Here is a 108,623-nt window from a genome sequence, read left to right as displayed (position 1 = left end):
ATATTCGATGTGGTCGGTATCTATGGCGGCTCCCTCATCGGAGTGGATTTGTTGGGAGTGAGCGAAGGGGCCTATTGGAACTCGATCGAATCGGCGGTGGAATGGAAAGATATCTACGGCGGCATTCTCAAGTCGATCAGCTTCGGACTGATCATCAGTTGGATCTGTTGCTATAAAGGGTTCTACACGAGACAGAGTGCCGAGGGATTGGGGAGTGCCACGACGGAGGCCGTCGTCTTATCGTCGGTGCTCATCCTCGTCTGGGATTATTTTCTGACCTCGGTCTTGCTCTAATCAGGATGCTGAAAAAATCCACCAGCGGCGTTCTCGCTTCCCTCAGAGGCTCAACGTACCAAAGCGTACGTCTCGCCTCTTCGCTCGCTGCGGCCTTGCTGGATGGCCTTTTTGAGCATCCTGCGGTGGCCACTTCGAGTAGTTTTGGCAGCCAATTTGGAGAAAAGATTGTTTATCGAATGATCGCAGGGGCGGGGTCGAGGCGATCCGGGGCTGGCTTTGGCTGAACCTGGCTCTTGGGCATGATGGCGGTCGCGCTGCAGGTTTTACCCTCTTCGTCGGTCTGGCGGTCCACGATCTTGACGCCTTGGAGATATTCCTGGACGATTTCTTCCCTGGTGAGTTCGATGTCCTGTTCGGTTTCCCGGCCGGTCCGGTCGCGCACCCGGTCGACCATGTGCTCCTTGACCATCACACGAATTTGTTTCGCAAGATCGGTCCGCGCCGACAGTTCCGACACCCGTTGGCAGACCATCTTGCCTTTACTGAGGTCTCCCTGGCCTTTTCCGATGAGGTACTGTTCTTCGGAGTAATGGCCATCGCGTTCTGAGACGCTGCCCCTGCTGCCCGCTTGTTGGTTTGTCTGACTGCCTCGCTCGGCCTGGTGCAGTTGTTGGAATGACTGCTCGGCATGGTGGTTGACCTGTGGCGACCCGTTGCCTGACTCAGCCGATGTCATACCCGATTGCCCGAAGCATGTGATGGCCACCAAGCTGCAATAGAGGGGGACGAAGGTTATTCTGCTCTGCACGAGTTACTTTCCTTTCCCTCTGCCGCCCCCGCCTCCTCGTCCGCCCCCTCCGCCGTGACCTCCGCCTCCCTGTGGGCGCGGCGCAATCTGATAGGGGGTCCGTGGGACCTGGTGCGGAGTCGGCGGATGGATCTGGTTGATGGTTGGAGGCAGGCGATTCATCATGGGTGGCTGGCCTGCTTGGGGTTGGTGCTGCAAAAACTGTTGGAGGGCGCGTGCCGATCTGGAGTTCTGTGGTGCGCTGTTCGATGGCGGCAGGAAGGGATTGATCTGGTGGATGTCCGTCAGCGTTCGTGAGCCTGGCTGATGCGATGGCTGACCAGACTGGGGTTGATTGCCGATTTGCGGCGGCCCCGTCGGTGTGCTGTGAGAAATTTCATTGAGTGTTCGCGGGGTCGTCTGAGACCCAGGCCCCGGCACGATCTGATAACTCGGCATGGTTGGCGGTCTCATGCCCGGTGCAGGGGGGGCCGGTGGCTGTGGCGGTACCGGCGGCTGTTTCGTGGCAAATACTTGTTGTGCCGCGAGAACATGGGGGCTGGTGGGATAGAGGCCCCGTGCGACGTTCAGGAGTGCTTGGGTTTGGGCCAGCCCCACCCAGGGAGAGGGATAGACAGCCGGCGAGACGAGCACCCAATCCGTCCAGGCTTGCGAGACCATGGCGTTGGATTGCACCCGATTCAAGATCTCTTGGCGTTGCTGAGAGGCCTGCTGTGTCTGCTCTGCGGTCGAGGCATTCGACAATGCCTGGTTCGCCGCATCGAGCTCCTGCTGTAGTTGCTCATTTTCCTGCTGCAGCGCGACGAGCTGATGCCGGGCATCCTCGTTCTCCCGCAAGGCTGCAATGGCATTGCTGACTTCTTCCGTATCGATCTGGGCGACCAGATCCGTTTTGACCACAATGGTGTCACCGTCGAGCACCGTGTTGGTATTTTGCTCCAGAATAAGCACGAGACCGGCGGTATAGGTTCGGATCTCGTCTTTCGTGACATCCAAACCGTCCACAACCGTGACGCTTTCGAGGTAGACGGCGACTTGCTCCAGGGCCACCCGTTTGGCCGCTTCAGTGGCCAGGCGGATGGCGTCTTCTCTGGTGTCCCGGTCCCCCATCCGATGTTCACCCTGGGCGGTCACGATTCGGACCTCTGCCAGAGTGACTGATGGCCAGAGAGACAGGATGGTCAATAGGACGATGAGGCTGAAACTCGATGGTGTAAGGTGAGAGAGCGTCACGCGGGTGGGGGGCTGTGACGTAAGAAAGATGTCCGGCATCGCCCTCACCTTCTGGATAGAACTGACGCGCCAGGCGCCGATTCGTTGACAGCCACGAGGTGGAAAGTCAGCATAACACCGACATCGACTTTTCTGCCAGAAGTCGTTCCTTCGCTGCATGAACCCTTATGAACCCTGCCTGTGGGACCCTAGCCTCCCTTGCCTTGGCAGAAAACGCCATGATAGCTTAGAAGTTCCCTTGGAATAGAAAGGACTGATCTGTGAAACTAGCACTCAGCCTCCATCGCGGATGGTCGACTCGAATACTGATCACATCGTGGTTCTCTCTCTGTTTGCTCTTCCAAAGCGGGGCCGCGGTCGAGGCTGCCCCGGCGACGGCTCCTACGGTACCGGTTCAGACCGAGCATGTGATTCTGTTCGTCCTCGAAGGGTTCGGTCAGGACTCGCTGAAGGGCGGCACGATGCCGACTCTCAGCCGGTTGATCAAGGATGGCTCTGTCACCTGGTCTGCCACGGCGGTGAAGCCTGCATTGCGGTTGCCCACGATGGCCTCGTTGATTACGGGGATGCCGGTCGAAAAACATGGGATTACCTGGAATACGTTCGAATTTAGCCGTGGGTACCCGCGCGCTCCGAGTATGTTCGACTATCTCGATTTGAGTGGGGGGCGCGACAGCGCGATTTTCCTCATGGACGAATCGCTCTATCAGCTGGCGCGCCCCGAGCCCTACACGGACTATCAGATGTGCGGGCCGCTGAAGTCTGAGTGCAGCACGGATCGCATCGTGTCCTACATCCGTCAATATTTCAAGAAAGCGACCAGCGGTCATGGGTATGGACATGCCATCCCTGCGCTCCCGCATTTCCTGGTTGTCCACCTTCCTGAGGCCGGTCGAGTGGGCGCGTCAAAAGGCTGGGCTTCGAAGGAGTACCGCGACGCCCTTCGTCTGGTGGATAAGGGTATCCACTCCGTGTTGGATATCTATCAAGAGCATGGACTGACCAAGCGGACCACGCTGTTCGTGACCTCGCTCAGTGCCGAAGGCCGAGATGCGGGCCAAGAACAAGCTGACGCCGCTGTTCCGATGGTGCCGTGGATTGCCTCGGGGGTGGGGATTAAACAGGGTCATGCGATTCACCAGCCGGTCTCGATTTTAGATACCGGTGCGACCGTGATGCGGACGTTAGGATTAGAGACTCACACCGAATGGGAGAGTCATGCCGTGGAAGAAATCTTTCAGGCGGCTTTTGTTGCGGCCCCACGGGTATCCTTGGAATAGGTCATCATGATGAAGCATGTGAAACACAATAGGATTTGTTCTCTCGTTGGAGGGTTGCTGGTCGTGGCAGCGATGTCCTCACCAGCCATAGCCGGTCCGCCGGCCGCCTATACCCAGGAACATACCATCACCATCGATGCGACGACCATCAATCCTCAGACCTGGTGGTACGTGCCTGGCGTGACGCCCCCTATCCAGGCCTCGGACCCCGAATCCATGGATGCCTACAGGACGACCGAGCCTCGTACGCTCAAATTGAAGCCGGGCAAATATAAGTTCATTAGCTTCACGTTTGATTTTCCGTTCACCGTGAACTTAGAGGGAAAGTTAGAGGTTGCCCAGTCGCTCGACCAATGTGTGGAGGGACGAGGGACCCAAACCTTAATCATCCGTTGCAGCCGAACCTATCCGCATGGCGGCCAGCGCGATAACTACTATCAGTAGAGGAGCCGCACCCATGGCCCAGGCGCTTGATGATTTGTTAGAAGCACTCGAGGATGTCGATGACGCGACCCGTGAGGAGGCGTCCAAGGCACTCGCCGAGCTTGCCGATCCGACCACATTGGATGCGCTGGTCGGCGCCTGCGGAGACGAGTATTGGGCGGTGCGGGCCCATGCGGGCCGAGCCGTGGCAAAGATCGGCGGCGCCAAAGCCGTAGAAGCGCTCATCGGTTTGTTTAACGATTCCATTATGGATGTGCGGAACGATGTCGTGGCCGCCGTCGCCTCGATGGGTGCGGCTGTCGTCGATCGCCTGATTGCCGCGTTGAAGGACGAGCGGTGGCGTGTCCGTGAGCATGCCGCAAAAGCGAGTGGCGACATCAAGGACCGGAAAGCGGTCGAGGCCCTCATGCTTGTCTGCCGAGATCGCGATGGCGCCGTGAAGAGTGCGGCTGCAGAGGCGCTGGGCAAAATCGGCGATCCGAAAGCGATTCCGACCCTGACCAAGCTCTTCCGCGATCCTTCGAAAACGGTGCGAGAAACAGCCGGGACCGCTCTCATTTTTATCGGCCAGCCCTCCGTCGATCCTCTCTTGGAATGTCTTAAGGATAAAGATTTCGTGGTCCGATGCCATGCGGCCCGCGCGCTGGGCGGGATGACGACCGACTATCAAATCGGTCGAACCTGGGTACGGGACGCCAAAGTCGTCGATGCCCTGATTGCCACGCTGAAAGATCCGGATCGGGCTGTGCGAGAAGATGCGACGATTGCCCTGGGCCAGATCGGCGATCCGCGAGCGATCGATGCCTTGATCGAGGCGATGAAGGATGGCGTGGTGAAACGGCATGCCATTGCGTCGCTCGGCATGATCGGTGATCCACGCGCCTTGCCTCCGGTGTTGGATGCGTTGAAGGGGAAGGGTATTCGGCAGGATGGGACCCCGACGCCAGGCTGTATCGTCAGCGAAGACGCCTTTATCAAGGAAGCCGCGGCGACGGCGCTCGGCCAGTTCCGCGATCCGCGCGTGATTCCCGACTTGATCATGCTGTTGAAGGACGGCGTCTTGCGCGAAAAGGCCAGTGCGGCCTTGGCCACGATCGGCGATACGGCGATCGAGCCGTTGATCGCCTTTCTCTACGATCCGAAAGCCTCCGAAGTCATCGCTGAAGGGGAGCGGGTGCTTTCTTATGCGTCGGTTCGACTCACGGCAAAAGACGCATTACGTCTTCTGGCGCTTGAAACATTGGAAAAGTTGGGCTGGATGCCGGCGCCGGAAGACATCACCGTCAATTCGAGCGTGGTCGATAATGCCCGGGTGGACATGCCCCTTGGCGACACCGGTCGATTTGGTCCTTCGGGAGATTTTGCGCAGAGGGGTTAGCGCGCCGTCTGATGTTGAGCGGTCGGTACTGTGAGCTCGTCACCGGACAGTGTGACCCATCCGGCGACGTGGCTCACGGGCCAGGAACAATCGTTCAGATTATTTTCGTTTCTTCTTCGGCAGTGCCCCACCCTGGATGATAGGGCCCAGAGGGATTTGCATAATCGTTCGTGACTCACCCGTTGTCCGGATCCCGATGCCGTGCGTATCGGCGGTTTCTTTTCCATCCTTCATATTCGTGATGGCGGCCTGTCCTTTATAGTGTCCGACCTTCCCGTCCGCGTCGACGTGGATCACTCCGACACCGGGAATCGTTCCTTTTGCATTGTTCACCGTCTTGTCATTGCCCGTAAGGGGAGCCGGTCCACGGAGGCCGACGAACACGTATTGGCCGTCCGGGGAGACGTCCATGAGATCCGGAGCCGGATCCTTGTTGGCATCGGTCGTCAGATCCACCGAGCCGACGCTGAGATGGCTCAAGGTATCGATAATCTCCACGTTGTTACCCGCCCGGTCTGCGCTCCAGAGATAACGGCCTACCGCGGCCATCCCATGTGAGTCTGCAAATTGGTCGTCCCGCTGCGAGATCCGTTTAGCCGACACCGACTTCGGGAGATTCGACAGGTCGAGGGCATAGACATCATAGGAGAGCGGAGCGATGGGCCAGCCGCCGCCTGAATTGATGTACATCGTGTCATCGATTTGCACGCCCCCGCAGCCGGCTGGATGGATCTGATTGTTGTCCAGCGTGGCCAAGACTTTCATCGGTGTCACCGTGACGTCGATCACCAGCAGACCTCCGCCACGGAGCGTGACGAATGCATACTTGCTCGACGCTTCCGTGATGGGGCAAATCGGGGAGGCGTCCGGCCGCTCACCGCCTTCGAACGCGGCGAGATTCAGCACGTCTTTCTCAGGGTCGAACGAGAAGGTGTGCGCGGCGTAATCGGTCCAAATCCGGATAAACTTCTTTTCGGCGATGTTGGCCGCGATCGCCATCTTCTGATCCGGCGTCGGCCAGGCGGCATGCACGTTCTTTCCCATCGACAGGCAGGCTTCAGGTTTTTTGGTGGCCGCGTCCATGATCAAGACCTGCCCGCTGAGAAACGAAATAATGACATGGGCCTGATCCTCGGTGAAAAACAGCATGTGCGGCCGGCGGACGGCTTTCTTCGTGGCTTCCTCGCAGAACGTATTGATGTCGCCTCCGACATCGATGGTGGTTGTCGGTTTGGTTGTCGTGGGGTTTGCCGCCAGAGCGGCTCCGTCATAGATGTAAATGAACCCCCCGCTTTCTTTCGCGGTATCCGACTGGTCGGTCAGCCAGACTTCGTAGGCCTCTGCTGAGGTGCCGAGACCCGTCACGAAGATGATGAGCAGAATTGTCAGGATGGCACATGTCCTGAGCTGTGGTCTCCAAGTCGTCATAAGGGCCTCCATTTCAAAACAAGGATACGCATGTAGGAAGAGATATTGTGCATGGGCACGATATCGTAGGCGTCGGTCGATGCGCTGTCAATTCTCGTCGCCGCCTGTCCTGAACGGGCGTTAGCGCCGGTCTCTGTGCGTTGACCCTGTGAAAATGGCTATGTTACGCTCATCGATCCCGGACCAGGAGATTCTGCATGGCGGATGCGGTAGCCGAACAGATCGCGGCGCTGAAGGACGAGGATTGGGCGATTCGCGAAGAAGCCGCCACGATGCTTGGCACGTTTCGGGATCCGAGGGCGGTCGCGCCGCTGGTCTCCGTCCTTCGTGATGGCGATCGCGCGGTGCGCGATGCGGCGATCGGCGCTCTCTTAGCTATTGGAGAACCGGCGGTCACGACGCTCGGCGCCTGCCTCTCCGATCCGGTGCTCACGGTTCAGGAGTTGGCCTCGTCGGTGCTGGCCACCATTGCCGATGTGCGGGTGCTGGCACCGCTCGTTAAGGCGCTCAAGAGCCCCGACTGGATTGTGCGGATGCATGCGGCCAAGGCATTGGGTCGGATTAAAGATTCGGGAGCGGTCTCGCCGTTGGTGCCGCTGTTACAAGATAAGGTGAAAGCCGTTCGCGAGGAGACGTCGACTGCCCTTGCGGCGATCGGCGAGGCGGCGCTCGCATCGTTACTGGCCGCGCTGACCCATACAGACTGGCTGGTGCGGTTGCATGCGGTAGAAGCTTTGGGGAAGACCAGGTCTCCGGAGGCGGTGGCCCCTCTGTTGTCGGTGTTGTTCAACGATCATGACAGGGCGGTTCGCGAGGACGCAGTTCGTGCGTTGGGTCAGATCGGTGATGCGCGCGCCGTGGAGTTTCTCGTGACGGCGATGCACACACCCGGCATGCGCCCGTTAGCGGTTGAGGCATTGGGTCGGATCGGCGATCGCAGTGCCGTGCCGGTGCTGATCGCAGTGCTTGAACGAGTCGACCAACCGGAGATCTCGCGGCCCGTCGAGGGCTGCGGCGATCAGTGGGATGAAGAGCGACTCACGTTAGGAGAGGTCGTTCGGGCTTTGGGTGCGATCCGGGACGAGGCGGCAATCCCGTCTCTGATGAAGGCGCTTCGGTATACGGTGACCCGAGCGGAAGCCGCGGATGCGCTGACTCGATTCGGCTCCGCCGTGATCGCGCCGTTGCTGGCGGTACTGGCCCGTGAGTCGGATGATAATGTTCGATACCATGTCAAAGATACGTTAGCCAAAGTCGGCTGGCGCGCAGGACGTGTGTAGCAGGCCGTTGAACCACTATGTCTAAAGAAACGATTGAAACGCTGGTCTCCGAGCTCATCCATGAAGAGGACTGGCGTCGGATGCGCGCAACCGCGGCCTGTTTGTCGGGCGGACCCCGTGCGGTGCAGGCCTTGGTTCAGGTACTGGAGACCGGTTCGCCTGCGCTGAAAGCTGAAGCGGCGGCCATGCTGGCGCGTGTGAACGATCCTTTGTGCGGCGTGCCCTTGGTCGGTTTGCTCCGGGATGAGGATGAGGCCGTCCGCAAGGCCGGCGCCTCAGCGTTGGAACATATGGCGGGGGTGTTGGACGTGACGACTGCGTCGGCGTTGACCTCGCTGCTCTATGAGTCGAAGGATGATGGGATTCGCGTGGCGGCCTCGCACTTACTGGGGATGATCCCGAATGCGATCGCCCCGCTCAGCGAGATGCTGACCCATCCGGATCCGGAAGCGCAGATCATGGCTGCGAAGATGCTGGAGCATTTGCTCGATCCCCGTTCATCGGATGCCTTTATTACAGCCATGGGCCAGCCGGCTATTCGCGACATCGCGGTGCGGACGCTCAAGAAGTTGACGGCCATTCGTGAGCGCATCAACGAGGTCTTCGACGCGCTTCGCGAGATTGAGGAATTGAGCGAGCGGGAAGAGGCTCGCATGAGCACCGTGATCAATCTCCTGGCGATCGGGCGCCCTAGTGTGGAGATCTTGATCGAGTACCTGGAGGATGACGATTGGGTCATCCGTGAAGCCGCCGCCGACTTGCTGGGCAAGATCGGCGATGTGCGGGCCGTCGAGCCGCTGATGGAGCGGTTGCGGATCGATAAAGATACGGGCGTCAAAGAGCTGGCCATGAAATCCTTGGGCTTGATCGGCGATGCCAGGCCGGCCCAACTCTATATCGAGGCCATTCCCATTCGACCTCTCCGGGTCTTTGCCATGGAAGCCTTGGCCAAAGTAAAGGATGTGGAGGTGTTGCGGCCGTACAAGGAACTGTTCGATCGGTTGAGGACAGACCGGGACGGTCTCGTCGCATACAATTCCGGCTTGATCGCCGATAAACTGGAAGCGCTCGACGGGACGCCTGTCGAGAGTCAGGGAGGGCAGGACGACGATGAGTGACGAGATGCAGGCAGAACGGATCGAGCAGCTGATCGGGGCCCTTCGGGACGACAATGAAGCGCTCCGTAATCATGCGATTGCCAGTTTGAGTCAGGTGGGTGAGGATGCTGTGGGGCCGTTGATCGGGCTCATGGCAGACGAAGATGTCCTGATTCGGGAAGCGGCGACCAGCGCCATTGTGCGAATCGGCCCATCGGTCGTTGATCCATTAATCGAAGCATTGACGGACGATGAATGGGCGATTCGTGAACAGGCTGCCGCGGGATTAGGGAAGCTGAAGGATCCCAGGGGTATCGATCCCCTGGTGAACGCGCTGAAGGATAAAGATGGCGCGGTGCGAACCGCTGCCGTGTGGGCTCTTGAGCGTATCGGCGATGCGCGGGCTGTGCCCGGATTGATCGAGGCGCTCACGGACAACACGGTGCGTGAGGATGTGGCGCGTGTGCTGAAGAAGATCGGCGATGCGCGGGCCGTCGATGCCTTGATCGAGGGGCTGCTGGGCAACAATTGGATGGTGCGGCGTCATGCGGCCGAAGCGCTGGGTAAGATCGGCGATGCCCGCGGAGCCGGTCCGTTGATCGAATCGCTCAAGGATGAAGACTGGCTTGTGAGACGGAATGCGGCGGAGTCGCTTGCGCGGCTCGGGGCGAAGCAGGCGATCGACCCCTTGCTTCCGCTGCTCGAAGATGAGAATACGATGGTGCAGGAGACGGTAGAAGGGGTATTGGCAAGTCTCGGATGGAAAGCGAAGCCGTAATCTTTATTTCGACGTAAAGGATACACATCATGGCGGATGAAGCTCCTCCAAAGCTTATTCAGATCGGTCCCAAGGGCGGTGCGAAGAAAGACGGATTCAATCTCGTCACGGAACGGGTCGTCGCGGTGAACCTCGAGGCGAAGCAGCTCGAAGTCGAACTGTTGGCCTACGATGGCAAGACGGTCGTGCTGGACGTGGATGACGAGGCGATTGAAGAGCTCAAGAAGCTCAAGGTGGGAGACGGCGCCACGATTCGCGTCGTCGAAGAAGGCGGGAAGCGGGTCGCCAAGAGCTTCCGGATTCGTGCGAAGGATCCCAATGCGGCGCGCGCCGATGCGATGTTGTTGGATCTGAAAGATAGTCATTGGCTCAATCGAAAGTATGCAGCGGAAGTGCTGGGCGAGCTCAAGGAAGTTCGCGCGGTACGGCCGTTGGTTGAGGCGTTGGCGGATGAAGTGGGCGATGTCCGGCAGCGTGCCTACGATTCCTTGATCAAGATCGGCGGACCGGCTGTGTCATCCCTCGTGCCTTTGCTGGTTTCTGAGGAGGATGAGGTCCGGCAATCCGTGACGGAAATCATTCGCAAGATCGGAAAGCCTGCCGTCGAGCCGTTGGCCACGGCGCTTGCCGAGGCCGACGACCGTTTGAAAACACGGGTGATGAAGGTCTTGGACCGGATGGGTTACAAGCCCAAGGTCAAAGAGGAAGCCAAGGAAGCTGAAGCTCCGCGGCTCACGTAACGCTTCGGTTACGTGGACTGAGAGGGCGTCTTCGTTGGTCTTCCGACAGAGATGTGGCGGAAGCCAAATCCCGCGACCCGGTCCGGCTCATAGACATTCCGCAGGTCGAAGAAGATGGGCTGGCGTAAGAGGGTTTTCAGTCTGTCGAAGTCGAGCGTTCGGAACTGGTTCCATTCGGTCATGAGGATCAGGGCATCCGCCCCCTGTGCCGTGTCGTAGGCATCTTTACAGGGAACGAGGCCGGAAACAATCTGACAGGCTTCTTCCAGCCCGGCAGGATCGTAGGCGCGAACGGTCGCGCCCTGTTTCATCAGTTCCTGCGCAATGGCCAGGGCCGGCGCATCCCGTAAGTCGTTGGTGTTGGGCTTGAAGGACAGGCCCAACATCGCGAACGTCTTTCCCTTGATTCCGCCAACTTCCTTCGTGATCTTGTCGATCATCCTGCCACGCTGCTGTTCATTGACAAGAGCGGCGGCTCCTGCGATTTGCATGGGATAGCCGGCTCGCTCTCCCGTCTGGACCAGTGCCGCCAAATCTTTAGGGAAACAAGATCCCCCGAACCCCGGACCCGCATGGAGAAACTTCGATCCAATCCGGTTGTCGAGCCCCATGCCTTTCGCCACCATCTGTACGTCGGCGCCCATTTTCTCGCAGATTGTCGCGATTTCGTTGATGAACGAAATCTTGGTGGCCAGGAAGGCGTTGGAGGCATATTTGATCATTTCGGCCGTCGGGATATCTGTTACGACGAATGGAGTTTCGATGAGGTAGAGCGGACGATAGAGGTCTTTCATGATCGCAATCGCCTGCTCGCTGTCTGCGCCGATGACGACCCGGTTCGGCCGCATGAAATCTTCAATGGCAGACCCTTCGCGCAGAAATTCCGGGTTGGAGACGATGTCGAAACGGAATTTACCCGATTGATTGGCGGTGATCACCTCGCGCAACTTTTCCCCTGTTCCCACCGGGACGGTCGACTTGGTGACGATTACCTTGTAGCCGGTCATGGTTCGGGCGATGCCCCGGCCGACTTCTTCGACGTACGAGAGATCGGCGGATCCGTCTGCTCGTGGCGGGGTTCCGACCGCAATAAAAATCACGAGAGCCTTGTCGACGGCTTTGGCCACGTCGGTCGTAAAGTTGATTCGGCCCTCCCGAATGCCTTTGGCAACGAGCTCGGTGATCCCCGGTTCGTAGAAGGGCACATCGCCTTTCTCAAGCCTGGCGATCCTCGTGGCGTCGGTATCCATGCAGGTCACGCTCACGCCGAATTCAGAAAAACAGGCTCCTGTGACCAGCCCGACATAACCGGTTCCAATGACACTGATATGCATACGTCCCTCTTCTCCATTGCCAAGAACGAACTGGGCGGAGTATAGCAATGGTATCGAGGGTGAGCAACGAAGTTATGGATAGTCTTGTTCGCAGGGTAAGCAGCTTGTACGCTCGTTGACAGCTGCAGGAGGGCTGAGTACTATTTGCTCCCTTCATTGAACGGATCTCACGTATGGCGATTCAAAGCAGACCGATTCAGCGGCCACTCGCCGTGATGATGTGCCGGACCCTCTGCACGATCGGTCCGGACGCGACCTTGTTGGAGGCGGCCAAGCTGATGCGCGATGCAAAGGTTGGCGCATTACTGGTACGCGAGGGCGGTCACTACAGTGGTCTCGTGAGCGAATCGGACTTGGTTCGCAAGGGGTTGGCCGAATCCCGTTCGGCAGAAGAGACGTTGGTTCGTGCCGTTATGAGCAGCCCGCTGTTATCGATCGAGAGTGCAAGTTCGGCGCACGAGGCGAGCGAGAAAATGGCGGAACATGGGATTCGGCACCTAGCCGTGTCTGACGATGGACAGATTGTCGGGATCCTCTCCGTTCGCGACCTCTTACGGTACTTCAAGAATTGGGGCGGCCTATGATCGAGTTAAGCAATCTCTATATCGCGCTGGATCGTTCCCTTTTCCCCTGCGATGTTTCTGCATGAGCCCTGTTAATCGGTCGGTTCATACGCCTCGGTGGTTTCTTCTGGTGACGGCGCTGGTGACCGGAGCCGTGGTCATGGCGCTCGAGATCTTGGGAAGCCGACTCTTAGCTCCCGTGTTCGGAAACTCCCTCTTCGTCTGGGGTGCATTGATTGGAGTTATTCTTGCCGCCATGAGTGGCGGGTATGCCTTTGGCGGCTGGGTTTCCGACCGGTACCCCGGCGCGCAGGTCTTGGCAGGGCTGCTGTTGTTTTCTGGAGCCTGGACCTTTCTGATCGCCTGGCTTGGCCAGCCGGTGCTCTTTGCGGTGGCGAAGGCGATTGAGGATCCCCGGTGGGGCCCCTGTGTCGCCGCGGCCCTGCTCCTCGGCCCGCCAGCCTTTGGTCTGAGCGGCGTCTTGCCGGCTATGTTGCGATTGGCCGTATTAGACCTCGAGTATTTCGGACGGCATACCGGTCGGATGATCGCACTTTCGACCATGGGGAGTTTGGCCGGAACCTGGGGAACGGCCTTTTTCTTTCTCTCCTGGATCGGCAGTCAGGCACTTGTGGCGTGGCTCGGGGCCATTCAGGTGGGGCTAGGTCTCTGGTGGTTGGTCCGTGGGACGGCAGCACGGCCGGTCGTGATCGGCCTCATCATCCTATGTATCGGAGGCCTGGGAGCCGGTGCCTTGTCTCCAATCCAGAAGCTGAAGGCGCCGGTCTATCAGGAAGACAGCCCCTACCAGCAAGTACGAATCCGCGATGACGATCTCTTTCGCTATCTCGTCCTGGACCGGACCTTCCATGCGGTCATGTGGAAGGCGGACCCGATTGCGCTATTTCTTCCCTATAGCCAATTGATGGTTGCGTCGTTGGCCTTGGTGCCAGAGCCGAAGCGAGGGCTGATCCTTGGCCATGGAGGCGGATCGCTGGCGAAGTGGGTCGCCAATCGCTGGCCTGAACTCGAGTTGGATGTGGTCGAGTTCGATCCGGTGGTCGTTCGCATGGCCGAAGAGTATTTTTCCTATCAGCCGCCCCCCCAGCATCACATACATGCCCGTGACGCCAGGGTCTTTCTCAATTCCACGGAGCGGACCTACGACTTCATCTGGGTTGATGCGTTCGCCAGACATATGATTCCGTTTCACCTGACCACGGTGGAGTTCTTTGCGGAGTTGCGGGCCCATCTGTCGCCGAATGGTGTTCTCGCAGTGAATTTGGCCTCATCAGGCGAGGGGGGCGATCTCTTGCGGGCCAATGCAGTCGTGCAGACGATGCGAGGGTCGTTCCCTCACGTCGAGTCTTTTGCGGTCAAGGGGCCCTGGAAGTCCGCTCAGACGAAATCGGAGAATTTGATTTTCTTTGCTGGCACTCCGCTCGCGCGGCACCAGCTTGCTGTCACTGCAGACAAGGTCAATGCATTGGTCGAACACCAGCGCCTCCCGTTCGAAGCGATTGCTCTGCTGAGTACCCATCGCACGGAACCCTGGGAGGTAGGTGTTGTGTTAACCGACAACTATGCGCCCTATGATCTTTTGATCGGATCCACGGTCCAAGAGGTACAGCCCGAGGCAGTGACAACGCACTAAGCCATTGAAGTCATTGCGACTTATCTGGATTATACGCGGCTACTATGGATGGCAGCCATTTGAAAAATGGCAGATTATCCTTCTTGCTTCCGTTTTCGCCGCTGTGCTATAAGGTTGCCTCTTGATGAGCGGGCAAGCTGGTAGAACATAATTAAGTGTCACACGCAGAGAAGTAGTAGTCAGCATGGTGTAGGCTACCAGGTCGTGGCGGTAGTTATTTACCAACCTAATCACATCTCTTCTTCTTTCTTAAGGAGGTAGGTCATGGGCAAGACGATGTTAGGGGTCTTCTTCGGCCTCGTGATGGTCATGGCTGGGGCATCTTCAGCATTTGCGCTCCAGGCAGGCGGAGTCGAAATCGGGGATTTGGAGACTGGCTCGGTCGTAGGGCAGTCCTTCAAGGAGCTGGATGTCGATGCTCAGCTATATGCTGTTGAGATCGGCAACTTAAAGACCTGGTATCCACCCGTCACGATTATCGATTTCAAGGTTCGTCCTGGTCGTCCAGTGCTGCTTAAGGTGACGAACAATGGCACGGCCGATCATGGATTTCAGATGACCGATGCCGTAAATGCCGGTTCGCCGTTTGTGATGAAGGCGGAAGTGGTATTGAAGCCGGGCGAAACCAAGTACATTGGAATTCCGACCAGCGATATGTTCTATGCCACGCAGGGGAACACGCTGATCTATCGTTGTCACTTGCACCCGGCTCATGTCGGCGGCAAGATTTTGATGATCAAGTAGTCGTTCTTGGTAGAAGTGTTTGACCACTGCCCTCTTTGCGATACCGCGAAGAGGGCGGTGGTTTTTTTATGCAAGGACGATGGATCGAATAGCGGCGATTACACATCTTCTTCGGCTCGGCAGTCAGTTCCTGGCTGGAGCGGGATATTCTGAGCCCCTCTGAGCTCTCCTGCCACGATTAGCAGCAGGAAATGGCGTAAGGTCGGTTCCGCTTCATGCCTCTCGCTGACGATGGTGTGCATGTCCACAACCATTTCATCCCCATCCCATTGTGTTCCATTGATCACCCAATAGTGGCTGGCGGCATCGGGGAACTGTCGAACCACAAACGTTTCGATGATAGTTCCCAGGTCAGCGGTACTGGACTGCGCCAATGTTGGCAAGGTGAGGATTCCGCAGAGCGTACTCATGACGATCCACTGATATCGCATGGGGCACCTCCAAGGGAAGGGCGAACAATTGCTGGTGGCTCTATCGAGAAAGACCAGCCGGATGGTCATCCAATACGTTACGAATAATCCTACGCCTGACAGGGAGTAGGAATCTACATGAGGGTCGTTGTGGCGGTGACTGTAGAAACAAGAAGGCCCTGCTTCTCATGGAAAAGCAGGGCCTTCTTGTTGACTCAGGAATGAGAACTAGTTGCGCACGCCACTCCAGATCTTGGCAGGATCAATGGCCTTATCAGGATTAAGCGCCTTGGCTTTATCAAGAAGGACTTCCGTCGTTTCCGGATAGAGCGGATCGGCGATACAGCAATTATCGACCGGGCAGACAGCGGCGCACTGGGGCTCGTCGAAGTGTCCGACGCACTCGGTGCAGCGGTCGTGCGTAATGATATAAATACTATCGCCGACTCCCTGGCCGTCGCCGACATGATTGCCCTTCGCTTCCGCGTCGCTGCGAGTTTCAAAAATCGCCTCGTTCGGACATTCGGGCAAGCAGGCCCCACAGGAGATACATTCATCAGTAATCAGCAGCGCCATGACCCTCGCCTCCTTCTCACTACAATAGAGACACACACGGTTGACAAGTCCGCCCCGCCACGACATAGTGCGTGCCGCGACGTGAATGCCATTCTAGTCTGTCGCTCTTTTCCAAGTCAACAGAACGGCACTTGCTCAGAAGGCCTAGCCTCCCTATGTGAATGGGCCTTTGGGCCCACTGACTCACGATGAGTCGCGAAATGAAATACCAATGGCCACCATACCAATAAGCGATCGCGAGCAGAAAAAGAAGCGCATCATCACGCTCGTTCTCATGGCAATTTTCTTGATGAGCGCGTCGTTCTTTCTCATCGATCGGAAAGACGAGACGATCATTATCGTATCGTTTCCGAACGGTCATGTGCTTGAGACGGAAGTTGCGGACACACCGGAGAAGCTGCTCTTCGGTCTTGCTTTCCGAGAGACGTTGCCGGCGAATAGCGGAATGCTTTATATCTTCGAGTCGACCGGACAGAACCATATTTGGACAAAGGCCTATCGGTTTTCAGTGGATATCATGTGGGTCGATGAGAGTCATCACGTCGTGGGGCTCAAGGAAGATGTCGCTCCTTGTCTGGAAGATGACTGCCCCAAATTTAGTTCCTCTCCTGAAGTGGTCCGCTACGCGATTCAAGCAGAGGCAGGCTTCATCAAGCGCGAAGGAATTACCGTGGGGCAGGAGTTGAAATATACACTTCGGATGTAATGCGCGTGCGGATGGGTGCAAAGCATGAAGAGAGGAGTCGGTGTGGCATGCTAGAAGGGTTTCAGTCCGTTGCCCAGGTTGAAGAGCTCCCGCCAGGACAGGCAAAAGTCGTGACGGTGAACAAGCGCGAGATTGCGCTCTTTAATATTGATGGGGCCTATTTTGCGATCCACAATTTGTGCCCCCATGAGGGCGGCCCCTTGTGTGAAGGGCGGGTCAAAGGCTTTGTCGTGGCCTGTCCCTGGCACGATCTGGCATTCGACGTTCGAAACGGACAAGGGACGGATGGCGGCGGATATTGTGTGGGAAGTTATGACGTGCGGATAGAAGGCACGGAGATTTGTGTCGGGCCCCGGCGGAAAACATAATACGTTATGATTAGGCGAATGATAAGGCGCGGGTTGCCGCGTACGTGACGATGAGTATGACTTCCGGTTCCGATCATGATGGCCTCAAAGTCTCAGATGGGGTAAAGGTAATTGAGACGACTCTTGAGCGTCCCCTCCAGATTCGTCTCTGGGAGGATAGGACGCGCGGGGAGCTCTGGGTTCCGACCTATGATTCGACGGGGCTGACCCTGTTGGCTGACGACTACCAGCGCATCGCCGGAAACAATGCGGTCGATAATGGGCAGCGGACCTTCGAGTTTAAGGTGATGAGGCCGGGAACCCATCGGGTGTTGTTTGAAAAACGCATGGGGTGGAAGTTTACGGCTGAAGACCGGCGGGTTTTCGAGGTGACGGCTCCCGACTCTTCGACTCGGAGGAGTGCGTAGCCGTGCCGGATGTCGCGTTCGTCAATGGATCGTTTGTGCCGTTGGCCGAGGCAAAGATCTCGATCGACGATCGAGGCTTTCAGTTCGGCGACGGCGTCTACGAAGTGATCCGCACCTACAAGGGGCGTCCATTCGCACTCGAGGCTCATTGGGCCCGACTCGAGCGTAGTGCTGCGGCGCTTGATCTGACGCAGCCCTATTCCCGCATCGAATGGACCCACTATGTCTTGGAAGGGGTGAGGCGGGCTGCCTATCCTGAAGCCAAAATCTACATTCAGCTGAGCAGGGGCGCCGCTCCCCGCGATCATGTCTATCCGGCGCAAGTGGCGCCCACGGTTGTGATGACAGTTCGCGAATTCCACCCTCTCGACAAGTCGGTGCCGGCCGCCGGTGTGGAGGCCATGACGATCGAGGACATTCGATGGGGGCGTTGCGATATCAAGAGTCTGAATTTATTAGCGAATGTACTCGCACGTCAGCAGGCCAAGCAGGCTCACGTGTTTGAAGCCATTTTGGTCAAAGAGGGCTTGGTGACTGAGGGGGCGGTCAGCAACGTGATGGTGGTTCGTGGAGGAACGGTGATGACGGCTCCGGAAGGACCGCGCATTTTGTCCGGGGTCACGCGGGCCGTCGTGTTGGAGCTGGCCAGAAATGAGGGTCTACCGATTCACGAGCGCGGTATCTCGCAAGCAGAGCTCTATAGTGCCGACGAAGTGTTTCTCACTGGAACCACAGTCGAGGTCCTGGCCGTTGTCCGCGTGGATGGAAAAGCCATTGGGGATGGACGGCCTGGTTCAATCACGCAACGACTTGCCGCAGGCTTTACGAGGCTGGTCGGCTAGGCTCTTGCTTTGGTATAGGGGGCATGTTATGGTCTCGGCACTGGAAGTGGGCTCAGGCCCACTTTTTTGTTTAATCTCTAGAAATGATTGACTCCAAAGAAGCAGGGCGAGGGGTGTCGGTGAAGGAATCCCGACCAGTCGTCGATCGCATCAGCGAAGTGGTGTCGCCCATCCTGTGGGCCTTGGGGCTAGAATTAGTCGACGTCGTCTGTGTCGGGCAAGGTACGCGGTCAGTCGTTCGCGTGTACATCGATAAGGTGGGCGGCGTCACGGTAGAAGATTGCGGGCGTGCACATCTCGAGATCAGTCCGGCCTTGGATGTGGCTGATCCGTTTCCCCATACTTATACGCTGGAAGTCTCCTCGCCGGGTCTGGATCGGGCCTTCAGGCGGGTTCAGGATTATCGCCGGGCAGTGGGCAAAGAGGTGAGCGTCAAGCTCAAGCAGCCGATCGACGGACAGTGGCGTGTGGTCGGACTGTTGACGGAAGTGAGTGAGCAGGGCATTACGGTCGTGGTGAGCGATGCGCGCCCTGAGCGGACAGTCATTCTTGAGTTCGACTCGATTGCTGAAGCGCGACGCGTCGTCACGTTTTAGGGGTGCGGGAGTCGATTACCGCGGTATATGCATATCGCTGCCTTTAGGAGGGTGGCTGCAGGGGCAGCTGCCGGAGAGTGAGCTATGAATCGAGAATTGATTTCGGTCATCGACGAACTTGGTCGGTCAAAGGGCATCGAGAAGAGCCGAGTGATCGGGGCGATTGAGTCGGCCCTTCAAATGGCTGCTAAAAAACGTTTCGGGCAGGCTGAGAACATTCAGGTTGAGATCGACTCCAAGACCGGTGAAATCTCCGTCGTGTCGAAGAAGACCATTGTTGATGTGGTCGCCAATCCCAAAACAGAGGTCTCCCTACAGGAAGCTCGCCAGTTCGATAGCGAGGCAGAGGTCGGTGACGAGATCGGGTCGGTCATCGAGATGAGCGACTTGGGACGGATTGCGGCGCAAACTGCCAAGCAAGTGATTTTCCAGAAGGTCCGTGAGGCCGAATGGGAAGCGGTTCAAAAGGAATATTCGACGCGGCAGGGAGATCTGGTCAACGGCATCATTCTCGGGATGGAGCGCCGGAACTACCTGGTGGATTTGGGCAAGACGGAGGCGGTGTTGCCGATTCAGGAGCAGATTCCGCGGGAAACCTATCGCCGTGGCGATCGGGTGAAGGCGATGCTCCTGGAAGTGCGCCGGACGCCAAAAGATGTCCAGGTCATCTTGACGCGCAGTCACCCCCAGTTCGTGTCGAAGCTGTTCGAATTGGAAGTGCCTGAAGTCCTTGAGAAGATCGTCGAGATCAAGTCGATTGTGCGGGAACCTGGCGATCGGACGAAGATTGCCGTGACGTCTCGCGAGAAAGCCGTCGATCCGGTTGGAGCCTGTGTGGGAATCAAGGGGTCGCGGGTTCAAGCCGTCGTCCGCGAGCTGCGCGGAGAAAAAATCGACATCATTACCTGGACCTCCGATCCGCGTGTGTTCATCGCCGAGGCGTTGAATCCGGCAAGTATTGAGAAGGTCGGCCTCGATGAGGAGAAGAAGTCGGCGTTGGTCGTCGTGGCGGATTCTCAGCTGTCGTTAGCGATCGGAAAGAATGGCCAGAACGTGCGATTGGCAGCCCGCCTGACCGGCTGGAAGATCGATATTATCAGCGCGACGGAGTACGAAAAAGAAAAAGCCGAGCGGGATAACGATATCAAGGCGGCATTGGCAGAGGAAACCGAGGCGCTGCATCAGCAACAAGAAGCCCGGGAACAGGAATTACAAGCTCGGGCAGAGTCGGAGTCGGATGCCGGGTAAAGAAGAACAGGTGTCAAATCCTCATGCGCGTTTACGAATTGGCTAAGCAGCTCGGGATGGAAAACCGTGAACTCATTCCTGAATTGAAGCGGATGGGTGTCGCCGTCGCTTCGCACAGTAGTGCGTTGGAGGACGACGTGGTGCAGAAAGCGTTGGAAAAGCTCGGTTCAAAAGCCAAAACTGCCACAAAAGCAACAGGCAAAGAAGCCGATGCTGGTCGGGGTAAGGTTGTCGCGGGGGTAAAGGCCGGGTCGGCCCAGGCCGCTCCGGTGGCGGAGGATGCCTCTAAGTCCGATAAGCGCCGGATTCTGATTAAGCGCAAGCGGGATGACGAGCCGCCCGCTGAAATCGTGGCTTCCCAGCCCGCAGTTGAAGCGATTGGCAGTGGCGGAACGACCGTCGATGCTCCTGTCGTCACTCCTACGTTGGCCCATCCCATCATTGAGACACCAATCGCTCCGCATCCTGAGTTGACGCCGATGCCGGATCTGACGCCTGCTGCGGGAGTTCAGATTGCTCTGCCTCCAGTTATTGCGGTCAAGCCTGCTGCAGCACCTAGCCCTGACCTGACTGCTGGAAAAAAGAAGCCCCTCTCCCTCGAAGAGTTACAAGCCGAGGGCTTGAAAGAGAAGGCGAAGAAGGCTCGTAAGCCCGGCCGTACTCGGGAAGAAGAAGAGCTTCGACTGCGTGAGGATGCGGCTCGCTGGCAGGATCTTCGTGCCATTCCGTTGCACCAGCGCCGTGACGACCGTAGTAAGCATGTGCATCATAGCGCGCCAGGGGAAGTGACCAAGCCGCGGCGGAAGGGTTTCAAGTTTACGGCTGGTATGACGGTGAAGGAATTCGCCGAACTGATCGGGCAGCGCCCCGCCGACATTATGCGTAAGCTGATGGATATGGGGCAGATGCTCACGTTCAATCAGACGATGAACGTGGATGCGGCTGTGATCATTGCTGAAGAGAACGGGATCAAGCTCGATCTCTCGACGGAGAAGGTCGGAGAGGAATTGTTGGAGTCCGTCGTACAGACGGAGGAAGACGCTCAGCTCGAGTCGCGGCCACCGGTCGTGACGATCATGGGCCATGTCGACCACGGCAAAACGTCGCTGCTCGATGCGATCCGGCAAACAAAAGTGGCGGAAGGTGAGGCCGGTGGGATTACGCAGCATATCGGCGCGTACACCGTGGCGGTTCGCGGGAAACAGGTGACCTTCCTGGATACGCCGGGCCACGAAGCCTTCACGGCGATGCGCGGTCGCGGTGCCAAGATTACCGATATTGTCATCCTGGTCGTGGCGGCGGACGATGGCGTGATGCCGCAAACGATCGAAGCGATCAATCATGCCAGGGCCGCGTCCGTTCCAATCATTGTGGCCATTAATAAAATCGATAAGCCTGGCGCCAATGCAGACCGTGTGAAGAACGCCCTGTCAGAACATGGGTTGATCTCCGAGTCCTGGGGCGGGGATACGATCATGGTCGAGGTTTCAGCCAAAGAAAAGACCGGCTTGGATACGTTGCTGGAGATGATTCTTCTGCAATCTGAAGTGCTGGAGCTCAAGGCTGATCCGCATCGGATGGCCAAGGGTGTTGTGGTGGAAGCCAAGCTGGAACGAGGGCGTGGACCCGTGGCGACCGTGCTGGTCCAGAGCGGGACGCTTCGCGTCGGTGATGTGTTCGTCGTTGGGGTATTTAGCGGAAAAGTTCGGGCACTGATTGCGCACACGGGAGCCAAGGTACAAGCAGCCGGTCCTTCCATCCCTGTCGAAGTGGCCGGGCTCCCTGGTGTGCCTTCGGCGGGCGATGTTTTTCAGGTTGTGAAGGATGAACGGGTCGCGCGCGAGATTGCGGAAGATCGAGCGCATAAGCAGCGAACGACAGATTTGTCCGGGTCAGCGAAGGTCACCCTCGACGACTTGTTTGCCAAGATTAAAGAAGGCTCCGTGAAGGAGCTGGCATTGGTGATTAAGTCCGACGTTCAGGGGTCGGCGGAAGCGCTGACGGCCAGCGTCGAAAAACTGGCAACCGCCGCGGTCAAGTTGCGCGTCATTCACAGCGGCGTGGGCGGGATTACGGAATCCGACGTGTTGCTGGCTGCCGCGTCGAATGCCATCGTGATCGGATTCAATGTCAGGCCGGAGCCGAAGGCGTTGGCCCTAGCCGAGCAGCAAGGCGTCGATATCCGCCAGTACACGATTATTTACGATGCGATGACCGAGATTAAGGCCGCGATGGAAGGGCTGCTCGAACCGACGCTCAAGGAGCGGATCTTGGGACGGGCCGAGGTACGGCAGGTCTTCACGGTGTCCAAGTCCGGAGTCATTGCCGGGGCCTATGTGGTGGATGGCACGATTACCCGTGCGGCGGTCGGAGTTCGGGTGCTTCGCGACAATGTCGTGGCCTACGAAGGGAAGCTCGGGTCGTTGCGCCGCTTTAAGGACGATGTCCGTGAAGTGCAGCAGGGCTACGAATGCGGAATCAGCGTCGAGAATTTCAACGACATCAAGGCTGGGGACATCATCGAAGCCTACGCGATCGATAAGATCGCCGCAAAGCTCTAAGGTGTGAGTTTGCCCCGTGGGTATCATTGTCGGACTCTGTACGGTCGAGCTGTTTATCCCTGGGAGTCAGTCGTTGAAGGATAAGCGGCAGGTGCTGTTGAGTCTCAAGGACCGATTGCGTGAGAAGTTCAATCTCTCCGTCGCTGAGGTTGATGGGCAGGATTTGTGGCAGAAGGCCGTATTGGGGCTGGCCTGCGTGGCCAAGAAGGGCGATACGTCAACCAAGTGTGTGACCAAGCGCTGAACCTGATTCGGAGCGTCCCGGCCGTGGAAATTGTCCAGTCTCGAGTGGAATTGTTGTGACGGCGGCATGCCTGGTGGAGTGCACGGTGGCCAAGACAGGATATCATCGGGCTGATCGTGTGGCCGATCAAATTCGCATGGAAGTGGCCGATATCCTCATGCGGAAGATCAAGGACCCCCGTGTACAAGCCGTGACGGTGACCGACGTCAAGCTGACGAGCGATCTGCGGATCGCTCGCGTGTTTGTTACCACCATGGGCACGAAAGACGAAGAGCGGAACGTCTTTGTCGGGTTGGAGCAAGCCAGCGGATTTGTCCGAGGTGAGCTAGGGCGCCGACTCTCGCTTCGGTATCTGCCGGAAATCGTCTTTGCCAAGGATGTCAGCGGGCCGAGAGGCGATCGCGTGCTGCAGTTGCTGGATGAGCTCCACGTCGATACGGAGGCCGGAGGCGGGTCGTCCGAAGAGAAGACGAGTTCGTAGTATCGGGGACGTGATGATGGATCTCGCGCAGAGCTGTGCCGTGGTCGACGGCGTACTGATCATCAAAAAGGAATTAGGGTGGACCTCCCACGATGTCGTGGCGAAGGTGCGGCATCTTCTCGGCGGAGTGAAGGTCGGTCATGCCGGCACTCTTGATCCTGCCGCAACGGGAGTCTTGCCCGTGCTGATCGGGCGGGGAACCCGCATTGCCGAGTATCTCGTCGAGTGGGATAAAGAATATTGTGCCGTGCTTCGGCTCGGCGAAACCACCGACACGCAGGATGCGACGGGAACGGTCCTCGCCAGGCAGGCGACGGAACATCTGACATCAGCGGCGATTCATGAAGCGGTCGGTCGATTTCTCGGACCGATTGAACAAGTTCCTCCGATGTATTCGGCGGTAAAAGTCGCAGGCGTTCCTCTCTATAAGTCCGCTCGTGCGGGCAAAACGATTGCACGGGACGCCCGAACCATTGTCATCCACACCCTTGAGGTGTTGGGGATCGAGGGTCGGGATGTGTCGTTGCGGGTCGTCTGCTCCAAAGGGACCTATGTGCGGACGTTGTGTGCCGACATTGGAGCAGCCTTAGGCGTCGGTGGTCACATGTTGGCGTTGGAGCGAACGCGAGTGGGGCCCTTGACGATCGACCAGGCGCTGACGATCGACGAGGTGGCTACCCGTCATGCCCTCGGCCGGTTGGGAGACGATCTGTTATCGCTGGATCTGTCGTTAAATCGGTTTGCGCTGGCGGTGGTGGATGAACAGACCGCTGATCGCGTACGACATGGCGCTCCAGTGCCTGTGGGAAAAATCCTGCGTTGGGAGGGGGCGGCTGCTGGCGAGCGCCAGCCACATATGCCGGTTCGCATCCATGATATCGACGGGCGATTGATTGCGATCGGGAAGTGTCCGGCGAATGCGGGAGATGCGCTCAAGGTTGAGAAGGTATTAATCGATCAGGACGTATAAGCGTTCGTTGTGGATGACGGAAAGGAACAGAAAGGAAGGAAACCATGGCATTACTCAAAGAAGCAAAAACTGAATTGATCAAACAGTATCAGCAGCATGAGACGGATTCCGGTTCACCGGAAGTCCAGATCGCGGTGTTGACCACCCGGATCACGTATTTGACGGAGCATTTCAAGACCCACAAGAAGGATCATCACTCGCGGCGTGGCCTGCTGCTCTTGGTCGGCCGCCGTCGGCGGTTGCTCGACTATCTTCGTGGCGTCAGCGATGCGCGGTATCGTGCAGTGATCGAGCGATTGGGCATCAGGAAATAGTATCCCGTCCCGCTGTCACGCCAGGAGGCGCAACAGCGGGACCGTAGTCGTCAGTCGCACAGGTGAACACGGACAGAGACTGGAGTGTTCCTCATCGCTCGAGTCCCTCTCTGTGGGCATCTGTGGGGCCTAACCAGAGGAGACTCAGATGGTACACACAGTTGAAATAGAGGTTGCGGGGCGCATCTTGCGACTCGAAACCGGTCGTGTGGCACGACAAGCAGACGGTTCGATTTGGGCTACGTACGGCGACACGGTCGTCTTGGCGACGGCTGTTGCGTCACAGACTGCCAAGCCAGGCATCGATTTTCTCCCCCTCACCGTCGATTATCAGGAAAAATCCTTCGCCGCCGGAAAGATTCCCGGCGGGTATTTCAAGCGGGAAGCGCGTCCATCGGAAAAGGCCGTGCTGACCAGCCGGCAGATCGATCGGGGACTCCGTCCGCTCTTTCCCGAGGGCTATTACTTCGAGACCCAAGTCATCGCGTCAGTTCTTTCGGCCGATCAAACCGGCTCCTCCGATATTCTCGGCATTATCGCTTCCTCTGCTGCCCTGACTGTTTCAAATATTCCCTTCGATAATCCGATCGCGGGCGTGAGGATTGGGCGGCTGGACGGCAAGTTCGTGGTCAACCCTGATCTTGAGACGGTGGCGAAGAGCGAGTTGCACCTCGTAGTGGCGGGGACGGCTGATGCGGTCATGATGGTCGAAGCAGGGGCGAACGAACTGTCCGAAGCCATCATGCTCGAAGCGATCGAACTCGCCCATAGCGAGATTAAGAAGATTGTGGCCAAGATTCGCGAACTGCAAGTGCTTGCCGGCAAGCCGAAGCGGAAGGTGGCGAAGGAACAGATCGACTCCGCGCTTGCGGCGCAAGTGAAGACGCTGGTGGCGCAAGGTATTCGTGATGCCATCATGATTCCCAACAAAGCGGCCAGGCAGGAGCGGTTGGATGAGGTCAAGAACGACGCGGTCCAAAAGCTCAAGAGCGCAGACGATCCGAATCGGGAGCGGCACGTCAAGCTGGTGTTCCATGAGTTGGAATATACCGAGGTCCGGAACATGATCCTGGAGAAGGGATCTCGGGCGGATGGACGTGGCCCTGCTGATATCCGTGCGATCACCTGCGAAGTCAGCGCGTTGCCCAGGACACATGGGTCGGCGATTTTCACCAGAGGCGAGACCCAAAGTTTAGCGGTGGTCACCTTGGGGACCTCGGACGACGAACAGCGGATCGATGCATTAGAAGGGGAGTACATGAGGACCTTCATGCTCCATTACAATTTTCCGCCGTTCAGTGTCGGTGAAGCACGGCCGCTTCGCTCGCCGGGACGTCGGGAAGTGGGTCATGGTGCATTAGCGGAACGGGCGTTGGCCCCGGTGATTCCGAGCAAGGAAGCCTTTCCCTACACGCTTCGTATCGTGTCGGACATCCTTGAATCCAATGGGTCGTCGTCGATGGCGACCGTCTGTGGCGGGAGCCTTGCGTTGATGGATGCCGGCGTGCCGGTCAGCAAAGCTGTGGCCGGGATCGCGATGGGATTGATCAAAGAGGGCGACCGGGTCATGATTCTCTCCGATATTCTCGGGCTTGAGGATCACCTGGGCGATATGGACTTTAAGGTCTGCGGAACCAGGCAGGGCGTCACGGCCCTACAGATGGATATCAAAATCGGCGGGATTACGTCGGCCTTGATGCAGAAGGCGTTAGAGCAGGCGAAAGCTGGTCGTTTACACATTCTGGGCTGCATGGAGAAGGCTCTCCAAGCGCCGAGAACCACCCTGTCGGCTTACGCGCCCAGGATCTTCACGATGAAGGTGAAGCAGGACAAGATCCGTGAAATCATCGGGCCGGGCGGCAAGACGATCCGCGGCATCATTGCGGATTGCGGGGTCAAGATCAATGTCGATGACAGCGGAACCGTGACGATTGCGTCGGTCGACGGCGCTTCGGCCGAGAAGGCCAAAGAAATGATCAGCCGGATCACCGAAGAAGTCGAAATCGGAAAGATCTACATGGGCACGGTTCGAAAGATCATGGATTTCGGCGCGTTTGTCGAGGTCCTTCCGGGAACCGACGGACTGGTGCATATCTCGCAGTTGGCGCACCATCGGGTCCAAGCGGTGTCGGACGAGGTGAAGGAAGGGGATCAAATCTTGGTGAAGGTCATGGAAGTGGACCGTCAAGGGAAGATCCGCCTGAGCCGCAAGGAAGCCATGCCGGCTCCGGCTGGGGCTGCTGCGCCTGATCCATCAGCCGGGTAACTGTCTTGTATCGCAAGCTCGTCCTGGACAACGGGGTGCGGGTCGTAACCGAGCGGATGCCGACGTTAAAGTCGGTGACCGTCGGTGTATGGGTCAACACCGGGTCGCGGGACGAGCAGCCTCTCCAAGCGGGCTATTCCCATTTTATCGAGCACATGCTTTTTAAGGGGACGCGCAAGCGTTCCTCCGCCGAGATTTCGCGTGAAATCGACGCACTCGGCGGAGAGATGAATGCCTTCACCTCGCGTGAGACGACGACCTATTACGTGAAGGTGCTGGATCAGCAGCTACCTCAAGCCTTAGAGCTCCTCTCCGACCTGTTTCACCATTCCCGGTTCGTACCCAAAGACATCGAAAAAGAGAAACAGGTCGTCCTGGAAGAAATTCGCATGGTGCAGGACGATCCGGAAGATCTCGTGCAAGAGCTTCACATGGGGCAAGTGCTGGGGCGTCATCCGCTCGGTCGCTCTATCTTGGGCCGGGAGAAAACGGTCAGAGGGCTGCGACGCCAGGATCTGCTGAGCTATATCGAGGCCCACTACGATTCGAGTCAGACCGTGGTGTCGATCGCCGGGAACTTTGAGCAGGACAAACTTGATCTCCTGGTCGCGAAGTATTTCGGCAAGGGCCGATCTGCCAAGGCGACTCCTGCCAACGGGCGCCGTCCTCCTGACTTGCGCGGCGGTGTCCTGCTGAAGAAGAAGAAGTTAGAACAAGTCCATCTGTGTCTAGGCCTCAAAGGCGTTTCCGCCGGACATCAGGATCGGTATGCCCTGTATGCGCTGAACAGTGTGTTGGGGGGCAGTGTGAGTTCGCGATTATTTCAGGAAGTCCGGGAGAAACGAGGTCTCGTCTATTCCATCTACTCCTATTTGTCCGGCTATTCCGACGGTGGCATGATCACCGTATATGCAGCGACCAGACCGAAAGAAGTGGATCGTGTGGTAGATCTCGTCTGCCGTGAAATCAGACGGGTGGGGAGCAAGGGCGTTGTTGGAAAAGAGCTTGAGCGGGCGAAGGTTCAGATGAAGGGCAGCCTCATGTTGAGTCTGGAGAGTTCACATAGCCGCATGAGTAAATTGGCCAAGGATGAATTGACATACGGAAAGCATACGTCGCTGGACGATATGCTGGCGCGCATAGATCGTGTGAGCGAAGAGCAGATGTTCAACGTGGGCCGTCAATTTTTCAACGTGGACTCCCTCGCCATCACCGGGTTGGGCCCTCTCGCGCCAGGTACGCTTCAGTCTTATAGATGAGAATTTTCTAATAGATGCGAGTCGAGTGCTCAAATATGGCAAAATCTGCGAGAGCGCTAGTTGTCGTAAATATTTGATTATTAATCATTATTATGACTAAATTCGAATCTATCCACAGGACAAACATTTCCTTGACAGTATTTCGTGGTTTCAGTACCATGACGGAACTTTTTGACAACGATTCTCAATCGAGGGACTCAACGCGAGAGAGAGCAAAGGAGGTGGCGAAACCCATCGCTCGTGATTGGAGGATCTCTGAAACCGTTTCTGTTCATTCATCGTACTTAAACTAGTGTCCATCGGTTATTTCGGTTGTTATTTTTATGAAGGAGGGACTAGGTATGAAAAGGGTTGCAGTTTTAGCCTCCGTGGCAATGTTGTCCATGTTCGGTATGTTGACGGCTGAATTCGCCGTGGCGGCCGATGCGCCTGGGGCGGGTCCAGTTGATAACATCGTCGGTGGAAAGCCGATGAAGGGTGAAGTCACCAAGACCTTGAAAGGTCGTGTCTGGTCACAGTGGGCAGATAATCCAGATGGCGAGTTGCTCTTCGGGATTCAATATTGGAACACCGGTGAGCCGGCGTCAGGGACCCCGAACGGCCGTTCGTCCTCCGATCTCGACGTGAAGCCACCAGATCCATTGTTCTCTTGCTGCGGCTGGGGCTTTGTGGGCGGAACCGATAAGAACAATCCTTATTCCGGTTGGTACCATGCTGCCACGACCGTTCGTCTGGCAGTGAAGGACAAAGCGTTGATGGACCAGATCATCAAGGCCTCCCAGGAGCTCGTGGCCATGGAAGTGAGCCTGGACGGTCGGACGATCACCGGGTTTAAGGTTATTAAGTAATCGACCTCGACAAGCCTTAATTCATTTATGTCCAGCAAGGAGGACGCGATTATGAAGTTTCATGCGAAAGGTTGGGCCATGGTGGCCGCTGTAGCGCTGGGGGTATCCGTAGCCTCCACTGCGTTAGCCATCGAGTCATTCCAGGAGCGTTTTGAGTGGGGAGATTTGAGCAAGCCGACGACCCTTCAGGGTCGCGTCATTGTCCTCGATCACTACGATGAAGCGGTCTGGATCAACGTCTCTGTGTTCGGCGGGGCCGCTGAGAGCGGTTTCTTCTGGCAGAAGATCCACCCGGGCAAGACCCTGAAGTTTTACGCGGACAAGGGTGCCTGGGATGAGTTGAAGAAGATGGGCCGCCCCCATGCTGGTCCTGCTGCAGCGAAGGAAGTTCCGCCTTCCAGCACGACCGACCTGATCGAGTTTACCGTGACGGAGCCAGAGCAGAATCACCGCGTCATTTCTTCGATCAAGAAACTTCCGGAAGTGGCTGGTTCGATGGGGAAGCCGCTCAGCATCTCCGGTCTGCGTTTGAAAGAGTGCGCGGGGCATAGCGAAGTTGAAGCAGGCTGCGCCGCAGCGAAGCAGCAGCTCAACACCTCACCGAAGTCTCCTGATGGGGCCCTTATCCCTATGCAATATGATGTGTTGATCCCAGGCGGTCAGCCAGTTGCAGGGCTCATTCCCTGGACCGCGAAGTACAACTTGGGCACTGCTGCTCACTAAGCTGAGCCAGTCTCTGTTTGTAAAGGCGGCATCTCCGAAAGGGGATGCCGCCTTTCTTATTTGTCGCGACCGTCTTGGCCGGTTGGCCCGATCCGGCGTTGGATGTCAGCGAGGCGGTTGAGTGCATCGAGCGGCGTCATGGAGAAGAGGTCGATTTGTTTCATTTCCTCGATGATTGGATGGGGCTTGGGCAGTGAAGTCTGTGGTGTTTCTCTCTCCAACGATACGGGCGTACCCTCGATGGTGGTATCCGGTTGCTCCAGTTGGGCGAGGACTTGTTGCGCCCTGGCAATGACCGTGGGAGGGAGCCCTGCTAGTTTCGCCACGTGAATGCCGTAACTGCGGTCTGCGCCGCCCGGTATAATCTTACGCAAGAAGACCACGTCTCCATCCCGTTCCTGGACCGCCACGCAATAGTTTTTAATCCCTTCCCGTAACCCTTCCAGTTGCGTCATCTCGTGATAATGCGTGGCGAACAAGGTTCTGGCTCCCACGTGCTGACGGTCTTGAATATGTTCCGCAATGGCCCAGGCGATGCTAAGTCCGTCGTAGGTGCTGGTTCCTCGACCGATCTCATCTAGGAGAATCAAGCTGCGGGACGTCGCACTGTTTAAGATATGAGCCGACTCGATCATCTCCACCATGAAGGTGCTCTGGCCGGCGGACAGGTTGTCGGAGGCGCCCACACGCGTGAAAATCCGATCGACTAATCCAATGTGGGCCTCGGTCGCCGGCACGAAACTTCCGATTTGCGCCAACAAAACGATCAGTGCGACCTGGCGGAGATAGGTGCTTTTCCCCGCCATGTTGGGCCCGGTGAGGATCACCAGCCTGTTCCCCTCACAGTCGAGGGCTGTGTCGTTAGGTACGAAGGTGAGATCACTGCTGAGCTGTTCCACGACAGGGTGCCGGCCTTCCAGAATGAGGATCGTGCCGCTCTCATCGACGAGTGGTTTGACGTAGCGATGTAAGGCGGCGGTCTCGGCCAAACCGGCGAGGACGTCGAGCAACGCAACGGTCTGGGCCATCGCTTGAAGGCGAGGCACCTCATTCGCTAAACGACTGCGGACCTGATCAAACAGTTCCTGCTCGAGCGCCAGCAGTTTACTTTCAGCGCCTGTGACCCGTTCTTCCAACTCTTTAAGTTCCGCTGTCATGAATCGTTCGGCATTCACCAGCGTCTGTTTGCGAATGTAATCAGGCGGGACTCTGGTGAGGTGAGTCTTGGTAATTTCGATGTAGTAGCCGAATACTTGATTGTAGCGAACCTTCAACGAATCGATTCCCGTTCGTTCCCGTTCTTTGGATTCTAGCGAGGCGATCCAGCCCTTGCCTTCGGTGCTGGCCTTGCGCAGTTCATCGACTCCGGCATGGTATCCCTCTCGAATCACGCCGCCGTCACGGAGGGACATCGGCGCATCCGGCTTGACGGTCTGCTCAATCGTGTCATGGACATCGCGGCAGTCGTCCCAGGACTCACGGACAGCGGCCAGCAGCGAAGCGGAGAAGGGTTGGAGGTGGGACCGTAATTCAGGCAGGGCGCTTACGGATTGTTTCAATGCGAGTAGTTCGCGAGGTCCTGCAACACCGAGCGTCAGGCGGCTGCTGAGACGGGCGATATCTTGCACATCGCGGAGTGTGGTCCTGAGCGACACCCGTTGTTGTATCCGGTCTTTCAACTCGCCAACTGCGTCCAGACGAGCCTGAATGGCGCCTTGGTTGAGGAGTGGCCTGACGAGCCAATCGCGCAACAGGCGACTGCCCATCGCCGTTGCAGTACGGTCCAACACCGACAGAACCGTCGACTGGTCCTGTCCTGATCGGGGCTCGCCGAAGCCGAGGGGCCGCACGAGTTCGAGATTGCGAATCGTCGCGCTATCCAGATGCATGGAGTCGCTGCTCCAGCGGGTCTGCAGACGGCGGAGATGCGCAAGCGAGGCGGTCGGCTGGGTCTCACGAACGTATCGCAGAACTGCTCCGGCAGCTCCGATCCCGGCGGTCAGGCCGCGGCAGCCGAATCCGTCGAGCGACTGCACCGCAAACTGTGTCTGGAGTAGTTGCGCGGCGTCTTTGGGATGGAAGGCGGCCGAAGGTTGTGCACAGAGGCGTGGCCCACGCAGGTGAGCCAGGCAGGTTCCGGCCTGTGCCGTGGAATCTTGATGTAAGACTTCCCGCGGTTCCAGTCGAGCCAGTTCATCCAAGAGTTGAGTTTCCGCCTGCGCCCCATGGAATTCCGTCATCCAAAACTCGCCCGTGGAGACATCCAGACAGGCCAGCCCAATGACGGATTGTCCCTTGGACGATGAGGCCATGGCATCGGAGAAGGCCACTGCAACCAGGAAATGCGATTCGCCGGGAGAGAGGAATTCGGTATCGACCAACGTGCCAGGTGTATAGAGACGGACGACTTCTCGGCGCACGAGACCCTTTGCGAGTTTCGGGTCTTCCACCTGTTCGCAGAGTGCGACGGTTCGTCCGGCCTTAAGGAGCTTCGCGATATAACCTTGCGCGGCATGGTACGGCACGCCACACAATGGAATAGGGGTGGCGCTGGATTTATCGCGAGACGTGAGGGCAATGGAGAGCAGTTTTGAAGCGACCTGCGCATCCTCGTAAAACATTTCGTAAAAGTCGCCGACGCGGAATAACAGGATGGCGTCGGGATACCCGCGTTTGATTTCCCGGTATTGCCGCATTAACGGTGAGGCGTCTGCGTCACTCATCGTGTCGGTCTCTTTGTGGTTCGCCGGTCATAGTGGGCGGAGTGCGGCCGGTGACTTTATCGAGCGAGAGGCGTAGCCGTTCTAAGTCCACTTCAGCCTCTTGCAGCGCTTTGGTTTTTCGTCGGAGTTCGATCCGGCCTCTCACCCATGGAGGAAAGAGCAGAATGCCGGAGACCAACAGTCCCACCGCGAAACCAGTGAGGATAGGCTTGTAGATCGGCGTTGAAGCTTCGAGCAGACCGAAGAAGTACCGGAGCGTCACTTCCTGTTCCTGATTTTGAAGGAAAAATGCCAGGGAGAGGAGGAGTAGGACCCCGACCAGAATCAGCCTTATCATGACCTCGTTGTCCCCTTCTTGTCCGAGCCTTGGTGCGGTGGTGCCTGATATGTTTTGCGCGCTCGCGCGAGGGCATCCTCAGACGTTGGACCTGTGGCATTCAACTGAATCGATCGACTCTGCGCGGTACGATGACTCAGGGTCACCTCAATCCGGTCCTGCGGCAGCAGGTCAAGGCCCTTGTCCGCCCATTCGATGGCTGTCACGGTCTGGCCAGAGAAATACTCCATCACACCTGTCGATTCAAGCTCGCGGAGCGAGCGGATGCGATACCAATCCATGTGGGCCAGTGGCAGCCGCCCCTGGTATTCGTGAATCACGACGAAGGTCGGGCTGGTCACTGCCGTTGGCGATGCGCCAAGACCCTGCGCGATTCCACGAACGAGCGCCGTCTTGCCGGCTCCGAGCGGTCCGTAGAGTGCGATCGTTTCCCCTCCCCGAAACGTACGTCCGAGCACTTGGCCTAACCAGTCGGTCTGCTGGTGCGAGGAGGACGTCAGTTTCCACGGCAGGCTCGACGTGGCGCGGCGGCGAGCGGCAGGCTCTGTTGCCTTGGCTGACTTAGTGACGTTCAATCGTTTTGGTTCGCTGGAGCGCATAGGGAATCTGGGCAATCAGGTCACTGGCGAGCATGCCGGCCTGCCCGAGTTGTTGGGCGGCCATGTCGCCGGCTGACCCATGAAAATAGGTGGCGGCACAGGCGGCGTCCCATGCGGGAACCCCTTGCGCCAGTAAGCCGACAATCATGCCGGTCAACACATCGCCGGTTCCAGCCGTGGCCATGCCGGGATTCCCCGTCGGGCAAATGGCGACAAGCCCATCGGGGCGGGCAATGACAGTTCGTGCGCCTTTTAGGACGACGAACACACCGCGTTCTCTAGCGAACCGCCTGGCCGTGCCGATGCGGTCTGCATTGACGCTCTGCGTGGTGGCATCAACTTCGAGCCGGGCCATCTCGCCAGGGTGCGGAGTGAGAATGGGCGGCGTCTGACATTCGGTCAACAACGAAACGCGGCCAGTCAACGCGTTGAGCGCATCGGCATCGAGGACGGAGGGTCGGTCCAGATATTTCATCAACGACTGCACGAGTTCAACGGTCTCAGGGTGGGTCGAGAGTCCGGGGCCGATGGCGATTGCCGTACGTGCCTGGATGAAGGCGGCGACACGATCGAGTCCTGATCGAGCCAATGTGCGTGCTTTGGTTTCCGGGAGCGGCAGGGTCATCGCTTCCAGCAGCTTGGCCTCCAGTACATCGCTGACGCTGCTGGGAGTGGCGACGGTCACCAGTCCGGATCCGATTCTGAGAGCCGCCTGAGCCGCTAAGGCCGCTGCGCCGGTTTTTCCCACGGAGCCTGCAATAATTCCTGCATGGCCAAAGGTCCCTTTATGGGCGGAGAGCCGGCGCTCCGGAAGGGTTGTAAAGGCGCTGTCGCTCGTTAGCAGCAGTGTTCGGCTCTCGATATCGTCCACAAAGGCAGAGGGAATGCCGATATCGACGACGCGGATGGCGCCGGCCCGGTCGATCCCTGTACCGACATAGAGCCCAAGTTTTGGGAGGCCTAAGGTAATGGTCAACGTGGCGCGGATCGCTTGCCCGAGGATGGCGCCGCTGTCGGCATGGAGACCGGACGGGAGATCGATGGCGATGATGGGTTTCCCGGCTCCGTTGATGAGTTCGATGGCTTCACGATAGGTCCCGGTTACTTCGGAGGATAAGCCGGTTCCAAGGAGGGCATCGACGAGGATGTCGCTGGAGGCGAGAAGGGATCGTGTTTGGTCAGCAGAGCGGAATCGAACAGTTGCGGCTCGGCCTGCAACCCGAACGAGTCGACGATACATAATTGTGGCATCGCGGCTGAGCTCGGTGACCGGCGTGAGGAGCACTACGTGCACCTTTGCACGTCGGCGGCGCAGGAGGCGAGCCACAACCAATCCGTCTCCTCCGTTGTTCCCTTTTCCGCAGAGGATGGTAATGGTCTTGCCGCGTGCTGGCCCATAGTGCTCTTCCAGATGCCTGACAATGCCCTCGCCGGCCCGTTCCATCAAGACGGCACCGGGAATATGCGCCTCGGTGATCGTGCGGCGATCGAGCGACTGCATCTCGGCTCCCGTCACAATCTTCATCTGTGGCCTTGCGTGCGGGACCGATACCGCATGAGGAATCGGGTGGGTGCGGGGAGGAGAAATATCGTTTCGCTACGTCGCAATGTCATGACAAGGGTGAATCGTGTGGTCCATGGAGGAACGAAGATGATATCGCGGCACGATGGGTTACCCGAGCAACGCTTTCATTTCCCTGACGGCTTGGTCGAGGCCCACCAGAACCGCGCGGGCAATGATGCTGTGACCGATGTTGTATTCGACGATTTCAGGAATGTGCAGCAACCGTGTCACGTTGCGATAGTCCAAGCCATGTCCGGCGTTGACGCCCATGCCCAGCTTGTACGAGAGTTTCGCGGCCTGTGTAATGGCTTCCACTTCGGCATCGGCTTCTTTCGAGCGTTTGGCATTCGCATAACGACCGGTATGGAGCTCGACGAAGTCCGCTGAGACTCGGTGCGCGGCTTTGACCTGAGCCAAATCCGGTTCGATGAAGAGACTGACGGGAATACCGCCATCGTGGAGCATGGTGACGATCTGCTGGATGCGATCTCTGTGGCCGGCCACATCCAGGCCGCCTTCCGTCGTGAGTTCCTGACGCTGCTCCGGGACGAGCGTGACCATATCAGGTTTAATGGTCAGGGCAATTTTGGCCATGGTCTCATCGGCAGCCATCTCCAGATCGAGCTTGGTACGGATGAGTTCTCGCAAAAGGCGAAGATCGCGATCTTGAATATGCCGCCGATCTTCTCTGAGATGGACGACAATGCCGTCGGCGCCGGCCAATTCCACTAGCACGGAGGCGGTAAGGGGGTCCGGGTCGGTTCCGCCACGGGCTTGCCGCAACGTGGCCACATGGTCGATGTTCACCCCAAGTCGTGGCACGGATCCTCCGTTCTGGCGATGTAAAGCAAGAAGAAGCTGAGTTGCGTGATGAGTGCGAACGTGTTCCACGTTGTAACAGAAATTGACTGGGAGGGGCAAGGATTGGGAGGGGTAGTCGGTGTTGTGCTGGTTCAGTCAGTTTGAAGGGTTGGAATGTCGAACCCCACAGAATCACGGGATAATTTGACTCGACGCGCCCCTCGCCATTAGAATAGGTCCCCTGATAGAGCGGCGGGCGGTTTCTGTGCGCCTTCCTGCATACATGAATTGTCGGCAAGGGATACGATGGGACTAGGCGACGGATTTTATCGCATCAAACGGCTACCGCCGTATGTGTTTGCCCAGGTGCAGAGCCTCAAGCTTGAGGCTCGCCAACAAGGTGAAGACATTATCGATTTCGGAATGGGCAATCCTGACCAACCGACGCCGAGCCATATCGTCGAGAAGATGATTGAGGCGGCGCGGAAGGGAAAAAACCATCGCTACTCGGCCTCGCGTGGCATCACCAAACTGCGGCATGCGATCACGGGGTGGTATAAGCGGAATTACAACGTCGACCTGGACCCTGAGACCGAGACCATTGTGACGATCGGGTCCAAGGAAGGGTTGGCGCATTTGGCCTTGGCGCTGATCGGGCCAGGCGACGTGGTCCTGACGCCGACGCCGACCTATCCCATTCATATGTACAGTTTTATCATTGCGGGGGGAGAAGTTCGCGGAATCGAGTTGCGTCAGGACAGTGACTTCTTTGATGATTTACAGCGAGTCTACCGCCAGACGTTCCCGAGGCCGAAGATTTTGGTCATCAATTTTCCGCACAACCCCACCACTGCCGTGGTGGATCTTGAATTTTTTAAGAAAATTGTCGCCTTTGCCAAAGAGCATAGTGTGATTGTCATTCATGACCTGGCTTACGCGGACTTAGTGTTCGACGGATATAAGGCGCCGAGCTTCTTGCAAGCTCCTGGGGCGAAAGATGTCGGCGTCGAATTCTATACCCTCTCGAAGGCCTACAATATGCCAGGTTGGCGTGTGGGCTTCTGTTGCGGCAATCGTGAGGTTGTTGGCGCTCTGGCCAAGATTAAGAGTTACCTCGACTATGGCATTTTCCAGCCTCTGCAGATCGCCAGCGTCATTGCGCTGAATGGACCACAAGAATGTGTCAAAGAGACGGTCTTGCGCTATCAGAAGCGCCGGGATGTATTGGTCGGCGGCCTGAATCGCATCGGATGGCAGGTGACGAAGCCCGTGGCCACCATGTTTGTCTGGGCCAGGATTCCGTTGCCCTATCGATCGATGGGCTCGTTGGAGTTTTCCAAGCTTCTGCTCCGCGAGGCGAAAGTGGCGGTGTCTCCCGGGATCGGGTTCGGGGAAGGCGGGGATGAATATGTGCGTTTCGGCCTTGTCGAAAACGAACATCGCACGAGGCAAGCGGTGCGCGGCATTCGCAAGGCCTTGAAGCTTGGGGGGGCGGAAGAATGATCTCGCGTGTGAGCGTCGGCATCATTGGATTTGGCACGGTTGGGACGGGCGTCGCGAAGATCCTCTTGGAGAATGCCGCCTTGATCAGCCGCCGGGTTGGTGTGCCGATCGAGCTCGTTCGGATTGCGGACCTTGATGTGACGCGCGACCGTGGGCTGACCCTGCCGCCCGGCCTCCTCACGACCGATGCGAAGCAGATTCTGAACGATCCCTCGATCGACATCGTCGTGGAGTTGGTTGGAGGCTGCGACTTTGCCAAACGCATCATTCTGGAATCCATTGCAGCCGGGAAACATGTCGTCACGGCGAATAAGGCCTTACTGGCGATACATGGAGAAGAGATATTTGCCGCGGCGTCCAGCAAGGGAGTCGACCTGGGTTTCGAAGCGAGCGTGGGAGGGGGGATTCCCGTCATCCAGGCCTTGCGAGAGGGGCTGGCGGCCAACACGATCCAATCCATTTATGGGATCATCAACGGGACGGCCAATTACATTCTCTCGCGTATGACCCATGAAGGTCAGAGCTTTGAGGCGGTCCTCGACGAAGCGAAGAAGGCCGGTTATGCCGAAGCGGATCCGACCTTCGATGTCGCCGGTATCGATTCGGCACATAAGCTGGCGATCCTGGTGGCGCTGGCCTATGGAACACCGGTGAATGTGAAAGAAGTGTACACCGAGGGGATCACGCATATTACGCCTCTCGATATCGCGTACGCCAAAGAGTTCGGCTGTACGATCAAGCTGCTCGGCATTGCCAAGTTGGTGGGCAACGAAATTGAGGCCCGAGTGCATCCGACGATGCTGCCGTCTTCGTCTCCGATCGCTCAAGTCGAAGGGGTCTACAACGCGATTCAACTCGTCGGCGATGCGGTGGGGGATGTGGTGCTCTATGGCCGTGGTGCGGGGTCCATGCCGACGGGCAGTGCGGTGGTCGGCGATCTCATCGCCATCGCGCGTAATCAGTTACAGGGAGCGGCTGGGCGAGTGCCGCCCGCCTCATTCAAGCAGGACCAGCGGCGTCCGCTTCGTATGCGGCCGATGGAAGAGATCAGCTCGCTCTATTACCTCCGGTTTATGGTCCTGGACCGCCCCGGGGTGTTGTCGCAGATTGCAGGGGAACTGGGCCGGTGCGGCATCAGTATTTCGTCGGTTCTCCAACAGGGGCGACGCGAAGGACAGACGGTTCCAGTCGTGATCAAGACCCATACCGCGACAGAGCGCGATGTCCAAACGGCGTTGCGGGCGATCAATCAGATGGCGTTTATTTCAGAGCCGACGACGTTGATTCGCGTCGAAGGCAAGGACGAGTGATGCGATGATACGCTGGCGTGGCTTAATCGAAGAATATCGGAAGTTTCTTCCCGTGACTGAACGTACTCCCGTGGTGACGCTTGGTGAAGGCAACACGCCGCTCATTCGGGCGACCAGGCTGGCCAAGCAGATCGCTCCGGGCATCGACCTCTATCTCAAAATCGAAGGTGCGAATCCCACAGGATCGTTTAAGGACCGCGGCATGACGATGGCAATCTCAAAGGCCGTTGAGTCCGGTGCTAAGGCGGTGATTTGTGCCTCCACAGGGAATACGTCTGCTTCTGCCGCAGCCTATGGCGCGAGGGCTGGGCTGGCGGTCTATGTATTGATTCCTGCCGGGAAGATTGCGATGGGCAAGTTGTCTCAGGCCATGATGCATCAAGCCACGGTCATTCAGATTGAAGGAAATTTCGATCAGGCCTTGACTATCGTGAAGGAATTGTCGGTGAGCCACCACATCGAGCTGGTCAACTCGCTCAATCCCTATCGGATCGAGGGGCAGAAAACCGCCGCGATGGAGGTCTGCGATCAGCTTGGCGATGCCCCGACCATTCATGTGCTGCCGGTCGGGAACGCCGGCAACATTACCGCCTATTGGAAGGGATACCAGGAATACCGTGCGGCCAATCAATCCACAAGACTGCCTCGCATGATTGGGTTCCAGGCGTCCGGTGCGGCGCCCATCGTGCTGGGCCACATCGTGGAGAATCCGCAGACCGTGGCCACGGCGATCAGGATCGGTAATCCGGCTAGCTGGCAATCGGCGTTGGATGCCGTGAAGGAATCGTCCGGGGCAATCGATTCGGTGACGGACGAAGAAATCCTTCAGGCCTATCGGGTGGTGGCGGCGACGGAAGGCGTCTTCTGTGAGCCGGCATCCGCCGCATCGGTTGCCGGCGTCATAAAGTTGAGCAAGCAGGGCGGGCTTCATGAAGGCGAGATCGTTGTCTGCACTTTGACGGGCCATGGATTGAAAGATGCCGATACGGCGATCAGTGTATCGGTCCAACCGAAAACCGTTAGAGCGACGCGGGAGGATGTCGCTCGTCTTTTAAGGGTGTAGATACAATGCGAGCAGGGCTTCGATGAAATATGTGATTCTCCATGCCGACGGGATGGCAGACCATTCTCGGCAGGAATTGGGCGGACGGACTCCTCTTCAGGTGGCCTCAACTCCTCACCTCGATCGCCTCGCGCAAGCCGGGGAGCTTGGACTCCTAGCCTCGTCGCCTGAGCATCATCGGCGTGGGAGCGGATTGATGGGGACGGCCATTCTCGGATACGACCCCAAAAAATACTACCAAGGTCCCGGCCCGTTCGAGGCAGCCAGTCTGGGGGTTGCCGTCGGCGAGCAGGATGTGGCCTATCGCTGCACGATGGTCACGTTGCGGGCAGACGTGCAGTCCGGGAGCAAAGGTGGATTAAACGAGATCAAGAAACTGGGGCCGCATGTGGTGATGGACGATGCGACCGCCGGCCTGATTTCGACTGAAGAGGCTCGCGAATTGATTGAGGCGATCAATGAGCAGCTCGGGTCTGAGATGATTCAGTTCTATCCCGGATTAGGCCATCGTCATCTCATGGTGTGGGGCAATGGGAAGTCACGAGCCGTCTGTACGGATCCACAATTATTGGTTGGTCGACCGATTGCCGATGCCTTGCCGACGGGAGAGGGAGCGGATTTTCTCTGGAAGCTCATGGACGCGTCGTTTCAGATTTTGCGTGATCATCCCCTCAACGAAGAACGGAGTGCGGCGGGACAGAAGCCGGCCAATTGTCTCTGGCTCTGGGGCGAAGGCCGTGCCCTGTTCTGGCCAAGCCTTTCTGAACGATTCAAGATGGCCGGTGTCGTGGTCTCTCAGAGCGATGTCCACCGCGGCCTTGGCATCATGGCCGGGCTTGAAGCTGTAGATGGCTCGCGATTGGCCGGTGCAGATCTTCGTACCCAGGCGGCGGTTGCCCTGGAGGAACTCGTCAAAAAAGATTTTGCCTACGTGCATGTGGAGTTGCCTGACGAGGTGCTCTATGGGTCGGATGTCGCAGCGAAGGTGAAGGCGATCGAAGCGATCGATCGCGAGCTGGTCGGGCCGCTGCTCGAAGGGCTGGCCAAATTGGGCTCCCATCGTATCGTGGCCTTCTGCGATTCCGGCAACGTGCAACAAGGTCAGGCTGCAGAAGGTCCCGGGTTTTTCGCCTATTGTGACAGTACGGTGGCTCCCTCTGTGGGAGCCGGACGGAGATTTATCGAAGCCGATGCTCAGGCTTCGACCGTGCCGTCTCGTGATGCGACGAAGTTCATCGTGCGATTATTCGCAAGAGGATCCTGACGACCGTGGCGCTGATTGTCCAGAAATATGGAGGGACTTCCGTCGGTACGATCGAGCGGATCCGTTGTGTGGCCGAACGTGTCGAGCGAGCACATAAGGATGGCCATCGTGTCGTGGTGGTGCTGTCCGCGATGAGCGGCGAGACGGATCGGCTGCTTCGGTTGGCGCATGAAGTCACTCCACTGCCGGACGATCGTGAACTCGATATGCTGTTGTCGACCGGAGAGCGGGTGACGATTGCCTTATTGGCGATGGCCTTGCGGGCCAGGGGACTCGATGCCCAATCGTTTACGGGCCGTCAAGTCGGAATTATGACCGACAGTGCCCATACGAAAGCCAGGATTACCAGGGTGAGCGCCGATCGAATTCGAGAGGCTCTGCTCAACGGGGTTATCCCGGTGGTTGCCGGTTTTCAAGGGATCAACGAGCAGTCGGATGTCACGACGCTGGGGCGCGGAGGCTCCGATCTCACGGCCGTTGCGTTAGCAGCCGCGCTGAAGGCCGATCGATGCATCATCTTTACAGACGTCGACGGTGTCTATACATCGGACCCCAATATCGTGCCGGCGGCTCAACGCATCGACAAGATTTCCTATGAGGAAATGTTGGAAATGGCTAGTCTGGGCGCCAAGGTGCTGCAGAGCCGCTCCGTCGAATTTGCCGCAAAGTTCAATGTGCCGGTGGAGGTGAATTCCAGCTTCAAAGAAGGAAAGGGGACGCTCGTGACGCGTGAAGATGAGGACATGGAAGCGGTCGCGGTGTCGGGAGTGACCGGCGACCGGAATCAGGCGAAAATCACGATTGTGGGCGTGCCGGATAAACCAGGTATTGCATCGAAAGTCTTTGGGCCGGTGGCGAAGGCCCACATCAATGTTGATATGATCATCCAGAATATGGGCCAGTCCGGGATGACCGATATTTCCTTCACGATTCCACGGGTCGATATCAAGAAAGCGCTACCGCTGATTCAGGACGTGGCAAAAGGGATTGATGCCAAATCAGTCGCTGTGACCGAGGCGATTGCGAAGGTCTCGCTGGTCGGCGTCGGGATGCGTTCCCATTCGGGCGTTGCGGCCAAGATGTTCGATGTGCTGTCGGGGGAAGGTGTGAATATTCTTATGATCAGCACGTCGGAGATCAAGATCTCCTGTGTCATCGATGAAAAGTATGTGGAGCTTGCCATGCGTTCGCTACATACCGCCTTTGGGTTGGATCAGCCGCTGGCCGTGGACCGGGCCGCGAAGTAACGAATTTTTGATGCTGTGAGTTTCAGTCAGGATTGTCCTGCTCCCGTACATTTTTTATGGCTCGAAAAACACCTCAGTTACGATCCTCACAAGGCAAGCCTGACGCTTCCCCATCGTCCGGTCTGCCTTCTCCTGCCGCAACGCCGGCAGTATTGGAAATCTACGACACCACGTTACGGGACGGAGCTCAGGCCGAGGATGTCAGTTTTTCGGCGGAGGATAAGGTTCGGGTCGCACAACAGTTAGACGGGCTTGGCGTACAGTTCATTGAAGGCGGGTGGCCCGGCGCGAATCCAAAAGACATCGAATTCTTCCGGATGATCAAGACGATCCCGTTGCAGACGGCGACAGTCGTGGCATTCGGATCGACCAGAAAAGCCAGCAATACGGTACAGGCCGACCCTAATATCAAGGCATTGTTGGATGCTGAGACCAAGGTCATCACGCTCTTCGGGAAAAGTTGGTCATTACACGTCACCGACGCGCTCGGTATTTCCCTCGCGAAGAACCTGGAAATCATTAGAGACTCAGTGGCCCATCTCCGCTCCAAAGGTCGGCGGCTGTTCTATGACGCGGAGCATTTTTTCGACGGGTACAAGACGAACCCGGACTATGCGCTGGAGACGATTCGCCAAGCGGTGGCCGCCGGTGCCGAGCGGGTGATTCTCTGCGATACCAATGGCGGGACGATGCCCTGGGAGATCAAAGAGATTTGCCAGATCGTTCGGCGGGAATGTGCCGTGCCGTTGGGGATTCACGCGCATAACGATTGTGAAATGGCGGTCGCGAACTCCCTGGTGGCGATCGAAACCGGTGTCCTGCAAGTACAGGGAACGATTAACGGGATTGGCGAACGGTGCGGCAATGCCAATCTCTGTTCGATCATTCCCAATCTTGAACTGAAGATGAAACGGGTGGTGCTGGGAGAGCGGTTGAGCCATCTCAAGCGGGTTTCTGGATTCGTGACTGAAATCGCGAACCTCATGCCCAACACGCATCAGCCGTACGTGGGAGATTCGGCGTTTGCCCATAAGGGCGGGATCCATATCCATGCTGTACTCAAGAATGCCGCCACCTATGAACATGTGATTCCCGGGTTAGTCGGGAACCGCCAGCGTATGTTGGTGTCGGATGCGGCTGGTCGGAGTGGATTGCTAGAGAAAGTCGAGGCCTATGGGATCAAATTGGACAAGAGCCACGCCAAGTTGCAGGAATTAATCGATGTGCTGAAGGAGCGTGAAAGTCAGGGTTACCAATTTGAGGCGGCAGAAGGTTCCTTTGAGTTGCTGATGCGAAAAGCGATGGGGACCCACAAGTCGCCGTTTCAACTCCTGGGCTTTCGGGTGATTATCGAAAAAAAACAAGACCATGGCGCCTCATCGTCGGAAGCCACAGTGATGGTGAAGGTCGGCGACGTGATGGAACAAGCGGCAGCGGTTGGGGCTGGGCCGGTCAATGCGCTCGATCATGCGTTGCGGAAAGCGTTGGAGAAATTCTACCCCCAACTCCGAGAAGTCAAGCTGCTCGACTATAAAGTGCGCGTGTTGTCGGCCAACCGTGGGACCGAGTCCAAGGTTAGGGTATTGATCGAATCAGGCGATCATAAGGATAAATGGGGCACCGTCGGTGTATCCGAGAACATCATGGAAGCAAGCTGGCAAGCGCTGGCGGACAGCATTGAGTACAAGTTGCTGTCAAAAGACGCATGAATACTGGTGAGTCTTGCATATTTGTCCTTGACAGTACCCCTAACCTCACGTAACTTATAGCGAAACTGACCATTGGGCGAGTCGGGCTGAGAGCCGACCGTTCGAGAGGCTTGTAGAGGCATCGGAGGGGAAAGTATGAGGAAAGCGGATATCGCGAACGAAATCTACAAGCAGGTCGGTATTTCAAAGAACGAAGCCGCAGATATTGTCGAACTTGTGTTGAATATGTTGAAGGATGTGTTGCATAAGGGGGAGTCGGTTAAGATTGCCGGATTTGGAAACTTTGTGGTGCGCAGCAAAGGGGCTCGGAAGGGTCGAAATCCTCGAACGGGTGAAGAAATCGGGATCACGCCACGCCGTGTTGTGACCTTTCGTCCCAGTCAAGTGTTTAAGAAATACGTCAATTCATAGCGCCGTTCACTCACCTTAACTCATCCCACCACGAGGACCGGTCATGGGGAACGAGCCCAGGCTGGGCAGCAAGGTTTTTTATAAAATCGGCGAAGTGAGCCAGATCGCCGAGCTGCCGGCTTACGTGCTCCGATTCTGGGAGTCGGAGTTCCCGTTTCTGAAGCCCAAGAAAAGTCGTGGGAATCAGCGCCTCTATGTCAGGCGGGAAGTCGAAACGGTGCTGGAGATCAAGCGGATGCTCTATGAAGAGGGGCATACCCTTGCAGGGGTGAAACGATATTGGGCCAGGCGAGGCCGGGTCGCAAGCCAGCAGCTACGGCCCAAAGAGCTCGCGCAGAAGCTGAGAGGGAATCTCCAGGCGATTCTCAAAATTCTGGAGTCGTATTAAGCGAACCCACGGTCCCGATTCGTCTCTTTCAAGCCGGTTGCATTCCGGGCGCTTCCAAGGAGACAATGCGGGAGTCGGTGATATTGCATAGAGCCCGTCGGGGCGTGGCGCAGCCCGGTAGCGTACTCGCTTGGGGTGCGAGTGGTCGGCCGTTCAAATCGGCTCGCCCCGACCAAAATATCGAGTGCTGAGGACTGAGACGAATAGGATAGTCGTGAACTCGGTTCTCAGCACTCAACACCGAAACAGAGAGCTGCCGCTGGCAGCTTTTTTATTTCTGGCGGAACGATGCGCATTGTAGTCACCAACGATGATGGGATTCACTCGCCCGGGTTGACGGCGCTGGCCAAGGCCTTATCCAAGGTGGGCGAGGTATGGGTCGTGGCGCCGGATCGTGAGCGGACCGCAGCAGCCCATGCGGTGACGCTCCATAAACCGCTACGAGTGCAGCAGTTGGGGCCGCGGATTTATGCGGTCAGTGGCACGCCGGTCGATTGTGTGAATCTGGCCGTGCTGAAACTTCTGCCTGCACCGCCCGACCTCCTCGTGTCGGGAATCAATCGAGGCGTGAATCTCGGCGACGATGTGTTGTATTCAGGAACGGTGTCGGCCGCGATGGAAGGAACGATTCTCGGTATTCCCTCCATGGCTGTCTCTCAGGAGGGGCAGGAGCATTTTTATTTCGACGCCGGGGCCCGGTATGCCGTTCGTATTGCACGTCTGATTATGAAAGAGGGTTTGCCGGATGAAACGCTGGTGAACCTGAATATTCCTGATCGGCCGTTCAAGTCCATCACCGGAGTCCGAGTCACCTGTCTCAGCCGCAGGCGCTTTCACAATCCGATCATCGAGAAAGTCGATCCTCGTGGTAGGACGTACTATTGGATCGCCGGGACTCGTGTGTCCTGGAGCCGAAGCAAAGATGCCGATCATGAGGCGCTGGAGCAAGGTGCGGTTTCGCTCACACCCATTCACCTTGATACGACCAATCACGCGGTGCTGGATCGATTCCGGACGTGGGAAACGGTGCGTCGACCGGATACGCGTCAGGTGACTGCAGCCGTAACGCCAAAGGGCAAGAAGAGGGGTTAGGTCCTGTGGGGCATTTGATCGAAGCGATCATCACGGAACTCAGCAGGTTCGTCGTATCGATGATCTCGAGGTTCGAATACACCGGGATTTTCCTTACCATGGCGATCGAGAGCGCCTGCATTCCTTTGCCCAGCGAAATCATCATGCCTTTTGCCGGGTATCTGGTGACGACGGGACAGTTCACGATGTGGGGCGTGACGTTGGCCGGTGCTCTCGGGAACGTCGCTGGGTCGATTGTGGCCTACTATGCCGGTGTGTGGGGCGGTCGGCCGTTCGTCGAGCGATACGGACCCTATATGTTGGTATCGCGAACTGACATCGAGATGGCGGATCGATGGTTCGCCAAGTATGGCGAGGCAGCGGTATTTTTCGGTCGTATGCTCCCAGTCGTCAGGACCTTCATCTCGTTGCCGGCCGGCATTGCCGGGATGAATATTTATCGGTTCGTGCTCTTCACCTTTCTCGGTGCGCTACCCTGGTGTTATCTCCTGGCCTATATCGGTGTAAAAATGGGACAGGAGTGGGAACATCTGAGAGACTATTTCCATCAGTTCGACATCGTGATCGGCTTGAGCTTGGCGCTCATGGTGGGCTATTTTCTCTGGTCCCATTGGCCGAAGCGCCGCATCACTCCGGAGTTGTAATCAGCCCATGCTTTCGATCTACAACACACTCACGGGGGAAAAAGAGCCGTTTCACTCGCTCCAGCTGAAGACCGTTCGAATGTATGTCTGTGGCGTGACCGTCTACGACTATTGCCATATCGGTCATGCGCGGAGCGCGCTCGTGTTCGATGTGATCCGACGCTATCTGGAGTTCAGCGGCTACCAGGTTGAATTCGTCAAGAACTTCACCGATGTGGATGACAAGATTATCAAGCGGGCACATGAACGGGGCGTGTCCTGCGACGTCATTACCGCTGAATTTATCGAGGCCTACTATCAGGACATGGGGAAGCTGGGCATTCGGCGGGCGACGAATGAGCCGAAAGCCACGGAACATATGGCCGAAATCATTGCGCTGGTCGGCACGTTGATTGAGAAAGGTCTCGCCTATCCAGTGGCCGGTGATGTTTATTTCCAGGTTGAAAAGTACCAGGCCTATGGCCGCCTCTCGAAACGGAAGCTCGAGGATTTGCAGGCCGGTGCCCGAGTGGATGTGGATGAACGAAAGCGTCATCCGATGGATTTTGCGCTGTGGAAGGGCAGCAAGCCGGGCGAGCCGTCATGGGAGAGTCCTTGGGGGCCAGGGCGACCGGGCTGGCATATTGAATGTTCCGCTATGGCGATGCGCCATTTAGGTGAGACGTTCGATATTCATGGTGGGGGAATGGATCTTATTTTCCCTCATCACGAAAACGAAATCGCCCAGTCATGTGGGGCGACAGGAAAAGAATTTGCGCGCTACTGGATTCACAACGGATTTGTGCAAATCAATCATGAGAAGATGTCCAAGTCCCTGGGGAATTTCTTCACGATCAGAGAGATCTTTGATAAATCCGAGTGGCCGGAGGATATCGCCGGAGAGATGCTGCGCTACTTTCTCCTCGCGACCCAATATCGTGGCCCGCTCGATTTTTCCGATCACGCCATTAAGGAAGCCAAGCAAGCGTTAGATGGATTCTACGATCTTTTCACGCGACTGACAGAGTCAGCAGAAGAATCCTCGGCTGACAAGGGGCTGACCGAAGTGATTGAGCAATGCCGAGTCGCATTTCGAGAGGCGCTGGACGATGATTTCAACACGCCAATGGCGCTCGCGGCTGTTCAGAAACTGAGAAGTGATGCCAATAAGCTCGTGGAGCAGGGGCTGTCAACGAAGGCGCGACTGCAGGCGCGCGCGGCTTTTAGGGAGCTGGGTTCTGTCCTGGGGCTCTTTCAATTAGACGCGTGGCGGTTTAACTCAGTTAGAGTTCCAGTATCCGAGGTTGTGTCTGTTCAAGAGGACGTACTTGCCTTAGTCATCGAAAGTCTGTCCGATACTAATATCGACGCGAAGCTCAAGGAACGAAATGAAGCCAGGAAACAGAAATATTTCAAGAAGGCCGACGAGATTCGTCAGTTCCTCGCCTCCCGCGGCATCGTCATTGAAGATAAGCCAGACGGCACCAGTCGCTGGAAGCGATAGTCCTCAGGATCTGATCTACGGGCTGCATGCGGTGCGTGAGGCCTTGCGTGCCGGCACGCGTCCATTGCAGCGGCTGATTTTGATGCGAACCGATCGGCAGTTTGCCGATCTCGTGCAGTTGGCGAAGGTGAAGAGAGTCCCCGTTCATATCGAACCTCCCCCTGCGTTTGCGCGATTGGTACCGACCGGGAATCATCAAGGCGTCATCGCCTACATCGCGGCCAAATCGTTTAGCACGACGGAGGATATTCTCGACCGGGCGAAGACGCGGGGCGAGAAGCCATTCCTTGTGCTTCTCGACGGGGTCGAAGATCCTCATAATTTAGGCGCGGTCTTGCGGACAGCTGAAGCTGCCGGTGTTCATGGGGTCTTTATTCCGGAACGGCGTGCCGTCGGTCTGACGCCGGTGGTGGCGAAGGTTTCAGCCGGGGCGATCGATCACATTCCCGTCGGCTGCGTGGCCAATCTGATTCGTTTGATTCAGGATCTGAAAGAGGAAGGCCTCTGGGTTTATGGCGTCGATCCGCAGGCGGAGAAACTCCACACCGACATCGACATGACAGGGCCGATTGCGCTGGTGTTGGGAGGAGAGGGAGAAGGGATTCGTCCTGGCGTGCTGGGGGCCTGTGACGACCTGATTAGGATTCCGATGTTGGGCAAGGTGCAGTCGCTGAATGTCTCGGCTGCCGCAGCTGTCACCCTGTTCGAAGCGGTCCGCCAGCGCCGCAGAATCGCAGCGCCGGCGGCGAAGCCTACCGGATCTTGATCGTCCCGTCTTGGATTGCGGTTTTGAGTAGCTGCGCGGTATTCGACACACGCATCTTTTTCATCATGTTGGCCCGATGGGCTTCGACGGTCTTGACGCTGATCTTGAGCCGCTGCCCGATTTCCTTGTTTTTGAACCCAGCCCAAATCAGTTCAAGGATCTCCTGCTCGCGACTGGTGAGGGATTCTGGCCGTTTCTTGCGTGGTGGCGGGGCGAGGTTCGCCAGGGACGGCTTGGGCTTCGTTTTCGTCTTCGGTTTTGGCTTTGCAGCCGGTGCGGTCCGTGCCATTATCGTGTTCTCCTTTGATGAATGAAAGAGTGCAGTATAATTAAACTTGACGGAGAACTTCGCAGGAGTAAACCCTCGCCAAGCAGGAAGTAGATTATAGAGAACTCCTACGCTATAAGTAAATTCAGGGAGATGGCCCTAGAATAACTACCTAGTCTTTTTCATTTGGCATGCGAAGTGCGTCGCCCGACGTTCCGAGCTGTTGATGGGCTCTGAGTCGATTATGCAAGAATGGCCGCTCTATCTTCTGGTCGGGACCCTCGGCGCGCTGAATGGTAGTTTTCTCAACGTCTGCATCTATAGACTGCCTCGTGGCGAATCGATCGTCTGGCCCGGTTCGCATTGCCCCTCATGCACTCACCCCATCGAGTTCTACGATAATATTCCGCTGATGAGTTACCTCTGGCTTGGAGGCCGTTGCCGGGCTTGCCGCACATCCATTTCGATTCGCTATCCCCTGGTCGAAGCCGCCAATGCACTCGGCTATCTCACGGTCTTGTGGTTCTTCGGTCCCAGCTGGACGGCCGTCCTCTATGCCTTGCTGTTTTCTGCGTTGGTCGTGGTGACGGGAACAGATCTCACCCATAAGATGATCCCTAATGTCATTACGATACCTGGCATGATGGTTGGACTTCTTGGCGCAGCGACTGTTCTGCCGGTTGGTATGGTCAATTCGGTGCTTGGCCTCACCATTGGAGGCGGCATCCTCTGGCTCTTGGCCTGGCTGAGTCCCTATCTGTTTGGCAAAGAGGGAATGGGTGGGGGCGATATCAAGTTGCTGGCGATGGTCGGTGCGTTTCTTGGCTGGAAGCCTGCGCTCCTCACGATCATGATCGGTTCACTCACTGGGTCTGTCATCGGCATTAGCTTGATCGCGCTACGCATCATCAAGCGTGATGACTATATCCCCTTTGGTCCCTTCCTTGTTTTGGGGGCCCTCCTCTCCATGTTTTTTTCCCAGCCACTCCTCGATTGGTATCAAGGTCTCCTCGGTCCTGGCTACTAATACTCCACGTAGTATCTATTTTGGCATCCCCCTGTATCTGAAATAGTAATTGGCTCTCCAGTACTCTCTCTATTTGTTACTGAGGACATGGGCCCGCTCCGCCACCATTTCTTCTCGCGATGATGTGAAACCCCGTGAACTTTCGAAGTTTTCTACATTCCATCTTCAGTAAGTATTCATCCGTATAGTCGTAGGCATGGGTCTTGGAGACAGGTTGATCATCCTAAGTGGATTTCTTCTGCGAGGGGCTATGCCGAAAGACCGACAGATGCAGGAACAGGGCTGGAGTCTGGCAGAGCTCCTCATCGTCTTAGCGATCATGGGGGTCATGACGATGTTGGCCTGGCCGAGTTATCAGACGTTGACTGCTAGGGCTCAGGCGCGGAGCGCCACCGCAGAGATCGCTTCGGAGCTCCGGCTCGCCAGACAGCTGGCGATGGCCAGGCGAGAACGCCTTCGGGTCATATTCGATCGAGATGGCCGCACGATCACGCTACGGCGAGCGGATGCCGAGGGTATCCTGCACGTCTATTCCTATGCGGATAAGGGGGTGGTCGTGGAAGAGCCAACTGCCGGCCCTGAACTACTATTTCAGCCAAGTGGCCGGGCTGCAACCCCGACCACCGTTCTTGTGCGAGATAGCCAGGGCCGAGAAACTCGATTCACGGTGAGTATCACAGGAAGAGTGTCCGCATCATGATGCGGGACCGAATATTTCAGATAGAGCGCGGAGCCAGTTTTGCTGAGGTGCTTGTGGCGATGGCTCTCACAATGGCTGGACTTGCCGGGGCGATGGGAGCGTTTGAGGCAGCAGAGCGGATCGTTCGAAATGGCATATTGGCCACGCGTGCCTTGGCAATGGCGGAGTCGAGGATTGAGGCCAAACGGTCTGCGAGATGGGATCGTCTCTTGCTCGATGATTTGAACCACGATGGTGTCCCGGACCTTGTTATGCGTGACGACGGAGTAGGCGGCGATGCAGTGGCCGGTGATGGAACGTACTCCGGGAGTTGGGACCAGGATGGCATCCAACTGATCTGGACGGTGACGCCGAGCCATTCCGGTTCGCTATCGGTCTCAGGTCATGTCGTGATCGAGGCTCGTGCAGCCTATTCTTCCGAGGCAGGTCCGCGTGAGGTACGAGTAGGGACGCTACTGGCCAATCCCCTGTTTGTTGGGAGCCAATAACAAGTCGCCACTTGAGGGAGACAACATGTATTCAGATCGTCAAATAGGAGAAAGCGGCCACAAAGCGAGACTAGAGGCTGGTGCCAGTTTGGTCGAGCTGATGTTTGCCATGGCGGCAGGGCTGGTCGTCTTGGGCGCCACGCTTCAAGCTCTGTCCTATTTTCAACAGCAGTTTATGCGGCAACAACGTGAGGTCGCACAACAGCAAGATCTTCGCCTAGGGTTGGAAGTGCTTGAGCAGGAATTGCGGCTCACAGGGCCCGGTTCTCTGACCATCATGGCTTCGGACTCAGTGGAGTTTTCTGCGAATCTGCAGGGTCTCTCAACGACGATCACGGCAGCGGCGGCAATCGGTCAAACGGCGCTGTCGGTCGAAGACGGGCGAGGGTGGGATGATCGGAGGACCATTGTCGCTTGTTGGGCGGAGCGCTGCGAGACGCTGGCCCTAGCCCGTAATGGACAGCGGCGATTCCTCACCGTGACGCAGCCACTCACAACGATGATTCCATCGGGAGCCTCTGTCGTTCTCTTGAATCGCGTTCGTTACTACAGCCGTCATGATGACCAGGGTGTGCTGCGATTACTGCGGCAGGTTGATGGTGGCGCGAGCGTTTTGGTCGGAGATATCAGGGAGGCTCGATTTTCATATTGGGATGGAAACGGGCAGGCTGTCACACAACCAGCCCTCGCGAGACGGGTCGTGGTTGAAGTCATGATGTCCGATCAAGGGATGCGCGCAGTTCGGGAAATTAGCCTCAGGACATAACAATCGCAGCTCCAACACGAATGGGAGGGAGGATGTGGAGATGGGAAAACGGCCTGCATCAGAACGCATGAATCAGTGCAACAAGGGCCACGTGCTCCTCGCGGCCCTCATGCTGATCGTTTTGCTTGGGATCGCTAGTATGACCTCTCTATTTCTGGCCAGTCAGGATGGACCTGGCGTGAGCGCCATGAGAGAGGACACTGTTGCGCAACAGTTGGCCGACGGTGCGGCGGATATGGTAATGAGCTGGTTCCACGATCCCTCATCTACGCCAACAGCCATTGCCGGATTGTTGGCCAAGCGGCAAGGAGATCTTGCAAGTGGGCCATCGTTTTTCGACGCGACCGGGCGTTCACAATTTATCGGTACCATCGATCGTCCGGATGTCTTTCTTCGTGCCTCGAACCCCACAGACGATCAGGTGTTGAATCAGCCTCCCAACGGCCTGTTCACGTCGTCGCGAGGCCTTGGCCGCATTCTTGCGGTGAAAATGTATGGTCCTCTGCAGCCTGGTTTACTGAGCACGGTTGAGGTCACGGCTGCAACGGTCGATCCTCGGCCGATCACACGAACGGTGCAGCTTCAGCTTGGGGCTCTGTCGATTCCCGCGGTTCGTGCGGCGGTACAAGTCGGACAGTCGTTGGGAACCCTGCAGTCAGGCGGTGCATCTCCCGTGCTGGTGCATTGGGGCGATCAGCGAGTGGTGGGCGATCTTGCGGTGCAGCGAGTCGAGGACCTCGTCCTTAAAAGCAGCAGTGCGCCGGTGACGGGGCAGTCGTACGATCAGCTGCTGTCAGTTCAGGATCGCTGGGCGGAATATTGGATCGGAGGGATGGTTTCGGTCATTGCACCTCCGCCAGGCCAAGGAGCGAATCCTCCGCTTGCTGACAACGTACACCTGCACCAATATCCGACGCCTGGGGTCAGGCTCGATGAGTGGGACTACGATTCACTCAAGAAGCTCGCACTGCGCTGGGGGACCTATTACCGACTCGATCGTATGGGACAGCTTCATCCGCAGGAGGCCTCGGACTCGGATCAGGGAGTCACGCCTGCGGCAGCGCTGGAATCTCAGGCTGTTGGAGACCCCCATGGATTGGTGTTTATCGACACAGTCGATGGGCGGCCGCCTCATGTCGATAATATGGGCATATTGCTGCTCGATACGGACTACGTCGAAGGTCTGCTGGTCGTGCAGGGTCACGTGGTGCTCAGGCCTCGGGCCGCAGGGAAATCTGTTCCGGCCCTCAGCCCCTCTCCGCCGGGGGCGCAGTCCCTCGGGACAAGAGTGCCGGTGCAATTGTCAGGCATCCACTTCAACGGTCTGCTCTATGCGGCCGGTGCAATCAGGATTGAACGATCGGCCCGCCTATATGGGGCGGTGATGGCAGGGCAGAGCGTGACGTCGATCGGAACCGGTGACGTGATCGAGATCTGGCACAACGCCGACTTGGCGCAAGGACTGTTTCGAGGGCTTCCCGTGGTCTATCGAGCACCTGGTACGTGGATGGTGAAGTACTAGCAGGCTGTTGACAAAGGCCGCTAGCAGCGTTCTCGCGGCGCGCAGAGGTTCAACTCACTGCCGAGAGTACGCTTCGCCTCTCCGCTTGCTGCGGCCTTGCTGAAGAGCCTGCGACGACTTCTGCCAGCAGTCTGCAACTGCTCTGGCATGCGCATGCCTGCAGTGGTGTAGTAGTTTGTCAACAACCTGCTAGTGGAAAGGTAAGAACGAAAGGCGTCGTGCATGACGGTCGAGATAGACATATTGGCTGGTGGACCAGGAGGAAAGAAAGGCGGCCGCTCGGCGAAACCATCGCGCTACGCGATCGAACAAAACGTGCTTGATAGCTTGATGTATCGTGGCATGATCAGCCTCTCTGATCTGACCGCTGCGGTCGATGAATCGTCCGATGGTACGGTTGATCTCGAAATTCTTCTCCTGGACCGCTACGGAGTTCCGAAAGAGGCACTTGGGTCTGCGCTAAGTGATTTCTATCAATGCCCCTATTTGCCATATGACGAACGGACTGCAATCGACCGTGAGCTGTTGAAAAACCTCAATGCCGACTATTTGAAAAAACATGCGTGGATTCCCATCGCGCGGCGCGGTTCGTTAATAGACGTGCTCACCAGCGATCCGCACGATCTCGACAAGGGGTGGGATGTGCGGCGCGCATTTCCAGGAATGACCATTCGCTACGCGGTCGGGTTACGCCGGGACATCGAGCAATTTCTTCATCTGGCAACGGGGCAGGGACCGAGAGGCTCGATCGGCGCCATTCTCGGTGAGTTGGTTCATGAAATCCATCGTGAGGCTGTCATCGATCCTGTCTCCGGTGGAATCGACGAGAACGACTCGGCCATTGTCCGGCTGACCAACCAAGTGATCCTTGAAGCCGACCGACTCGGGGCGTCGGACATTCACATCGAGCCCTACGCAGATCGCAAGGACATGGCCATACGTCTGCGCGTCGACGGCACCTGTTTCACCTACATGGGAATTCCCGCGGCTTATAGGCGGGCGGTCGTGTCACGCATCAAGGTCATGGCCAATCTCGACATTGCCGAACGGCGTAAACCCCAAGACGGCAAGATCCGGTATCGGTTGGCAAAGGATCGAGAGATCGAATTACGCGTGGCGACCCTGCCCACCGCCGGACAGGACGAAGATGTCGTGTTGCGGATTCTCACGGCCAAGCAGCCGATGTCGCTTGGGGCGATGGAGTTTTCCCTTGCCACCTTGCAGGCTATTCAAGCCATCGCGGAGAAACCGCACGGGATCATCCTCTGTGTCGGACCAACCGGGTCCGGTAAAACGACGACCCTGCATGCGATTCTGAAGCACATCAATACCGACGAGCGAAAGATTTGGACGGCCGAAGACCCTATCGAAATTACCCAGGACGGTCTCCGCCAAGTTCAAGTCCATCCAAAGATCGATCTCACCTTCGCGGCCGCGATGCGGGCGTTTCTGCGTGCCGATCCCGACGTCATCATGATCGGCGAGATGAGGGATAAGGAAACAGCCGATATCGCCATTGAAGCCTCGCTCACAGGCCATCTGGTGCTCAGCACCCTCCATACGAACAGTGCGATCGAGACGGTGGTTCGGTTGCTGGACCTTGGCTGTGACTCGTTCAACTTTGCCGATGCCATGTTGGGAGTCCTCGCCCAGCGCCTTTGCAAACGAATCTGCACCCAGTGCAAAGAGTCCTACCATCCGAGCCGACAGGAGTACGACGAGTTGGTACAGGGATACGGCGCGCAGGACTGGCCAACGGTAGGCATCGAATATCTCCCCGATTGGCGCCTCTACCGTGGACGAGGTTGTGAGGCCTGTAACCGAACCGGGTTTAAGGGCCGAGTGCCCCTTCATGAACTGCTGCTTCCCTCGGAAAACATGAAACAGCTCATCCAGGCTCGATCTCGAACTGCTGAGATGCTGGCCCTCGCTCTGGCAGAGGGGATGGTCACATTGCTTCAAGACGGCATTCAAAAAACGCTACAGGGATGCACCACTTATCGTCAAGTCAGAGCTGTGGCGATGAAATAGCTGATCCTTCGCTTCGCTTCAGGCAGTATTTCTCCCTCTCATGCTTCCCTTCCGTTCAGGAATTCCTCCATTGAGGCGTCCATCCCTCGACGAAAATTGTCTCCCATACGTCCAGAAAACGCTCACAGGTAAGAAGATCACCCATGATGTACGTTTGAATATCAAAGGGTTGCGAATGGCCGCCCTTGTGTTCCTACCGGCATGTCCCTTGCGTGAGTGTGACAGACGATATGGGTCTATCAGGACAAAATAGGACGGATGTTATGCTCGGATCGAAGAATCGCCAGAGCGGTTTTACGTTGATCGAGCTGATGATCGCTGTGGCGATTATCGGGGTCGCGATGGCGATCGCCATACCGAATTTTACACGGATGTACATAGACTATGAAGCGAAAGCGACGGCCTCCGAGATTACTCGATTTCTTGTCTTGGCTCGCACTAGAGCGCAGACGACGAATCAGACCCTGAACGTCCAAATCGTATTTACGAATGGGCTGATCCAAATGGCCGCCATCAATTTTGCCGGTACTCAGGTCTTTCGGAACGGGTTTGATGCGGTACATATGGCGCCATTAACTTTCAATAACGGCGCGATTGCAAACGGTGGGGTGGTCCAATTTAATTCCGTGGGGTTTAGGACCAGTGCCCCTGGTACGGGAGTTCAGACGATTATTGTTGGGGGGGCTCTGGCTGGGACTCCGACGACGCAGTATCAGATTAACATTGCGCCGAGTGGGACCAGCGGGCTTGTGAGGTTGTGAGGCGATGAGCGACAACAGGTGCGAGAGCAATATGGCGATAAACTGGTCTCGACAAGAACAGGGGTTCACGCTCATCGAGGCCATGGTGTCGTCGGCCATTCTTGCCGTTGGGTTGCTCGCGCTATCGGCGATGACGACATTGTCGTTCACGCGCAACAGCGACGGCAATGAAGTGACGGTTGCCACGAACCTTGCGACGGAGCTTGTCGAACGGATGCAATTCAATCGACGGAATCTCGTAAATGGGTATAACGGTATCAATTTGACCTCAGCGAATGCTGCGCTCTGTACCCAGAATCCGCTGACGCAGCCGGTGGCGAGGGGAGATTGTCTGCAGTGGCAAGCTCGCCTCTTCGCGGCTGGATTGGTAGGGGTCCAAGCCAATGTGGCGGCGGCCGCTGTGGGGCCGGTTGGGCTCAATCAAAACAACATCAATGTGAACGTCACGTGGACCGGATCAAGTCGAAACACCATTTCCGGGGGGTCGGCCGCCTGGGTAGCAGGGACCAAAGTTGTTACGTTGAATACGATGATCGCACCAGAGTGAGACGCCGACAGGGAAAGGGGCGGCCGCACGATATGAGATCGCAGGACAAGCCAGATGAGCAGGGGTTCACACTGGTCGAAATCATGGTGGCGACTGCCGTGACATCCGTGATCGTGTTAGCGGGTATGTCTGCCTTGACGATGACCGGCAAAGCGGTGCGGGCCAATGAGCAAATTTCCGGTGCCCAGCAGAACGCGCGTATGGCTATGGAGATGATCACCCACGACATCAAGCTGGCGGGCTTTGGGCCGCCCATCGATCCCTCAAGAAATCCGCCTCCTGTTGGAAGCTGTGGCATTGGCGGAATACCAGTGCCGATTCTCCCGGGGGATAACAATCCAGCCGTCGGGGCTCCTGATACAGGGCCGGACCAAATTTCTCTCGTGGTGCCCCTCACATTTTATGGTGGGCCAGGTATTCCGGCTGTGCCGCCGGCGTGGCAGACCACCGCTCCGCTTGGTGCGGGCGGAGGAGGGGGTTTTGCCACTGTACCGATCAACGCAGCCATCCTTCCCAACATGGTGGCAGCGGGACTTACAGCAAATTCCTATATTTCACTCGGCGGGATCGTCGCGGCTCAGGTGGGGGGCGCGGCGGCTCCTCTCGTGCCGACGGCTCCCGTTCCTGGACCGACACAGATTCCTACTGGGACCCAGATCTTTATCCTTCAATGCATCACCTATCAAGTTATTCCTCAGCTGGCCGGTGGCGCTCCCGGTGCAGACCTCAATAACATCTGTGCCGGCAATGCTCCCTGCTTGGTCCGCGGGATCGCGAATGCCACTGTCGCCTCATTTGGGCGCGTCCTGCCGAACTGCAATGTCCCGAACAGCCCCTGTTTGCCGATCGTCGATGGGATTGAGGACCTCCAGTTCGCCTATGCCTGCGATGGCTGCCTGCTCCCGGCAGCCGGCCTTAGCGAGCCCAATGGTCTGATGGACGACGTGAACGGAAACTTGATCTTCGACCAACCGGATTACATCTCGAATCAAATTTGGAACAATCCACCCATGACGCCGTCCGCGATCAAAATGGTTCAAGTCACGATCGTCGCCCGGCAGCAATCGGTGGATAACGGGCTCGGAGAAGGGAATACGCAGGCAGGAGCGGGAACCCTTTCCCCCGCCTTTCTCACGGTCGACGACCATGTTCATGCCAATGGCGTGTTCGTGGCCGGCGATACGGGAGCTCAGATTCCTCCCTATGCATCGGTTCGCCGGCGGGTGGTGACCAGGACTGTGGAGACGAGAAATGCGAGACCATGGTCCTGAACCAGGAAGGAAGATGATGATGAGTGAGCGGCGCAATAGGTCACAGATCAGGGATGAGCGGGGGGTCAGTCTCATCACCGTCATGATGGTGCTCTTCATCATGACCTTGATGGGAATTTCAGTTCTCACCATGACGGGATTTGAAAAGCAAATGGCCAGTTCCAGCAGCGCCAGTGAGTCTGCAACGAGCGCGGCGGAATCTTGCGTGAGTACCGCAGCGAATGTCCTCCAGCAGAGTCTTCAAGCTCATGTCGTGCCGACAACGTTGCTTGCTAATGCAGTTCCGCCTGGCCCGGTGCCACTAGCGAATCAGGCCGTATTAAACAGTGAGATTATCAGCGATGGAGGCAACTTGGATTTCCCAACCGGAGTAGGCTCTGCGCCAAACCTGGTGATGGCCATAGGTAACTATCAGGTATTTGGTGACATAGATCGGCTCTATCTCAAATGCGAAGGCAGCAATTGTGATGCAAGTAGTGGGGAGATCAGGCTCGATATTTTTTATCAAATCACTTGTGTGGCGCAAAATCTGGCTACAGGGACGACCAGTCAAGTCGGGGCGTTGTATGCCTGCCACAATACAGGTTCGTTTTGTCAGCCGAGGCCGTACTAGACCCTCGGCTCTCCTAGATGAGGAGGATTACCATGATGGATGACGTTCGTACAGAGAAGAAGAGGAAGGACCTCAACCGAGGGTGCAAGATGGGTGGGTCTCGCCGACTGTTGTTCCTTCGCGCAGGGATCATGGTATTGGTCGTGACTGTCACATCAGTCGTAAGTGTCGGTATCACCCTGGCCGACGAGCAGGCCCTGCCTTCGATGACGATTGGCCTTCAACAGGGCGCGATTACTGCGATCCATGAGAAAACCCTCGACATCGATGGACGGACCTATGGCTTAACGCCGGACGTCGTCATGCTTGATGAGCAGGGAGAGGCTTTGGAGCCCGGTCGCCTCATGGTGACCGCCGAGGTGAAGTTTCATGTCAAGAAAGAACAAAGCAACAAGATCGACAAGCTGATCGTGACGCTTCCCAGGTAATCAGGAAGCGTAGATACGATGTTTGGTGCAACAAGAACGGAGGGTGCCATGAAAAGCCGGAGTATCGCCACTCGTGGAACCGTCATGCTGGCGTTGGTGGGTTGTCTCGTGGGGCCTAGTGCGCTGCAGGCCCAGACAATGGACCAGTATTTTGCCGTGCCGCCTTTCGTCAGCGACCAAGTGGCGCCCAATATCATTCTGTTGCTCGACAACTCCGGCAGTATGAGCGGTTTGGCCTGCGATCTCTCCAACCCTGCCGATGGGGATTGCAGCGATGCCGGTGATCGACCCTTCGCGAACACGTTCAACTTCACCGGGTACTTCGACTCCCTCCTTTGCTACACATACGACGCGGGTGCCGATGCGCGCTTCGAGCCTGCGACGGTTAAGGCCGCGTTAGCGACCGCTTGTCCCATTACCGAGTGGGATGGAAACTTTTTGAATTTTGCGACCTTCCGGCGGTTCGATGCGCTCAAGAAATCGATGATCGGCGGCGACTGCTTTGTTGCACGAGCAGCGGACGGGACCTGTCCGACGAATGGCACACCGGCGCTGCGCACAGTGCGGGCACAAGCGACCGGAGTGAATATAGAGTTAGTGGATACTGACTATGCGGGAGGAGTCGGGGCGACAACCTACGTCGGAAGAATTCCCTTGGCTGACAGATCCGGCAGCCCCGCACAACTCTGGATCGGTGTAGCCGACGGATATTTCTGCGTCGATAACGACAGCACGTTTAATAATAACTGCGGAGATGGGTACAGCCAAAGAAAGTATGAACTCAAGATCGGATATACCGCCGAGCCAACGGGGGTCATCCAACAGATTGGCGCTCAGGCGCGATTTGGTCTCTTTGAATTTAAGCCTGCGGGTGACGGTGCCAGAATGCTGGTGGGCGTCGGATCTCGCCAATCGATCGATTTCTCCGGATCGACCGTGGAGACCTTCACTACCAATACGGCAGCCATGGTGGATGCGGTCCAGGAATCGTTCCCCTCGACCTGGACGCCTCTGTCCGAGTCTCTCTATGAAACGGCCCGATATATTGCCCAGATCAACTCCACATATCTAGCCGGTTCCTATGTCTATCCCATTGCCTTTTCCGGAGGGGTTTCAAACGGTGTGGCCTTTGGAGCGTCGGGGGTGGGTTCAATAGGCGCGTCTGAAATTACCGCGCTGACCGGTGCCGAAACCTGCACGGCTGGGGCCGGCTATATCGCCAACGCTTGCGGACGAGATCCATACTTTTTCGGAAGCAACCACACGCCTGCTTGGGCCACGACATCTACACAGGTCCGCTGCTGCAAAACGTTTGTGATCCTTGTAACGGATGGGGAGCCGACACAGGATACCAATATTCCAGCAGGGGTTCAGGATTACGCCCATGGGCAACATGGGCTTCACTGCGTGGGCGGGAACGCGACCATCCATGCGCCCAATGGTACCTGCAATACGAATAGTGCCACTACTGCCGCAACGTTGTTAGGGGAACATAAGACGGATTATGCATCGAGTGGTAACCACTATTTGGATGATGTGGCCTATTGGGCCCATACGAACGACCTCCGTCCCTGTAACGGAACTGCCCCAGCTCTTACCGATGGGACAATTGCCGTCCTGAACGTAACGGGTCATTGTTTGGAGGGGCTCCAAAGTATTTCAGTCTACACGTTTTTCGCCTTCGGCAACATTGCGGGCAGAGAAATCTTGATGCACACAGCCAAGCTGGGTGGTTTCGAGGACAGCAACAACAATAACCTTCCAGACCTGGTGACGGAGTGGGACAAGGTGATCAATGCGACTGGCGCACCTGGGACCGACGGAATTCCCGATAACTATTTCGAATCCTCTAATGTCGACGACCTTCAAGATCGGCTGATGGCGACGATTACGGCGATCTTGCGGAAGAGTTCGTCCGGAACAGCCATTTCCGTGTTGGCCACCTCTGCCAGCGGTGAGGGGAGCGTTTACCAAGCGTACTTCTATACCAGCACTGTCGGGCAGGGTGGAGCCAATGTGAAGTGGACCGGGTATGCGCAGGGCTTGTTCATCGACCATCTGGGGAATTTTCGAGAAGATACGAATCAAGATGGAAGATTGGTCTACGAAGATGACTACATCGTGAGGACTCGGTACGACAACAACATCGCCAGCCTTACGTATGGAAAAGTGCTTGTCGACAAGTTTGGAGATGCGAACGGCGACGGGACCGCCGACAGTACGACACCCACAACCGCAGGCCTGGAGTTGAAAGATATTCGTCCCTTCTGGGAGGGAGGCAAGCAGTTGGCCGATATGGCCTCTGCGGACAGACATCTGTTCACCTGGGTCGACTCCAACAATGATGGACTCGTGCAGCAGGCAAGCGAACAGATGCTATTTAATACGACGAATTCGGGAACGCTGAGTCCGTATCTGCGGGCCAGCGCCGCCCCCTACACGGCCAATAATATTATCAACTTCGTCCGTGGGGATGAAATCGCGGGGATGCGTACGCGCATGCTGGAAACGCCGCTCGGCAGCGGCACGTATAAGGTATGGAAACTGGGCGATCCCATTCACTCGACGCCCACCATTGTGGCTGCGCCGCGGGCAAACTACGATCTCATTTATGGAGATGCTTCCTACACGGACTTCTATCTCCGATGGAAGGGGCGTCGAGAAGTCATCTACGTGGGCGCGAATGACGGAATGTTACATGCGTTTAATGGCGGGTACTACCACAAGAGCGACGATTTAAGCACGGGAACCGCTGCCAGCCCTATAGTCGAGCACGGGTGGTACACCAATACTCCAACTCTGGACAACCGAGGACAGCATCTTGGAGACGAGCTGTGGGGATTTATTCCCTATCAACTCCTGCCTCAGTTGCAGTGGCTGACGAGGGCTGACTACACCCATGTTTACTATGTGGATCTCAAACCAACCGTAGCGGATGTTCGCATCTTTACGGACGATGGGCCGAATGGTACTCATCCTGGTGGCTGGGGCACGGTCTTGATTGGAGGATTCCGTATGGGAGGGAGCTGCGGGAGATGTGCGTCCGGCACGGGCGCTCCTCCGATGACAGTTAATATTGCCGGGACGGATCGCACATTTTACAGCGCCTACTTTGTGCTGGATATCACCAATCCAGACGTGGAGCCCCCAGTCCTCTGGAGCTTCAGCGACGTCGATTTGGGGCTGACGATCGGTGCTCCGTCGGTGATGCGAGTGAGTCCGACGGCGGATGCGAAGACCGATAACACCAATGCGAAATGGATGGTCTTGTTCGGCTCAGGGCCGAATGGTTACTCGGCGGACTTGCCCGCCGCCCCTACACAAACAGCCGCGGTGTATGCCGTGGATTTAAAGCTTGGGCCTGGGGCCGGCAATTCCCAGGTGACGAGAATGCAGACCGGTTCCTGGCGATCATTTCTCGGTAATATTGCAGTGCTGGATCGGAATTTCGACTACCGGCACGATGTCGCGTATTTCGGACGTACGATGCATGATGGGTCTCTGCCCTGGAGAGGCAAGATGTATCGGTTGACGACCAGTGGCTGCACGAACGCTCCTTGCAGCACCTCGACCTGGGGTGTTGCCAGCGGAGGCAGTCGATCAGCCACGGAAATGATCGATACCTTCCTTGACTACACTGCGTCGACTAGTGTTACGAGCGAAATGGGGCCGGTGACGACCGCACCGTCGGTGACGATCGACGATGCCAATAAGGTCTGGGTCTTTTTCGGAACAGGCCGTTACTTGAGTAATTCCGATAAAACCGACACCGCGCAGCAGTACCTCTTTGGGATTAAAGACAGTGTGATGAACTCAGTCTGTACCCAGACAAATACGATAAACTGCCAAAACACCGATCTGGTGAACACGACGAGTGCAGTAGTCTGCGTTGTCTGTTCCACTGGGACGAACCAAGTGACGGATCCCAACAATCCTGGAGTCACTGATGTTGCGTCGGGTCTCACCTCGATGGTGGGGCTGATCCAAAGCAAGGACGGGTGGTACGTCAAGCTGGCGACTGCGGCTGGCACGTCGGCAGAGCGATCAGTGTCCAGCCCAGTGGTACTTGCTGGAGCAGTGTTCTTCCCAACGCTTATTCCCACGAATGATTTCTGTTCCTCTACGGGAACGAGTTATCTCTATGCCTTCTACTATAAGACTGGGTCAGCCTATTCGTCTCCGATCATTGGGACCACCACCTCCGGAGCGAATACGAACAACAGTACCAGGGTCCTCATGGGCGAGGGGGTGGCTTCGCAAGTCGCCGTCCATATCGACGGACCAGGAACGGCGAATGGCTCCTCCAGTGGAGGAGGGAGTGGAGGAAAGCCACCGATTAAATATTGCAGCCAGATGAGCACAGGGAGTAGTGAGTGTAAGGATGCAAATGGGCCAAATCCTCCCTGGAGTCGGTATCTCACTTGGTTACGTCAGCGAGCCTGAGGGATGGCTGATAAGGGCTGGGTGGGATCAGCACGTTGGTTCCTCCCGGCCCGCCGTATGAGCAAGGTAGTGTGTCGCAACGAACGGGTTTGTCGCGTTGAGTGATGGATACAAGACTCTTTCCATTGTTAAGCGTTGTTCCTCTCCTCCTGTCCATCGGGTGTAATCCGAGCTCTGCCCCCGGTAACGGACCGTCCTCTCCAAGTGTTGCCCCTCCACAGCGCCTTGCGACTATCCGCTTAGCAACAATTACTCCAGACCCCATTACGCTGAACGAAGCGGTCAAGGTCATGATCGAGACCGATACTGGCCAGTCCGATGCAGCTGGATTTCAGTACCAATGGATCGTGAACGGTAATCCCCTCCGAGATCAGACAGGACCCATATTGACGCCGAGTATGTTGCAGCGCGGTGACCGCGTGGCAGTCGGACTTATTCCCATGAGCGGCATGGTTCAAGGGACTCGGTACCAGGCGGGCCCCGTGGTGGTCGGCAATAGCCCTCCCGTCGTTGGCCATATCTCCATCGAGCGACCGACTGATCCGCATGCGCCAGTCTTTGCGAGGGTGGATGTCGTCGATGCAGATCGTGACGAAATGTTGTTCGACTTTCGATGGTTTCGGAACGGCGCTGTGGTGAAACAAGGGCCGGAGCAAACGTTGGATACCAAGGAGTTTCAGGCTAAGGATACGCTTGAGGTGGAAATCACTCCCCGGGACCAATCGTCTACTGGAAAGTCGATTCGTTCTGAGTCGGTCTATGTCGGCAATAGTCCTCCGAAGATCGTTTCTACTCCCGCAGGCCTTATCGGTCGTGAGCGGTACGAGTATGCAGTGAAAGCCATCGATGCGGACGGCGACATCCTGAGCTTTCTCCTAGAAGTGGCGCCCCCTGGGATGGTGATTGATAAAGGGACTGGGCATCTCGTCTGGCAGATTCCCCTGGGCCAGCTGGGCAGCCACCGAGTGCGTATCGTGGCTGAAGATGGACAAGGGGGGAGAGCGTTCCAGGAATTCGACTTCACTCTTCCTGCTCCTATCGTGTCCGCTAAACCTGAAGGCGCGTAGGGCTGCCGGCGGCTATATCCTTTCTTCCGCTTGTCACACCTTTCCTCGGTTTGCTAGAATCAACGCACGATCACTGAGGGGAAGGAGAACGCCTGAGCGTTTGTGCGTAAACTAAAACTACGAGAAGGCACTAATACCGCCGTGCTGTTCGGTCACCATGACCGGCACCTCAAGCTGATTGAAGAAGACCTCGGCGTGCGCCTTTCGGCACGAGGCGAGGAACTCACCCTCGACGGTACCCCTGACGCCACACGGTATGCGGAACGCGTCCTGACAGAACTCGCGACTCTTGCCAACGACGGGATGGTCCTCCAGCCGGAGGATATCACCCATGCTTTGAGTGCGCTCCGGCAGAGTCCCGAGACTCCGATCAAAGAACTCCTCTCCAGCGCGGCCACAATCGTCACGAAGAAACGATTTGTCGCGCCGAAAACGCCGACGCAAAAAGCCTACATCGAAGCCATTGAAACCCACGATATCGTGATTGGCATCGGTCCGGCTGGAACAGGCAAGACCTATCTGGCGATGGCGATGGCGGTGAGCGCCTTGATGAAGAAAGAAGTGAGCCGGATCATTCTGGCGCGGCCGGCTGTCGAAGCAGGCGAGAAGATCGGCTTTTTACCCGGCGATATGTATGCCAAGGTGAATCCCTACCTCCGTCCTCTGTACGACGCCTTGTTCGACATGATGGATATGGAGCGGGCTACGCGTGCGATCGAGCGAGGTGATATTGAAATTGCGCCACTCGGCTTTATGCGAGGCCGTACGTTGAATGATTCGTTCGTCATTCTCGACGAAGCGCAGAATGCCACGGCGGAACAAATGAAGATGTTCCTCACGCGGCTCGGGTTCCATTCCAAGGTGGTCGTGACCGGTGATATTACTCAGGTGGATCTGCCGCCTGAGCGGGTCTCCGGCCTGATCGAGGTGCGGGAGATTTTGCGCGACGTCGAGGGCATTCAATTCGTCTACTTCGACGAGCGTGACGTGGTCCGTCACAAGTTGGTGCAGGACATTATCAAGGCCTACGATCATCACCAGCAGACCATTCAGCCTTCCGGTTCCTCATCGGGCACAACGGGGCGGCGACCATCACCAGCGCTGCATCAAAAGCCGCCGAAGCCTACTACCCCTGCCTCATCACTCACGGACTCGTGGGGCCAGTCGCATTAATGCCGGTTCATATGCAGATTCAGGTTCGACGTGTCACGTTCGACCAGGCGCGCCTGGATCGACAGGCACGGGCGATTCTGTCCGATGTCGGCGAAGCACCGGCGGAGCTTGGCATTCTGTTCGTGGGCGACCAGCGGATGAGGAGTCTCAATCGTCAGTATCGGGGTAAGGATCGCACGACCGACGTGCTGGCCTTTGCCATGCGGGAAGCGCCCCATTCCTCTTCGACGGTGCTTGGCGATGTGGTCATTGCCGTGCCGACGGCAGTTCGTCAAGCGAAAGAGGGCCAGCGATCGTTGGATGAAGAGCTAACGGTGCTCCTGGTCCACGGCATTTTGCATCTCTGCGGCTACGATCATGAGCGAAGCGAGAAAGAAGCGCGCCGGATGCAACGCCGGGAACGGATGATTCTGCGGTCGCTCGCCCGCGTGCCGAAACCAGCGAATTGTATCCGGTAGTTTTCACACGCAGACCACACGAGTAGTTCTATGGAATGGCTACAGAAATTAAGTGACGGGCTCACCAAGACACGCGATGTCCTGCGCGGGTCTTTGGATCGGTTGCTGGGCCGTGCGGCGGATCCTGCCCTCTTGGAGGAATTCGAAGAGTCGCTCATTGCCTCCGACCTCGGTGTCCGTGTCGTGGAGCGTGTCATGGAACGCCTGAAGAAGCAGCTCCAAGGGACCGACGCCTCGCAATCAGCGCAGGTGCAAAAGATGTTGCGAGACACGCTGCTCGATGTCTTGACGCCCGTGCAAGGACTGTCGTTGGAGTCTTTACTTGCGAAGGGCCCTAAGCCCTTCGTCATCCTGACCGTAGGGGTGAACGGTGTGGGCAAGACGACGACGATCGCGAAAATTGCGCAACGGCTTGTGCAGGCAGGGAAGGTGCCGTTGTTGGTGGCAGCCGATACCTTTCGCGCGGCGGCAATCGATCAGCTGCAAGTCTGGGCCGATCGGGTCGGTGTCGACGTGATCCGCCACCGCCATGGAGCCGATCCCGCAGCGGTCGCGTTCGATGGGATCGCTGCTGCGAAAGCTCGGAAGGTGGACGTGGTTTTGATCGATACGGCGGGCCGGCTGCACACGAAATCGAATCTCATGGACGAACTCCGTAAGATCACCCGCGTCATCGCGCAGGAATGTCCCGGTGCGCCGCACGAAGTGCTCCTTGTGCTGGACGCCACGGTCGGGCAAAACGCGCTGTTCCAAGCCCGTCAATTCCATCAGACTGTCGGCGTGACCGGTTTGGTTCTGACAAAGCTCGACGGCACCGCTCGCGGAGGGATCGTGGTCGCGATCGCCGAGGAGCTCAAGTTACCCGTGAGACTGATCGGAGTCGGGGAGTCGGTCGAGGACCTGCAGGATTTCAAGAGCGATGCCTTTGTGGATGCGCTCATCGGGACATCGCCGCCGTCATCAGCGTAACCCCTGTGAAATCACGGCATTTTCTTCTCAGTCGGCATCGTCCGTGGTAGGTTACATTTGCCGATGATCCCAACGCGGCGCGTGACACATTGTTCTCGTGAAGGCTGAGGTATGATCAAGATTTTAGTGATCGATGACGATCGCATGAACTGCGAGCTGATCCAGTCCGTGTTCACTCGACATGGGTATCAGGTGTTGACGGCGACGAGCGGGATCGAAGGCCTGACGATCTTTCGCCAACATGCTCCGCGGGTCACAATTCTTGATCTTCGCATGCCGGAAATGGATGGGCTGACCGTTCTCAAAGAAATCCGCGCCTATGATCCCCATGCGCCAGTGATCATCTTGGGAGGCGGGGCGACCGAGGAGCAGGAAAATCAAGCTCGGGGGTTGCGCGTCACCGACTTTATCCGCAAGGGCCTATCGCTTGACGTGCTCGTCGAATGCGTCAACCGGGTGGTGCAGCTTCCGGCTCGACCTGTCTCCGCGTTGCCAGGGGCGGCGGACAGCGCCGCCGTGGCCGATACCGGGGAAACGATTCTCGTCGTCGATGACGAGCCGTTGGTCCGCGACCTGCTTGTCCAGTTTCTCAGTCTCCGCGGTTATCGGGCCCTTGGCGTGAAAGATGGCGCTGAAGCCCTTTCGATGGTGGAGCAAGCGCCGCCCGATCTGATTCTGCTCGATCTGATCATGCCAGGCATGGACGGTGCTGAGGTGCTTCGGCAACTTCGCCAACGCGAATATACCGGCGGGGTAATCATCATCACCGGGAGTCATGACGAAGACCGTCTCGACGAAGCCTGGGTCATGGGGCCGCAAGAAGTCATCGGGAAGCCCGTCGACCTTGAGCAATTGTTGACGTCTATCCAGCTTGTGCTCGTCTGTCGCGAATGCTAAAACCCTTCCGATGCCAATCGGAAGCAGGATCGTCTCTTTTCTTCCTCTCATGCTCCTCGCGCTCTTCAGCGACGGGGCACCCGGTATAGCCTGCGCAGCTGAGCCTTCCTCACCAGGACAGATCATGATGCATCACGATCTGTTCGTACAGATCGTCCCCGAACAACATGCCCTTATCGCAACAGACCGGCTGACCCTTGAGGTGGCAGAGCCGCAGACTTCGATTCGTTTCTCGCTCGCCTCCACGCTTCAGGTTGACCGCGTGGCATTCGTGCACAGATCGTCGGGGACGGAGGTCTTGAGTGACGATGTACCGTATGAAGTCGAACATGGCTCCACGCCGGAGTCGGCGCAACATGTAACCATTCCCTCGCAGATCCTGGCTGCGGGCCTGGTGACGCTGGAGATTCACTACCATGGGGTCGTCAACGACCCGCCGCGCGATCCACGCCATCTTCGCTTTGTGACGCCCAGTGAGACGGCCGGACATATCGGGCCGGAAGGTGTCTATGTGAGCAGCGAAAGCCACTGGTATCCGGATGTTCCGGAATCGCTCGGTACCTATACGTTGCTGGTTGCGGTGCCAACGGGATGGACCTCCGTGACCCAGGGGAAGGCTGGTGAAGCGCGTGCCTGTCCGGTCGGGGTCTGCCGTCATGCTGGAATGGTGATGACGGAATGGACGGTGCCGCAGCCGAGCGAAGCGCTCACACTCGTGGCGAACAGATTCGTCACCGAGTTTCGCGATTGGACAGCCAAGACCGGTCAGAGGATTCAGCTCTCGACCTACCTCTTTCCCGATGATGCACATTTGGCCGAGGAATATCTCGAGGCCACCGCGCGGTATTTGGAGGCCTACATCCCGCTGCTGGGTCCCTATCCGTTTGAGAAGTTCGCCGTGGTGGAGAATTTCTTTGCGAGTGGGCTCGGTATGCCCTCGTTCACCCTGTTGGGGAGCGGCGTCATCAAACGGCATTATGTGCAGCCCTACGCACTCGGCCACGAGATCGTGCATTCCTGGATCGGCAACGATGTTTTCAATCGCGTCGATCGCGGAAATTGGGTGGAAGGGCTGACGACGTACTTGGCCAATTATTACTGGCACGAATTGATGGGAGATTCAGCGCAGGCACGGGATCAACGCCGCCTGATGGTGCAGGGCTACAACCTTCATGTCCCCCCGGAGCGGGACTATCCGGTCGCACAATTCACGCACAAACTGGATGAGCATGACAATGCCATCGGGTATCAAAAATCCGCCATGCTGTTTCACCTTCTGCGCCAGGAGGTGGGAGACGAGACGTTCTGGCGAGCCTTGAAGAGCTTTGTGGGGCAGTATCGTGGAAGGCATGTGGAATGGCGCGATCTTGAACAGGTCTTTGGGGAAGAGAGCCACCAGGATCTCCGATGGTTTTTTGCGCAATGGGTGGAACAGGATGGGGCGCCCATGCTGTCGTTGTCGGAGGCCGTTGCCCGTCCTGTTGCGGGGAAGCCTGGGCAGGCCGTTCAGCTCGAGGCCACGATCGTTCAATCGGGCAAGCTCTTTCGTCTTCCCCTTCAGTTATTGATTCGCATGGAGGGCGATCATGAAGAGGTTCTGACTGTGCCGCTGCGTGGGCTGCGCGAGACGATTTACATGACCCTGCCCGCTCGACCGATCTCGATTGATCTCGACCCCGAGTTCATGACCTTTCGACGGATCGACCGGCAATCGTTGCCACCGGGGCTCAATCACTATGTCACCGATCGGCGGCGGTCGGTCGTGATGGCCTTTACAGATGAGCCGGGGCATCCCTCTCTGTTTCGCGACGTGGTCGCGCGCATTGAAGCGCAAGAGCAGCAGAAACCGATTGGTGAGCGAACGGTGATGGCCCCGATGGCACAGGACGGGCTGTTGCCTCAGGAAGGTTCGGTGTTAGTATTGGGCGGCCCGGAATCTCTCGCGGGGATTCAATCGATTCTCGCCAAGCATTGCGGTGAGCGCGCGATGCTGCACGACAAGGGCGTCACGGTGATGGGACGGGCGCACGAAGGGCCTGGACTGGCCCTGCTGGCCAGTTGCCACCGGGTCGACCGCCCCGGCAGCGTCGTGACGGTGCTGTATGCGGCCACCCCTCAGGCTGTGGCGAAGGTGGCGCGGCTGCTCTTTTTTTACGGATGGAATAATTTCGTGTTGTTCAACGATGGCGCGGTCGTCATTCGTGGCGAATGGCCCATCGCCAGCGATCGTACGGAGGTGCGTTTCGATGCCAGCAATCTCATTCAGTAAGTGCTGCATGATCGGTCTCGTGTGTCTGTTGCTGGGGGAGCAGCAGGGGCAGGCAGAGGGCCTTGCCTCGAAGGCTCGGGTGGTTCCCGCTCACCAGTCTGAGCGGCATCTGAAGAATATTCGCCAGCTGACGGTGGGCCGGCAGAATGCCGAAGCCTACTTTTCCTTCAGCGGGAACAAATTGATCTTCCAATCGACCAACAATTGGATGAAGGATACCTACGCGGCCATGCTCAAGCCGGCCGACGCCGGGCTGGATTGTTATCAAATGTACGTGATGGACTTAGAAAGTAATACGGTTCGTTTGGTGAGCACCGGCACGGGCGCCACCACATGTGGCTATTTTTTCCCCGGTGATCGCCGGGTGCTCTATTCATCGACCTATGCCACGGGGCCGAACTGTCCGCCGAAGCCGAAGCGGGAAGGGGCCTACCGCTGGGCGTTGGACGATTACGATTTGTACGCCGTGCGTATTGATGGTCAGGAAATGCAGCGGTTGACCTCTTCGTCCGGCTACGATGCGGAGGCCACGGTGTCGCCGGACGGGAAGACGATCATTTGGACCTCTGTGAAAGACGGGGATTTGGATATCTATGCCATGAACCTCGATGGCTCCAGGGTTCGGCGGCTGACGAACGAGATCGGCTACGACGGAGGAGCGTTTTTTTCGCCGGATAGCAAGCGCATTGTGTATCGGGCCTCGCACCCGACCGATCAGGCGGAGATTGAGAAGTACCAGGATTTGCTCAAGCAGAATCTGGTGGAGCCGGGACAACTTGAACTCTATGTGATGAATGCGGATGGCAGCGGGAAGCGCCAGGTCACGTCGAACGGTGCCTCGAATTTCTCGCCCTTCTATTTTCACGATGGCAAGAGAATCATTTTCTCTTCGAATGTGGAGACTAAAGGCGAAGGCGGCCGACCCAGTTTCCATCTTTACGCAATCGGTGAGGATGGCCAAGGCCTTGAACGGCTCACCTTCGACGGACAGTTCAACAGTTTCCCGATGTTCTCTCCGGATGGCACCAGTCTGGTGTGGGTCTCCGACCGCGGGACTAAGGCTCCTGGTGAGTTTAATGTCTTTCTCGCCGACTGGGTGCCGTGACTTCGTCTGGCAATGGGCAAGGGGCGAGGGGTGAGAGGCAGGAAAGTCAGCTTCTTGCTGTCCCACCTCTTGCCATTCGCCTCGTGCCTCTTGCTTGCTCTTTCGTTGCGCTCATTCTTGTCTTCGTAGGGCTCTTTGACTGGGATGTGCCGCTGACCCGGTTTGTCCGTTCCCTCTATCCTCCGGTCGGTTCCGCCCCTAATCCCTGGCTGGTTCAGTTCAGCGATCTCGGTGACCGCCTCGGCAAGGGGGAGTCGCTGGTGCTCCTGAGCCTCCTGTTGCTGGCGGTCGGGTACGGATTGAAACGCCCGCAGTGGAAAGACGCCGGATGGCAAAGCCTCATTGCACATGGTCTCGTGGCGGTGGTTGCGAATATTGTGAAACATGTGATTGGCCGCCCTCGCCCCAAGTTTATGCATGCCGGAAATCTTGAACTCTCTCCAGCCGGTGGGAGCGGATGGGATTCGTTTCCGTCTGGCCATGCGGCAGCAGCGATCGCGGTCGCCACGGTATTGGCCGCGAAGTTTCCGCGAGCGAGATGGCCCATTCTCGTTGTCGCTGTGGCGATTGCTGCCAGCCGGATTTTTCGCGGGTCTCACTATCTGACCGACGTAGTTGGAGGAGCGGCTCTCGGTTGTGTCATGGGAGCGATTGCCGTCCATCCTTGGCGAGAATGGCGGGCTGCGGCTGGACTCGCTCTCTGTCGAATGACGCCGTATTTTGTGGTGGCTCTCGCGTTCGTGTGGACGATCGTGCAGCTCCCGTCGGAGGCCTGGCCCTATCAGCAGTTGTTATGGAGTGGCGTCTTGCTCACTCTGGCGGGACTCGTGGGGCATGTCTTGTGGGCGGTGCAATCGGCATGGCGTCCGGCCTGGCTGTCAGGGTCACTGACTCGTAGTTTCGTGGGACTGGGATTAGGGATGACGACCGGCTCATTGTTTGTGACGACCGCTGTGCTGCTCGTCTCAACGGCTCATTGGTTGGACGGCCTTCAGAAACAGGTCGAGCCGGCGGATGGGCATGTGGGGGTAACGGCGGCCTTGGCGGAGGGGCTGTTCATTGCGGCTATGCTGTTGGTGCTGGTGGCGAGTTACGTCTTGAAAGGCATCGTGCCGATGTAGGCGTGATGCGCGAGACGTGTGTGAAAAGGGCGGCGTGAACAGATAGGATTCCCACTTCGTCCTGCACGTCCCGCTGGTCTCACGTGGCTGTTTTGTCAGTGCCCAAACACGGTAGGCGGCGGTGGTGGGGCTGCACCTTCTGGAATGGTCACCATCGGTTGCTTCGCCAGCAGGATGTAGCCGTAGCGCTTGAGAATAGGGACCAGGGTGACCGCCTCAGCCGGCAATTTCGACTGTGCCGTCTCCGGTAACAAGATCATCACTTTCTTGGGCCCTTTCAGGGCCTCCCGTATCTTGTCCTCTTCCCCAAATGGCACGAAGACGGTCGGTCGTCTGGCATAAAATACAGACGAGGGTCTGACCGTCCCATAGGCAATGAAGAGGTCTTGGGGCTCCAGATTCAGTCCTGCCGCATAGGCCAGTTCTTGTGGCGGAGCGATCACAAATCGGTTGATGGGCGGGGTCGCAATCACGATGACGGTCAGAACCAGACCGGCTAGAGTCGCTCCCGCTGCCCAGAAGGCTCCTCCGCGCCGTTCCTCGTTTAATCCAAGATATCCCACCAAGCCCATGCCGAGTAATAAGAGGGTCGCGGCCACGTAGGGGCCGATTCCAAGACCGACCTGTCCGGCGAGGGGGAACTCCCGCACCATCTTCGAGGCATAGTTGGCATAGAGTGTGGGGACGCAGGCAAAGCCGATCGCTAAGAGATAGCCCAGTCCCATCATGAGGTGAATGGATCCTCGAATCCCTTTGGTGGTCGGATCCTGCAGACAGCGCGACCAGTACGAAGCCGCCAACAAGGCGGCGGCAGGAAACAAGGGACCGATATAGTGGGGCAAGCGCGTTGACGACGCGGTGAAAAACAGAAAGACGCCCACGACCCATAGGGCCGCAAAGAGGTCGAGTTCCGATGGCCCTGTCTGATCAGGCTGAGTGCGGTCACGGCGTGCGACATACCAATCTTTGAGCGTGCGATAGAGCGGGACTGGAAGGAGCGCACTCCAAGGGAAAAAGCCTAGGAGCAGGACTGGGAGATAGAAAAAGATGGTCCCATGATGGCCTTCCATCGGACTCAAGAATCGGCCGATCGTATGGGCTTTGGCGCCTGTGGCATAGGCGTCGCCATGGACGAGGAGCATGGCCGCATACCAGGGAGCGGCCAAGAGAATAAACACCAGCATGCCTGCCAGGGGAAATCCTTTGTGCCAATAGTCCTGCCACCGGCGCGTCCAGGTGAGGTAGAGCGCCGCAACGATGAGGGGCACAGCGAATCCGACCGGTCCCTTCGTCAGCGTGGCGAGCGCCATTCCGATATAGAAGACCCAGATCCAATGGCGTATGCGACCTTCCCCATGCAGCCCCAGCCAGAAACCGTACAGCGAGGCTGTGGTGAAGAAAATCAAGACGCTATCGGTCAGGGCCATGCGCCCGAGTCCAAGAATTTCCAGGTTCAGCAGGAGCATCAAGGCGCCGAAGAGCGCAACGGTTCGATCACGCTGGTGCAGGAGAAAGAGATAAGTGATGAGGATTAAGCCCACGCCGAAGAGGGCCGAGGGGAACCGTGCGGCAAACTCACCGACGCCGAACAGGCGATAGGACTGATCCATCAACCAATAGAGAAAGACCGGTTTTGCGACGCGCAGCTCACCGTTGAATGTCGGTGTCAGGCGATCCCCCGATTCGAACATTTCCCGTCCGGCTTCGGCGTTCCGTCCCTCGTCACGGTCGGTCAGCCCCATGTCGCCGAGTCCCAGGAAAAACAGCAGTCCCGACAGTGCCAGGAGTGCGAGGAAGAGCAACGCATGGTGTGAGCGGTCAGTGGTGGTCATAGGAGTTCGCATGATGTTGTGACGGAATCAGCCGGGCTTGCCAACGTTCTGGCGGTCATGATTGTGGAGCAGATGGGTTGGCGAGCTGTTTCGCCTGGTTGGCACGGGAGATGAGCACCAGATTGCGAATATAGACGAAGGTGCCGATGCCTTGCCCCGAAATAAAGACCGGGTCTTCCCGGTAGATGGCATAGGCGAGCGTGATGAGTCCGCCGATCAGGCTCATGTACCAGAACGCGATCGGAACCTGACTCTCCGCCGTCCGCTCAGAAGCGATCCATTGGATCACCCAGCGGCCGAAAAACAATCCTTGGCCGAGAAAGCCGATGGCGATCCAGATGTGTTCGATACTCATCAATAGGCCAGAGGTAAGGGGCTAGGGGCGAGAGGGTGTGCGTCTCGCCTGGATGAGTTTACCGATTCTTTTTCCCGGAACGGCATAGTCTGTTTCGAGCGTTTCATATATGGTTTTATTGAGATGGCCTGACTCATGCGCGATTTGAAGTTGTGTGCGTAATTCAGCGACTGAACCTTTGGCAATGAAAAAATATCTGATTGATTCCTTATCGGTGCCGCGCTCGTCTCCTTCGGCGACGATTGCTCGCAACACTCACCGCGCTACGTCGTATTTGGTCTTTTAGGCCAAAATCAACGTCCTTCATTTCACTGTCGGATACACGGTAAGTCAGAACTGCAAGATCCTTTGCCTGTTGCCAGACAGCAAGATCTTTAAAGCCTTTGTTTCCCACCCCTAGCCTCGAGCCCCTGGCCCCTCGCCCTTCCTGAACCCATACCGCAGCACTCGATTCTGCATCCACCGCACGGCAATCAAATCATAGAGAGATTTAAACAGTCGATTGCCCATGCCGTACTTGGAGACGCCGTGAATACGAGGGTAATGCCGCACCGGCACTTCGGTGACGGTGAATCCATGCATCAGTGCGAGCGCGGGGAAGAATCGATGCATGCCCTCGAAAAGCCGGATACGTTCCAGCACGGGCCGCCGGAACACTTTGAGCGGGCATCCCGTATCGTGGACACCGTCGTGTGTGAAAAAGTTCCGCACACGGTTGGCGATTTTGGAGGACATTTTCTTGACGAAGCCATCCTGCCGCTGTTGCCTCCATCCGCACACGAGATCGTAGGAGGCGGTCAGGGGCAAGAGTTTGAGAATATCGTCGCTGTCCTGTTGCAGGTCGCCGTCGATTTCGATGATGAGGTCGCCGGAGGACTGCTTGAAGCCGGCATCGAGCGCACAGGTCTTGCCGTAATTCCGGTCGAGGTGGAAGACCAACACTTGCCGATGTTGTGCCGCCAGGCGATCCATTTCTTCGCTGCTGCCGTCGCTACTGCCGTCGTCCACGAAGAGAATCTCGTAGGGGCGCGAGCGTGAGGCCTCGTGCGAGTCCATGACCTTGAAGAGGCCCGTCAGGAGGGGGACCAGGTTCTCTCGTTCATCTTTGATGGGGATGATGACGGAGGCCCAAGGGCTGGATGAGGATGTCATGATGCGTGGAGACTCCGGCAACGGTCTGTAATCTGTGTATTCACGCGCGCATTCTAGCGGATGGTCGTGAGACCGTCAAACGCAGGCGCCAGAGCCTGCCGCATGAAAGTGATGGGCATGGCTTCGAGACGGCATCAATCATGTGAGTTTGCCGCGTCACTTTACGATCAGCACCGTGCAAGGCGACAAGCGCACGAGGTTTTGCGATGTCCCGCCCCAGATGCGCCCGAAGATGTTGGAATGTCCGGTGAAGCCGATGATCAGGAGGTCGAAGCCGCCATCTTTGGCGAATTTGGTGATGGCCTCGACGGGATGCCCTGGGATGACATGGGACGTCAGCCTGAGGTTCAATGCGGTCGCCGCCGCTTCCGCCTCTTGTGTCACCCGGTGAAAAAAATCCCGAGCCTCCTGCTTGGCCTCAACCACCTCGCCCATCAGCGCGCCGTAGCGCGGTAGATGTTCCTCCACGGAGACCTCGTGGAGTTCAGCACCGTGCTGCTGCGCCAGTGTGATGGCGGTGCGAACCGCGTTGAGCGCGCCGGCGGAACCGTCGTTACCGACCAGGATTTTTCGGAACATGGGTAATGCCTCCTTCCGATGGCTGAGTATGCAGGATGGAACTGGATGGGGGGTTGGACTGTCCGGTTGGGCGCCCCTCCGGCCACTGTTCTTCGGAGGGCGTTCCGCCAGGATCGAACCACCGTTCGGCAATAATTGTGGGGATGATGGCCGTCAGGATCACGACCGTGACCAGCGTGGCATATTGCTCGCGTGTGATGAGGTTGTGTTCAAGCCCGAAGAGGGCGGAGATGGTTCCGAACGTGAGACCTGTGGCCATCAACAGCGTGGTGTAGATGCCTTCCCGTGGACGGAATCGGAACAGCCGGGTGAGCGGCCAGACGCTGACGAGCTTGGCCGCGGTGTTGACGGCGAAGAAGAGGCCGACCAATGCCGCTGTGGCCAGGACGGCCTTGAGGTTGACGAGGACACCGGCCTTGAGAAAGTAAAAGGGGGTGAGGATCGTCAGAGCGATGGCGCGCAATCGGTGCGCCAGGTTTTTGTTGGCGAGGAAGAGCGGGGCTAGCACGAGGCCCACCAGGTAGGCAGGGAGGACCGCTTCACTCTGGGCCGCGCTGGCCAGGGCGCCGAGTGCGAACAGAATCAATAAGACGAACTTCAGTTGTGGTTCGCTGATACGACTCCCGGCCTTGCTGAAAAACCATCGGGCGACTCCGGGCAGTTGCCAGAGCGTCACTGCTGTCACCGCGAGGAAGACCACCAGCCACCAGTCGTATCGCGCGAAGAGCAGTCCTAGCGCCAGCACCGATCCGAGATCGGTGACGAAACAGGCGGCAAGAATGATCTTGCCCAGTTCGAGTTCATTGTGCCCCCGTTCTACGAGGACAGTGTAGACCACGGCGACGGAGGTGGCGCAGAGAGCGATGCCTGCCACCTGCGACGCCTGCAGGGACCAACCGGCTACATAATAGGCGAAGGCTGCGACGCTCACGCAGGGCACAAGAAAGGAAGCGAGTCCGATGCCGAGCGTCTCCTTCCATTTGTCTTTCATGACCGCAACATCGATCTCGGCGCCGGCCAGGAAGGTCAAGACGACGCTGCCGAAACCGGCCAGCGAGGCGATCCATGGCGTCGGGTGAACGTCCAGCAGGTTGCCGCCGGCAACCCCGACGCAGATTTCGACTAAGGCGACGGAAATGCCGATCCGCGCCGAGATGAGCGAGGCGAGCAACGCCATCGCCATCCAGACGGCTGCAGTTTCCCAAGTCAACGACATCGGTACCTCAACAAAGAAACGATCAGGTCACCATCACGCGTCGATCGATCGGGGCGGTGAACGTCGGATCGTTGGACACAAACACGACGGACCAGGGCTCGTCCTTGCTGCAGAGCCTTCGTAGGACGACCTCGCGGAGCGAGGGGAGCATGCTGTGCAATGTGCCCTCGACGATGAGGAGGTGCGGTCGCGTCACAATGGCTCGCGCGAGGAGGAGGCGCAGGGTCTGACTCAGAGTGAACTGATTGCCGTGCCCGATTACCATCGTGGTCAATCCGTCCGGCATCCGGTCGATCTCCTCGTCCAGCGCTACGAAGCGCAGCGCCCATTGCACATCGTCGTAGGAGATCGACGGCCGTCCCAGGGTAATGTTGTCTTCGATCGTGCCTTCAAGCAGCGTCGGATGGGAGTCCAGCATGAGGCTGCGGCAGGTATCGATCGACTCCAGGCTGACCTCGACCAGATTCATGTCGTTGTAGCGGACGACGCCCGCGGAAGGAGACAGCAGTCCGGCGAGCACTTTGGCGAGGGAGGTTTTCTGTACGCTTGAATTGCAAAATAGGGCGATCTTTTCACCGGCCGTCACTTCCAGGTCGACATGTTCGAACAGGAGGGCTGAGTCGGCATACCCAAAGGCGAGGTTCCTGGCCGTGACCGTGATGCCGGCCCAGCCGAACTGATCGACCGGGACGACGGCCTTGGAACCAGTTTCGTCCTGCGGAAGCGAGAAGAAGGCGCTCATCTCTCGAAACGAGACAAAGGCAAAGAACATATGGACCATCCGGCGGGCCAGGGTATCCATGTTCAACAGGAGATTTGCGGCGAGCAACTCGGCCGCGGCGAACTGGCCCACTGTGAGCTGGCCGGTCGACACCAACATGCCGGCCGTGGCGATCATGCCGGTATGGCCGACCACCTGCCACAGGGCCGCAGCCTTGTATTGGCGGCCCGTCAAGAGGTCAGACCGCCGTTGCCGGACTCGCGCGTAGGCCCTCGTGAGTTCGTCGGTTTTTTGAAGCAGGTAGGGGCTGTGACCTGCCGCACGGAGATGCGGGAGATTCACGGCGATATTCTGAATCCAGTGGTAGATGCCATAATTCAAGCGAGACATCTCCAGCGTGATGAGGAATCCCCCCCTGCCGAAAAGGGTCAGCAAGACGACAAATCCGCTGAGAAGCAGCACGTTATAGAGCAGAAAGAAGGGGTGGAAGTAGACCAGCATCGACATGAAGATGGAGCCGACGACGGCGACGTTGAAGAGGTCGGCCACCATGGACACGAGTGCGCGAGTCAGCAGGTCGGCTTCGCTGAACCGGTTGGCATGTTGGGGCAGGAACGATTCTTCGCGAAGGCGTGGCAACGTCTGGGTAAAGGCGATCGCAATTCTCGTGTAGATGCGTTGCTGGAGCGTTTCAACGGCCCGGGCCTGGAGAATGCGAAAGGCCGCCACGCCGGTCAACGCGCATGCCACGATCAGGGACAGCGTAAGGACCATCCGCGGTTCGATGGCAAACGAGAAGGTGCTCACCAGCTCCTGGACCGCAATCGGCACACAGAGCATGAACAGGCCGATTGAGACGGCGTAGGAGGCGATGATGCCGAGCATCTTCCGCTCCAGCCGCACGAGCAGACCGAGCTGGTTCAGAATATCCTGGACGATGTGGCGGAGTTCGTATTGGGAGAAGGGCTGCTGTAAGTTGGATGGTGCCATGGGTTGATCCGGAAAAAACTTCTCCCGAGCCGTAGGCCGAGTAGGAGTCATCAGCCTGAACTCAAAGCATCAGGCAGTTCCGGTGAACCCCATCACCGTTCGATCTCTCGGTTGCTTATATACCCCCCTGTATTCGGAGGTCAATTGAACGCGGGCTACGAGGCGTGAGGCTAGAGGCGAGGGTGAGACTTTTCGAAATTGTCAATTCCCATAGTTCTTGCCCCAGAGGTCGCTAGTCTTTCCTCTAGCCCAGGGCCTCTGGTCCCGTGCCTACTTCACCGTCGCGGCGTCGGACGCCGCGACGGTGAAGCGCATGGTCCCCATCAGGCTCATCTCGTTGATCTGTTCTCCCACGTGAATGTCCACTTTGTATCTGCCTGGCTTCCATGCGTCTTGTGGAGGGGAGAGCGTGAGGTAGCCGCTTTCGTCCTCCAGCGCAATGTGCATGGCATCCTGCCCGATCATCACGGCGGGATCGAGGCCCGCGACTGTTTCCGGGAAGAGCTGTCCGAATACCTTGAACCCCTGATAATGCTGGTGCAGGTGGAACACAATGAAGACGGCTGGGGTATCGGGGCGGAACCGGTCGGTCGGTTTCACCGGCACAATCTCATGCGTACGTTGAAAGCCGAGTTCTTCGTCGAACCCTTCTGCTGTCGTAATGCTGAGGAACATGCCTTGGGGAGGGGCATCGAAGTTGTAGGGGACGACATCTTGCGGGCGATTCTGAAAATCAGGGATCGGAGGATTTTTGGTGATCGGCAACTCCGCCGCCTGCAGCCCAGGCAGTGCCGAGAGGGCCATGACAATGACCGCTACCATTGCCCCTCGCCCCGCTCGTCTCTCGCCTCTCGCCATATCTTCTTGGTACACCGGTCGCTTGGAGCTGTCAAGGTGAGAGGAGGCCGTCAGCGTTCAGCGATCAGCCATCAGCCAGGGGAAAGAGAATCTCCGAGAGCCTTTCTTGATTCCAACGCTGACGGCTTCCTATGAGGAAAGCCCGTTGCGGCTGTTTCCTGCCATCTGCTAGAATCCGCCCACTTTGGACATGGGAAGCAAGAAGGGCGAGACCAGTCTCGCCTCTCTCGTACGTTTCGCTGGCCCCTAGCCTGGACTTATTTTTATGCTACAAGACGCAGACGCCTTACCGCAGCTCATCGGCGACTATAAACCGGTCGACCAGTGGCAAGTCCACATCAATAGGCTCTTCTACCGTTTTCGCGGCGATCAGATCCGCAGTTTCTACCAAACGTTTGCCTCAGCCGACTATCGGCTCGCCCATGCCCTCGCGACCGATTACTACGAACGTGTAATCGCTCGCGAGAAGGCCAGGGGCAAGAGGCAAGAGGCAAGTGGGAAAGCGGATGATGCTTCCGCCCCTCGCCCCTCGCCCCTCGCCCCTCGCCTGGTCGTCCACGAATGGGGCCCTGGCAACGGCAACCTTGCCGCCTGTTTTCTCAGCCACTTGAAAGTTCTGGACAAAGACGGAACGATCTATCCCCGCATTCGTTATGTGCTGGTCGATTGGGAGCAATCGGTGCTCGATGCAGCGTTGTCTCATCCGGAACTAGCGTCTCACCGCGATCGGATCGAGACACATCGAGGGACCGTGGATCGGCTTGAAGGTATCGCGGATGGCAGCGTGGACCGCATCTTCTGTAACGAATTGTGGAACGACCTCCCGACGAAATTGATGTCGCGGCAGGCGAACGATATCGAAGAAGAGTTCCTCCGGCCGAACTTGAGCGAAGCCTTGCATGCGAAGATTTCCGATTGGGCGGCCTTTGTCCGGGCGTTCGAGGCCATGGATGTGGAAGTGCTCAAGGGCTTTCCCCCGTTTCTCGACGACCTGGTGTGGGAGCGTGAATATCGGACGGTCGAATGGAAAGAAGTCCCGTACCGAAAGACCATCACGGAGTTCCTCAAGTGTATCGATGAGCAGGTAGTGGTTCCGGTCAATATGGGGGCCTATGCCACAATCAAAGAAGCCAAGCGTCTGTTGGCTCCCGATGCGATCGGGTTCAGCAGTTTCGACGCGGGCACGGCTGATATGGATGTGCTGAACGATCCGGAGAAGCCCTGCTATGGTCAATTCGGCGGGCAACAGAGTTTCATGGTCAACTTTGCATTGGCCGAAGCGGTGGCCAAGCAGGTCGAGGCCGGCATCATGACCATCGAGAGCCAGCGTGAATTCGTAGGGCGCAGCTTAGGGACCAACGTCTTGACCTTGATGGATCTCATGGCCACCCACCCTTCCGCCGGCACGAGCATGGCGCCGTGGGAGCAGGACCGGCTGATGCTCAAGACCCTTCTTGCATTGAACGAGACCTATCAGAGTCCCTATGCGCGCCAGCTGGACTTTCCCATTCCGTTAGAGATGCCACCGGAGGAGCGAGAGATGCTCCAGGCCCTCGTGCGTGCGCTGAAGCCGACAGGGATTCCCGACACCGTCGCCTATCTCACAGAAGAAGAGCTGATGTCGGCCTCGAAGGACCTCGAAGCCATTGGCTACGACCCCCAGTCGTTTATGATCGCCTTAACCGCACCACCGAGCCCTGTCGATTATTATCACGCCTATATCCGACCTCGCTGATTCTTAGCCCGCATTATTCATGACGGTTCGTCACGAAAGCGCCGAGCCGCGTCGCGAGACGGGCGCGCGGAGGCCCGAAGACCTGAGGCATATTTGAATAGTATGTCGAAGGACTGAGGGGCGAGCCCGCCCGCCGCCAGGCTTGTCGCAGCAGCGAATCGGCGCTTGCAGTAGAAGCGCTCATGAATAATGTGGGCTGGCAAGAGGCTGGAAAAATCCGCCAGCATCGTTCTCGCATCGTTCAGCCCTTCAACGGGGACCCGGCTGCCTCACCACTCGGCGGCGCGCACAAACTTGGTGCTCCTTATTCGTCGCACCGTGCGCCCCCAAGGGTACGCCTCAGGCCTTCACTCGTTGCGGCCTTGCTGGACGAACTTTTTGAGCATCCTGTGAAGTTGTGTCCTGCTGTCTTAGAGATGTGGGCCCTTGGATTTCCGGCAGCCCGGAGACGTTTCTCCGCAGAGGGTCAGGGTACAATCGCTCTATTGCCGAATTTCTGCTTGACTAATTCTTTGTTCTTCTATAGCCTTCCCCCCGTTTGGGGAATAATGCCCACCTTTCGAGCGGTCTAACGCCGGAGGGCCTGAGTGGGACATAACGAGAAAGCGAGTCATTGATGTTTGGATCATTTGGATGGATGGAATTGGTGCTGATTCTGATCATCGTGTTGATCATTTTCGGCGCCGGCAAGATTCCGCAGTTGGGTGAAGGGCTCGGGAAGGCGATTAAGGGATTTAAGAAGAGCGTCAACGAGGCCGATGCCATCGACGTGACGCCTCCTCCGTCCGATGCGCCAGACATGGCGCCGACGCAGATCGCACAAACGCAGGCCGCTCCGCAGGCCGCGGCACCGGTTGAAGTAGCGCAGCAGGTCAAGCAAGGCTAACAACGAATGGGCCAGAGGCTAGAGGCAAGAGGCTAGTGGAAAAAGATCTCAGAACCGGTACCCCTCTCCTCTCGCCACTCACCCCTTGCCAAGGTTTCAACTATGTTTGGACTCGGCGCCGGCGAAATTCTCATCATTTTGGTGATCGGGTTCTTGCTGTTCGGCCCCAAGCAGTTGCCTGAAGTCGGTCGGCAGATTGGCAAAGCGGTCAAGGGCTTCAAGGAAACGGCGGAAGATCTCAGAAAGTCGGTCGAGCCGGAAATCAATATGATCCAGCAGGAAGTGAAGATGGTCGAGCAGGACTTTCAATCCTCGATCAAAGACGCCGAGGAGCAGATCAACGCAGCCGGTAAACAGGCAGAGGACGGAGCCAAGTCCATCAGCCAGTCGGGCCAGGCCTAACAGGCGGCGGGAAAGGCGAGCCGAGCCGATGGGCTGCGCGTCAAAAACCTAAAATTGTTTGTCAGATCAAGTCGGTTCGGGCAAGTTGGTAGTGGTTAAGGGAGGAAGAGACGCCGTTGGCACAACGGGGTCTCGGTTCTCCGCAGAGCAGGAATCAAAGAGAGCGAGTCATGACCGTGCATGCAGTTGGATGTCAAGTCGGCAGCGCAGCGCCGGAACGTGCACCGGTGGCGGCTGTTATCCAATTCACAGGAGGAACGCTTATGCAAAGTATCCAAAGACGAATGGGGTGGGCCGGTATGGCCACCTTCTTCAGTGCGGCCGTCATGGCTGCGGGCCTGTCGTTCGGGACAGCCCCGGCGCAAGCCGCGTTTGAATTGCCGGAGGGTGAGAAGATCACCAACGTCCCGGCCATTCCTCGCGCAATTCCGCAGAAGGAAGCCTACGAACTCTACGATCCGAAGATCGGCAAGAACTTCGATCTTAAGAACTTCTGGATTCGTGCCGACCTCCGCGTCAGACCTGAAATGCGGAACGGCGTTTGCTTCGGCGGCGGCAGCCCATCGGGTGGTGCTTGTAACGCGCTGAATGGAAAAGCAAATCTTGGTAAATCTGCCAATGACTTTTACGTCCAACAGATGACCCGCTTGGGCATCGGCTACGACCTCTCGCCGGACGTGAATTTCTACATGGAAATCATCGACTCAGCCGTCTGGGGCGCCAACACCGGTGTGGGCGGAGATGCGTTGAACCATAACGGTGCTTTTGGCTCCACGGCGACTGGCAACCAAGGCCGCTTGGGCGTCCGGGCTGCCTATATGTTGGTGCGGAACTTTGCGGGCATTCAAGGACTGAGCGTGAAGGCCGGTCGTCAATATATCGTCTTCGGAAACCATTCTTTGTTCGGCCACTTCGATTGGGCCAATACAGGATTCTCCCATGACGGTGTGATGTTGCAATACAGCACCAAGGCCTTTGACAGCTACCTCGGATGGTTCCGGACGCAAGAAGGTGATTTGGCGCAGGGTGCTCCAGTCGGCAGTGTTGGAGGCAACGTGACGGGCGGCGCAGTGGGGCAAACTGGCGCCACTTCCGATGCCGACATGTTGATTTTCTACAACCAGATCAAGTCGGTGCCGGGCTTCCTGATCGAGCCCTACTATTTCATGTATAAGAACGCCACCCCGAACGGGACCAACCAAGCTCAAGGGTTGGGCACGAATAAGCACTCGAACCAGACCCGCCACAGCGTGGGTAACCGGATCGAAATGCGCAAGGGCAACTTCGACGCCATCAATGAAATCACCTACCAGTTCGGACAAATGGGTGACTCGGGTGGTCAGAATGCAACCGCAGCTTCGTTGGGTAATCAGAAGAATCTGAGCATCAGCGCCTGGGCAACCAGAAACTGGATCGGCTACACCCATTACCAGTCATCCTGGAAGCCACGGTTGGCCTTCAACTTCGACTATGCCTCAGGCGATGGTCGCGCAAATTGTACGATCGCTGGCTCCACGGCAACCGGCTGTAAGACGGCGAACACGTTTGAAAATATGTTCCCGACCAACCACATCCACATGGGGTACATGGATGTCCAGGCCTGGAAGAACATGATGAGCCCTTCGGTGAACTTCCAAGCCAGGCCGACCAAGGACGACCACATTGAAGTCTGGGCCACCAGCTTGAACTTGGCGAATAGCCAGGACAACTGGTACCGTGGTTCACAGGGCGTCTATGTCTTCTCGAAGAACGGCAACACCAAGAAGCACATCGGCGACGAATTGGATGTGGCTTGGACCCATATGTTCATGGATGGCAAGTTGGCCTTCCAGGCGGCCTATGGCCACCTGTTTGCCGGCAGCTATATCCGGGAGAACCTGGGTACCAGCAGCAACCAAGATTGGGCCTATGTCCAGCTTTGGATGAATTTCTAAGAAGAAGCGAAGAAATATAAGCAAGGGTTGAGAGGATCTCTCGGCTCTTGCGAAAAAAGAAAGCCCCGCTGGGAGATCCCCAGCGGGGCTTCTTTTTGTGTTGTTGATGGCTGTCAGTCGGTATGGAGGAGAGCTTGTCACTGTCCAATCCATGCAGCACACTTGCACCCATCACGCGTCCGCTGGCTTGCCTGGGCAATAGGAGAAATTGCGATGAAGCTCCACGTACTGATTGAGCAGGATGAAGCCGGATATTTTGTGGCAGAAGTACCCGCCTTGCCTGGCTGCTTGTCTCAAGGCAAGAATCATGAAGAAGCTCTGGCCAATGTAAAGGAGGCCGTTGCGGGCTGGCTGGAAACCATGGAGGGCAAGGCGGAGCTGGCTTTGGACCAGAGCGTCGAGGTCCTAGTCTGATGGGAACATTCCGAGTGTCTTCCTCTCATTCTCCGAAATCTATTTCTTGGAAAGCTGATAGCTGTGCTCATTCTTCCCCCCTCCTTCGTGAGGAGGGGTTAGGGGAGGCGCTTCTATCGGGCTGCAACGACCGGCGTATCTGGCGAGGGCAGAGACTCTACCCTTCCTGACCTCCCCTTAAAAAGGGGAGGCATAGATCGTAGCCGTCGCTTGTGTCGTTGACCATAGTCATTGACCATGGTATGGTTTCAGTATGAGTAAAGTGCGCAAACATACTGAGATGGAAGAAGTCTCGATTTCTCATTTCAAGGCGACCTGTTTGGCTATTCTTGCCAAAGTCAACCGAACGAAAAAACCTATTCTGGTCCTTCGCAAGGGTGAGCCTATCGCGCAGGTGGGGCCACCCCCTCCCTCATCGATGCCACAGTCATGGCTGGGCTCGCTCTCCAGTTCCGGTGCCATCACTGGTGACATTATCAATCCCATCTCCAGCCCTGAGAAATGGGAAGCCCTTCGCGCGTGAAGCTTCTGCTCGATACCCACGTTCTGCTCTGGAGCGTGCTCGACCCGGATCAACTTTCGTCAGAGATAAGAACCGAGTTGGAAAACCTCCACAACGAGCTCTGGCTGTCCCCCATCACACTCTGGGAAGTGCATCTGTTGGCGGAGAAGAAGCGTATTCAACTTCAACCTGACCCGGCTGCATGGATTCAGCGTCTGCTGGATACGATTCCATTTCGGGAAGCTCCTCTTACCCATGCCGTTGCATTGATGAGTCGGCACATCGATCTGTCTCATCAAGATCCAGCCGATCGGTTTCTTGCTGCAACTGCCGCTGTGTACGGATTGACGCTCCTGACAGCCGATGAGCGGCTCCTGCACTCGGACCAGTTTTCCACGTTGGCCGCGCGATAATGTGTTTCGCCATTCGTTGGTCCTCCTCTCATTCTCCGAAATCTATTCCTGTAGAAGCTGACAGCTGAAGGCTAAGCGCTTTCTTCTCCCCCTCCTTCGTAAGGAGGGGCAAGGGGAGGTCGCTCCTCATTCGACTGTTACGACCAAGGATTGATTGAGCGCAGAGGCGCTACCCCTTCTGCCTCCCCTTATAAAGGGAGAAATAGTTCACAGCAGATAGCCCCCTGTCCGTCAGCGTTCAGCCTCTGAAGTATTTTCCCTCATCAGCTGATTGCTGACTGCTGAGAGCTGATGGCTAGAGGCCCGAGCTCCGGCTTGCCCACCGTCTGTCAGTCCTCTATACTCAGCTCGCTAGCTCACTCATCGCCACCTCCAATTTTTTGAATAACCTTACCGTGGATGATCTGACTCGACAGCTCAGCGAACAGTTCGGCTTTGCGACGTTTCGGCCTGGCCAGGAGGAGGTCATTCGCGCCGTGCTGGCTGGGCGAGACGCGATGACGGTCATGCCGACGGGGCAGGGGAAATCGCTCTGTTATCAATTGCCGGCGACCCTCCTGCCGGGATTGACCCTGGTGATTTCTCCGCTGATCGCCCTCATGCAAGATCAGGTGGCCAGCTTAAAGCAGCGAGGGATCAGGGCGGCGGCGTTTCACTCGGGACTCACCGGATCTGAAAAGCACCGCGTGATTCAAGACCTCAATCAGAAGCGGCTGCAGTTGCTCTATCTGGCACCTGAACGGATGCAGCATGAGGGGTTTCTCCAGCTCTTGCGTACCCTCTGGGTCTCGTTGCTGGTAGTCGACGAAGCGCATTGTATCTCTCAGTGGGGCCACGACTTCAGGCCGGACTATCTCAAAATCGGCCGCCTCCGCCAGGAACTGACCAATCCTCCCTGCCTCGCCTTGACGGCCACCGCCACCACCCGAGTGCAAGTCGATCTGTGCAAACGGCTGTCGCTCCGCGATCCGCTTCGATTGGTCTCAGGCTTTCGGCGGCCAAATCTCGCCCTGTCCGTTCGTCCCTGTCAGTCGCGCCAGGAGAAGCTGGCAATCTTGGAGCGTCTGGTTCGCGAGAGGGAGAAAGGCACGATCCTGGTCTATTGCGCCACGCGCCGGGCTGTCGAAGAAGTGGCGGAATGGTTGGGGCAGTCTCAGCAATCGGTGGCCTACTACCATGCAGGTCTATCCGATGAGGAGCGGCGGCTTGTGCATGACGACTTTCGCCGGGGAACCGTCAGGATTCTCGCTGCGACGAACGCCTTCGGTATGGGCATCGATAAGTCGGATGTTCGGCTGGTCGTCCATTTCGACATTCCGGGAAGTGTCGAGGCCTATTACCAGGAGGTCGGGCGGGCCGGCCGCGACGGACAGCCCGCTTCCTGTGTGCTGCTGTTCCATGAACGGGATCTGGCCACGCAGGAATATTTCATTCAGCTGGCGGCAAAGGACTCTGAAGGCTCGGACCGCGCCGCGCGGATGAGAACGTTACTTCAAGAAATGCTGGGCTATGTGTCCGTGCCGACCTGCCGGCAACTCGCGATTCTCGACTACTTCAGCGATGAAGCCGAGCGGGCCTTGGGCCCCTGTAGCCTCTGCGATCGCTGCGAGGTTCCGGTGAGGCAACTCAGCAGAGAGGTGTCCCGTGACGATGCCGCTTCTGCAAAGGCCGTTCTGGAGACCGTGTCCTGGTGTGGGGGACGCTTCGGGGTGAGCCGTATCGTCGAGATCCTCCGTGGCAGCCGTTCGAAAGCCCTGTTGGCATTTGGCGGAGAAGCCTGCCCAATGTACGGGACTTGTCGTGCGCTCTCGAAGCCATCCGTGACCGGGCTTGTGAAGGGTCTGATCGATTCCGGCTATCTCCAGGTTGAAGGCGCAGAGTACCCCACCATCGATCTGACTGGTCGAGGGCAGGAGATTCTGCGAGGGACCGGTGTTGTGCTCTTGAAGAGTGTGGAGGAGCACCCGCGCGAGTCGCCGTTGAAGAAGCCGTCCCGCGATACATCTGTGCCGATCGTGGCACTGGGAGCCTCGCCGGCAGATCAACAGATCTTTGAACGGCTCCGGCAACTCCGCACGGAGCTGGCCGAAGAAGAGAACGTCGCGCCCTTCATCATTTTTCATGACAAGACATTGAAAGCGATTGCCAGTTACAAGCCTGCGACGCCGGCCGCGCTGTTGGAGGTTCCCGGCATCGGCGATCTGAAGGCGGAGCGTTATGGCCGGCGCGTTTTGGCCGCGGTGAATGGGGATAATTAGCCGTCAGCGATCAGCCTTCAGCTTCTTCACCCCTCCTTCGTAAGGAGGGGTTAGGGGAGGTCGCTCCTAACGATATCTTCCCGGATAGATCTTCGAGCATCCCGTCCAGGTTCTTCACAATATCGTCGTTGCAGTATCGAATCACGTGCAGGCCGAGTGACTGGAAGTATCTGTCGCGCAGCTGATCCTTCAGGATCTGGTCGGCGCTGGCATGACTGTCGCCGTCTATTTCAATGACGAGCGACTGTTCCGGGCAATAGAAGTCCACAATGTATGGCCCGATGCCATGCTGCCGACGAAACTTGAGCCCATGAAATTGTCGTGCCTTCAGTTTTGACCACAGCCGTGTTTCAGGACCGGTCATGGTAGAGCGAAGACGGCGCTTGATATCGAGGTGGTTGGCTTGTCCTCTTATGGCTCTGGGCATGAGCCTCTACCCCTCCTAGCCTCCCCTTACAAAGGGGAGGAACTGATTAGACGGCTGATAGCTATTTAAGCCCTCCCGCCTCCTTGAAACGCGCTTGCAACTCTTTGTAAGTCTTGGTCACCGGAAACTGCGGGAACTCCTTGGGCAGATGATCCGGTGGACAGAAGAAGAAGCCCGCATCGGCCTCTCCTAACATGGCCGTGTCGTTGTAGGCATCGCCCGCAGCCATGGTGAAAAAGTTCAGCGATTTGAACGCGGCCACCGAATGTTTCTTCTGGTTCGGCATGCGCATGTGGAAATTGACGATGCGGCCGGCTGGATCGATCTCCAGCTGGTTGCAAAAGAGCGTCGGAAATCCCAGTTGGCGCATCAGCGGTTGGGCGAACTGGTAGAACGTATCGGACAAGATGATCACCTGGCAGCGCTCGCGAATCCAGGCGACAAAATCGTTGGCCCCTTCCAGCGGCCCCATCTTATCGATGACGCTTTGGATATCGTGGATGGTGAGTTTGTGCTGATCGAGAATGGCCAGGCGCCGTTTCATCAAGGCATTGTAATCCGGCATCTCGCGGGTGGTGATCTTCAATTCGTCGATGCCGGTCTTGACGGCGACGTTGATCCAGATTTCCGGTACCAACACGCCTTCCAAATCTAAACAGACGATGACTGGTTTTTGCATTCGCAGTTCTCCTTTGATGTTGCCGAAGTGATCGGTGATAAGTGATGAGTGATGAGTAAGGAGTGGAAGGTCATAGAGGTCTAGCGTAACGGCTCATCACTGATCACTCATCACCCATCACTTCTTCTGCTGAAACGCCTGGCTCAGAAACCGCCACATGTTGTCGAGGACTTGGTCCAGGAGGGATGAGCCCGGCCAGGTCCGTCGGGATTCTTCTTCGTGCCGCTCGGCCCATTCCAAGGCCATCGGGAGCGGGATGAGTCGAGGCGGAGAACCGGTCAATGTTCCCCAGACCAGCCCCAGGATGGACCCAATGCGCATCGAGACCGGCAGAGGGGTCACCGGATTCTGCACCAGATCCTGACAGAGTTCCGCCGGTGAGGTGACGAGGAGCTCCCGGCAGGCGGCCGGTCGGGCCTCGTAGATCGAGCACATCTCATCCTCTAAATAGGGACAGGGGATTCTCAACGCATAGTAGGCCCGGTTGATCGGGTCGAGTTCTTCGTCCGGCATCGGCCTGGAAGCCTCCGCGACATCGTTGAGCCGATCCCACACAGCCTCACGCGTCAAGCGATCTTTCGTGGTGCTGATGCGCTGTTGCAGCTTGGCTTGTCGATCGGTCGGCAACTGCTCCACATATTCGCGGAGAGCGAACGCCTCCGGTGCGGAGAGTGGAACCAGCATGCGGCAGCAAGCGGCGCAGCCCAACTTGCAGGAGATGGTGAGGCCTGCTTCACGCGCCTGGTGGACTTCCAGCTCTGCGGCTTCTTCCCCCAGGCGGCGCGTCACCGGGACAATTGCGGTGATGGGGATGAGTCCCGTCGGCACGTCGATGGCCGTGGTCAGTCGCCCGGCCGGGGTATTCAACGCGACTTCAAATCGTTCGACCATACAATCCCCTTGCCCCGTACCTCTGGCCCCGTGCCATTTTCACGTCGGCATCATAGAGAAGGATTGATTGGCTGGTCAACCGCACTTGTACGGCTTCTTGCTCCCTCTCTGGCATATCCGCATAATGCGGGCAAAGGAGAACGGAATGGCTCTGTCCGGTCATGTGGTGGGCTTGCTCAAAGAGTATATGGTGGATCTGGTCGAGCAGGCGAAGCAGGACACATCGGCACAGGAGCGGTTTGGATTTTCGGTGACGCCCTATCGTCCGGATCAGGCGATTTCCGATCTCCTGGCCTTGCTGGATGACCGTATTGAATCTGAAGGGATGCAAGTGGGCCTGCCAGAAGGTTTTCTCCACCAGATGTGGAGCCTCTGTAATGACGCGACGGCGCAGGTATCCGACCGGGTGTGGATCGAAGGGAACATCGGAAGTCAGGCTGCCAGTAAGTCGAGGATCAGAGAATTGACCTACCGGGCGCTGATTCAATACATTGAAATGCGTGATCGGGAGATTCACTGATGATGCAAGACCTGTCTCTTCGACTCTGTGCAACCGTGGGCATCGCGCTCATGCTTGCTGTAGTGATGCCGGCACCTGCTAAGGCAGGAGCCGAATCAGCCCCAACTCAATCCTCCTCGATTCACCTGCTTCCTCTTGTGACCGCAGGGCTCGAACGCCCGCTGTTTCTTACGCATGCCGGCGATGGGTCTCGACGCCTGTTTGTCGTCGAGCAGCCGGGGGCGATACGAATCATTAGCCAAGGCGTTCGGCGTGAGGCGCTATTTTTGGACTTACGCGACCGCGTGTTGACGGACGACACCGAGCGAGGGCTCTTGGGTCTGGCGTTTCATCCGGACTACCGCCGTAACGGGCGTTTCTTCGTGAATTACACCAGACAACCGGATGGCGCCACGGTCGTGGCGGAGTATCGGCGTGGTGGCGCCCCGGATGCGGCCTCGCGGGATGAGCGCGTGCTCATGGTCGTCATGCAGCCTGAGTCCAATCACAATGGCGGGATGTTGGCGTTCGGACCGGACGGGTATCTGTACATCGGTCTTGGAGACGGAGGTGCTTGGGGTGATCCTGGCAATCGCGCCCAAAACCTCAATGAACTGTTGGGGAAAGTTTTACGGATCGATGTCGATCATGGCGATCCCTATGCGATCCCGGAGGATAACCCGTTTGCCAGAGAGGGCGGTCGTCCGGAGATTTATGCCGTCGGGCTGCGGAATCCCTGGCGTTTCTCCTTCGACTTCAACAGTGCAGAACTGTGGGTTGCCGATGTGGGGCAGAAGAAGTGGGAAGAGGTCGATCTCGTCACGCGCGGAGGAAACTACGGGTGGCGCGTGATGGAGGGATCTCATTGTTACAATCCCGCGACCTCGTGCCCGACGGAGGGGCTCGCTTTGCCCGTCATGGAATATCGTCACGAGGAAGGGCGTTGCTCTATTATTGGCGGGTATGTCTATCGTGGTCTCGCGATGCCCGCGCTTCGCGGGGCCTATCTGTTTGGCGACTACTGTAGCGGTGAAGTGTTCGTCTTCAGGCAATCGGATGAAGGGGGGAAGGACGCGTCCCCCACGGTATTGATTAAGACGGGATTTCGAATTTCTTCGTTCGGGCAGGACGAAGAAGGCGAGATCTATCTGCTGGATCACGGCGGTGGTATTTACCGGTTGATCCCGCGTTGATAGGACTCTAGAGTTTTCCTGCCAGCCAATAAATTACGATACCTGCCAACTCCGTGACCACTTCTCTGTTGTGTTGTATCGCCCCATCGCTCGGCATGAAATCGAAGAGGTCGATGTCCTTCCAGCTTTCCTGAGGAAGGTCTTGAGAAGCATAGTCGCAGGGGGCCGGTGTGACGCGGAAGCCTTGCTTGGTGAACACCGGGACGGCGCGCGGGAGATGGCCGGCTGAGCTGACGAGCAGAATCGAGGCCGGCCCGATGAGCCGTTTGGTCCCTGTCGCATTCTCATAGGTGTTTCGCGCGTCGGTATCGACCATCGTGGCCGATTCTGGAACACCGAGACGGACCGCCCAACGTTGCATTTCTACCGCTTCTTTGGGCCCCGTACCGAAGACTCTGGCATCTCCTCCTGTCAGGACGACGGTTGGAGCATGACCCTGTTGGAAGAGATCTACGCCGCAGGTCGTGCGATTTCTGGAATAGGACGTGGGCTCAGCGGCCGGTCGAAGCGAACCCTTCTCGTTGACGCCTCCCCCCAGGACGACGATGGCATCGAAACGATCGGACGGCGAGAGGTGTGCGGGCTGGTACCAGGATTCGAGCGAGCCCATCAGCGAGGCCGCCACCAACGGGTTGGATATCGTCACGAGGAGGAGGAGGGATGTGATGGCGAGCCGTCGTACCCATCGCAGCCTTGTGGGAGAGAATGGAAAGAGGGCCAGGACCGTTGCCGCGCCGAGGAGCAGTACTACCCAGGTCAGCGGGTAGAGGCCGTACTTGACGAACTTATACAGACCGAAGAAGAATGGAGTCAGTTCCATCGGTGAGCCTCAATTGAGATGGGATGTCGGCGACAGCATACATGGAGTGAGCGGAATGACCAAGCAGGAAGAGGGGACGCAATGACAGAAGGGCGCCGCTATTGGCTGATGAAATCGGAGCCGCGTGTGTTTTCGATCGAGGATCTTGCCCAGTCTCCCAAGCAGATTACTAGTTGGGATGGGGTGCGGAATTACCAGGCACGTAATTTCATGCGTGCGATGAAGGTCGGCGACCAGGTGCTATTCTACCATAGTAATGCGGAGCCGCCGGCTGTGGTGGGGATTGCAGAGGTGGTGCGGACGGCCTATCCAGACGAGACGCAGTTCGACAAGACCCATCATCACTATGACCCGGCCAGCATGCCCTCTGCCCCTCGGTGGGATATGGTGGATATTCGGTATCGTCAGACATTGAAGACCAGTCTGGCGCTCGACCGACTGAGACAGGAGCCCAAGCTGAAGGACATGGTGTTGCTGCGAAAGGGCTCTCGCCTCTCGGTCCAACCGGTGACGGAAGCGGAATGGGCGGTGGTATTAAAACTTGCCGGGGCGAAGGTCAGCTAGCGGAACAACTGTTTGTGTATTTCAGAGTCTCTTTGGCCTTGCCATCATATGGGCAAGGGGAAAAGATTATGCGGGATGCTCAAAAAGTTCGTCCCGCAAGGCCGCAGGCGAGTCGAAACCGGAGGCGTACCCTCGTGGGTACGTTGAGGATTTCGATGAGCCGAGAACGAAGCGGGCGGACTTTTTCAGCATCCCGCTAGTTCTTGGCTTTGCCGGTGTCCAGATACCGGTGTTGCCAGTCGAGCCAGGCATGGCCCAATTCGTGGGCTAGAATGTAGCGCCGTCTGGTCACCGGCAAGCGCTTACGAAGATAGATGGTCTTGGTGGTGTCGTCCCAGATGCCGTCGGCATCGGGGTCCCGACGGTCCATGTCGGTATCAGACAGTTGCCGTACGGATATCCGGTAGCCAAAGGGGAGCACGACTCGTGAAGGCATGCGCAACATAATCGCCGCTCCTGGTTGTGTATCAGCCTATCACAAACTCCTTTCCCCGTTCACAGCTCGTACCATCAGTAAAATCAACGAATTAGACCATTGTTTCTGGCCTAGACTCGTGCCGTCACCGGTCTGTTTCTGTCGGTAAGGACAGACTGTCTCCGTGGGCCATGGTCTCAATCGCTCTCTGGATACTGACCGTTCCTCGTCGAGGGAGGATATCGAGTCGGAGCAACCCTGCCGCCAAAGGAACCGCTCACGAGATGTTCATTGGGCTCTCAGTCAGGAGTATACTCATAACATGTGAGGTCTCCCATGCATCGCGTGCTGATCCTCGGTGCGGGAAAGATTGGATCTCTGGTCGCTTGTCTCTTATCGGAGAACGGTGATTATGAGGTCACGCTTGGGGATATCAGCCTTGATGCCTCCAAGCGGTTTGTTCGTGAGCTCGGTCTCTCGCGAGTCACGCCCCTGCTTCTCGATGTCCGGCATCCTGACACCATCAGCTCGTATCTGACGGCGCATCGATTCGATGCGGTCCTGTCGAGCCTCCCCTATTTCTGCAATCCGATTGTCGCCGGATTGGCCAGGGAACATCGGCTGCATTATTTTGACCTGACGGAGGACGTCGAGGTCACTAATCAGGTCAAGGTCCTGAGCACCGACTCACCGCAGGCTTTTGTGCCGCAATGCGGTCTGGCTCCCGGCTTCATTAGCATTGTGACGCAGGACCTGATCACCCATTTCGATCGGGTGGATACGGTCAAAATGCGGGTGGGCGCCTTGCCGGTGCATCCCAGTAATGCGCTCAAGTATTCGCTGACCTGGTCGACGGATGGGCTCATCAATGAATATGGCAACATCTGTTATGGCATTGAGGGGGGAGAAAAGGTGCCCCTGCAGCCCCTTGAAGGCTATGAGACGATCGAGGTGGATGGACTTCTGTATGAGGCGTTCAACACATCCGGAGGACTGGGCACGCTGGCAGATACCTATGCAGGAAAGGTCCGGACCATGAACTACAAGACGCTCCGGTATCCTGGCCATTGCGAGAAAATTCATCTGTTGATGAACGATCTCAAGCTGAACGAGGATCGGGACACGCTCAAGCGCATTCTCGAACAAGCGATCCCGCAGACATTGCAAGATGTCGTGCTGATCTATGCCTCCGTGACTGGAATGAGAGACGGCGCGTTGTTTGAGGAGAACTATGTGAAGAAGATCTATCCCCAATGTATTAAGGGGAAACTCTGGTCCGCCATTCAAGTGACAACCGCTTCGAGCCTCTGTGCGGTCGCCGACCTCGTGCTCCAAACTCCTGAACGGTACAAGGGGTTCGTGCCTCAGGAATCGTTCCCGCTGCACGATTTTCTCGAAAATCGGTTTGGAGCCTCATACCGATGAAGCAGCCATTGGAAATCATGACAGAGCTGGGGCTGAGCGACGTGAATCCAGGGGCCAGCACAGGAGCCGGTTGGTGGTCCTCCCTCTCCATCGAGAGCAGGCTCGACTCTAGGAATCCTGCGACGGGAGAGGTCCTCGCCAGGGTGACGCCTGCCACGGCAGCCGATTACGAGCGGGTAGTAACGGAGACGCAGCGGGCATTCGCGCAATGGCGTCTGGTGCCGGCGCCGAAGCGTGGCGAGGTGATCCGGTTGATCGGCCAAGCCCTCAGGGACAAGAAAGATGCGCTGGGCAGCCTTATATCGATGGAGGTCGGCAAGATCAAAGCTGAGGGTGACGGCGAGGTGCAGGAGATGATCGACATGGCCGACTTCGCGGTCGGCCAATCGCGGATGCTCTATGGCCAGACCATGCATTCTGAACGGCCCAGCCATCGTATGTATGAACAGTGGCATCCGCTGGGGCCGATCGGCGTTCTGACCGCATTTAATTTTCCCATGGCAGTCTGGGCCTGGAATGCCTTTATTGCGGCCATCGCCGGGGATACCGTGGTGTGGAAGCCCTCGCCCAAAGCGCCGCTCTGTGCGATCGCCGTTCAGCAGCTTTGCAATCAGGTCATGGAACAGCAGGGGCTAGCGGGAATATTCTCGCTCTTTATCACGGATCGTACGGATTTGGCAGAGGCGATGGTGCGTGATAGCAGGCTTCCGTTGATCTCGTTCACCGGGTCGGTTCCGGTCGGTCGGCAGGTCGCGCAAGCGGTGGGAAAACGGCTGGGACGGGTGCTGTTGGAACTCAGCGGCAACAATGCCATCATCGTCGATGAAACCGCTGATCTGGACCTGGCGATTCGGGCCATTCTCTTTGGCGCAGTCGGTACCGCCGGTCAGCGCTGCACCACCACGAGACGCCTCTTTGTGCAGGAATCGAGGTCAGGTGAATTGGTCTCCCGTCTGGTATCGGCCTACAAACAGGTGCAGATCGGCGATCCGCTCAAGGCTGGTGTGCTGATGGGGCCCTTGATCGATCAGGCCGCCGTGCAAACATATCGAGAGGCCATCGAGGAGATCAAGAAAGAAGGGGGAGAGATTCTCTGTGGGGGGCATGTGCTTCCCGGGCCAGGAAATTTTGTCGAGCCGACGATCGTGTTGGCGCAAAACCGTTGGCCGATCGTGCAGCGGGAAACCTTTGCCCCGATTCTCTACCTCATGACCTATAAGACGCTCGATGAAGCGATTGCGATGCAGAACGATGTGCCGCAAGGCCTCTCGTCGGCACTGTTCACCAACCGCCTCAGACAGAGCGAGCAGTTTCTGTCTGTTGCCGGAAGCGATTGCGGGATTGCCAATATCAACCTGGGAACGTCCGGCGCTGAAATCGGCGGCGCGTTCGGCGGAGAGAAAACCACCGGCGGAGGACGCGAGGCTGGTTCGGATGCCTGGAAATTCTACATGCGGCGGCAGACGAACACGATCAACTGGGGCGGCGAATTGCCGTTGGCCCAGGGCATCACGTTCGGAGAATGACAGGATATCAGAGAAAGGAGTCGCCAACATGGATCACGCGGCAGAGTTGGATGGGCTCATCGAGCGGATGATCGCGACGTACGTCGCAGGCAATCGAGCAGCCAACGTACTACGCGCCTCGCTGGATGAAGCGGGGGTCGGTTTCTATCCGGTTGCGGACCATCTCACGTTGCGGACGCTGGATATCGACCGGCGTGCGGAGGAATTCACGAGGCTGGGGTATGGGTACAGTGAAACGATCGAGTATGAAGACTGGTATGCGAAGGTCTATCGGAAGGTCGGGTATCCCGCGCTCTTCGTGGATCAGGCCTATTCCGACGAACGGGGCCGCACCAGCATCATCCCCGGTTGGGTTAATACGTTCGGCGACCAGGTCTTTCATCATGTCGCGGTGCGAGTCGAAGACATCGAGTTGGCGATGGAGCGGTTGAAAGCCAAAGGGGTGGTCTTTACCGGCCAGATTGTCGGGGCCCGGGGTGGGCAGTTGCGACAAATCTTCACGGTGCCGGAAATGGTGGATGGCCAGCCGTTCTCCGTATTGGAACTCGCCGAGCGCCACCGCGGCTATCAGGGGTTCTCGCCTCCTCAGGCGGACAGCCTGATGAGGTCGACCGTGGGTCGATAGTGAGGATGCTGAAAAAATCCTCCAGCGGCGTTCTCTCGTCGTTCAGACCCTCAACGTACCCTAATGGGTACGCCTCGGGCCTTCGCTCGCTGCGGCCTTGCTGGACGGACTTTTTGAGCATCCTCAGCTAAGTTTTGCACAGCGCTATATGCAGACTCTCAAGGTCTGTCCTGGCTCAACCGAGTTTTCTCCTCGGTTGAGCCTCCTAAACGAATCGGCCCATGGTATGTTCTGACGCAGCAGAGTTGGTGAGATCGTGATGGATCTGAACTGTGGAGGAATGAGTATGACGAAAAATCGAGCGTTGGCGGTCAGCCTGGTTGGGCTGGTGGTCTCTGCAACAGCGGTATGTCTGTTCGACGATCTGCGGTCAGCGCAGGCATCACCTTCCGGCTCTGCGCCGCATGGAACGGTGACAATCGATGGGGTGACGGTTCCTGATATCGGCCCACTCCCGACGTCGATTCCGACACCCTCCACGAATCTGAACTACAAGGCGAAAGTCGACCTCGGCAAGCAACTGTACTTCGATGGCCGTCTGTCGAAGAATGGGGCCATCTCCTGTGCCTTCTGTCACAACCCTGGGACCGGATTTGCCGATCCTCGCCAAACCTCCATCGGGATCGACGGCGGTGTAGGTGGACGGCAGTCGCCCACAGTTTATAATACGGCATTTAATCATGTGCAGTTTTGGGATGGACGCGCGCGCTCGCTGGAAGAGCAGGCCATCGGGCCGATCCAGAATCCGATCGAGATGGGAGAGACGCATGAGCATGTCGTCAGCAAACTCAGCAAGGTCAAGGGTTACCAGCAGCAGTTCCGGGCCGTCTTTGGGACCGAGGTGAATCTGCAAGGAATTGCCGAGGCCATTGCTGCCTATGAACGGACCGTCATTTCCACGAACTCCGCCTTCGATAAGTATGTAGCCGGCGACGTGAAAGCCATGGATGAATCCGCCGTGCGAGGTCTGGCCTTGTTCAAAGGCAAGGCGCGCTGCATCCTCTGTCACAACGGATCGAACTTCACCGATAACCAATTCCATAATCTCGGCGTCCCTCAAGTCGGCCCGCTGAAAGAGGATCTGGGGCGCTACTATGTGACCAAAGCGGAAAAAGACAAAGGCGCCTTCAAAACGCCGACGCTGCGGAGCATTATCGAGACCGCGCCCTACATGCATGACGGAGCCTTCAAGACGCTTGATGAGGTCGTCGCGTTCCTCAATAGCGGAGGTGGCCCAAATTCGAATCTGAGTCCCCTGGTGAAGCCCTTGGGACTTACGCCGGATGAACAATCCGATGTGGTGGCATTTCTCAAGTCGTTAACTGGGGATCCGATAAAGTTTGAGATGCCGAAACTGCCTAAGTAGTTGAGAAGTAATGGTTTGGTCTCAGCTGATTCTTAACGGAAGAAAATAATCGCTAAAAATATTGATACATGAATCCTTTCGTGTGGACCGGACTCTCAGTATTCTGAAGCCCTATGTCAGGGTTTAGACGGCCAGGTCAATTCAGTTCGGTCAACCAACCCCAACCTCAGGAGGTCTATTGTGATGAGAAAAGGTCTGCTTGCCATGGTCGCGATTGCGGCGATCGGATGTGCCGGAGTGGCTCCGCAGAAGGCTGTCAGCGGGGAGCCGAAATCTCCGGTCGAAGGATTCGATATCCACGTGCAAGCTCCGCACATGATGGCCGACGGGACCCCTGGTGGGCCGTTCCATCACTACTGTAAGGGGGTTTCAGATCAGATTCTCCAATGTTTGCTGTTCGATTCTACGGATCCTAAAGCCAAATTAGTGGCCATCGAATATTTCGTCGCGAAGGATCTTACGCGAAAGCTGCCCGCGATCCAGTGGCACCGCCATTTCCACGATCATAAAGTCGAAATCGCCACGGGCCGCGTTCAGATCCTCGATATGCCGGCTGATCAGGCTGCCAAGGTGGCAGAAATTGCGGCAGGGACAGACGGGGTGATTTATCACTTGTGGCAGCATGGACAGGAATTTCCAGATGGTACTGTGACCTTTCCGCAATCCCTCGGGCACAAGTTCCCCGGACATTCCGATAAGTAGGATCGATAGTGGGGCCAGCCTCGTTCTCTATGGGCGAGGCTGGTCCCTATTGCTGTCGCAATGTCCATGATTGGTGGCAAGACGAGAGGAAGGGCGATGCATCGATACCTTCTGGGCGCGGTATGTGTAGCGGTGGCAGTCGGCTCGTGGGACATCCCGGCCTTCGGAGCAGATGAAGCGGTCCTCAAGCCTCGAGTGCCGATCGACAAGATCGAGGAAGCCAGGACCTGGACAAACCCTTTCGAGGTCACGCCTGAGAATATTGAAAAGGGGAAGGCGATATTTCATGGCAAGGCCTTCTGCGTCACCTGTCACGGCAAAGATGGGAAGGGATTCGGGGACATTCCAGGCCTTGTCGGAAAGCTGCCGCGCAATTTCACCGACAAAGTGTGGCAAGCGGCCAGAACGGATGGCGAACTGATTTGGATCCTCAAAAATGGCAGCCCTGGGACCGATATGGCCTCGTTTATTCCGCTGGTCCTCACCGAAGAAGAAGCCTGGCACGTGCTGCTCTACGTGCGATCCTTCGCTGGCGTTAAGTAAGACTCTTGCCTCACTTCAGTACAGCTGATCGCACCTCAAGTTCTCCTCGTGAGTAACCGATATGGCTAGCGTCACGACATCGGTCTATGCTGAACGAAGGGAATACGATGACGCTCAAAGAGGCGATTACGGCGGCGATTGGGGCGCACGGCAAGTGGAAAACGAAGTTTCGTGAGTTCATGGATGGGAAGTTAGAGCTCGATGCCGCCACCGTGCAGAAGAACAATGTCTGCGATTTCGGCAAATGGCTCGAAGGAGATGGGAAGCAGGCGTTGGTTGTTGGCGACTATCAACAGATTCATCGCCTTCACACGGAGCTCCACAGTAAGGCTGCCTCTGTCATCACCATGAGAAAGGCTGGCGATGTCGCCGGCGCCGAGAAAGCGTTGGCACTGGGTGGTGCCTTCACAGACGCGAGCGGAGCGCTGACCAGAGTGATGATGGATGTCTCGAAGCGCGCGGCCTAGATGTTGTCCATTTCGGTAGCCTCGTCATGGACTTGCCCTCATGTATTTCTCTAGTCCTCACTGAAGAAGACGCGTGGCAGAAATTGCTCTACCTTCGGTCTTTTGGCCGTCTCAGAAGCATGGCCTGCGTTCGTGCAGCCTGATTCTGGGCGGTCTTTCCTTGCTCCTATGTCCTGCGCATCTTTTTGCGCCTCGTGATGCAGCGGCCGACTGGTCTGCCCTAGCGGAGGCCAAGGTCCTCTATACCGACAACGTGTTCGAGCTCTCGTCGTCTCGGCGGCTGAGTTTGAGTGAAGATCCCAGCCAGCCGGCCATTGTGCCGGTGAAGAAGCCCAGCGACATCGTCTGGGAGCCTTCCGTCGACCTTCGCCATACCTCGAACCCCACGAATCTCGGTCCGACCGAAGTCTCGCTCAAAGCGCATGGTTTCATCTTCACCGACAATCCCATCTTTAATCATGGAAATTACCGGATTCAAGTGAAGCAGGCGCTCGATTCCGAGACGTCTCTCCTGCTGCGTTATCGCTATGTCCCGAATCTCTTCCTGGGCCCGAACTACGAACGACGCACGGGGCAACGTTTGGATGAAGAAGAGCGGGTGACGTCCCACATCTGGCGACTACAACTGGAGCGCCGTTTGAGTGAGCATCTCACGGCCACGTTAGTCGGCCGCTACGGGCTTCGCCAATTCAATGACGTGTTTGCTGAGCGGGATACCACGTTCTGGACGTCGGGGTCACAACTGGAGTGGAGGATGAACTCTTGGCTCACGCTGGCGACGGCCTACCTCTACGAACGAGGGTTGGCCGATGGACGGCAGGAGGTTCAATTCAAAGACGATGTCTCCTATCGCCAACATTTTGCGTCGGTGGGGGCCACGGCTCAGGTGAGCAGGTTCCTATCCGTAACCCTCGGCTATGCGTATAGACGGAAAGTCTTCACCAGCGAGATTGTCGGAGACTCGAATCGAGGGGTGATCGATGCGACGCATCAGGGGTCTGCGGAGCTGACCTATGAAGTGAATCAGGCCACAGCGATGACTCTGGGATTTCAGCGGAGTCAGCGATCCTCGAATGCCGCCACGCGCGATTTCTTCAACACCAATACGTCACTCAGTCTTCAGTACCGATTCTAGTTCCCCCTGAAGAGATGTGGACAATAGTTCAACTGCGACACCTCACGTGCCGGTCCTTGTTGAGGCTGGAAGGGCGATGCCATGCCGAGATGAATAGGAGATGCATTTTTGTTCTGTCTATGATGACCGGCGGTCCTGGACGAATGACAAGGAGGAGTAGAGAGTGCGTGGAGAGGAGGTTTTGGTGGGCCGTGTAGGGGTTGAACCTACGGCCCGCTGATTAAGAGTCAGCTGCTCTACCAACTGAGCTAACGGCCCACCGGGTATGTACGTGGCGGATATCTATGTGCGGCGACTGTTCCTTGCCTGTTTGCTGGTGCGCCTGACAGGATTTGAACCTGTGGCCCTCAGCTCCGGAGGCTGATGCTCTATCCAGCTGAGCTACAGGCGCTCCCGCAACCAAGGTTTGAGACATTAGCACAGGGTTTTATCCTCTGTCTAGCAGTAGTCTTACGAACCGTCTTGTCTATGTCCAGCTAAGAACCCGTAGGGCAGGAGCATTTCTTCCCCTGCTGATTCTGTCGCGAGACGAAGGGTCTCCAATGCGAGAGTTTCCTCCTGTAGTAAGCGATTTTCCTCCTCCCGGAATGAAGAGGGGAGTCGCAAAATCGGGATGAATGTTTGGACTTCGCAGGCGCCATGGGCTAGACCGCGGCTTTCTGTCGGGATGCCCATGGATCGGCAAACCAGGGGGCGGTATTGATAGACGCCACAACGACCGTCCGGTTCGAGTGCTGGACAGGGATAGTGATGAAACTCTGTGACCAGTCGGTCGATTTCCAGGTCTGGCCAATTGTCGAGCAGCTCGGTATGGGTCAGTTGTGGGAAGGCGGCCTCCATTGCGGCAGTCTGTTCGACGGCACGCTGCTCGATGCGCAGGCGCTGATCCTGCGAGAGGCTGGGCAGTCCCTGTTGGATGGTTTTGACGTCGAGGAGGGTAATGGGAAATGGACCGATGCAACAGTTGGTGCAGCCGAGTCGGCAGGGTACTTCACCGAGCAGGGCGGCAGTGGCCCGGTCGAACCAATGGGCGGTGTGTTGGTAGAGAGGAGCGGGGGTAAGCGGAGTTGGACCTGCCACGGCGGATTATTCCACTTTAACGGAGAGATCGAGGATCAGGTCGCCTTTGGGTGAGTAGAAGCCTTGGTTATCGATCTGGACGATGCCGTTACATTGCTCTTGGTAGAACTCTAAAATCCAACCGTTGAAGTCATAGCCCTCATCGGTGATGTCGTTTTGTACAAATCGAGTGGTGAGCACGAATCGCGCGCGCTCGATGTACTCGCGTACGAGGCCTGCCTCGATATCGTCGTGAGCGGAGACGAGGTCCAGGAATTGGGCCTTTTCTTTGTCGAACACGTCTTGATAGGTGCCTCGATCCCTGACACAGAGTACTTGGATCGGTTTGCGGTCGCGATCGTATCCGAGCGTCACTTGGACCCAGGCCCATTCATCCAACATGGTGTCGTCCATATCCGGCGGCGCAATCGGCGTCTGACCGCGGGACTTGAGAAATTCCAGGAGCAGACGAAGGGGGGGCGAGTTTTCCTTTTGACAAAACACGCGAGAATACTGGAACGACTCTGCCTGTGCCTCGTCAGCCGGTTGGGCCGTCGAAGGCAGAATAGGTAGTTCTTTTGCCATGCTAGCAACTCCGAGTGTGCGGCATTATTGAGACACAAATGCTATCCAATATTCCACTTTACGCTGGCTGGTCTTGAAACTGCAAGCGGCGGTAGAGGCGTTTCCCTACGTCTGGCCTGTGTTTTTCCGGTTGACAGCTTCCGAGCGCTTGGATAGACTCCCGCTGGTTTTCGTTGCAGCGCATATCACGACTGTTTGTTTGCGAATGTGTATCGAGTCTGAGTGGGGTCAAGATAGGGGCGAGTTTGTTGTTGTTCACCATCTTGTTTTTTTAAGGAGGTTGGTTGCATGGCTAAATCAATGACCAAGTCGCAGATTGCTGAACATATGGCCCAGAAGACCGGGCTGACCAAGAAAGCGTCCGTCCAGCTCATGGATGACTTTGCTGCCTTGGCCTACAAGGAAGCGAAGAACATATTCGTGATTCCTGGGATCGGGAAGCTCGTATTGGCAAACCGCAAGGCCCGCATGGGACGGAACCCGCAGACCGGTGAGCCGATCAAGATTCCTGCTAAGCGTGTGGTCAAGTTCCGCGTGGCCAAGGCCGCCAAGGACGCGATCCTCGGCAAGAAGTAAGCGAAGACCGTCCGGCGTAGATCGGACGTCACGCGCCTTCTGTCAGCTTCTTTCGTGCTGCATGAAGAATCGCAGGGCCGACGCCCCGAGAGGGGCGTCGGCCCTGTAGTTTGTGGTTTCGTTACAGCGAGGGGCCGAGTCCGGTCCCTCCCATCCCGTCGTGTCCCACCAGCCTGATAGCGTCGCCGTCCTGAACCAGTGAGTCGTCGCTCGCGATCTTTTTATTGATGGTCACGAGCACTTTCTTCTCGCGGATGAGTTGGAGGAGATGGCGCAACTGAATGCCCTGTCGCTGGATCACCTGGCGGACAGACATCGGTGATGGCACTTCACATGCGAGGTCCCGTTCTCCATCGGCGGTCTGTAGCTGACCCATCAGTGAAATCGTAATCATGGTCGGATACTCCTCATCTTCAGTCGAGACAGCTGTCTATTATGGTGGGGGCCTTGTGCCCGTTGACTCCATGCTGGTTGCCATCGATAATGCTGGGCCATGCCATCGCTCGATATCCACAATCCCGGGATGCCGGATTTGCAATTCGTCCTGTTTGTGTCGGCCCTCTGTACGGCTGATCTCACGACGCTGAATGTGCCCGCTGAGCTTCGAGCCGAGATTTTCGACCGTTGCTGGTCGCTCATCCATACGGAGGCGCCACCGACCGATCGCAAGGAGCGTGTGCTCGATCTCCGCGGAGGCACCGAATTGACGCTGGAAGCCTGCCTGTCTACGATCCGTTCATTACTGGCAGACGCCGGTATTCGTACCCTCACCTGGGATCATCCGGTGAGTGAGCCGACCCGCGAGAGCACGCCGGCCGCGAAGCCGCTCATTGATCGGCTTGGGCGATTGTACCCTGATCCTCCTGAGATCGTCGATCCCGAAAGGCCGGCGTCTGGTTGATGGGGCTCACCGTGTCTCGGTATCGATCTGTCGGATGAAATGACATGGTGGCCCATTGATCCTGCGAGGATCGCTATGTTATTCAGCGAGGAGAGAGTGGTACGATTGCGGTGACGGTTCGATTTCTTAGCATATGGAGGAGGACACGATGGGGAAAAGTTTGAAGGGAACGAAGAGCCACGATAATCTCAAGGGGGCTTTCGCAGGAGAGTCTCAGGCCAATCGGCGCTATCTCTATTTCGCCCGGCGGGCGGACATCGAGGGCTTTCCTGATATTGGAGGTCTGTTCCGCGATACATCCGAGGCAGAAACTGGCCATGCCTTTGGGCATCTCGACTTCTTGAAGGAAGTCGGAGATCCGGCGACCGGGGTGCCGATCGGTAATACCGAAGCTAATCTGAAGTCGGCGATTGAGGGCGAAACTTACGAGTATACCCAGATGTATCCCGGTATGGCTAAAACGGCTCGGGACGAGGGATTCCCTGAACTGGCCGAATGGTTCGAGACCCTCGCCAAGGCGGAGCGGTCCCATGCGAATCGTTTCACGAAGGGACTCGACAGTCTGAAGCAGCTCTAGAATTTTTCCATGTGCGACATCACGGGGGTGGGCTGGAAATATTCCAGCTCACCCTTTGTATTTTCCGATCTTGTAATTAGAAGACGTCACAGGAGACAATGCACACCGTGAATGGTCTGAGCCTGCTCAACCCCATCGATCCTGCACAGCTCCAGAAAGACACGCAGCGCATTTACGAAGTCTGCGATGGCTGCCGGCGCTGTTTCAATCTCTGCCCCTCTTTCAACACACTGCTGGACGGCATCGACCGGTATGAGGGCGATGTCGCGAAGTTGACGTCCACGGATCATAACCGGATTGTTGACGAATGTTATTACTGTAAGCTCTGTTACAACCACTGTCCCTATACGCCGCCGCATCAGTATGGACTCGACTTTCCCCGCTTGATGATCGCCTGGAAGAAGCATCTGGCCGCGACGCGCGGGGTGAGCTGGCGCGATTGGTTCTTGATCAAGACGGATATCATCGGCACCCTTGGGAGTCTGCTGGCGCCGATTGCCAATTGGCTGTTGGGCTTTCGGATTCTTCGGGTCGCGACGGAACCGCTCGTGGGTGTGCATCGGGATCGGCAGGTCCTGCCCTTTGCTGCGGAGACCTTTACCCATTGGTGGGAGCGCCGAGGGGCGGCACAGGTTCCTGCCTCCGCGCCGCGGAAGGTCGCGCTCTTTGGGAGCTGTCTGGTCAACTATCAAGCGACCGACGTCGGGAAAGCGACGATTCAAGTTCTCGAAAAAAACGGTGTCCATGTCGTGATTCCCGAACAGCGTTGTTGCGGCATGCCCTCGTTTGATATCGGCGATACGGCTGCGATTCAGCAGGCCGCCTCGGTGAATGTCGCCTCGTTCCTGCCATGGGTTGAGAAAGGGTACGAGATTGTCGTGCCGGTGCCCAGTTGCAGTCTGATGTGGAAGCGGGAATATCCGGAGATCGTCGGTGGCCCTGACGTGCGGCTTGTGGCGGAACGGACGTTCGATGTCTGCGAATACCTCATGAAGATGAAGCGGGAGGGCGCATTGGCCACCGACTTTCAGCAGAAGCCCGGGCGAGTCGCCTACCAAATACCGTGCCATTTGCGGGATCAAAACATCGGATTCAAATCCAAGGAACTGATGGAATGTGTCGGTGCGCAGGTCGAGGTAATTGAGAAATGTTCCGGCCACGATGGCTCCTGGTCCGCCAAGACGGAGTTTTTCCCCCTATCGATGCTGATCGCGCAGAAGGCTGTTCGTGTGATTGAGGAGGCTCCGGCTGATCTGGTCGCGACCGATTGCCCGTTGGCGGGGTTGCAGCTGGATCAAGCAGGCGCGATGGCCCATGCCGGTGGCAGATCGACGAAGCATCCGATTCAAATCGTGCGCGATGCCTATGGGTTGAAATAAAGTATGAACTTATTAACGACACAAGACCTTTTGCCTGCCGCGGCCTATGAACAGCAACGGGAGCCGTTCCGTTCACAGATCATCGCGCTCAAGCAGCGGCGCAGGATCTCTGTCGGGCCGCTCATCACACTCGTCTTTGAGAATCGCGAGACCTTACGGTTTCAGACTCAGGAAATGATTCGAGTCGAACAGATCCTCGATCCCCACAAGGTTCAAGAAGAATTGGACGTCTATAATGCCCTCATGCCGGGAGCCGGCGAGTTGAGCGCCACCTTAATGATCGAAATTACGGAGCCGGATCGGATGAAGGAATGGCTCGACATGTTTATGGGGCTTGATCACGGTGAAAAAATCGCGATTCGCTCCGGGACTGAGCATGTCTTCGGGGAGTTCGAGGGGGGGCACAGCCATGAAACGAAAATCAGCGCCGTGCATTTCGTGCGGTTTAGACCGGCCGCATCGATGATCGCGGCGTTTGCCGATTTACATGTGCCGGTCACATTGACGGTCCACCATCGCGAATACCAGGCTGACGTGTCTGTTCCAGGGAGTATGCGTGAAGAATGGCTCAAGGATCTCCGGTAGTCGCGAGTGCTGAATAGAACATGTTTCAAGGATAAGGCAAAGGGATAAGAAGATGCCATCTGTCTTGCTGACGAAACGTATCGAGTTTGCGGCGGCGCATCGGTATATCAAAGCGGAGTGGGACGAGGCCAAGAACCGTGCGGTGTTCGGCCGTTGTTACAACCCGCCTGCGCATGGACATAACTACATGGTCGAGGTGACGGTCTTGGGTGAGGTGGATCCGAAGACCGGCATGGTGGTGAATCTCTTCGATTTGAAGCGGGTCTTGCTCGATGTGCTGGAGGAGTTCGACCATAAGAACCTGAATTTGGACATGTCGTATTTTACGGATCGGATTCCTACGTCAGAAAACCTGGCACGCCTTCTTTGGACCAAATTGGAACTGCAGAAGGAGATCGGCACACTCCACACGATTCGATTATACGAGGACGAAGACCTCTATGCCGAGGTGACTGCCGTGGCCGGGCTCGACGTCGCCAGTGTGACCAGGCGTTACTCGTTTACGGCGGTGCAGGATGGCAACCAGGGTCGCGAGTGGGACTGTTTCGTGACGGTCCATGGCGCCATCGATGCCGTAACCGGCATGGTCACCGACATCGGGGCGCTCAACCGTTTGGTCCAGGGGAAAGTCGTGCAGGCCCTTGACCATCAGGACCTTCGTCAGGTCCTCGGGACTCAGGTCGTGACCGGAGAGCAACTGGTCGAGCATATCTGGAAGCAACTGGCCTCTTCTTTTTCAGCTGGCAGACTTTCGAACGTGCGTCTCGTGCAATCTCGTGACTTATTCTTCGA

110 protein-coding genes, 3 tRNA genes and 1 riboswitch (1 of these 114 only partly in view) are annotated in these 108,623 nt (G+C 57.2%); of the genes, 84 read left to right on the top strand and 29 right to left on the bottom strand.

Annotation, left to right across the window (positions count from 1 at the left end):
• Positions 1–294 (top strand): ABC transporter permease (locus tag Q7U76_14345; protein ID MDO8357564.1); only part of this gene is annotated, 294 nt, incomplete at its 5' end.
• A 172-nt stretch (positions 295–466) separates the two neighbouring features.
• Here the strand turns inward: Q7U76_14345 and Q7U76_14340 are convergent.
• Both Q7U76_14340 and Q7U76_14335 read right to left on the bottom strand, forming a co-directional pair.
• A complete protein-coding gene (locus tag Q7U76_14340) occupies positions 467–1,003 on the bottom strand; it encodes an LPP20 family lipoprotein (protein ID MDO8357563.1) in 537 nt (178 codons plus the stop codon).
• Between the two features lie 45 nt (positions 1,004–1,048).
• Entirely contained in the window at positions 1,049–2,317 is a 1,269-nt protein-coding gene (locus Q7U76_14335) for a hypothetical protein (protein ID MDO8357562.1), read from the bottom strand.
• A 221-nt stretch (positions 2,318–2,538) separates the two neighbouring features.
• On the opposite strand from Q7U76_14335, the gene Q7U76_14330 reads away from it, so the two are divergent.
• The 3 genes from Q7U76_14330 to Q7U76_14320 are packed head-to-tail and all read left to right on the top strand — an operon-like array spanning position 2,539 to position 5,380.
• Positions 2,539–3,558 carry an alkaline phosphatase family protein gene (locus tag Q7U76_14330; GenBank protein MDO8357561.1) on the top strand — a complete coding sequence of 340 codons (1,020 nt, stop codon included), beginning with the start codon at positions 2,539–2,541 and terminating at the stop codon, positions 3,556–3,558.
• 6 nt (positions 3,559–3,564) lie between these two features.
• Entirely contained in the window at positions 3,565–4,002 is a 438-nt protein-coding gene (locus tag Q7U76_14325; protein ID MDO8357560.1) for a hypothetical protein, read from the top strand.
• Between the two features lie 13 nt (positions 4,003–4,015).
• The gene (locus tag Q7U76_14320) at positions 4,016–5,380 is read left to right on the top strand and encodes a HEAT repeat domain-containing protein (GenBank protein ID MDO8357559.1); all 1,365 of its coding nucleotides are present in this window, start codon (positions 4,016–4,018) and stop codon (positions 5,378–5,380) included.
• Between the two features lie 99 nt (positions 5,381–5,479).
• Here Q7U76_14320 and Q7U76_14315 read toward each other — a convergent pair whose 3' ends face one another.
• Positions 5,480–6,808, bottom strand: a complete 1,329-nt coding sequence (locus Q7U76_14315; GenBank protein ID MDO8357558.1) for a hypothetical protein — start codon at positions 6,806–6,808, stop codon at positions 5,480–5,482.
• A 197-nt stretch (positions 6,809–7,005) separates the two neighbouring features.
• On the opposite strand from Q7U76_14315, the gene Q7U76_14310 reads away from it, so the two are divergent.
• Genes Q7U76_14310 through Q7U76_14295 form a run of 4 tightly spaced genes read left to right on the top strand, consistent with a single transcriptional unit; the run spans position 7,006 to position 10,703 of the window.
• The gene (locus tag Q7U76_14310) at positions 7,006–8,088 is read left to right on the top strand and encodes a HEAT repeat domain-containing protein (protein MDO8357557.1); all 1,083 of its coding nucleotides are present in this window, start codon (positions 7,006–7,008) and stop codon (positions 8,086–8,088) included.
• A 17-nt stretch (positions 8,089–8,105) separates the two neighbouring features.
• Positions 8,106–9,206 (top strand): HEAT repeat domain-containing protein, encoded by a 1,101-nt coding sequence (locus Q7U76_14305; GenBank protein ID MDO8357556.1) that lies wholly within the window; start codon positions 8,106–8,108, stop codon positions 9,204–9,206.
• Positions 9,199–9,963 carry a HEAT repeat domain-containing protein gene (locus Q7U76_14300; GenBank protein MDO8357555.1) on the top strand — a complete coding sequence of 255 codons (765 nt, stop codon included), beginning with the start codon at positions 9,199–9,201 and terminating at the stop codon, positions 9,961–9,963. The genes Q7U76_14305 and Q7U76_14300 overlap by 8 nt, the downstream gene beginning before the upstream one ends.
• Positions 9,964–9,992: 29 nt before the next feature.
• Positions 9,993–10,703 (top strand): HEAT repeat domain-containing protein, encoded by a 711-nt coding sequence (locus tag Q7U76_14295; GenBank protein MDO8357554.1) that lies wholly within the window; start codon positions 9,993–9,995, stop codon positions 10,701–10,703.
• 8 nt (positions 10,704–10,711) lie between these two features.
• Here Q7U76_14295 and Q7U76_14290 read toward each other — a convergent pair whose 3' ends face one another.
• On the bottom strand, positions 10,712–12,037 hold the full coding sequence (locus Q7U76_14290; protein MDO8357553.1) for a UDP-glucose/GDP-mannose dehydrogenase family protein: 1,326 nt from the start codon (positions 12,035–12,037) through the stop codon (positions 10,712–10,714).
• A gap of 173 nt (positions 12,038–12,210) precedes the next feature.
• Between Q7U76_14290 and Q7U76_14285 the strand changes: the two genes are divergently transcribed.
• The 3 genes from Q7U76_14285 to Q7U76_14275 all read left to right on the top strand — a co-directional run bounded on the left by Q7U76_14285 (position 12,211) and on the right by Q7U76_14275 (position 14,998).
• The gene (locus Q7U76_14285) at positions 12,211–12,621 is read left to right on the top strand and encodes a CBS domain-containing protein (protein MDO8357552.1); all 411 of its coding nucleotides are present in this window, start codon (positions 12,211–12,213) and stop codon (positions 12,619–12,621) included.
• Positions 12,622–12,682: 61 nt separating this feature from the next.
• Positions 12,683–14,254, top strand: a complete 1,572-nt coding sequence (locus Q7U76_14280; protein ID MDO8357551.1) for a fused MFS/spermidine synthase — start codon at positions 12,683–12,685, stop codon at positions 14,252–14,254.
• Between the two features lie 264 nt (positions 14,255–14,518).
• On the top strand, positions 14,519–14,998 hold the full coding sequence (locus Q7U76_14275) for a hypothetical protein (protein ID MDO8357550.1): 480 nt from the start codon (positions 14,519–14,521) through the stop codon (positions 14,996–14,998).
• A gap of 98 nt (positions 14,999–15,096) precedes the next feature.
• On the opposite strand, the gene Q7U76_14270 is transcribed toward Q7U76_14275, so the two are convergent.
• Both Q7U76_14270 and Q7U76_14265 read right to left on the bottom strand, forming a co-directional pair.
• On the bottom strand, positions 15,097–15,429 hold the full coding sequence (locus Q7U76_14270; GenBank protein ID MDO8357549.1) for a hypothetical protein: 333 nt from the start codon (positions 15,427–15,429) through the stop codon (positions 15,097–15,099).
• A 207-nt stretch (positions 15,430–15,636) separates the two neighbouring features.
• The gene (locus Q7U76_14265) at positions 15,637–15,984 is read right to left on the bottom strand and encodes a 4Fe-4S dicluster domain-containing protein (GenBank protein MDO8357548.1); all 348 of its coding nucleotides are present in this window, start codon (positions 15,982–15,984) and stop codon (positions 15,637–15,639) included.
• 211 nt (positions 15,985–16,195) lie between these two features.
• On the opposite strand from Q7U76_14265, the gene Q7U76_14260 reads away from it, so the two are divergent.
• The 15 genes from Q7U76_14260 to Q7U76_14190 all read left to right on the top strand — a co-directional run bounded on the left by Q7U76_14260 (position 16,196) and on the right by Q7U76_14190 (position 29,817).
• Positions 16,196–16,690: a DUF192 domain-containing protein gene (locus tag Q7U76_14260; protein ID MDO8357547.1), complete on the top strand. Its 495-nt coding sequence runs from the start codon at positions 16,196–16,198 to the stop codon at positions 16,688–16,690.
• A gap of 47 nt (positions 16,691–16,737) precedes the next feature.
• Positions 16,738–17,058: a Rieske 2Fe-2S domain-containing protein gene (locus Q7U76_14255; GenBank protein MDO8357546.1), complete on the top strand. Its 321-nt coding sequence runs from the start codon at positions 16,738–16,740 to the stop codon at positions 17,056–17,058.
• Positions 17,059–17,108: 50 nt separating this feature from the next.
• Positions 17,109–17,465, top strand: coding sequence for a protease inhibitor I42 family protein (locus Q7U76_14250; protein MDO8357545.1), 357 nt, complete (start codon positions 17,109–17,111; stop codon positions 17,463–17,465).
• A 2-nt stretch (positions 17,466–17,467) separates the two neighbouring features.
• Complete coding sequence (gene dat, locus Q7U76_14245) at positions 17,468–18,307, top strand: D-amino-acid transaminase (protein ID MDO8357544.1); 840 nt, start codon at positions 17,468–17,470, stop codon at positions 18,305–18,307.
• Between the two features lie 83 nt (positions 18,308–18,390).
• On the top strand, positions 18,391–18,903 hold the full coding sequence (rimP, locus tag Q7U76_14240; GenBank protein MDO8357543.1) for a ribosome maturation factor RimP: 513 nt from the start codon (positions 18,391–18,393) through the stop codon (positions 18,901–18,903).
• Between the two features lie 84 nt (positions 18,904–18,987).
• Positions 18,988–20,151 carry a transcription termination factor NusA gene (nusA, locus tag Q7U76_14235; protein ID MDO8357542.1) on the top strand — a complete coding sequence of 388 codons (1,164 nt, stop codon included), beginning with the start codon at positions 18,988–18,990 and terminating at the stop codon, positions 20,149–20,151.
• A 23-nt stretch (positions 20,152–20,174) separates the two neighbouring features.
• Complete coding sequence (gene infB / locus Q7U76_14230; GenBank protein MDO8357541.1) at positions 20,175–22,712, top strand: translation initiation factor IF-2; 2,538 nt, start codon at positions 20,175–20,177, stop codon at positions 22,710–22,712.
• Between the two features lie 16 nt (positions 22,713–22,728).
• Complete coding sequence (locus tag Q7U76_14225; GenBank protein ID MDO8357540.1) at positions 22,729–22,956, top strand: DUF503 domain-containing protein; 228 nt, start codon at positions 22,729–22,731, stop codon at positions 22,954–22,956.
• Positions 22,957–23,041: 85 nt separating this feature from the next.
• Complete coding sequence (gene rbfA / locus Q7U76_14220) at positions 23,042–23,437, top strand: 30S ribosome-binding factor RbfA (protein MDO8357539.1); 396 nt, start codon at positions 23,042–23,044, stop codon at positions 23,435–23,437.
• A gap of 13 nt (positions 23,438–23,450) precedes the next feature.
• On the top strand, positions 23,451–24,407 hold the full coding sequence (gene truB, locus Q7U76_14215; protein ID MDO8357538.1) for a tRNA pseudouridine(55) synthase TruB: 957 nt from the start codon (positions 23,451–23,453) through the stop codon (positions 24,405–24,407).
• Between the two features lie 44 nt (positions 24,408–24,451).
• Complete coding sequence (gene rpsO / locus Q7U76_14210; protein MDO8357537.1) at positions 24,452–24,721, top strand: 30S ribosomal protein S15; 270 nt, start codon at positions 24,452–24,454, stop codon at positions 24,719–24,721.
• A 148-nt stretch (positions 24,722–24,869) separates the two neighbouring features.
• Positions 24,870–26,987, top strand: a complete 2,118-nt coding sequence (pnp, locus tag Q7U76_14205) for a polyribonucleotide nucleotidyltransferase (GenBank protein ID MDO8357536.1) — start codon at positions 24,870–24,872, stop codon at positions 26,985–26,987.
• A 5-nt stretch (positions 26,988–26,992) separates the two neighbouring features.
• On the top strand, positions 26,993–28,246 hold the full coding sequence (locus Q7U76_14200) for a pitrilysin family protein (GenBank protein ID MDO8357535.1): 1,254 nt from the start codon (positions 26,993–26,995) through the stop codon (positions 28,244–28,246).
• A 341-nt stretch (positions 28,247–28,587) separates the two neighbouring features.
• Positions 28,588–29,094: a hypothetical protein gene (locus Q7U76_14195; GenBank protein MDO8357534.1), complete on the top strand. Its 507-nt coding sequence runs from the start codon at positions 28,588–28,590 to the stop codon at positions 29,092–29,094.
• A gap of 51 nt (positions 29,095–29,145) precedes the next feature.
• Positions 29,146–29,817, top strand: a complete 672-nt coding sequence (locus Q7U76_14190; protein MDO8357533.1) for a hypothetical protein — start codon at positions 29,146–29,148, stop codon at positions 29,815–29,817.
• A 56-nt stretch (positions 29,818–29,873) separates the two neighbouring features.
• Here the strand turns inward: Q7U76_14190 and mutS are convergent, their stop codons facing one another.
• The 5 genes from mutS to Q7U76_14165 form a co-directional block, all read right to left on the bottom strand.
• A complete protein-coding gene (mutS, locus tag Q7U76_14185; protein ID MDO8357532.1) occupies positions 29,874–32,540 on the bottom strand; it encodes a DNA mismatch repair protein MutS in 2,667 nt (888 codons plus the stop codon).
• Complete coding sequence (locus tag Q7U76_14180) at positions 32,533–32,877, bottom strand: LapA family protein (GenBank protein ID MDO8357531.1); 345 nt, start codon at positions 32,875–32,877, stop codon at positions 32,533–32,535. Before Q7U76_14180 ends, mutS begins: the two co-directional genes overlap by 8 nt.
• The gene (gene tsaE / locus Q7U76_14175) at positions 32,874–33,476 is read right to left on the bottom strand and encodes a tRNA (adenosine(37)-N6)-threonylcarbamoyltransferase complex ATPase subunit type 1 TsaE (protein ID MDO8357530.1); all 603 of its coding nucleotides are present in this window, start codon (positions 33,474–33,476) and stop codon (positions 32,874–32,876) included. The genes Q7U76_14180 and tsaE overlap by 4 nt, the downstream gene beginning before the upstream one ends.
• The gene (locus Q7U76_14170; protein MDO8357529.1) at positions 33,439–35,001 is read right to left on the bottom strand and encodes an NAD(P)H-hydrate dehydratase; all 1,563 of its coding nucleotides are present in this window, start codon (positions 34,999–35,001) and stop codon (positions 33,439–33,441) included. The genes tsaE and Q7U76_14170 overlap by 38 nt, the downstream gene beginning before the upstream one ends.
• 147 nt (positions 35,002–35,148) lie before the next feature.
• Complete coding sequence (locus Q7U76_14165) at positions 35,149–35,862, bottom strand: pyridoxine 5'-phosphate synthase (GenBank protein ID MDO8357528.1); 714 nt, start codon at positions 35,860–35,862, stop codon at positions 35,149–35,151.
• 285 nt (positions 35,863–36,147) lie between these two features.
• Between Q7U76_14165 and alaC the strand changes: the two genes are divergently transcribed.
• From alaC to rlmB, 13 genes are all read left to right on the top strand, one after another.
• On the top strand, positions 36,148–37,344 hold the full coding sequence (gene alaC / locus Q7U76_14160; GenBank protein MDO8357527.1) for an alanine transaminase: 1,197 nt from the start codon (positions 36,148–36,150) through the stop codon (positions 37,342–37,344).
• Positions 37,341–38,654 (top strand): homoserine dehydrogenase, encoded by a 1,314-nt coding sequence (locus tag Q7U76_14155; protein ID MDO8357526.1) that lies wholly within the window; start codon positions 37,341–37,343, stop codon positions 38,652–38,654. Before alaC ends, Q7U76_14155 begins: the two co-directional genes overlap by 4 nt.
• A gap of 4 nt (positions 38,655–38,658) precedes the next feature.
• Positions 38,659–39,717, top strand: coding sequence for a threonine synthase (gene thrC, locus Q7U76_14150; protein ID MDO8357525.1), 1,059 nt, complete (start codon positions 38,659–38,661; stop codon positions 39,715–39,717).
• A gap of 22 nt (positions 39,718–39,739) precedes the next feature.
• Complete coding sequence (apgM, locus tag Q7U76_14145) at positions 39,740–40,981, top strand: 2,3-bisphosphoglycerate-independent phosphoglycerate mutase (protein MDO8357524.1); 1,242 nt, start codon at positions 39,740–39,742, stop codon at positions 40,979–40,981.
• A gap of 5 nt (positions 40,982–40,986) precedes the next feature.
• Complete coding sequence (locus Q7U76_14140) at positions 40,987–42,228, top strand: aspartate kinase (GenBank protein ID MDO8357523.1); 1,242 nt, start codon at positions 40,987–40,989, stop codon at positions 42,226–42,228.
• A gap of 56 nt (positions 42,229–42,284) precedes the next feature.
• Positions 42,285–43,937 carry a citramalate synthase gene (cimA, locus tag Q7U76_14135; protein ID MDO8357522.1) on the top strand — a complete coding sequence of 551 codons (1,653 nt, stop codon included), beginning with the start codon at positions 42,285–42,287 and terminating at the stop codon, positions 43,935–43,937.
• A 135-nt stretch (positions 43,938–44,072) separates the two neighbouring features.
• Positions 44,073–44,348 (top strand): integration host factor subunit alpha, encoded by a 276-nt coding sequence (locus Q7U76_14130; protein MDO8357521.1) that lies wholly within the window; start codon positions 44,073–44,075, stop codon positions 44,346–44,348.
• Positions 44,349–44,391: 43 nt separating this feature from the next.
• Complete coding sequence (locus Q7U76_14125) at positions 44,392–44,736, top strand: MerR family transcriptional regulator (protein ID MDO8357520.1); 345 nt, start codon at positions 44,392–44,394, stop codon at positions 44,734–44,736.
• 98 nt (positions 44,737–44,834) lie between these two features.
• A tRNA-Pro gene (locus tag Q7U76_14120) sits at positions 44,835–44,911 on the top strand.
• Positions 44,912–45,024: 113 nt separating this feature from the next.
• Entirely contained in the window at positions 45,025–45,828 is an 804-nt protein-coding gene (gene surE, locus Q7U76_14115) for a 5'/3'-nucleotidase SurE (protein MDO8357519.1), read from the top strand.
• A gap of 14 nt (positions 45,829–45,842) precedes the next feature.
• A complete protein-coding gene (locus Q7U76_14110; protein MDO8357518.1) occupies positions 45,843–46,472 on the top strand; it encodes a DedA family protein in 630 nt (209 codons plus the stop codon).
• Positions 46,473–46,479: 7 nt separating this feature from the next.
• A complete protein-coding gene (cysS, locus tag Q7U76_14105) occupies positions 46,480–47,955 on the top strand; it encodes a cysteine--tRNA ligase (protein MDO8357517.1) in 1,476 nt (491 codons plus the stop codon).
• Positions 47,915–48,721: a 23S rRNA (guanosine(2251)-2'-O)-methyltransferase RlmB gene (rlmB, locus tag Q7U76_14100; GenBank protein ID MDO8357516.1), complete on the top strand. Its 807-nt coding sequence runs from the start codon at positions 47,915–47,917 to the stop codon at positions 48,719–48,721. The genes cysS and rlmB overlap by 41 nt, the downstream gene beginning before the upstream one ends.
• Here the strand turns inward: rlmB and Q7U76_14095 are convergent.
• The gene (locus tag Q7U76_14095) at positions 48,708–49,010 is read right to left on the bottom strand and encodes a LuxR C-terminal-related transcriptional regulator (GenBank protein ID MDO8357515.1); all 303 of its coding nucleotides are present in this window, start codon (positions 49,008–49,010) and stop codon (positions 48,708–48,710) included. The genes rlmB and Q7U76_14095 overlap by 14 nt on opposite strands.
• Positions 49,011–49,233: 223 nt before the next feature.
• Here Q7U76_14095 and Q7U76_14090 point away from each other — a divergent pair, with 223 nt between their 5' ends.
• The 20 genes from Q7U76_14090 to Q7U76_13995 all read left to right on the top strand — a co-directional run bounded on the left by Q7U76_14090 (position 49,234) and on the right by Q7U76_13995 (position 72,645).
• On the top strand, positions 49,234–50,016 hold the full coding sequence (locus Q7U76_14090; protein ID MDO8357514.1) for an A24 family peptidase: 783 nt from the start codon (positions 49,234–49,236) through the stop codon (positions 50,014–50,016).
• Between the two features lie 250 nt (positions 50,017–50,266).
• Positions 50,267–50,716, top strand: a complete 450-nt coding sequence (locus Q7U76_14085; protein MDO8357513.1) for a GspH/FimT family pseudopilin — start codon at positions 50,267–50,269, stop codon at positions 50,714–50,716.
• Positions 50,713–51,204: a choice-of-anchor X domain-containing protein gene (locus tag Q7U76_14080; protein MDO8357512.1), complete on the top strand. Its 492-nt coding sequence runs from the start codon at positions 50,713–50,715 to the stop codon at positions 51,202–51,204. Before Q7U76_14085 ends, Q7U76_14080 begins: the two co-directional genes overlap by 4 nt.
• 25 nt (positions 51,205–51,229) lie before the next feature.
• Positions 51,230–51,970, top strand: a complete 741-nt coding sequence (locus Q7U76_14075; protein MDO8357511.1) for a hypothetical protein — start codon at positions 51,230–51,232, stop codon at positions 51,968–51,970.
• A gap of 40 nt (positions 51,971–52,010) precedes the next feature.
• Positions 52,011–53,492, top strand: coding sequence for a hypothetical protein (locus Q7U76_14070; GenBank protein MDO8357510.1), 1,482 nt, complete (start codon positions 52,011–52,013; stop codon positions 53,490–53,492).
• A gap of 222 nt (positions 53,493–53,714) precedes the next feature.
• Positions 53,715–55,523 (top strand): GspE/PulE family protein, encoded by a 1,809-nt coding sequence (locus Q7U76_14065; GenBank protein MDO8357509.1) that lies wholly within the window; start codon positions 53,715–53,717, stop codon positions 55,521–55,523.
• A 263-nt stretch (positions 55,524–55,786) separates the two neighbouring features.
• The gene (locus Q7U76_14060; GenBank protein ID MDO8357508.1) at positions 55,787–56,284 is read left to right on the top strand and encodes a prepilin-type N-terminal cleavage/methylation domain-containing protein; all 498 of its coding nucleotides are present in this window, start codon (positions 55,787–55,789) and stop codon (positions 56,282–56,284) included.
• 31 nt (positions 56,285–56,315) lie between these two features.
• The gene (locus Q7U76_14055; protein ID MDO8357507.1) at positions 56,316–56,831 is read left to right on the top strand and encodes a prepilin-type N-terminal cleavage/methylation domain-containing protein; all 516 of its coding nucleotides are present in this window, start codon (positions 56,316–56,318) and stop codon (positions 56,829–56,831) included.
• A gap of 32 nt (positions 56,832–56,863) precedes the next feature.
• Positions 56,864–58,102, top strand: coding sequence for a prepilin-type N-terminal cleavage/methylation domain-containing protein (locus Q7U76_14050; protein ID MDO8357506.1), 1,239 nt, complete (start codon positions 56,864–56,866; stop codon positions 58,100–58,102).
• Positions 58,103–58,121: 19 nt separating this feature from the next.
• Positions 58,122–58,715, top strand: a complete 594-nt coding sequence (locus tag Q7U76_14045) for a PilX N-terminal domain-containing pilus assembly protein (protein MDO8357505.1) — start codon at positions 58,122–58,124, stop codon at positions 58,713–58,715.
• 32 nt (positions 58,716–58,747) lie between these two features.
• Positions 58,748–59,143: a hypothetical protein gene (locus Q7U76_14040; GenBank protein MDO8357504.1), complete on the top strand. Its 396-nt coding sequence runs from the start codon at positions 58,748–58,750 to the stop codon at positions 59,141–59,143.
• 48 nt (positions 59,144–59,191) lie between these two features.
• Positions 59,192–63,586: a PilC/PilY family type IV pilus protein gene (locus Q7U76_14035; GenBank protein ID MDO8357503.1), complete on the top strand. Its 4,395-nt coding sequence runs from the start codon at positions 59,192–59,194 to the stop codon at positions 63,584–63,586.
• 290 nt (positions 63,587–63,876) lie between these two features.
• Entirely contained in the window at positions 63,877–64,653 is a 777-nt protein-coding gene (locus Q7U76_14030; protein ID MDO8357502.1) for a hypothetical protein, read from the top strand.
• A gap of 102 nt (positions 64,654–64,755) precedes the next feature.
• Positions 64,756–65,826, top strand: a complete 1,071-nt coding sequence (locus Q7U76_14025) for a PhoH family protein (protein ID MDO8357501.1) — start codon at positions 64,756–64,758, stop codon at positions 65,824–65,826.
• Positions 65,827–65,837: 11 nt separating this feature from the next.
• Complete coding sequence (gene ybeY, locus Q7U76_14020) at positions 65,838–66,284, top strand: rRNA maturation RNase YbeY (protein ID MDO8357500.1); 447 nt, start codon at positions 65,838–65,840, stop codon at positions 66,282–66,284.
• Positions 66,285–66,314: 30 nt separating this feature from the next.
• Positions 66,315–67,253, top strand: coding sequence for a signal recognition particle-docking protein FtsY (gene ftsY, locus Q7U76_14015; protein MDO8357499.1), 939 nt, complete (start codon positions 66,315–66,317; stop codon positions 67,251–67,253).
• A gap of 111 nt (positions 67,254–67,364) precedes the next feature.
• Positions 67,365–68,150, top strand: a complete 786-nt coding sequence (locus Q7U76_14010) for a response regulator (GenBank protein ID MDO8357498.1) — start codon at positions 67,365–67,367, stop codon at positions 68,148–68,150.
• Between the two features lie 124 nt (positions 68,151–68,274).
• Complete coding sequence (locus Q7U76_14005) at positions 68,275–70,419, top strand: M1 family aminopeptidase (GenBank protein MDO8357497.1); 2,145 nt, start codon at positions 68,275–68,277, stop codon at positions 70,417–70,419.
• Positions 70,397–71,524, top strand: coding sequence for a hypothetical protein (locus tag Q7U76_14000; GenBank protein MDO8357496.1), 1,128 nt, complete (start codon positions 70,397–70,399; stop codon positions 71,522–71,524). The genes Q7U76_14005 and Q7U76_14000 overlap by 23 nt, the downstream gene beginning before the upstream one ends.
• Positions 71,525–71,670: 146 nt before the next feature.
• Entirely contained in the window at positions 71,671–72,645 is a 975-nt protein-coding gene (locus Q7U76_13995; GenBank protein ID MDO8357495.1) for a phosphatase PAP2 family protein, read from the top strand.
• Positions 72,646–72,740: 95 nt separating this feature from the next.
• Here Q7U76_13995 and Q7U76_13990 read toward each other — a convergent pair whose 3' ends face one another.
• The 7 genes from Q7U76_13990 to Q7U76_13960 all read right to left on the bottom strand — a co-directional run bounded on the left by Q7U76_13990 (position 72,741) and on the right by Q7U76_13960 (position 80,312).
• Positions 72,741–74,477: a glycosyltransferase family 39 protein gene (locus tag Q7U76_13990; protein MDO8357494.1), complete on the bottom strand. Its 1,737-nt coding sequence runs from the start codon at positions 74,475–74,477 to the stop codon at positions 72,741–72,743.
• A 55-nt stretch (positions 74,478–74,532) separates the two neighbouring features.
• Entirely contained in the window at positions 74,533–74,832 is a 300-nt protein-coding gene (locus Q7U76_13985; GenBank protein ID MDO8357493.1) for a lipid-A-disaccharide synthase N-terminal domain-containing protein, read from the bottom strand.
• Between the two features lie 396 nt (positions 74,833–75,228).
• Complete coding sequence (locus Q7U76_13980; GenBank protein ID MDO8357492.1) at positions 75,229–75,984, bottom strand: glycosyltransferase family 2 protein; 756 nt, start codon at positions 75,982–75,984, stop codon at positions 75,229–75,231.
• Between the two features lie 156 nt (positions 75,985–76,140).
• Positions 76,141–76,563, bottom strand: a complete 423-nt coding sequence (locus Q7U76_13975) for a universal stress protein (protein ID MDO8357491.1) — start codon at positions 76,561–76,563, stop codon at positions 76,141–76,143.
• The gene (locus tag Q7U76_13970; GenBank protein MDO8357490.1) at positions 76,538–77,779 is read right to left on the bottom strand and encodes a cation:proton antiporter; all 1,242 of its coding nucleotides are present in this window, start codon (positions 77,777–77,779) and stop codon (positions 76,538–76,540) included. The genes Q7U76_13975 and Q7U76_13970 overlap by 26 nt, the downstream gene beginning before the upstream one ends.
• A gap of 22 nt (positions 77,780–77,801) precedes the next feature.
• Positions 77,802–79,490, bottom strand: coding sequence for an ABC transporter ATP-binding protein (locus Q7U76_13965; GenBank protein ID MDO8357489.1), 1,689 nt, complete (start codon positions 79,488–79,490; stop codon positions 77,802–77,804).
• A gap of 34 nt (positions 79,491–79,524) precedes the next feature.
• Positions 79,525–79,596, bottom strand: a riboswitch (Fluoride riboswitch).
• A 164-nt stretch (positions 79,597–79,760) separates the two neighbouring features.
• A complete protein-coding gene (locus Q7U76_13960) occupies positions 79,761–80,312 on the bottom strand; it encodes a hypothetical protein (GenBank protein MDO8357488.1) in 552 nt (183 codons plus the stop codon).
• 301 nt (positions 80,313–80,613) lie between these two features.
• Here Q7U76_13960 and Q7U76_13955 point away from each other — a divergent pair, with 301 nt between their 5' ends.
• From Q7U76_13955 to Q7U76_13920, 8 genes are all read left to right on the top strand, one after another.
• Positions 80,614–82,083 (top strand): SAM-dependent methyltransferase, encoded by a 1,470-nt coding sequence (locus Q7U76_13955; protein ID MDO8357487.1) that lies wholly within the window; start codon positions 80,614–80,616, stop codon positions 82,081–82,083.
• A 616-nt stretch (positions 82,084–82,699) separates the two neighbouring features.
• Positions 82,700–82,969: a twin-arginine translocase TatA/TatE family subunit gene (gene tatA / locus Q7U76_13950; GenBank protein ID MDO8357486.1), complete on the top strand. Its 270-nt coding sequence runs from the start codon at positions 82,700–82,702 to the stop codon at positions 82,967–82,969.
• Between the two features lie 102 nt (positions 82,970–83,071).
• Complete coding sequence (locus Q7U76_13945; GenBank protein ID MDO8357485.1) at positions 83,072–83,371, top strand: twin-arginine translocase TatA/TatE family subunit; 300 nt, start codon at positions 83,072–83,074, stop codon at positions 83,369–83,371.
• 263 nt (positions 83,372–83,634) lie between these two features.
• The gene (locus tag Q7U76_13940; GenBank protein MDO8357484.1) at positions 83,635–85,305 is read left to right on the top strand and encodes an alginate export family protein; all 1,671 of its coding nucleotides are present in this window, start codon (positions 83,635–83,637) and stop codon (positions 85,303–85,305) included.
• A gap of 213 nt (positions 85,306–85,518) precedes the next feature.
• On the top strand, positions 85,519–85,719 hold the full coding sequence (locus tag Q7U76_13935) for a type II toxin-antitoxin system HicB family antitoxin (protein ID MDO8357483.1): 201 nt from the start codon (positions 85,519–85,521) through the stop codon (positions 85,717–85,719).
• A 253-nt stretch (positions 85,720–85,972) separates the two neighbouring features.
• A complete protein-coding gene (locus tag Q7U76_13930; protein MDO8357482.1) occupies positions 85,973–86,242 on the top strand; it encodes a type II toxin-antitoxin system Phd/YefM family antitoxin in 270 nt (89 codons plus the stop codon).
• Positions 86,239–86,634: a type II toxin-antitoxin system VapC family toxin gene (locus Q7U76_13925; protein MDO8357481.1), complete on the top strand. Its 396-nt coding sequence runs from the start codon at positions 86,239–86,241 to the stop codon at positions 86,632–86,634. Before Q7U76_13930 ends, Q7U76_13925 begins: the two co-directional genes overlap by 4 nt.
• A 395-nt stretch (positions 86,635–87,029) precedes the next feature.
• Entirely contained in the window at positions 87,030–88,892 is a 1,863-nt protein-coding gene (locus tag Q7U76_13920; protein MDO8357480.1) for an ATP-dependent DNA helicase RecQ, read from the top strand.
• Between the two features lie 10 nt (positions 88,893–88,902).
• Here Q7U76_13920 and Q7U76_13915 read toward each other — a convergent pair whose 3' ends face one another.
• The 3 genes from Q7U76_13915 to Q7U76_13905 all read right to left on the bottom strand — a co-directional run bounded on the left by Q7U76_13915 (position 88,903) and on the right by Q7U76_13905 (position 90,889).
• On the bottom strand, positions 88,903–89,319 hold the full coding sequence (locus tag Q7U76_13915; protein ID MDO8357479.1) for an endonuclease domain-containing protein: 417 nt from the start codon (positions 89,317–89,319) through the stop codon (positions 88,903–88,905).
• 61 nt (positions 89,320–89,380) lie between these two features.
• Complete coding sequence (thrH, locus tag Q7U76_13910; GenBank protein MDO8357478.1) at positions 89,381–89,998, bottom strand: bifunctional phosphoserine phosphatase/homoserine phosphotransferase ThrH; 618 nt, start codon at positions 89,996–89,998, stop codon at positions 89,381–89,383.
• Positions 89,999–90,115: 117 nt separating this feature from the next.
• Positions 90,116–90,889 carry a YkgJ family cysteine cluster protein gene (locus tag Q7U76_13905; protein MDO8357477.1) on the bottom strand — a complete coding sequence of 258 codons (774 nt, stop codon included), beginning with the start codon at positions 90,887–90,889 and terminating at the stop codon, positions 90,116–90,118.
• Positions 90,890–91,034: 145 nt separating this feature from the next.
• Between Q7U76_13905 and Q7U76_13900 the strand changes: the two genes are divergently transcribed.
• Together Q7U76_13900 and Q7U76_13895 are read left to right on the top strand one after the other, a co-directional pair.
• Positions 91,035–91,409 (top strand): hypothetical protein, encoded by a 375-nt coding sequence (locus Q7U76_13900; protein ID MDO8357476.1) that lies wholly within the window; start codon positions 91,035–91,037, stop codon positions 91,407–91,409.
• Positions 91,409–92,581: a PQQ-dependent sugar dehydrogenase gene (locus tag Q7U76_13895; protein ID MDO8357475.1), complete on the top strand. Its 1,173-nt coding sequence runs from the start codon at positions 91,409–91,411 to the stop codon at positions 92,579–92,581. The genes Q7U76_13900 and Q7U76_13895 overlap by 1 nt, the downstream gene beginning before the upstream one ends.
• Positions 92,582–92,588: 7 nt before the next feature.
• Here the strand turns inward: Q7U76_13895 and Q7U76_13890 are convergent, their stop codons facing one another.
• Entirely contained in the window at positions 92,589–93,401 is an 813-nt protein-coding gene (locus Q7U76_13890) for a YdcF family protein (GenBank protein ID MDO8357474.1), read from the bottom strand.
• A gap of 81 nt (positions 93,402–93,482) precedes the next feature.
• On the opposite strand from Q7U76_13890, the gene Q7U76_13885 reads away from it, so the two are divergent.
• Entirely contained in the window at positions 93,483–93,965 is a 483-nt protein-coding gene (locus Q7U76_13885) for an EVE domain-containing protein (GenBank protein ID MDO8357473.1), read from the top strand.
• Between the two features lie 196 nt (positions 93,966–94,161).
• Here the strand turns inward: Q7U76_13885 and Q7U76_13880 are convergent, their stop codons facing one another.
• Positions 94,162–94,410 carry an ImmA/IrrE family metallo-endopeptidase gene (locus tag Q7U76_13880; protein MDO8357472.1) on the bottom strand — a complete coding sequence of 83 codons (249 nt, stop codon included), beginning with the start codon at positions 94,408–94,410 and terminating at the stop codon, positions 94,162–94,164.
• Between the two features lie 306 nt (positions 94,411–94,716).
• Here Q7U76_13880 and Q7U76_13875 point away from each other — a divergent pair, with 306 nt between their 5' ends.
• The 8 genes from Q7U76_13875 (at position 94,717) to Q7U76_13840 (ending at position 102,169) form a co-directional block, all read left to right on the top strand.
• Complete coding sequence (locus Q7U76_13875; protein ID MDO8357471.1) at positions 94,717–95,805, top strand: saccharopine dehydrogenase C-terminal domain-containing protein; 1,089 nt, start codon at positions 94,717–94,719, stop codon at positions 95,803–95,805.
• Positions 95,806–95,813: 8 nt separating this feature from the next.
• Positions 95,814–97,331 carry an aldehyde dehydrogenase family protein gene (locus Q7U76_13870; protein ID MDO8357470.1) on the top strand — a complete coding sequence of 506 codons (1,518 nt, stop codon included), beginning with the start codon at positions 95,814–95,816 and terminating at the stop codon, positions 97,329–97,331.
• A 28-nt stretch (positions 97,332–97,359) separates the two neighbouring features.
• A complete protein-coding gene (locus tag Q7U76_13865; protein ID MDO8357469.1) occupies positions 97,360–97,956 on the top strand; it encodes a hypothetical protein in 597 nt (198 codons plus the stop codon).
• 286 nt (positions 97,957–98,242) lie between these two features.
• Positions 98,243–99,322, top strand: a complete 1,080-nt coding sequence (locus Q7U76_13860) for a cytochrome-c peroxidase (protein MDO8357468.1) — start codon at positions 98,243–98,245, stop codon at positions 99,320–99,322.
• A gap of 183 nt (positions 99,323–99,505) precedes the next feature.
• Entirely contained in the window at positions 99,506–100,024 is a 519-nt protein-coding gene (locus Q7U76_13855; protein MDO8357467.1) for a DUF1264 domain-containing protein, read from the top strand.
• 96 nt (positions 100,025–100,120) lie between these two features.
• Complete coding sequence (locus tag Q7U76_13850) at positions 100,121–100,567, top strand: cytochrome c (GenBank protein MDO8357466.1); 447 nt, start codon at positions 100,121–100,123, stop codon at positions 100,565–100,567.
• Between the two features lie 86 nt (positions 100,568–100,653).
• Positions 100,654–101,034 (top strand): CZB domain-containing protein, encoded by a 381-nt coding sequence (locus tag Q7U76_13845; GenBank protein MDO8357465.1) that lies wholly within the window; start codon positions 100,654–100,656, stop codon positions 101,032–101,034.
• Between the two features lie 73 nt (positions 101,035–101,107).
• Positions 101,108–102,169, top strand: a complete 1,062-nt coding sequence (locus tag Q7U76_13840; GenBank protein ID MDO8357464.1) for a hypothetical protein — start codon at positions 101,108–101,110, stop codon at positions 102,167–102,169.
• A gap of 182 nt (positions 102,170–102,351) precedes the next feature.
• On the opposite strand, the gene Q7U76_13835 is transcribed toward Q7U76_13840, so the two are convergent.
• From Q7U76_13835 to Q7U76_13820, 4 genes are all read right to left on the bottom strand, one after another.
• Positions 102,352–102,427, bottom strand: a tRNA-Lys gene (locus Q7U76_13835).
• A gap of 56 nt (positions 102,428–102,483) precedes the next feature.
• Positions 102,484–102,560, bottom strand: a tRNA-Arg gene (locus tag Q7U76_13830).
• 59 nt (positions 102,561–102,619) lie between these two features.
• On the bottom strand, positions 102,620–103,249 hold the full coding sequence (locus Q7U76_13825; protein ID MDO8357463.1) for a YkgJ family cysteine cluster protein: 630 nt from the start codon (positions 103,247–103,249) through the stop codon (positions 102,620–102,622).
• A 6-nt stretch (positions 103,250–103,255) separates the two neighbouring features.
• Entirely contained in the window at positions 103,256–103,813 is a 558-nt protein-coding gene (locus Q7U76_13820) for a hypothetical protein (protein ID MDO8357462.1), read from the bottom strand.
• A gap of 288 nt (positions 103,814–104,101) precedes the next feature.
• Here Q7U76_13820 and Q7U76_13815 point away from each other — a divergent pair, with 288 nt between their 5' ends.
• Positions 104,102–104,389 (top strand): HU family DNA-binding protein, encoded by a 288-nt coding sequence (locus Q7U76_13815; GenBank protein ID MDO8357461.1) that lies wholly within the window; start codon positions 104,102–104,104, stop codon positions 104,387–104,389.
• Positions 104,390–104,510: 121 nt separating this feature from the next.
• On the opposite strand, the gene Q7U76_13810 is transcribed toward Q7U76_13815, so the two are convergent.
• On the bottom strand, positions 104,511–104,783 hold the full coding sequence (locus tag Q7U76_13810; protein MDO8357460.1) for a MoaD/ThiS family protein: 273 nt from the start codon (positions 104,781–104,783) through the stop codon (positions 104,511–104,513).
• Positions 104,784–104,882: 99 nt separating this feature from the next.
• Here Q7U76_13810 and Q7U76_13805 point away from each other — a divergent pair, with 99 nt between their 5' ends.
• From Q7U76_13805 to Q7U76_13785, 5 genes are all read left to right on the top strand, one after another.
• Complete coding sequence (locus Q7U76_13805) at positions 104,883–105,290, top strand: hypothetical protein (GenBank protein MDO8357459.1); 408 nt, start codon at positions 104,883–104,885, stop codon at positions 105,288–105,290.
• A 148-nt stretch (positions 105,291–105,438) separates the two neighbouring features.
• Entirely contained in the window at positions 105,439–105,867 is a 429-nt protein-coding gene (locus tag Q7U76_13800; protein ID MDO8357458.1) for a rubrerythrin family protein, read from the top strand.
• Positions 105,868–105,974: 107 nt separating this feature from the next.
• Positions 105,975–107,246 (top strand): heterodisulfide reductase-related iron-sulfur binding cluster, encoded by a 1,272-nt coding sequence (locus Q7U76_13795; GenBank protein ID MDO8357457.1) that lies wholly within the window; start codon positions 105,975–105,977, stop codon positions 107,244–107,246.
• Positions 107,247–107,249: 3 nt separating this feature from the next.
• Positions 107,250–107,831: a DUF3501 family protein gene (locus Q7U76_13790; protein ID MDO8357456.1), complete on the top strand. Its 582-nt coding sequence runs from the start codon at positions 107,250–107,252 to the stop codon at positions 107,829–107,831.
• Positions 107,832–107,883: 52 nt separating this feature from the next.
• On the top strand, positions 107,884–108,623 hold the 5' portion of the coding sequence (locus Q7U76_13785; GenBank protein MDO8357455.1) for a 6-carboxytetrahydropterin synthase. It continues 13 nt past the right edge of the window; only the first 740 of its 753 coding nucleotides appear in the window; it begins with the start codon at positions 107,884–107,886; its stop codon lies beyond the right edge, outside the window.

The organism is Nitrospirota bacterium (assembly GCA_030645475.1).
In the GTDB taxonomy this organism is placed as follows: domain Bacteria; phylum Nitrospirota; class Nitrospiria; order Nitrospirales; family Nitrospiraceae; genus Palsa-1315.
Note: the sequence above shows the minus strand (reverse complement) of the source record. Positions and strands in the feature narration are given on the sequence as shown.

Coding starts and splice junctions, on each gene's coding strand:
- Q7U76_14130 (MDO8357521.1), top strand. CDS start 44,073: ATGAGGAAAGCGGATATCGCGAACGAAATCTACAAGCAGGTCGGTATT.
- alaC (MDO8357527.1), top strand. CDS start 36,148: ATGGGACTAGGCGACGGATTTTATCGCATCAAACGGCTACCGCCGTAT.
- Q7U76_14155 (MDO8357526.1), top strand. CDS start 37,341: ATGATCTCGCGTGTGAGCGTCGGCATCATTGGATTTGGCACGGTTGGG.
- mutS (MDO8357532.1), bottom strand. CDS start 32,540: ATGAGTGACGCAGACGCCTCACCGTTAATGCGGCAATACCGGGAAATC.
- rpsO (MDO8357537.1), top strand. CDS start 24,452: ATGGCATTACTCAAAGAAGCAAAAACTGAATTGATCAAACAGTATCAG.
- Q7U76_14325 (MDO8357560.1), top strand. CDS start 3,565: ATGATGAAGCATGTGAAACACAATAGGATTTGTTCTCTCGTTGGAGGG.
- Q7U76_14250 (MDO8357545.1), top strand. CDS start 17,109: ATGAGTATGACTTCCGGTTCCGATCATGATGGCCTCAAAGTCTCAGAT.
- Q7U76_14085 (MDO8357513.1), top strand. CDS start 50,267: ATGCCGAAAGACCGACAGATGCAGGAACAGGGCTGGAGTCTGGCAGAG.
- tatA (MDO8357486.1), top strand. CDS start 82,700: ATGTTTGGATCATTTGGATGGATGGAATTGGTGCTGATTCTGATCATC.
- Q7U76_14315 (MDO8357558.1), bottom strand. CDS start 6,808: ATGACGACTTGGAGACCACAGCTCAGGACATGTGCCATCCTGACAATT.
- Q7U76_14050 (MDO8357506.1), top strand. CDS start 56,864: ATGAGATCGCAGGACAAGCCAGATGAGCAGGGGTTCACACTGGTCGAA.
- Q7U76_14305 (MDO8357556.1), top strand. CDS start 8,106: ATGTCTAAAGAAACGATTGAAACGCTGGTCTCCGAGCTCATCCATGAA.
- Q7U76_14125 (MDO8357520.1), top strand. CDS start 44,392: ATGGGGAACGAGCCCAGGCTGGGCAGCAAGGTTTTTTATAAAATCGGC.
- ftsY (MDO8357499.1), top strand. CDS start 66,315: ATGGAATGGCTACAGAAATTAAGTGACGGGCTCACCAAGACACGCGAT.
- surE (MDO8357519.1), top strand. CDS start 45,025: ATGCGCATTGTAGTCACCAACGATGATGGGATTCACTCGCCCGGGTTG.
- Q7U76_14180 (MDO8357531.1), bottom strand. CDS start 32,877: ATGATAAGGCTGATTCTGGTCGGGGTCCTACTCCTCCTCTCCCTGGCA.
- pnp (MDO8357536.1), top strand. CDS start 24,870: ATGGTACACACAGTTGAAATAGAGGTTGCGGGGCGCATCTTGCGACTC.
- Q7U76_13970 (MDO8357490.1), bottom strand. CDS start 77,779: ATGTCGTTGACTTGGGAAACTGCAGCCGTCTGGATGGCGATGGCGTTG.
- Q7U76_14195 (MDO8357534.1), top strand. CDS start 28,588: ATGAAAAGGGTTGCAGTTTTAGCCTCCGTGGCAATGTTGTCCATGTTC.
- Q7U76_13885 (MDO8357473.1), top strand. CDS start 93,483: ATGACAGAAGGGCGCCGCTATTGGCTGATGAAATCGGAGCCGCGTGTG.
- Q7U76_14060 (MDO8357508.1), top strand. CDS start 55,787: ATGCTCGGATCGAAGAATCGCCAGAGCGGTTTTACGTTGATCGAGCTG.
- Q7U76_13930 (MDO8357482.1), top strand. CDS start 85,973: ATGAGTAAAGTGCGCAAACATACTGAGATGGAAGAAGTCTCGATTTCT.
- Q7U76_14095 (MDO8357515.1), bottom strand. CDS start 49,010: ATGGCACGGACCGCACCGGCTGCAAAGCCAAAACCGAAGACGAAAACG.
- Q7U76_14265 (MDO8357548.1), bottom strand. CDS start 15,984: ATGGCGCTGCTGATTACTGATGAATGTATCTCCTGTGGGGCCTGCTTG.
- Q7U76_14000 (MDO8357496.1), top strand. CDS start 70,397: ATGCCAGCAATCTCATTCAGTAAGTGCTGCATGATCGGTCTCGTGTGT.
- Q7U76_13890 (MDO8357474.1), bottom strand. CDS start 93,401: ATGGAACTGACTCCATTCTTCTTCGGTCTGTATAAGTTCGTCAAGTAC.
- Q7U76_14190 (MDO8357533.1), top strand. CDS start 29,146: ATGAAGTTTCATGCGAAAGGTTGGGCCATGGTGGCCGCTGTAGCGCTG.
- Q7U76_14040 (MDO8357504.1), top strand. CDS start 58,748: ATGATGGATGACGTTCGTACAGAGAAGAAGAGGAAGGACCTCAACCGA.
- Q7U76_13815 (MDO8357461.1), top strand. CDS start 104,102: ATGGCTAAATCAATGACCAAGTCGCAGATTGCTGAACATATGGCCCAG.
- Q7U76_14005 (MDO8357497.1), top strand. CDS start 68,275: ATGATGCATCACGATCTGTTCGTACAGATCGTCCCCGAACAACATGCC.
- Q7U76_14170 (MDO8357529.1), bottom strand. CDS start 35,001: ATGAAGATTGTGACGGGAGCCGAGATGCAGTCGCTCGATCGCCGCACG.
- Q7U76_14310 (MDO8357557.1), top strand. CDS start 7,006: ATGGCGGATGCGGTAGCCGAACAGATCGCGGCGCTGAAGGACGAGGAT.
- Q7U76_13790 (MDO8357456.1), top strand. CDS start 107,250: ATGAACTTATTAACGACACAAGACCTTTTGCCTGCCGCGGCCTATGAA.
- rimP (MDO8357543.1), top strand. CDS start 18,391: ATGATTGACTCCAAAGAAGCAGGGCGAGGGGTGTCGGTGAAGGAATCC.
- nusA (MDO8357542.1), top strand. CDS start 18,988: ATGAATCGAGAATTGATTTCGGTCATCGACGAACTTGGTCGGTCAAAG.
- infB (MDO8357541.1), top strand. CDS start 20,175: ATGCGCGTTTACGAATTGGCTAAGCAGCTCGGGATGGAAAACCGTGAA.
- cimA (MDO8357522.1), top strand. CDS start 42,285: ATGGCTCGAAAAACACCTCAGTTACGATCCTCACAAGGCAAGCCTGAC.
- Q7U76_13945 (MDO8357485.1), top strand. CDS start 83,072: ATGTTTGGACTCGGCGCCGGCGAAATTCTCATCATTTTGGTGATCGGG.
- Q7U76_14035 (MDO8357503.1), top strand. CDS start 59,192: ATGAAAAGCCGGAGTATCGCCACTCGTGGAACCGTCATGCTGGCGTTG.
- Q7U76_13860 (MDO8357468.1), top strand. CDS start 98,243: ATGACGAAAAATCGAGCGTTGGCGGTCAGCCTGGTTGGGCTGGTGGTC.
- Q7U76_13805 (MDO8357459.1), top strand. CDS start 104,883: ATGCCATCGCTCGATATCCACAATCCCGGGATGCCGGATTTGCAATTC.
- Q7U76_13915 (MDO8357479.1), bottom strand. CDS start 89,319: ATGCCCAGAGCCATAAGAGGACAAGCCAACCACCTCGATATCAAGCGC.
- Q7U76_13900 (MDO8357476.1), top strand. CDS start 91,035: ATGGCTCTGTCCGGTCATGTGGTGGGCTTGCTCAAAGAGTATATGGTG.
- Q7U76_14070 (MDO8357510.1), top strand. CDS start 52,011: ATGGGAAAACGGCCTGCATCAGAACGCATGAATCAGTGCAACAAGGGC.
- Q7U76_13855 (MDO8357467.1), top strand. CDS start 99,506: ATGAGAAAAGGTCTGCTTGCCATGGTCGCGATTGCGGCGATCGGATGT.
- ybeY (MDO8357500.1), top strand. CDS start 65,838: ATGCAGATTCAGGTTCGACGTGTCACGTTCGACCAGGCGCGCCTGGAT.
- Q7U76_14080 (MDO8357512.1), top strand. CDS start 50,713: ATGATGCGGGACCGAATATTTCAGATAGAGCGCGGAGCCAGTTTTGCT.
- Q7U76_13960 (MDO8357488.1), bottom strand. CDS start 80,312: ATGGTAGCGGTCATTGTCATGGCCCTCTCGGCACTGCCTGGGCTGCAG.
- Q7U76_14030 (MDO8357502.1), top strand. CDS start 63,877: ATGATCGAGACCGATACTGGCCAGTCCGATGCAGCTGGATTTCAGTAC.
- Q7U76_13820 (MDO8357462.1), bottom strand. CDS start 103,813: ATGGCAAAAGAACTACCTATTCTGCCTTCGACGGCCCAACCGGCTGAC.
- Q7U76_14270 (MDO8357549.1), bottom strand. CDS start 15,429: ATGCGATATCAGTGGATCGTCATGAGTACGCTCTGCGGAATCCTCACC.
- cysS (MDO8357517.1), top strand. CDS start 46,480: ATGCTTTCGATCTACAACACACTCACGGGGGAAAAAGAGCCGTTTCAC.
- Q7U76_13935 (MDO8357483.1), top strand. CDS start 85,519: ATGAAGCTCCACGTACTGATTGAGCAGGATGAAGCCGGATATTTTGTG.
- Q7U76_13975 (MDO8357491.1), bottom strand. CDS start 76,563: ATGTTCCGAAAAATCCTGGTCGGTAACGACGGTTCCGCCGGCGCGCTC.
- Q7U76_14055 (MDO8357507.1), top strand. CDS start 56,316: ATGGCGATAAACTGGTCTCGACAAGAACAGGGGTTCACGCTCATCGAG.
- Q7U76_14280 (MDO8357551.1), top strand. CDS start 12,683: ATGAGCCCTGTTAATCGGTCGGTTCATACGCCTCGGTGGTTTCTTCTG.
- Q7U76_13895 (MDO8357475.1), top strand. CDS start 91,409: ATGATGCAAGACCTGTCTCTTCGACTCTGTGCAACCGTGGGCATCGCG.
- Q7U76_13880 (MDO8357472.1), bottom strand. CDS start 94,410: ATGTTGCGCATGCCTTCACGAGTCGTGCTCCCCTTTGGCTACCGGATA.
- Q7U76_13875 (MDO8357471.1), top strand. CDS start 94,717: ATGCATCGCGTGCTGATCCTCGGTGCGGGAAAGATTGGATCTCTGGTC.
- Q7U76_13955 (MDO8357487.1), top strand. CDS start 80,614: ATGCTACAAGACGCAGACGCCTTACCGCAGCTCATCGGCGACTATAAA.
- Q7U76_14275 (MDO8357550.1), top strand. CDS start 14,519: ATGGGCAAGACGATGTTAGGGGTCTTCTTCGGCCTCGTGATGGTCATG.
- Q7U76_14260 (MDO8357547.1), top strand. CDS start 16,196: ATGGCCACCATACCAATAAGCGATCGCGAGCAGAAAAAGAAGCGCATC.
- Q7U76_14075 (MDO8357511.1), top strand. CDS start 51,230: ATGTATTCAGATCGTCAAATAGGAGAAAGCGGCCACAAAGCGAGACTA.
- Q7U76_14065 (MDO8357509.1), top strand. CDS start 53,715: ATGACGGTCGAGATAGACATATTGGCTGGTGGACCAGGAGGAAAGAAA.
- Q7U76_13905 (MDO8357477.1), bottom strand. CDS start 90,889: ATGGTCGAACGATTTGAAGTCGCGTTGAATACCCCGGCCGGGCGACTG.
- Q7U76_14300 (MDO8357555.1), top strand. CDS start 9,199: ATGAGTGACGAGATGCAGGCAGAACGGATCGAGCAGCTGATCGGGGCC.
- Q7U76_14090 (MDO8357514.1), top strand. CDS start 49,234: ATGCAAGAATGGCCGCTCTATCTTCTGGTCGGGACCCTCGGCGCGCTG.
- Q7U76_14010 (MDO8357498.1), top strand. CDS start 67,365: ATGATCAAGATTTTAGTGATCGATGACGATCGCATGAACTGCGAGCTG.
- tsaE (MDO8357530.1), bottom strand. CDS start 33,476: ATGCGCTCCAGCGAACCAAAACGATTGAACGTCACTAAGTCAGCCAAG.
- Q7U76_13810 (MDO8357460.1), bottom strand. CDS start 104,783: ATGATTACGATTTCACTGATGGGTCAGCTACAGACCGCCGATGGAGAA.
- Q7U76_13845 (MDO8357465.1), top strand. CDS start 100,654: ATGCTGAACGAAGGGAATACGATGACGCTCAAAGAGGCGATTACGGCG.
- Q7U76_13990 (MDO8357494.1), bottom strand. CDS start 74,477: ATGACCACCACTGACCGCTCACACCATGCGTTGCTCTTCCTCGCACTC.
- Q7U76_14045 (MDO8357505.1), top strand. CDS start 58,122: ATGAGTGAGCGGCGCAATAGGTCACAGATCAGGGATGAGCGGGGGGTC.
- Q7U76_13850 (MDO8357466.1), top strand. CDS start 100,121: ATGCATCGATACCTTCTGGGCGCGGTATGTGTAGCGGTGGCAGTCGGC.
- Q7U76_13800 (MDO8357458.1), top strand. CDS start 105,439: ATGGGGAAAAGTTTGAAGGGAACGAAGAGCCACGATAATCTCAAGGGG.
- Q7U76_14320 (MDO8357559.1), top strand. CDS start 4,016: ATGGCCCAGGCGCTTGATGATTTGTTAGAAGCACTCGAGGATGTCGAT.
- thrH (MDO8357478.1), bottom strand. CDS start 89,998: ATGCAAAAACCAGTCATCGTCTGTTTAGATTTGGAAGGCGTGTTGGTA.
- Q7U76_14285 (MDO8357552.1), top strand. CDS start 12,211: ATGGCGATTCAAAGCAGACCGATTCAGCGGCCACTCGCCGTGATGATG.
- Q7U76_13985 (MDO8357493.1), bottom strand. CDS start 74,832: ATGAGTATCGAACACATCTGGATCGCCATCGGCTTTCTCGGCCAAGGA.
- apgM (MDO8357524.1), top strand. CDS start 39,740: ATGAAATATGTGATTCTCCATGCCGACGGGATGGCAGACCATTCTCGG.
- Q7U76_13980 (MDO8357492.1), bottom strand. CDS start 75,984: ATGACATCCTCATCCAGCCCTTGGGCCTCCGTCATCATCCCCATCAAA.
- Q7U76_14290 (MDO8357553.1), bottom strand. CDS start 12,037: ATGCATATCAGTGTCATTGGAACCGGTTATGTCGGGCTGGTCACAGGA.
- Q7U76_14335 (MDO8357562.1), bottom strand. CDS start 2,317: ATGCCGGACATCTTTCTTACGTCACAGCCCCCCACCCGCGTGACGCTC.
- Q7U76_13865 (MDO8357469.1), top strand. CDS start 97,360: ATGGATCACGCGGCAGAGTTGGATGGGCTCATCGAGCGGATGATCGCG.
- truB (MDO8357538.1), top strand. CDS start 23,451: ATGATGGATCTCGCGCAGAGCTGTGCCGTGGTCGACGGCGTACTGATC.
- thrC (MDO8357525.1), top strand. CDS start 38,659: ATGATACGCTGGCGTGGCTTAATCGAAGAATATCGGAAGTTTCTTCCC.
- Q7U76_13965 (MDO8357489.1), bottom strand. CDS start 79,490: ATGGCACCATCCAACTTACAGCAGCCCTTCTCCCAATACGAACTCCGC.
- Q7U76_14295 (MDO8357554.1), top strand. CDS start 9,993: ATGGCGGATGAAGCTCCTCCAAAGCTTATTCAGATCGGTCCCAAGGGC.
- Q7U76_13940 (MDO8357484.1), top strand. CDS start 83,635: ATGCAAAGTATCCAAAGACGAATGGGGTGGGCCGGTATGGCCACCTTC.
- Q7U76_14255 (MDO8357546.1), top strand. CDS start 16,738: ATGCTAGAAGGGTTTCAGTCCGTTGCCCAGGTTGAAGAGCTCCCGCCA.